The sequence below is a fragment of the Burkholderia sp. IT-111MI5 genome, from assembly GCF_949752865.1.
In the GTDB taxonomy this organism is placed as follows: domain Bacteria; phylum Pseudomonadota; class Gammaproteobacteria; order Burkholderiales; family Burkholderiaceae; genus Burkholderia; species Burkholderia pyrrocinia_C.
Genome location: NZ_CATKIF010000011.1, coordinates 453,902 through 568,211, shown reverse-complemented (window position 1 = coordinate 568,211; position 114,310 = coordinate 453,902). Strand labels below are relative to the sequence as shown.

Sequence of the window (114,310 nt, the reverse complement as noted above, 5' to 3'; positions counted from 1 at the left end):
GAGGCCGAAGCCCTGGCACGCAGCGGGCGACCACGTGATGTAGAACGGGATGTGCTTGTACAGCGGGTCGGTGTGCTTCGCGCTGTAGCCCATCGCGTCGATGTTGCGCATCTCGAAGCGCGCGCCCGTGCGGTCGAGGTCGCCCGCGCGTTCGCCGAGGCCGAACACCTTGTCGCCGCGCTCGCGGGCGACGTAGTGATACGCGCGGTCGTCCCACCAGCCGAAGTTGTACGCCTGCGTCGCGCGGTCGGCGAGCGCGACGCGCCATGCGCCGTCCGCGCCGCGCATCGACCACGTGCAATGGCCGCCTTGCCAGCGCACCGCGAGCCGGATCTGCGCGGTTTCGATGCGCAGGCCGTCGTCGTCTTCGGCAACGCTGTAGGAAGGTAGCGCGAAGCCGTCCAGGTCGAGGCGGTCGCGGCCGTCGAGCGGCACGTCGTCGAGGCCCGGTGCGATCGACCACGTGCGCGGATTGCGTGCCGTCGCGTCGGGCAGCACGCGCACGCGCACGATGTCGTCCTCGAGCACGAAGATCTCGAGGGTTGCGCCCGCGTCGGACGCGAGCAGCAGGCGGTTCGCGTGCCGGGCGGCGATACGGAACGCGGGCGGATGAAGAAGCGAAGTCATGAATGCGATTCCTGGTGAGAGCGAATGTCAGGCGTGCCGTGCGAGCAGGCGTTCCTGCTTCGACTGCCCGCGGATCAGCACCGCGAGCAGCGTGACGCCGATGAGGTCGAACAGGCCGAGGCACGCGAACAGCGGCGCATAGCCGATCTTGTCGGCGAGCGCGCCGACCAGCAGCGAGAAGCCGAGTCCGCCGATCCACGCGGCCATCCCGGCGAAGCCGCTCGCGGTGCCGACTTCCTCGGAATCGAACACGTCGGCCGACAGCGTGTTGACGAGCGCGGAGATCATCTGGTGCGCGAAGCCGCCGACACAGAACAGCGCGATGGCCGTGTACGGCGACGATACGAGGCCGATCATCGCGGGCCCGAGCATCAGCACCGCGCCGAGCGCGACGCCGGCGACGCGCGACCACACGAGCGGCAGCTTGAAGCGGTTGGCGAGATACGGCGACAGATAGCCGCCCGCGATGCCGCCGGCGTCGGCCGCGAGAAACGGCATCCACGCGAAGATCGCGATCTGCGTGAGCGGCATGTGGCGCTCGGTCGCGAGGTACAGCGGAATCCAGAAGCTGAAGGTCTGCCACGCGGGTTCGGCGAAGAAGCGCGGCAGCGCGATGGCCCAGAAGCGCCGCGCGGTGACGACGTCGCGGATGCGGCGCTTCGACACCGGCGGCATCGTGGCCTGGCCGTCGCGGATCAGCGCGCGCTCCTGCGACGTGATGCGCGGATGATCGGCCGGCGACCGGTACTGCGTGTACCAGAGCGCGGCCCACACGAAGCCGAGCGCGCCGGTGACCATGAACGCCGACTGCCAGCCGAACCGCATCGAGATGAACACGACGAGCGGTGGCGCGATTGCTGCGCCGAGCGACGTGCCCGCGTTGAAGTAGCCGACCGCGACGGATTTCTCGCGATCGGGAAACCATTCGGCGACGGCCTTCATCCCCGACGGAATCGCGGCGGCTTCGAACAGCCCGAGCAAGCCGCGCAGGATGCCGAGCGACAGCCACCCCGACGCGAAGCCGTGCGCGACGCCGACCACCGACCACAGCATCGCGAACAGCGCGAACCCGAGCCGCAGCCCGATCAGGTCGACGATGAACCCGCACACGGGCTGCATGATCGTGTAACCGATCTGGAATGCGCCGACGATGTACGAATACTGCTGCGTCGAGATCGCGAATACCTGCTTCAGCTCGGGGGCGAGCACCGCGAGGGAGTTCCGTGCGAGGTAGTTGAGGATCGTGCCGAGACACACGAGCACGATGATCCACCAGCGCAACGCCTTGACTGTTTTCACTGCTGTCTCCTGTTGGGCAGGGCGGGCATGCGGCACCTGCCTGATCCATGCAAGCCGTCCGGTCAGGGAGGCTTTTTCAGCTTATTTGTACGATGTCCGATCTTGATGGGCGCCGATTTTGCCGGTTTTCATCGAAATGACGCTGTTCGAGCGAACATTTAGTCGTCGCTGGATACGGATGTTATCTGACGACTGATCATTTTCGAACATCCTATGTTCGAATGCGAATCCGGTCAACGTGAATTTGCATTCGAATGAACGTGCTCGGGGTTTTCCCGAGGAGAGGGGGAGCGGCGTGGGCGGAAGCGCATGGCGGTTGCGTGCCAAAGCCCGTGCGGCGGGGCTGTGCGATGGCCTGGCGATCCGTGGGCGCAGGACGGGACGTGACAACCCTGATGAAAATTTATTTTTTTCTCGGTTGCGGATTGTGTAAATTGATTTTCATCTTCCTTGCAACAACCATTCGCATGACGCCTCTCGTTTCGCACGACGCCAGTCACGACGAACCCGCGATCGCCGAGCGGATCGCGTCGGCGATGCCGTTGATGACGCCGATCCACCGGCGCATGGGCGAATTCGTGCTCGCGAATCCGTTTCGCGCGGCGACGATGCGGATCGACGAACTCGCACAGGCCGTGAATGCGTCGATCGCGACCGCGAACCGCTTCGCGAAGGCGCTCGGCTTCGACGGCTATCCGGCGATGCGCGCGGCACTCGTGCGCGGCTTCGAAGCGACGCTCGGGCCGGTCGAGCGGTTGCGCTCGGCGCAGGAGCAGGAGTCCGGCGTGCGCGGCGCGGCATGGATCGACGCGGTGTTCGACCAGGCCGTCGCGAACATCGAGAACACGCGCGCGCAACTGGACGCGGCCGATGTCGAGGCTGCGGTCGAGGCGATCGTCGGCGCGCGGCGCGTGCTGATCCTCGGCGCGGGGTCGAGCGCGTTTCTCGCCGGGCTGATGGAGCACGGGCTGTCCGTGTGTCACGACAGCGTGCAGTCGCTCGCGCTGCTCGGCGGCCCGTCGCACGCGGCGCGGCGCCTGTATACGGCCGACTCGCGCGATCTCGTGATCGCGCTCGCGTTTCCGCGCTACGTGAAGGACACGATCGAGCTGGCCCGCCGCGCGGCGGCGCGCGGCGCGCGCGTGCTCGGCATCTCCGACGGCCCGCAATCGCCGCTTGCGCCGATCGCGTCGCTGAACCTGTACGTCAAGGCCGAACGGCGCTTCGCGGCCACGTCGGAAGCGGCGGTGCTCACGATGATCGAGGCGCTGATCGACGCGGTCGCGCTGCGCACGCACCGGTCCGCGAAGTCCGCCGCCGAGATGACCGAATTCCTGCTGCCGTGGCTCGTGCAGCCGCAAGCGGCGCTGTCGGCCGCCAACCCTTCTTCCCCCCGTCCGAAAAAATCATGACTTCTCCCGCGATCGTCGCGATTCACGGTGGCGCAGGCACGATCCTGCGCGATGCGATGGATACCGAAACCGAACGCCGGTACCGTGCCGAACTGACCGCGATCCTGCAGGCCGCGCAGCAGGTGCTGGCCGACGGCGGCAGCGCGCTCGACGCCGTCACCGTCGCGGTGCGGATGCTCGAGGACTGCCCGCTGTTCAACGCCGGACGCGGCGCCGTGTATACGGCCGAAGGCAAGCACGAGCTCGACGCGGCGGTCATGGACGGCGCGACGCTCGGCGCCGGCGCGATCTGCTGCGCGACGCGCGTGCGCAATCCCGTGCTGGCCGCGCGGCGCGTGATGGAGGCGAGCGAACACGTGCTGTTCGCCGGCGCGGGCGCCGATGCGTTCGCGGCCGCGCAGGGGCTCGAACTCGCGGAACCCGGCTATTTCGACACCGAAGCGCGTCACGCGCAGTGGCTCAAGGCGCGCGCGGCGGCCGGCATGATGCTCGATCACGACGCGGCGACGTTCGCGTTCGGCAAATCGCAATCGCAGCCGCAGCCGGCCGAACCGCTCGATCCGGACCGCAAGCACGGCACGGTCGGCGCGGTCGCGTGCGACCTGCACGGCCACATCGCGGCGGCGACGTCGACGGGCGGCATCACGAACAAGCGGCCGGGGCGTGTCGGCGATTCGCCGATCATCGGCGCGGGCTGCTATGCGGACGATGCAACCTGCGCAGTGTCGTCGACGGGCACCGGCGAGACGTTCATCCAGCTCGCGACCGCGCACGACGTTGCCGCGCAGATCGCGTATCGCGGCGCGTCGCTGGCCGACGCCGCGCACGACGTCGTGATGAACAAGCTGCCGCGCCTGGCGGGCCGCGGCGGGATCATCGCGGTCGACGCGCACGGCAACGTCGCGATGCCGTTCAACACCGAAGGGATGTACCGCGGCTACGCGCGTGTGGGCGAAGCGCCTGTCGTCGGCATCTATCGCGACGACGCAGCCTGATTCCGGATCGCACGAGGAGATACGCATGACTTCGAGCCGTAACCCGTCCGGCCTGGCGCTGCCCGAGCAGCGCGTCGTCGCCGTGGACGGCCTGTCGGTCACGTTCCGCCGCGAAGGCGCGACGTTCGACGCGGTGCGCAACGTGTCGTTTCACGTCGATCGCGGCGAGACGCTCGCGATCGTCGGCGAATCGGGTTCCGGCAAGTCGGTCACGTCGCTTGCGCTGATGCGGCTCGTCGAGCATGGCGGCGGCGCGATCACGAGCGGCCGGATCGCGTTCCGGCGCCGCGGCGGTGCGCTGCTGGATCTGGCGCAGGCGAGCGCCGCGACGATGCGCGGCATCCGCGGCTCGGACATCGCGATGATCTTCCAGGAGCCGATGACGTCGCTGAACCCGGTGTTTACGGTCGGCGACCAGATCAGCGAGGCGATCGCGCTGCACCAGTCGAAAAGCGCGGCCGAAGCGCGCGCGGAAGCGCTGCGGCTGCTCGATCTCGTGCGCATCCCGGAAGCGCGCCGGGTGTTCGTGCGTTATCCGCACCAGTTGTCGGGCGGGATGCGGCAGCGCGTGATGATCGCGATGGCGCTGTCGTGCCGGCCGGCGCTGCTGATCGCCGACGAGCCGACGACCGCGCTCGACGTGACGATCCAGGCGCAGATCCTGCAACTGATTCGCGGGCTGCAGGACGAGATGAACATGGGCGTGATCTTCATCACGCACGACATGGGCGTGGTGGCCGAAGTGGCCGACCGCGTGCTCGTGATGTATCGCGGCGAGAAGGTCGAGGAGGGCGAATCGGAGCGCATCTTCGCGACGCCCGCGCATCGCTACACGCGTGCGCTGCTCGCGGCCGTGCCGCGGCTCGGCTCGATGCAGGGCACCGACATACCCGAGAAATTCCCGTTGCTGAAGGTGGACGGCACCAGCGCCGCGCCTGCGGCGAACGACGATGTGCAGCCGCCCGTCGACCCGGCTTCGACGCCGATCCTGCGCGTACGCGATCTCGTCACGCGCTTTCCGGTGAAGAGCGGCGTGTTCGGCCGCGTGTCGCAGTACGTGCATGCGGTCGAGCGCGTGAGCTTCGAGCTGCGCGCGGGCGAGACGCTCGCGCTGGTCGGAGAGTCGGGCTGCGGCAAGTCGACCACCGGCCGTTCGCTGCTGCGCCTCGTCGAATCGCAAAGCGGGTCGATCGAATTCGACGGCCGCGACATCAGCGCGCTGAAGGGCCCGGACCTGCAGGCGCTGCGCCGGAACATCCAGTTCATCTTCCAGGATCCGTTCGCGTCGCTGAATCCGCGCCTCACGGTCGGTTTCTCGATCATGGAGCCGCTGCTCGTGCACGGCGTCGCGAGCGGCCGCGAAGCGCAGGCGCGCGTCGACTGGCTGCTCGACAAGGTCGGCCTGCCGCCCGAGGCCGCGCGTCGTTATCCGCACGAATTCTCGGGCGGCCAGCGCCAGCGGATCGCGATCGCGCGTGCGCTCGCGCTGAACCCGAAGGTCGTGATCGCCGACGAATCGGTGTCGGCGCTCGACGTGTCGGTGCAGGCGCAGATCGTCAACCTGATGCTCGATCTGCAGCGCGAGCTCGGCGTTGCATACCTGTTCATCTCGCACGACATGGCCGTCGTCGAGCGCGTCAGCCATCGCGTCGCGGTGATGTATCTCGGCCAGATCGTCGAGATCGGGCCGCGCCGCGCGGTGTTCGAAGCGCCGCAGCATCCGTACACGAAGAAGCTGATGAGCGCGGTGCCCGTGGCCGACCCCGCGCGCCGGCATGCGCCGCGCCAGCTCGCGGCGGACGAAATTCCGAGCCCGATCCGCGCGGTCGGCGACGAGCCGGTGGTTGCGCCGCTCGTCGCGGTCGGTCCCGATCATTACGTCGCGACGCATCGCGTCGGCGGCGCGTACTGAACGCGCGGGAGGTTGCATATGGACCGCAGCTGCGCACGAGCAAGGCAACGGCGTCTTTTTCCCGAGCGGGGGCAGTCACGCCGCGATTTCAACCATGCGTTACCGAATCATCCACAGGAGCCAAACAAGATGAACAAGCCGCATTCGTTCCCGATGTTCCGTCCGCGCGCGCTGATCGTCGCGGGCGCCAGCGCGTTCGCGCTGTCGGCCGCGGTGCCCGCATTCGCGCAGCAGACCGCGGTGATCGCGGTCGGCGAGACGTTCACGACGATGGACCCGTACGATTCGAACGACACCGTGTCGCAGGCTGCCGCGAAGTCGTTCTACGAGGGATTGTTCGGCTTCGACAAGGACATGAAGCTCGTCAACGTGCTCGCGACGAGCTATACGGCGTCGCCGGATGCGAAGGTCTATACCGTCAAGCTGCGCCAGGGCGTGAAGTTCCAGGACGGCACCGATTTCAACGCGGACGCGGTGAAGGTGGTGTTCGACCGCGTGACCGATCCGGCGAACAAGCTCAAGCGCTACAACCTGTTCCGCGTGATCGAGAAGACCGAGGTCGTCGATCCCTATACGGTGCGGTTCACGCTGCGCGAGCCGTTCTCGGCGTTCGTCAACACGCTCGCGCATCCGTCCGCGGTGATGATCTCGCCGACGGCGCTGAAGAAATGGGGCCGCGAGATCGGCCTGCATCCGGTCGGCACCGGGCCGTTCGAGTTCGTCGAGTGGAAGCAGACCGACGACATGAAGGTGAAGAAATACGCCGGCTACTGGAAGAAGGGCTATCCGAAGATCGACATGATCGACTGGAAGCCCGTGATCGACAACAACACGCGTGCGGCGCTGATGAAGGCAGGCCAGGCGGATCTGGCGTTCCGGATTCCGTACGAGCAGGTCGCGGACCTGAAGACCAATCCCAAGCTCGACGTGATCGAGCGGCCGTCGATCGTCGTGCGCTACATCTCGCTGAACACGCTGCAGAAGCCGTTCGACAATCCGAAGGTGCGCCAGGCGCTCAACTACGCGATCAACAAGGATGCGCTCGCGAAGGTCGCGTTCTCGGGCTTCGCGACGCCGGCGCCGGGCGTCGTGCCGCCGGGCGTCGAGTATGCGACGAAGACCGGACCCTGGCCGTACGACCCGGCGAAGGCGCGCACGCTGCTGAAGGAGGCAGGCTATCCGAACGGCTTCGAATCGACGCTCTGGTCCGGCTACAACAACACGACGTCGCAGAAGGTGATCCAGTTCGTCCAGCAGCAGCTCGCGCAGGTCGGCGTGAAGGTGCAGGTGCAGGCGCTCGAATCGGGCGAACGCGTCGCGAAGGTCGAGAGCGCGCAGGACCCGGCGAGCGCACCGGTGCGGATGTTCTACATCGGCTGGTCGTCGTCGACCGGCGAGGCGAACTGGGCGCTGACGCCGCTGCTCGCGTCCGCGTCGAAGCCGCCGAAGCTGTTCAATACCGCGTACTACCAGAACGGCATCTTCGACGACGCGCTGGAGAAGGCGCTGGCGACCACCGACCGCGCGAAGAAGGCCGAGTACTACGCCACCGCACAGAAGCAGATCTGGGCCGACGCGCCGTGGATCTTCCTCGTGCAGGAGAAGATCGTCTACGCGCGCAGCAAGCGCCTGCAAGGCATGTACGTGATGCCGGACGGTTCGTTCAACTTCGACGAAATCTCGCTGAAATAAGCGCGTTCGCGCGCGTCACGGCGCGCCGGCTGCGGGATGCCGGCGCGCCGCACTGGTTCGGTGCCCTATGCTGAATTTCATCATCAAACGCCTGTTCGGCCTGCTGCCCACGCTCGCGATCGTCGCGGTGCTGGTGTTCCTGTTCGTGCACCTGCTGCCGGGCGACCCCGCGCGGCTCGCGGCCGGCGCCGAAGCCGACGACGCGACGGTCGCGCTCGTGCGCGCCGATCTCGGGCTCGACAAGCCGATGCCAACCCAGTTCGCGAACTTCTTCGTGAAGATCGCGCACGGCGACTTCGGCGTGTCGACGCGCAGCAAGCGGCCGGTATCGACCGAGATCGGCGAGCGCTTCATGCCGACGCTGCTGCTGACGCTCGTCAGCATGGCGTGGGCGACGCTGTTCGGGATGGCGATCGGGATCGCGTCGGCGGTGTGGCGCAATCGCTGGCCCGACCGCATCGGCATGACGATCGCGGTGTCGGGCATCTCGTTTCCCGCATTCGCGCTCGGCATGCTGCTGATGGAGATCTTCTCGGTGAAGCTCGGCTGGCTGCCGGTCGTGCCGGACGGCACGTGGAAGAGCTACGTGCTGCCGTCGGTGACGCTCGGCGCCGCGGTCGCGGCCGTGATGGCACGCTTCACGCGCGCGTCGTTCGTCGAGGTGCTGAACGAGGATTTCGTGCGCACCGCGCGCGCGAAGGGCGTGCACGAGCCGATGGTCGTGCTCAAGCACTGCCTGCGCAACGCGATGATCCCGGTCGTCACGATGATGGGGCTGCAGTTCGGCTTCCTGCTCGGCGGCTCGATCGTCGTCGAGGCCGTGTTCAACTGGCCAGGGCTCGGGCGGCTGCTCGTCGATTCGGTGACGATGCGCGACTACCCGGTGATCCAGGCGATCGTGCTGCTGTTCTCGCTCGAATTCATTCTGATCAACCTGACCGTCGACGTGCTGTACGCGGTCATCAACCCGACCATCCGGTTCAAGTGAGGCGCGTATGAACGCGACTGTCCAGACCGCGGCGCCTGCCGCATCGACCGCGATCCGCACGCCGTGGCGCGAATTCTGGCGCAAGTTCCGCAAGCAGACGGTGGCGCTCGTCGCGGGTGGCTTCGTGCTGGCGCTCGTCGTGCTGGCATTCGTCGGCCCGCACATCGTGCCGTTCGATCCGGAGAACTATTTCGACTACGACGCGCTGAACGCGGGGCCGTCGGCCGTGCACTGGTTCGGCGTCGATTCGCTCGGCCGCGACATCTTCAGCCGGATCGTCACCGGCACGCGCATCTCGCTCGCGGCCGGTTTCTTCTCGGTCGCGCTAGGCGCGTTTATCGGCACGGTCTTCGGGCTGCTCGCCGGCTACTACGAAGGCTGGTGGGATCGCATCACGATGCGCATCGCCGACGTGCTGTTCGCGTTCCCGGGCATCCTGCTCGCGATCGGCGTGGTCGCGATTCTCGGCAACGGGATGATCAACGTGATCTGCGCGGTCGCAATCTTCAGCATTCCGGCGTTCGCGCGGCTCGTGCGCGGCAACACGCTGATGCTCAAGCACATGACCTACGTCGAAGCTGCACGCAGCATCGGCGCGTCGGACTGGACGATCATCATGCGGCACATCTTGCCGGGCACCGTGTCGTCGGTCGTCGTCTACTTCACGATGCGGATCGGCACGTCGATCATCACGGCCGCGAGCCTGTCGTTCCTCGGGCTCGGCGCGCAGCCGCCGACGCCGGAGTGGGGCGCGATGCTCAACGAGGCGCGCGCGGACATGGTGACGGCGCCGCACGTCGCGATTTTCCCCAGCCTCGCGATCTTCCTGACCGTGCTCGCGTTCAACCTGCTCGGCGACGGGCTGCGCGACGCGCTCGATCCGAAGCTGGAGCGCCGCTGATGCCAGCTGCACCGATGTGGGCCGCGACGCAGCCGGCCGGGCCGCGCGGCACGATCGCCGACGTGCCGGGCGTGACGGTCGGCCATTGCACGCTCGATGCCGGCAACGTGCAGACCGGCGTGACCGTCGTGAAGCCGCATCAGGGTGACGTGTACCGCAGCAAGGTGCCGGCCGGCGCGGCCGTGATCAACGGTTTCGGCAAGAGTGTCGGGCTCGTGCAGGTCGACGAGCTCGGCACGCTCGATACGCCGATCGCGCTGACCAGCACGTTCGGCGTCGGCGCGGTCGCGCAGGCGCAGATCCGCGCGGCGATCGCCGCGAATCCGCAGGTCGGCCGCGACTGGCCGACCGTCAATCCGCTCGTGTTCGAGTGCAACGACGGTTATCTGAACGATATCCAGGCGTTCGCGGTCACCGCCGCGCATTACGACGACGCATGCCGCGCCGCGTCGCGCGACGTCGCACGCGGCGCGGTGGGCGCCGGGCGCGGGATGTCGTGTTTCGACCTGAAGGGCGGGATCGGTTCGGCGTCGCGCGTCGTCGTCGCGGCCGGCAGGCCTTATACGGTCGGCGCGCTCGTGCTCGCAAATTTCGGCCGGCTGCCGATGCTGACGCTCGGCGGCGTGCCGCTCGGGCGCATCGTCGCGCAACGGCGTGCGGCCGGGGCCGCGCACGCGGCGCCCCCCGAGCAGGGCTCGATCATCCTGTTGCTCGCGACCGATGCGCCCCTCGACGCGCGGCAGCTGTCGCGGCTCGCACGCCGCGCGGCCGCGGGGTTGGCCCGCACGGGTTCCGTCTACGGGCATGGCAGCGGCGACATCGCGCTCGCATTCTCGACCGCGTACACGATCGCGCACGACGCGTCGACCATCGCGCTGCCGGCCCTCGTGGCCGATGCAGCGCTCGACCCGCTGTTCATGGCCGCGGCCGAAAGCGTCGAGCATGCGATCGCCGATGCATTGCTGCAGGCCGTGACGGTCGCCGGGCGCGACGGCCACGTGCGGCAATCGCTGCGCGATGCTGTGCCCGATCTCGATCATCTGTTCAACGAACACAACGAAGGGCGTCTTACCCAGTCATGAAGATCCTGATCTCGACCGACATCGAGGGCGTCGCCGGCGTATTCGCCACCGAGCAGACGCGCGCCGGCAATCCGGAATACGAGCGCGCGCGCCGCTGGATGACCGCCGAGGCGAACGCGGCGATCGAAGGCGCGTTCGCGGGCGGCGCGCAGGCCGTCTGGGTCAACGATTCGCATGGCGGCTATCGCAACCTGCTGCCCGACGGGCTCGATGCACGCTCACGCGTCGTGCTCGGCAAGCCGCGCACGCTCGGGATGATGGCGGGCCTCGAACAGCAGCCGGACCTCGTGTTCATGATCGGCTATCACGCGAAATCGCAGACGCGCGGCGTGCTTGCGCACACGATCAACAGTTTCGCGTTCACGCAGGTATGGCTGAACGGCGTCGAGCTCGGCGAAGCCGGGCTGTACGGCGCGCTGGCGCGCGAATATGGCGCGCACGTCGTACTGGCAACCGGCGACGACGTGTTCGCCGAGGAAACGCAGCCGCTGTTTCCGGACGCACGTTTCGAGACGCTCAAGACGGCCGGCGGCGCATCGAGCGGCGACACGCTCACGCCTGCCGCGTCGTGTGCGCGCATCGCGACCGCCGCGCGCGAAACGGTCGAGCACGCGCTGTCGGCGGGCTTGCGCGCCGGCACTCATCGGCCCGCGCCGGCCGCTTGCACGCTGCGCGTGCAGACGGCCGCGCTGGCCGACCTGTTCTGCGTGCTGCCGTCGCTCGAGCGCGTCGATGCGGTGACGCTGCGCTTCGACGGGCCGTCGGTCGAGCACGTGGTGCGCACGCTGAACAGCCTGTCGGCGATGTCGTTCATGCTGCGGTGATGCGCGCCGCAACGATGCCGCTTGCGTGCGGCGGGTCAGTCGCCGGCGACGGGGTGTGCCGTCGCGGCGAGCAGGAACGCTTCCATCGCCGCGACCAGCGCGAGCGGCGTCTCGTTCATCGGATAGTGGCCCGCATTACGCAGCACGTCGACGCTGGCGCGCGGATAGCGCCGCAGGTAGGTTCGCGCCATCAGCGCCGCGCCGAACGCCGGATCGTGCTCGCCGATCAGCACTTTCACCGGATGGACGCCCACGATCCCGTCGCTGAAATCCGTATCGGCCCACGCGCGAAAGTACGCGCCGAACGCGTGCGGCGACGAACAGGCTGCCGAATACGCGGCTTTCCACTCGACCCAGGCGGCGGGTAGCCGGCCGCCCGTGCTGCGATCGATGATGGTCCTGCGATCGGCAAGATTGTCGGCGGCGCGCTCGAATAGCGCGCGCCGCTCGGCGTCGAACGGCAGGCCGCCGCACGGCACGGGCGCGATCGGCACCAGCGCGCGCACGCGGTCGGGTGCGACGGCGGCGATCTTCTCGATCGCCATGCCGCCCATCGAATGGCCGACGAGGCTGAAGGTCGGGAAGCCGAGCGCGTCGGCGAGCGCGAGGGCATCGGCGGCGATCTCGTCGATCGTGTAGTCGCCGCGTGCGTCGCGCCTGCGGCCGTAGCCGCGGTAGTCCATGAACACATAGCTGAAGTGCTCGCGCGACAGCCACGCTTCGACGGGTTCGAACGCGCGGGCGTCGCCGAACCAGCCGTGCAGCACGAGAACAGGGTGGGGGCCGTCCCCCACGCGATGAAACGTATTCGGCATGTCCGCTCCGGTGAGGTTGCAATCCGGCCGATCAGGCCGGCGGGTCTTGCGGCCGTCAGGTCGCGCAAGCGTGGAGCGGATCGTAGATCGATCGAAGGAGACCCGCCTTCGATATCGGGTCATTGATGATGGAATTCGGGCCGTGAGAAATACGCTGCTAGATCCCTACGAACACATTCCCCGGAGCGTGGTCGTAACCGCCAACGACTATGCGGCGGGCACGACGTTTCCGGAACACGCGCACGGGCGCGGGCAATTCGCGTTCGCGTCGCGCGGCACGATCAGCGTGTCGACGCCGCACGGCCGCTGGCTGGTGCCGCCGCAACGCGCATGCTGGGTGCCGGCCGGCGTGCGGCACGAAATGACGATGACCGGACCGGTCACGATGCTCAACGCGTTCGTGTCCGGCGACGCCGCGCAGGAGGCCGGCCTGCCCGGGCAGTGCGGCGTGTATGGCGTGTCCGCGCTGCTGCGGCAGCTGATCGACGATGCGATCGACCTGCCGGCCATGTACGACGTAGACGGCCGTGCGGGCAAGCTGATGGCGCTGCTGATCGCGGAAATCGCGACGATGCCGCGCCTGTCGCTGCATGCGCCGCTGCCGGCCGACGCACGGCTCGCGAAGGTGTGCCGGCACCTGTTCGCGTCGCCGTCGATCGCGGCCGATCTCGACCGGGTGGCCGCCGACGCGGGCGTGAGTCGGCGCACGTTCACGCGGCAGTTCCGCGCGCAGACGGGTGTGAGTTTCGCCGCATGGCGCCAGCAGGTGTGCATGCTCGCGGCGATTTCCCGCCTGAGCGACGGGCAGCCGGTGACGCGCGTCGCGCTCGATCTCGGGTATGCGAGCGCGAGCGCGTTCACGTCGGCGTTTCGCCGCATTCTGGGCGACACGCCAAGCCGGTATCTGGAGATTCGGCGCTAGGCGGAAGGAAGCGACGACCGACGCGCGCCGCGCCCGTACGCCGCTCGCAGCCGCAAAAAAATACGCGCCTGCCCGATTCGGTCAGACGCGTTTAAAGGCACTCGGTCAGAAAAAAACGCGCACGGCCAGCAGGGCTGGTGTCGCGCATTGCCTGCGAGATTATTTCTCTTTTAGATTTAATCCTGCTGGCTCGTTGTGGATACCAAAGAATACGCCGCATAACGCGCAAACGATATCCTGTCGGCCCGACGATTCATGTGCTGTCGCAGCATGCGTTTCAATCGCGCGTTTGATGTGGGGGCAGAAGGCCGGAGCAACGGACATCGGCAACTGTGTCCCGGCGTGCTGCGGCGCAGCATCGAAAGATTGCGACTGGATAGAAAAAACGCCGCGTGGCGCGATGCCTGTCGGTATCGCGTCACGCGGCGGTGCGTCTGCATCCGGAACCGGCCTGTGCCGGCACGTGCGTCAAACGTCGAAGAACACCGTCTCGTCGGGCCCCTGCATGCGGATGTCGAAGCGGTAGACGATCGGGCGGCCCGGCTGCGCGTCGCGTTTCGCGACGAGCGTCGCACGGCGCTCGGCCGGCACTGCGTTCAGCACGGGGTCGGCTGCGTTCGCCGCGGCTTCGTCGTCGAAGTACACGCGCGTGAATGCATGGGAGAGGATCCCGCGCATCATCACGGTCACGTTGACGTGCGGCGCTTCGTCGGCGGCGATGCGGCCCGGCTTCACCGTCTCGACGACGAAGCGGTGCTGCGCATCGGTGCCCGTGCCGACTCGCGCGAAACCGGTGAAGCCGGATTTCGCGATGTCGTCGCGCGACGTCGGGTAGCGGCCCGCGCCGTCCACCTGCGTGAATTCGAGCACCGCGTCGCCGACGACGTTGCCGTCGCCGTCGAACACCTGGCCGACCAGCAGCACGTGCTCGCCTTCGGCGTGCGACGCGGCGATCGTCGGCGTGAACAGGCTTTTCAGGTCGTAGTCGTATTGCTGCGGGCACAGGCCGTACGCGAAGTACGGGCCGACCGTCTGCGAAGGGGTTTGCTTCAGCGTCGTCATGGTTCAGCGCTCCATCGGGGTAGCGTCGCGGCCGCGCAGCACGATGTCGAATTCGTAGCCGAGCGCATAGCCTTCTTCGGTGATGTCCATCGAGAAGCGCGAGATCAGGCGATCGCGCGCGGCCTCGGGCGTGCCCTGGAAGATCGGGTCGTACGCGAGCAGCGGGTCGCCGGGGAAGTACATCTGCGTGACGAGACGCGAGCCGAAGTAATCGCCGAACAGCGAGAAGTGGATGTGATTCGGGCGCCACGCGTTCGGATGGTTGCCCCACGGATACGCGCCGGGCTTGATCGTCAGGAAGCGGTAGCGGCCTTCGTCGTCGGTCAGGCAGCGGCCCGCGCCGAGGAAGTTCGGGTCGAGCGGCGCGTCGTGCTGGTCGACCTTGTGCACGTAGCGGCCGGCCGCGTTTGCCTGCCACACCTCGACGAGCGTGTTGCGCACGGGCTTGCCGCCTTCGTCGAGCACGCGGCCCGTGACGACCATGCGCTCGCCGAGCGGCTCGCCGTTCTTCACGGCATTCTTCGTCAGGTCGTGGTCGAGTGCGCCGAGATCTTCAGCGCCGTAGACGGGCGCGTACTGGTCGCGCAGCTTGTCCTTCAGCGGGATCAGCGGGCGGGTCGGGCCGCGCTTCACCGACGAGCGGTATTCGGGGTGGACATAGGCCGGATGCGACGGCCAGTCGCGCGGCGTGAGGATCGTGGGGGAATCCATCGGGCGTCTCCTGATAGGTATTTCGCGAAGTGCGATGGCAGGACTTTAGCCAATCCAGGAAGTTATGAAAAATGACCTTTTTTCGCGAGAAGCATAACCATTCGTTATGTGCGATGCGCCAATGAAAAATCCGCCGGACAGGATGCCTGTCCGGCGGATGAAAGCGATCGGGCTTTGCGTCGTCGGTGATGACCCCGCGCACGGCCCTCCAGCCAGCCCGTCGCTATTTTTTGTCTTTTGTTCTTGTTGTTATCCGGCCTCCCCGAGCCTGCCCGTCGTTATTGGCGGCCGGGATCGAACACGATCCCGTCGAATTCGAGCGACAGCGTGCCGCTGCGCAGCAGTGCGGCCGGTGTCGCGGCCCGGTCGGCGCCGAGCACATCGTTCACGTACTGCGCGCAGAACCCGCGCCGCACCCGCAGGTTGAAGCGGTTGCCGAGCAAAGCGTCGATCCGCTGTTCGGCCGTTGCATGCAACCGGCGCTGCTCGTCGGCGGTCGGTGCCGCGACGCGGCGCGCCAGCGCGATGCGTCCGCCGTCGGCATGGGCGACGAAGCGCGACAGCGGCGTGAGCTTCGTCCACGCAAACGCGGGCTCGGCGATCACGGGTTCGTCGCCCGACGTATCGACGACGATGCCGAAACGATTCGCCCATGCGCCCGTCGTGCCTGCCGCGTTGCGCGGCGAGCCGGCCGGCACACGGATGAACACGAGATCGCCGACATGCGCGCCGGCGGCCAGCGTGCGGACGGTGGCGAGCGGCATCGTGCGATCCGTATCGCGTGCATCGCGCGGTGCGGTGTGCTGCGGTTCGTAAGCGGCGGTTTCGGTTCGGGTGGCCATTTCGGCTCCGTCGTTGAGTGACAGGACGGAGCGGATTATGCAGACAAGTATCCAAAAGTGTTCATCTTCATGCGGAGGTAGCCTAATATCCGACCTTGAGCATCGTTTTTCGATACCAAAATGACCGAAACCGCCCAACTCATCGAAACGCTGAAGCGCCAGTTGAAGGCGCAGGGAATGACCTACCGCGACGTGGCGCGTGCGCTCGACGTTTCCGAGACGAGCGTGAAGCGGCTGTTCGCGAGCGGCCGCTTTACGCTGGAGCGCGTCGCGGAGATCGCGCAGTTGCTCGGCTATACGCTGGCCGAGCTCGTGCAGGAGGCATCGGCGTCGGCGCCGAGGCTGCACGTGCTGACCGAGCAGCAGGAGGCGCTGCTCGTGTCGGACGAGAAGCTGCTGCTCGTCGCCGTCTGCGCGATCAACTACTGGACCGTGCAGGACATCGTGTCGGCCTATCGATTGACGAAGGCCGAGTGCGTGAAATACCTGTTGATGCTCGACCGGATGAACGTCGTCGCGCTGCTGCCGGGCGACCGGATTCGCGTGCGTGTCGCGCGCGATTTCGACTGGCTGCCCGGCGGGCCGATCCGTCGTTATTTCCATGCGCACGCGCTCGGCGATTTCCTCGACAGCCGTTTCGACGGCGCGGGCGAGACGATGACGTTCTCGCAAGGGATGCTGACGGAGGCGGCCGCCGCGGAACTCGAACTGGAATTGCGCCGGCTGCGCAGCAAGGCGGCCGCGCTGCATGCGGAATCGTCGTCCGCACCGCTCGGGCAGAAGCACGGGACGGGTTTGCTGATCGCAAAGCGGGTCTGGGAGCCGACCGGTTTCCACGCGCTGCGGCGTGGCGCGTGACGTTTCACCGAATGCTTGGGCTTATCCGGAAAGTTATGCAAAATGGCATTTCATCGTCATTCGCATAACCACCCGTTATGAATAACCGTATCGCCGACGGCCGCGTCAAGTTTCGGCACCTGCAGTGCTTTCTCGCGGTCGCGCAGCTGGGCGGCGTGCAGAAGGCGGCCGAAAGCCTGTCGATCACGCAGCCGGCCGTGTCGAAGACGATCGCCGAACTGGAGGCGATCCTCGGCGTGAAGCTGTTCGAGCGCGGCCGGCAGGGCGCGCAGCCGACCCGCGAAGCGCAGTTGTTCATGCCGCACGCGAATGCGTGCGTGCTGGCGCTGCGGCAGGGTGTCGGGCTGCTCGCGCGCGAGGGCGGGGCCGCTGCCGCGACGCTGGAAATCGGCATGCTGCCGACTGTCGCGGCATCGCTTGCGCCCGCGTTGATGAAGGCGCTGGCGGAGCGCTGGCCGCGCATCGTCGTGCGGATCGCGACGGCCGCGAACGCCGATCTGCTCGAGCGCCTGAAGTCCGGTGCGATCGAATGCGCGATCGGGCGACTGTCGGAGCCGGAGCGGATGATCGGGCTCGCGTTCGAGCAGTTGTACAACGAGCCGCTCGTCGCGGTCGTGCGCGCAGGGCACCCGCTGCTGTCGAACACGGCGCCGGCCACCGAGCTCGCGCGCTATCCGGTCGTGCTGCCGCCGTACGGCACGCTGATCCGCCAGTCGGCCGAGCAGCTGCTCGGCACATGCGGCGTGCCGCCGCTGGATTCGTTCATCGAGGTGCTGTCGGTCTCGGTCGCGCGCGCGCTGGCGCTCGAGAACGACGCGGTCTGGTTCGTGCCGCTCTACGCGGCCGAATACGATCTGTCGGCCGGTGCGCTGGCGCGCCTGCCGCTGCCGTCCGCGGGTACCGACGAGCCGGTCGGGCTCATTCTGCGCACCGATGCGCAGCCGTCGCCGGTCGCACGGACGCTGATCGATGCCGTGCGCGACATCGCGCGGTCGCGGTTCGGCGACAAGCGCCCGCACCGGACGCCACGCGCCGCGCGCAAGCCGGGGCGCGGCGATCGCTGATCCTTCGTGCCGGGCGACAGCCCGGCTCAGTCTTTTTCTCCGTTTCCGGATTGGCCATCCGGCCAGTAGCCGTCCTCGCGGTGCTTGGCATATCGTATCGTTTTTGGTACGATCAGTGACAAGACGATGGCGAGACAGCAGATTCAGGTCACGCTCGGCGTGCGGTTCTTCAGCACGGCATGCGGCAACGAGCCGGTACGCGAATGGCTCAAGGCGCTTGAGCGCGCGGAGCGAAGGGCGATCGGCGAAGAGATCAAAACCGTTCAATTCGGCTGGCCGCTCGGCATGCCGCTGGTTCGGAAGATGGCGAAGGATCTGTGGGAGATCAGGATCGTGCTGCCCACGCGCAACGCTCGTGTCCTCTTCACGGTTGTCGGCGACACGATGGTCCTGCTGCACGGGTTCATCAAGAAGTCGCCGGCCACGCCGTCGGACGATCTCGACGTCACCGTCGCGCGCCTGACAGCGCTGACGCACGCCATTTGAATTCCCGGTTGCGCCGGAACGCACCGTCTCCGACGGTCGGGCAGCCGCAACGCCATGCACTGGAGTACGACATGACGACCACGAACAACCCGCATATCGGCAGCGATTTCGATACCTTCCTCGAAGAGGACGGCAATCTCGAAGCGGCCACCGCCACCGCGATCAAGCGCGTGATCGCGTGGCAGATCGGGCAGGAAATGAAGGCGCAGCACATCACGAAAACCGCGATGGCCGCGCGGATGAAAACCAGCCGTGCCGCGCTCAACCGGCTGCTCGACGAAACCGACACGAGCCTCACGCTGGCGACGCTCGCGAGCGCGGCCGCAGCACTCGGCAAACGGCTCAGCTTCGAGCTGGTGCCGGCCTGACCGGCGTGACGAAACGGCGCGCGGTCGGTTTGCGGCGATCGTCCGCGTGATGCGTGCAGCGAATTGGCCGGTGATCCGGCCTGCGATTCACCTGCGCGTCGCCGTGAGCGGGCAGGCGTCGGCCCAGGCGCATACGGCGGGTCATTTGCGCGGCCCGGTCACCTGCAGATAAAGCAGCGCGCCACCCGCGAGCAGCAGCGGGCACAGCAGATACCAGCCCGTCGTCAGGAACAGCCCGGCAACCGCAACCAGCGAAATCCACGCGCAGCGGTAAGCGATGCCGCCGCGCGGCAGCAACTTCAGCGCGGCGGCCGCACCGAGCCCATACACCATCACGAAACACCCGGACGTCACGAGCACGAGCGGTTTCGGCCCGACGTCCGAGATCGTCGTCGCGGCCAGCGCGACGGCCGCGAGCACGGCGATCACGCCGAGGCTGCGGCGCGGGACGCCGCCGACCTGGCTGCCTTGCGCGAGCCACGCGGGCAATGCGCCGTCGCGCCCGAGCGCCGCGCCGAGCTTGGCCGCGCCCGCGAAATACGCATTCATCGTGCCGAGCGTGAGCAGCAGCGCGGCCGCGGCCGCGAGCACCTGCGCGTGGCCGCCGATGCCGCCCGCGATCAGTTCGGCGAGCGGTGCGCCCGATGCGCCTGCAGACGGCCCGAGCACCGTCACGCTCGCGGCGGCGACCGACAGATACAGGAACCCGACGACCACGACCGCGATGCCGGCCGAGCGCGGCATGTCGTGCGCGGGCCGGCGGAATTCGGCCGCGAGATGCGTGATCGCTTCCCAGCCGGCGAAGCTCCACACGAGCAGCGCGGCAGCCTGGCCGACCGCGAGCCAGCCGTGCGGCGCGAACGGCTGCAGGTTCGAGGTGCGCGCATGCGGCGCGGACGCCAGCACCGCGGCGAGCAGCAGCGCGACGAGCAGTGCCGACAGTACGAGCTGCATGCGGCCTGATACGGTGACGCCGAATGCATTCGCGGCCGACACGGTGGCGATCAGTGCGGCAGCCGTGACGATGACCGTCGTGTGCCCGCCGCCCGTGACGGCCGCGACGTACGCGCCGCCGAACATCGCGGCGGCCGGCGCGCCGGCCGGCACCGCAAAGTAGAAGCACCAGCCGACGATCGCCGCCGCCTTCGGCCCGAATGCGCGCCGTGCGTAGGTCGACACGCCGCCCGCGTCGGGATAGCGTGCGCCGAGTGCGGCGAAGGTGGCCGCGAGCGGCCCGGACAGCACGACGAGCGCAGCCCACGCGAGCAGCGACGCCGGGCCGGCGACCTCGGCGGCCAGCGCAGGCAACGCGATCACGCCGGTGCCGAGCACCGCGCCGATATACAGTGCGGCACCCTGGAAAATGGTCAGCGAGCCCGCGTGATGAGCGGCGGGCGAGTCGGCATGCGCAGGCATGAGCGGCAGTCTCCGGAAGTCTTGTTGTGTGTGGGCGCGGGAGACCGCGCGGTCAATCGCACGATGCTACCCGAACGATGGCGGCAGCGCGGCCCGGCGATCAGTAGTCTGCGCTGCGCCGTCTGTCAGCCGATGTCAGCAGTGGCGCGCGAGCCGCAGGCGCGCATCCTCGCGCGCGGCGGGCGACAGTTCGGGCGCGTAGTGGAATGAACCCGACACGAGCGATGCGACGGGCACACCGTCGCGGAACAGCACGCGATTGCCGGCCAGCGCCGGCACCTTGTCGCCGGGCAGCAGCGTGCCGGCGAGATTCAACGGGTCGGCGCCCGTCACGCATATGTACTGCCCGTCGCCGGGTTGCCGCCGCAGTTCGCGCAGGATCGGAATCGCCTCGGGCAGCGCGAACTGCTCGCCCGCGAGCCCGGCGACGAAACGTCCACCGCGAATCTCGCCGCGCGCTTCGAGGCGCTGCAGCACGCGCGCGAGTTCGCGCCAGCTCGGCAGCCAGTCGGCCTCGCGTTCGAGCAGCCGCCAGAACACGACGCCGTAGCGGCGCAGCAGCGTCCACGCGATGTGTTCGAGCGCGTCGGGATCGGTCGCGGCCGGGCCGCGTTTCGGCGCCGGCGCATCGTCCTGCGGCGCGTGACGCTGCACGAGCGCCCAGCGGCCCGCATCGTCCATCCCGCCGATCAGCGCACCGCCGCGCCGTGTACGCGGCGCATAGGTCGCGCTGCGCTTGACGGCCGGCTTCAGCAGCGCACGCAGGCCCGCGTAGCTGTCCGCATTCACGAGGCCGGCCGACACGAGTTCGCCGAGTGCCTGTTCGAGTTCGACGGGCAGCATGTGCAGGTCGTCGAGCAGCGCATCGAAAAACATCGCGCCGTGTGCGGCGAGCGCGTCGCGTACCTGCGTGGCCCGCGCGGACAGCGCCGGTTGCGCGTCGGGGTCGCGCAGTGCCTGCCATGCGGCGAGGTGGCGGCGCGGCAGCAGCACGATCGGCGTCGTCTTCACAGGCGTGCCGGCCGTGCGCGCCGGTGCGCCGATGCGGGTCCACACGAGCTTGCCCGAGCGGCACAGCTCGTCGAGGCCGCCCGCCATGTAGTCGGTGAGCCGTGCGGGCAGCAGCGCGTCTTCCCACGCGCTTGCCGCGGCTTCGTAGCCTTCGAGTTGTTCGACCACGGCCGCGAGTGCGTCGCGGCCCGTGCCGCGCGTGTCCGGCGTCAGGTGTTGCCAATGGAACAGGAAGCGCATGAAGTCGGCGCGCTCGACCGGTTCGATCTCGCGGCGCAGCCGCTTCACCGTATAGCGATGAATGCGCGCGAGCAGATGGCGTTCGCACCATTCGTCCGCCGTCGCGCCCGGCGTGAACCGGCCGCGCATCACATAGCCTTCGCGCTCCAGCGCCGCGAGTGCCGTCGCGATCGACGCCGGCGGCAGGCCGAGCGGTGTCGCGATCGCGTCGAGCGCAAGCGGCCCGAAGCCGGTAAGCCGCGCGCGGACCACGTCGACGAGTGCGGTATCGGCTTCCCACGGTTGCGCGCAGGCGGCCGGCACCTTGAGCGCCGGTGTCACGCGTGCGTCGGGATGCAGCGTGCGCATGCATACGAGCCGTTCGACCGGCACCCACAGCGCGGCGCCGCCCGGCGCGACGAGTTGGGTTGCGCGGCGGCGCTCCGCGAGTTCCGCGAGCCGGTCGGGCCAGCCTTCGTGGGCCTGTGCTTCGCTGTCGGCGACGCATGCGAGCGTGAGCAGCGCATCGTGCATTTCGTCGGCGTCGCGCACGAGCGGCCATGCTTCGTCGCGCACCGCATCGATCGCATCGGCGTCGAGCGCGCCGAGATCGTCGGCCGATTCGGGATCGCTCCAGCGGCGCGACTGCACGGCCTGCGTGCGGCGCTCCTCGAGCGGCGCATCGTCGAGGAACGCGTAGGGTTTCGCGTTCAGGATCTCGGCCGCGAGCGGCGACGGCGCGGGCAGGTCTCGTGCGACGAGCTCGATCGCGCCGCTTTCGATCCGGCGCAGCAGCGCGAGCCAGCCGTCGGTGTCCATCGCGTCGTGCAGGCAATCGTCGAGCGTCTGGTCGACGAGCGGGTGATGCGGTATCTCGCGTTCGCCGACGATGTTCTCGAGGCACGCGACCTGATCCGGGAACACGGTCGCAAGCAGATCCTCGCTCTTCATGCGCTGCAGTTGAGGCGCGGTGCGCCGGCCGCCCGTGAAGCGCGGCAGCGCGAGCGCGGTCGTCGCGTTCCAGCGCCAGCGCACGCCGAACATCGGTGCGTCGAGCAGCGCCTGGACCAGCACGTGCTCGGCGCTGGCCGAACGCAGGTAGCGCCACACCTCGTCGAGCGCGAAGCTGTGCGCGAGCGACAGCGACAGGATGATCGCGTCGTCGGTCGCGGCGGCCTGCAGCTCGAAGTTGAAACTGCGACAGAAGCGCTTGCGCAGCGCGAGCCCCCATGCGCGGTTGATGCGGCTGCCGAACGGCGAATGGATCACGAGCTGCGTGCCGCCCGATTCGTCGAAGAAACGCTCCATCACGAGCGTGTCCTGTGTCGGCAGCACGCCGAGCGCGGCACGCGTGCGGGCGAGGTAGTCGGCGATCTGGTGCGCGGCGTCGGGCGACAGGTGGAGATCGTCGACGAGCCAGCGCAACGCCGGCGCGAGGCGGCTTTCGGCAGGGGCGATCGCGGTGCCTGTTTCGGCTTCCGCGTTGCTCGCGGTTTTACCACCCGCGCGTTTGCGCTCGCCGGCGTCCGCTTGCCGGTCGCCGTCGGCGAACAGCCCGTCGAGCCGTGCACGCAGCCGGCCGACCGCCGCCGACAGCTCGTCGCTGCGCCCCGGCGCCTCGCCGAGCCAGAACGGAATGTTCGGCGACTGGCCCTGCGCGTCCTCGACGCGCACGCGGCCCGTCTCCACGCGAATGATCCGGTACGACTGGTTGCCCAGCTGGAACACGTCGCCGGCCAGGCTCTCGATCGCGAAATCCTCGTTGACGGTGCCGACCTGGATGCCCTGCGGTTCGAGCAGCACTGCATAGTCGGCCATGTCGGGGATCGTGCCGCCCGACGTGGTCGCGGTCATCATCGCGTTGCGGCGCCCGCGCACCGTACCGCCGACCACGTCGCGATGCAGGTACGCGCCGCGCACGCCGCGGCGGCTCGTGAAGCCTTCGGCGAGCATCTTCATCACTTCGTCGAAGCGCTCGCGCGTCAGCCTCCCGTACGGCGCCGCGCGCGTGAAGCTCGCATACAGCGCGTCCTCCTGCCATTCCGTGCACGCGACTTCGGCGACGATCTGCTGCGCGAGCACGTCGAGCGGCGCTTCGGGAATCCTCAACGTGTCGAGTTCGCCGCGTTGCACGCAATCGAGCAGCGCCGCGCATTCGACGAGTTCGTCGCGCGACAGCGGGAACAGCCGGCCCTTCGGCACGCCGCCGACGTGGTGCCCCGAGCGGCCGACGCGCTGCAGGAACGGCGCGATGCCGCGCGGCGAGCCGACCTGGCAGACGAGATCGACATCGCCGATGTCGATGCCGAGTTCGAGCGATGCGGTGGCGACGAGCAGCTTCAGTTCGCCGCGCTTCAGGCGCTGCTCGGCATCGAAACGGTGCTCCTTCGCGAGACTGCCGTGATGCGCGGCGATCGCTTCCTTGCCGAGCCGGTCGGCGAGATGGCGCGCCATGCGCTCGGCAGTGCGCCGCGTGTTGACGAACACCAGCGTCGTGCGATGCGCGGCCGCGAGCCCCGCGATCCGGTCGTATATCTGTTCCCACACGTCGGTCGCCATCACGGGTTCGAGCGGCACGTTCGGCAGTTCGAGCGCGAGGTCGCGCTCGCGCGTGTGGCCCGTGTCGACGATCGTGCAGTCGCGCGGCGCATCGGCCGGGCCGCCGACCAGGAAGCGCGCGACCGCGTCGATCGGCTTTTGCGTCGCCGACAGCCCGATGCGCGGCAGCGCATGGCCGGCCAGCGCGTCGAGACGTTCGAGCGACAGCGCGAGATGGCTGCCGCGCTTGGACGATGCGAGCGCGTGGATTTCGTCGACGATGACCGAGCGCACGTTCGACAGCATCTGCCGCCCCGATGTGGACGACAGCAGTACGTACAGCGACTCGGGCGTCGTGACGAGGATGTGCGGCGCGCGCTTGCGCAGCGCGACGCGCTCGGCCTGCGTCGTGTCGCCGGTGCGCACGGCGGTGCGGATCGCCGGCACCGGCAGGCCGAGTTGCGCGAGCGATTCGCCGATGCCGGCGAGCGGTGCGTCGAGGTTCACGTGGATGTCGTTCGACAGCGCCTTCAGCGGCGACACGTAGACGACGAGCGTCGCATCGGGAAGCGCGCCGTCGTGCGACAGCGCATCGCGCACCAGATCGTCGAGCGCGCACAGGAACGCGGTGAGCGTCTTGCCGGAGCCGGTCGGTGCGGCGACGAGCGTCGAGCGGCCGGCCTTGATGTGCGGCCACGCGAGCGCCTGCGCGCCGGTCGGCGCGGCGAACGTGCGCCGGAACCACGCGGCGACGGCCGGGTGGAACACGTCGAGCGCACTGGCGGCAGGGCGGGTGGCGGTGACGTCCATCGGAGCGTTGAAATGGGGTGCGAGCGCGCGGACGGATCGCGCGCGAATCGAATCGTCAGTGTGCCAGACGTCGCGCGTGCGTGCCGGGCATCGCGTGCCGTTCGGGCACGCGTGTCGACGATTCAGATCGAGATGGGGGCCTGCGCCGCACTTTCAATGGACGTAAAGTTGCGTGTGCTTCGGCACGCCGATATCGCGCCGAAGCGACACTACGACACTTCAAGCGACTACACGCGATGCAGCCAGCCAAGCCAGTGTTCGAGCAGCGGCGCGCGCGTCCATAGCGATTGCGCGAGCCACAGCGTGCCGCCCCATGCGGCGGCCACCACGATCAGGTCGCAATGTCCGCTGTTCCACAGGTTGAGCGAATGGCGCCGCCAGATCCACGGCACGCCGAGCGGGTTCGGCCAGTCGGCGAGCAGGTGCATCACGCCGCCGCACGCGAAGCCGAACAGCGGCGCGGCCCACAGCGGATGCGGATGATGGGTGAGCCCATGCCACCCGAGCGCGAGCAGCGCGATCCAGCCGATGCCCCAGTGCGTGATGGTGCGGTGCGTGATCCACAGCCGCCGCTTGCGGGTCCACCATGCGACTTCGAGCCAGTCGGGCGCGGTGCCGCCCGCGACGCCCGCTGCGAACGCGGCGAGCATGCCTGCGTGCCACGGGCCTGTTGCGCCGGTCTGTGCGACGAGGACGGCGGCGGCGACGCCGGCCGCGAAGCCGGACGCATGATGCGCATTGTGTGATGCCATAGGGAATGAGACGAAGAAACGTGAAGCGGAGCGTGAGCGAAAGAAAACGATGCGGCGCGAAAGCGGGGCGCCATCTTCTCAGATCGGGCTGGGCAACGGGCGGCTCGTCCGCAGATTTTTTTGTATGCATGTGTTGCATGCGGCGCAGTTCGCAACTTTCCGTTTTGTGCGTTGCGTGATGACGCGCACCGCATGCAATTTCGACCGGTTCGTATGCATGCTGCTGCGCTGCTGCGTGACCGGACGCACCCGATCGATGGGCTTTCGCGCCGCGTCGCGTGTTCGACCCTTTTTGTCCCCCTATACTACGAAACCGGCATATGGCCGTCGGCGCGCCAGCGGCTATAAACGGACAGGTGCTTTTCCTGCCTGAAGGAGATCCACATGGGGGACATGCAATGACTACGCTGAATCGCTTCAAATCATCCGCGGTCGTGCTCGCGACGGTGGCCGGCATCGGTTTCCTGCCGAACGCGCCCGTCTATGCGAAAGGTCCGCAACCGGCGGTCCTGACGAGCTCGGCGGTCGCGGTGGCCGACAAGTACAGCGCGGATGCCGCGGAGCGGATCTTCAAGGAAGGCGGCAACGCGATCGACGCGGCCGTCGCGATCGCATTCACGCTCGCCGTCACGTATCCCGAAGCCGGCAACATCGGCGGCGGCGGCTTCATGACGATCTACAAGGACGGCAAGCCGTACTTCATCGACTACCGCGAGCGCGCGCCGCTCGCCGCGACCAAGGACATGTACCTCGACAAGGACGGCAACGTCGTCAAGGGCATGAGCCTGTACGGCCCGCGCGCGGTCGGCGTGCCGGGCACGGTCGCGGGCATGTGGGAAGCGCAGAAGCGCTTCGGCAAGCTGAAGTGGAAGCAGGTGCTCGCGCCGGCGATCCACTATGCGCGCGACGGCTTCGTCGTCGACGAGCAGCTCGCGCAGCGCGGCGTCGACGCGTCGAAGGAGTTCGGCGGCAAGACCAACTTCGACAAGTACTTCTCCGGGTTGAAGGCCGGCGTGAACTTCAAGCAGCCCGATCTCGCCGACGTGCTGACGCGAATCTCGAACGACGGCGCGGAAGGTTTCTACAAGGGCAAGACGGCCGAGCTGATCGCGGCTTCGATGAAGACCGGCGACGGCAACGGGCTGATCACCACCGAGGATCTCGCGCAATACCGCGCGGTGTGGCGCCAGCCGGTGCAGGCGAAGTGGAACGGCTATGACGTGATCACCGCGCCGCCCCCGAGCTCGGGCGGCATCGGCCTCGTGCAGCTGCTGAAGATGAAGGCCGACCGCAAGCAGGATTTCGAGGGCGTGAAGCTCAACTCGCCGCAGTACATCCACCTCGTCGCGGAAATCGAGAAGCGCGTGTTCGCCGATCGCGCGCAGTATCTCGGCGACCCGGACTTCTACAAGGTGCCGATCGCGCAACTGACCGACGACGCGTACATCGCGAAGCGCGCGGGCGAGGTCAATCCGAAGGAGCCGTCGGACACGAAGAGCGTGCAGCCGGGCCTTGGCACCACGATGCCGGAGAAGGCCGAAACGACGCACTTCTCGGTCGTCGACAAGTGGGGCAACGCGGTGTCGAACACGTATACGATCAACGGTTATTTCGGCTCGGGCGTGATCGCCGACGGCACGGGCATCGTGCTGAACGACGAGATGGACGACTTCTCCGCGAAGCCGGGCGTCGCGAACATGTTCGGCGTGGTCGGCAGCGACGCGAACGCGATCGAACCGAAGAAGCGCCCGCTGTCGTCGATGTCGCCGACGATCATGACCAGGAACGGCAAGGTGTCGCTCGTGATCGGCACGCCGGGCGGCTCGCGTATCTTCACGTCGATCTTCCAGGTGATCAACAACATCTACGACTTCAGGATGCCGTTGAAGGAAGCCGTCGGCGCGATGCGCTTCCATCACCAGCTGCTGCCGCCGAACACGATCTTCTGGGAGCCGTACCACCCGATCGAAGGCGAACTCGCGAAGCAGATCGAGGCGCGCGGCTACACGCTGAAGGGGCAGGACTTCAGCGGCGACATCCAGGTGATCAAGATCGACGGCAAGACGCCGGAGGCGATGGCCGACCCGCGCGGGCGCGGGGTGACGCGGGTGATTCACTGACTGGGCGCGTGCGGTCGCGAATGGCGGCCGCTTGTGCATCGACGAACGCCGGGCCGATGCCCGGCGTTTTTTTGTGCGCGGCTTGTTCGGCGTCGCGTGCTGCGCATGACGGCGCTGCGCGCGAGCAAGCCGCCGGGCCGGCTCGCCGACTGGTGTTCCCGCGCCGTTGGGCCACGATCAGCGCCGTGCACATGACGGCCAGTAGCGCCGCAACTACCCGATCGAAATGTCGATCGATCGCGAGCCTGGCCAGAGCGCTGCCCGCCAGCGTCGCCGCGCCGAACGCAAACGGTAGGACCACTGCGGCGCGGTCAGCGTGCTCATTCATCTCGGCGCGCAGAATGCCGCGCGCCAGTTTCAGTGTCGGCCGCTCATGTTGACAAGCGCATCGTCTAGCCATGACGGTGGACTTCATGGGGGCATCAGTTTCCGTGAACATCGATACAAAGCCGCGGGCGGTGATGTCTCGTGCCAACCATGCCTAATCGAAATGCGATTGTCTGAATTTAACAATTTTTGCAATTGATTTGCTGGATGGTTTGCGGCGCAAGTGTTATTCGAACTTATCCGATATTTATCAATACGGCTTTCATGTAGGATTCATGTCGCAAAAATCACGGAATGAGTTTTGAAAGGCGGGCTGCGCTAAAAAGATAAGTAAATTTCAATGGTTCGTAGTTATCGATAGTGCGCGTTTCCGCTCCATCTCAATTTTCATTAGGAATGAAAATGATAAGTCGTATTGGATTTTTCATGGCTGTTCTGACCTTGTCAGTCACGGTTGGTGCCCACGCCGCTGAATCCCGCGTGCAGGTACTAAGCGCCACCGTCAAAGACCAGAAGATAGCCGGCGCGTCGGTCATTCTGCAAAAGAACGGCGAGCAGTCGATTACCGCCACGACGGACGCGCAGGGGCAGGTGTCGATTGATGCCGGTGCGCTGACCGACGGAGCGTCGCTGATCATCATCAAGAAGGGAGGTTATTCGAATCTCGTCGCCAAATGCCCCTGCACCGGTCTTACCTATGCGTTGAGTCCGGTGATGCACAACCTGGACGGTCTGCGTGTGGTGCTGACTTGGGGCGCGACGCCGCAGGATCTTGATTCGCACATGGCCTATCCGGGCAACCACATATACTTCAGAAGCAAGCGTGGCGCCAATGCGAACCTCGATGTCGACGACACCGATGGCTATGGCCCGGAGACTGTCACGCTCGAGCGCAAGCGTGACGGCGAAACCTATGTGTATGCGGTGCACGACTATACCGACCGCGACAACCCGAGCACGATGGCGCTGTCGCAGAGTCAGGCGAAAGTGTTCGTCTATGTAGGCGAATCGCTGGTACGCACCTACTATGTGCCGCGAAATCAGTCGGGCAATCTGTGGACCGTGTTTCGCATCACTGGCGCTGGCGAGTTCCAGGACGTCAATACGATGCGCGGTGTGAGAGTAGACGCCGAAGATGTCCTGAACACGCTCGCTGATATCGGCGATGAACGTAACCGTGTCGTGGCTGACAATCAGGCTCCGATCGATTCCGTACGCGCACGCGCGTTCAATCAGTCCGGTGAAAATGCCTATCGCAACGGTCAGTTGGACGAGGCGATCGTTCTGTACGGTCAGGCTATCGAGCAGGATCCGAATTACGGGCAGGCTTATAGCAACCTCGGCCTGGCCTATCAAAAGGCGGGGCGCAGTGCCGAGGCGATCTGGGCCAACCGCAAGGCAATTGCACTCGCTAGTGGCGCCACTGCCGCTACGGTACGCGCGAGTTCCCACTACAACATCGGCCGGATGTACGAGTCCGCCGGGCAGTTTGCCAGCGCATTGGAAAACTACCAGGCGGCCAAGCGCGAAAAAAACAATGCGGTTTATGACAAGGCCATCGAGCGCGTCAGCGCGCGTATGTAATCAACCAGCCCCCCGCGGGCGGGGGCTGGTTCCCCTGAGAGTTCCGCATATGCATAAACGCCTTGCCGTGTTTAGTCTGCTGGCGATGGCCGGTCTGGCTCAGGCTGCCGGCCCAGGCGCAGTCGCGTCTGTCGACCGCAGTCTCTGGCCGGATTCCGTTGCTTCCGCCGCGGGATTCGACCGTGCCTCGCGCGCAGAAGTACTTAGCTTTGCGCACGCGTTGAGCGAGAGCGAGCGTGACGGCGACGGCATGCTGCGCGATCGGCTCAAACTCAAGCACACGCAATTCGACCAAGACGCGCTCGATCGTGTGCGCACGATATATTGGCGCCGTCTGGCAGCGAATTACACACTGGCATCGGTCCATTGTTTGCGGGACGAACCGTTCTGCCTTGGTCCGCTCGACGAGACGGCGTTCAGGAAGGCGGCGGCGGCTTTCACGCACGCCTCCGACGATCGCTACGCCGCGTGGTTCGCGGCGTCTCAGCGGTTCCACCGCACCTATCTGGACGAGTTGCTGCGTCTCGCGTCACTGTTCCAGCGCACCAGCAGCGAAGTGGCGACCTATTCGCCCAGCGAACTGACCGGCGACGAATTGGCCGACCGGCATTTCCTGCTCACCTTCGACGATGGACCCACCCGAAGTGGCGGCAACACCGACAAGTTGCTGGATACGCTGCGCAAACAACATCTCAGTGCCACCTTTTTCGTGCTAGGCGAACCGTTGCAGGCGCGATTGCAGCAAAATGCACCCGGGGAACTTTCTCGCACCTACCAGGGTATGTGCGTGGGCTCGCACGGCTGGCAACACAAGTCGCACAGTGCATGGCCGCAATGGCAGGACTCGGTTACGCGCAGCATTGGCCTTGTCAGTAGCAGCTTGCCTTCCAGTTATGTGCCACTGTTTCGCCCTCCGTATGGTCAGCGTCGTGCTGACAGCGGCGCGTTCTTTGATGCCCAAGGCTTGCGTGTGGCGCTGTGGAACATCGATTCGCAAGACTGGAACAGTAGGATGGACGCCGATCAGGTCAAGCAGCGAGTGTTGACGCTGATGCTGCTCTGGCGTCGTGGCGTCATTCTGTTTCACGACATCCACGCGAAGGCGTGGACCGTTGTGCCGTGGCTGGTCGAACAGACAAGCGGAACAGGCCTCCAATGGATTGACTGTCGTACGTATGGACGCGTCCGCGGCTCGTTCGATGACTGACGCGATGCCGTTCGTCCAGGGCTAGCGTGCTGGCTCCGACACGCTGACCGGGGCCAACGGTCCAGAACCAGGGCTCCAGCCAGTCGCTCGGCAATACGAACACGTTGCCGTTCACGTTCACGCATTTTTCTCGAAGAGCAGGGCAGCCGAACTCGGCGTGGGCATTCCGCTGGTGCTGACGCTGCGCGGGCACGGCAGCATCGCGCTGCCGCTCGACCGGATTTTTCCTGCGTCCGGGGACGCTTTCCGCTGATCGATCTGGCGAACACGCAGAGCAACCCGCTCGCAACCACGCGCGCATGGCTCGGGGCCATCGTGTTCAGGTACTACCTCGGTGAGCGCGACGATCGCTTTCGTCCGTTCGCGGGCATCGGCGTCAGCTATACGCGCTTCACGAACACGAACCTGAATCCAGTGTTCCAGCACAAGCTCGCGTCGCTCGGCGGGCTGCTCGCGGCGGGCGCGGACATCGACGGCCTGCAGTCGCTGCTGCTCGATCCGGCGCTGTTCGAGCGAATCCGGGATGCCGGGGCGACCTGCCGCCGTCGGGGCGGACCAACGTATTGGCGAAGGTGAAGAGCATGCGTGCGCCGGTGTTCGCCATTGGCGCGAGCTACCAGATCACGCGCCGGTTCTGTATCACCGGGATGGTTAGCGACATCCCGATGCGTACGAAGATTACGCTCGGCATCAGCCAGCCGAACCGGACGTTCGCATCGAATACGCTCGACATTTCGGCGAACCCGGTGCCGGCCAGGCGTTTTTCATCAAATTGACGCGCGACACTGAGATAATGGCCGAGTTAGGCTGCGTCAATGATGGAAGGAGGCCCCATGGGCGATAACGATACCCGCACCGAGACCGACAACCTCACCGATATGGAATCGATGGAGACGCGTCAGCGCCGCTTCGAGGAAGACCTCGTCGATGCTTACGACGAAGAGCTCGAGATGGAGCTCGACGACCGCCGCTTCGACAACGGCGAGGACCTGCTGTTCTCGCTGGAGCGTCGCGAGGCGCGCAAGGAGTATTTCCGCGAGCTGTTCCGGCTGCAGGGCGAACTCGTGAAGCTGCAGGACTGGGTCATGACCACCGGGCACCGGCTCATCGTCATTTTCGAAGGGCGCGATGCGGCGGGCAAGGGCGGCGTGATCAAGCGCATCACGCAGCGGCTGAACCCGCGCGTCTGCCGGGTCGCCGCGTTGCCCGCGCCGAACAACCGCGAGCGCACGCAATGGTACTTCCAGCGCTACGTCGCGCATCTGCCGGCCGGCGGCGAGATCGTGCTGTTCGACCGCAGCTGGTACAACCGGGCGGGCGTCGAGCGCGTGATGAATTTCTGTACCGACGACGAGTACGAGGAGTTTTTCCGTTCGGTGCCCGAGTTCGAGAAGATGCTCGTGCGCAGCGGGATCCAGATCGTCAAGTACTGGTTCTCGATCACGGATCACGAGCAGGAGGTGCGCTTCCAGGCCCGGATCCAGGATCCGCTGAAGCAGTGGAAGCTGAGCCCGATGGACCTCGAAAGCCGCCGCCGCTGGGAGGCCTATACGGCCGCGAAGGAAGAGATGCTGCAGCGCACGCATATTCCCGAGGCGCCGTGGTGGGTCGTGCAGGCGGTCGACAAGAAGCGCGCGCGGCTGAACTGCATCCACCACCTGCTGGGCCAGGTGCCGTATCACGACGTGCCGCGCCCGACGATCGATCTGCCGCAGCGCGAGCATCACGAGGATTACATCCGCCGGCCGGTGCCGGACAACATGATCGTGCCGGATATTTACTGAGCGGCCGGGCGGGTTGGGGCGGCGCCGAGGGGCGAGCCGCGCAAGGCGGCGCGCGTTACTCCCGGATCAGGAAGGCGGCCCGGTCGCGCCCGGCAATCCATGCGGGTGCGCGGCCGCGCCCGCTCCACGTTGCGCCCGTCACCGGGTCGCGATACTTCACGCCGACGGTGAACAGCTTCGCACGGTCGCTGTAACCGTGACCGAAGATTTCACGTGCGGTCAGTGCGTAGCTCGTGACGAGTTTGCGCACCTGCTCCAGCACCACATTGCGTTCGCGGCACCGTGCCGCCTTGATGCGCTGATCGAGTTCTGCAAGCTGGGCTTGCAGTTTTTGGATTTGCTGCATGCGTCCGTTATCCCGTGGCTGATTTGATTATTGGCGACGCGTGGTGAGCTGCATGGCAGCACGCCCGGCCATGGCGTACTGCGTTGGCCGGAGGCGCATCTCATGCTGCGTGCTCCGACCTGCCGACAAGGCATTTGCGGAGCGTGTCGCCGGGAACCCGGTGAGATTAAGATTCGGCGCGCCGTTTTTCTATCGGACGTATCTGAATTTTCGGCTGAATTTGCATGAGGCCGTGATGGCGAGGCGGGAGGAGGCGCGTCGGTTCGTTACAGCTCCGGAAACCCCGACCGCCCCTGCGTCAGGTCGAACAGCTCGGTTCTCGCATCGGCCTCGGCGGTCTCCGGCAGCTTGATCACGAGCTTCACCGTCATCCCGTACGCGCTGTCCACCAGTTCATACCCGGCCTGTTCGATCCAGCGGCGCACACGCGCTTCCTCGGGATAGCCGATCTCGATCGCGAGCCGCGTCTGGCGGATGCGTTCGACGCGCTCGGCATCGAGCAGCGCCGATGCGATCGCATCGGTGTACGCACGCACCAGCCCGCCCGCGCCGAGCTTCACGCCGCCGTAGTAGCGCACGACCGCGCCGAGCACGCCGTCGAGATCGTGATGGCGAAGCACTTCGAGGATCGGCCGGCCCGCGGTGCCCGACGGCTCGCCGTCATCCGACATGCCCGACTGGCCACCCGCCAGCAACGCCCAGCAAACGTGGGTGGCGGTCGGATGCTCGTTGCGCAGGCGCTGCAGCACCTGCATCGCGGCGTCGCGGTCGTCGACGGGAATCGCGTGCGCGATGAAGCGGCTCTTGCGGATCTCGAGTTCGGTCGTGCGGGAAGCGGATAGGGTGTAAGTCACGTTGATCGTCTTGGGCAAGCATGATCGATGCAATCGCTTGCCCGTATTCCGGGTGTTGTCTGGATCGGCCGCGGCGGATGCGCGGCGCGTGTCGAAGCATACCGCGTGCGAGGCGGGACGGCGGCGAAACGTCCGGTGAACGCCTTTTTATTTGGCAGCCGGCGTACATGCCGATCCGTCGATGCCGCGTTCGACGTCACCGCATCTCGACCGACGACCGCAGCGTCGCGCCCAGCGTGCGCAGCGCCTGCCGGGCCCGCGCTTCGGTCAGGTTCGAGTAAAGCACGACATCGCGCGTCGGCAACGGCGGCAGGCCGTATCGCGCGCCCACGTCGACCGTACCGGCGGGCGCCACGCGATGCCCGAGCGCCGCGACGGCCAGCCCCGCGGACACCGCCGCGCCGATCGTCGCGATGCCGCCGCCGACAAAGACTTCCGTCCACGCGATACCGGCTTCGTCCAGCGCACCGACCGCCATGCGGCGCACGCTGCAGGGCTCGGCCTGCGTCGCGAGCCGCAGCGGTTGCGGCGGATGGTACTCGAAATCGGCCGCGGCCATCCAGCCGAACGATTCCGACAGGATGGTTTCGCCGTCCAGCCGCCGGCTGTCGTGTTGCAGCGCGACGGCCGCGTCGAGCTGGCCGGGGTCGAACGCATCGAGCACGTCGCGCGATGCGGCGACGCGGATCTCCAGCACGAGCCCCGGCTCGGCCTCGCTCATGCGCTGAAGCAGCATCGGAAGATCGGCTCCGACGACATGGTGGCTGACGCCGATCACGAGCCGCCGTTAGCCAGTGCCGAACGCGTTGATCGCACCTTGGTGCGCGGCCACCAGTTTGCGCGCCGGTTCCAGGAACGCGGTGCCGTCGGCCGACAGGCGGACCTGCCGCGGCGTGCGTTCCAGCAGGCGGTGGCCGAGACCCTTCTCGAGGCGCTTGATCTTCAGGCTCACCGTGGACTGCGTCGTGTCCATCGCCTTGGCGGCGCGCGTGAAGCTCTTGAGGTCGGTGGTCAGCACGAATGCCTGCACGGCTTCGATGTCGAGCGTTTTCATCGCGCTTATTCATTTCGAAATTGAATCATTGAAATATTCTGCCATCGTATTTTCAAATGATTCAAGGCCTTCTACGCTGCTCTCCAAGCCGTCCGGAATTCCCGCGTTTCTTTCGCCAGGAGTCGACCATGCTGACCGCGTACTACGTGCACCGCCTGCCGGCGGACTACGACCTCGACATCATCCGCAACCGCGTCCGCGAACGCGGCAGGCTTTGGGACGACACACCGGAACTGGTGTTCAAGGGATTCCTGCTGCGCGAGGCCGGCTGCTACGGCGCGACAGAAAACGGCTACGCGTCGCTTTACCTGTGGCGCAACGATCGTGCGTTCGCCGGGTTCGTGACGGATGGCCGCTATCGGGGCGTGACGGACAGCTTCGGGCGCGCATCGATCGACGTGCAGGTCGCGCTCGACGCGCGCAAGGGCAGCGCGTCGACGGGGCGTTTCGCTCGTCTGGAAGCGCTCGATATTCCGGCGGATGCCGATCTCGACGCGACGCTTGCACGGGAGATCGCGCGCAACCGCGAAGCGGCGGCGCGGCCGGGTGTCGTCGTGGCCGCGGTCGGCCTCGATCCGCTACGCTGGCGGCTGACGCGGATCCTCGTATCGGAACGCGAACCGGACGACGGCGGTGCGGGCACGGTGTACCAGGTCTTGCATCTGGCCAAACCGTTGCTCGACACGCTGGAAGGGAGCGGCGCGTGATGGCCGGCGTTGTGTGGCGATCGCGGGCCCGGCCGGCGGCCCGCAGCCGATCGCCCGGCGGGGCGGGCGATGCGCCATCGATGCGATTGCCCTCCGGCCTCGCGGTCGCGGCTCATCTGGCGGGCGTGGCGGCGGGGATAGCTGCCATCACCGTGCTGACGACATTGCTGGCGCTGATGGCCCGATAAAGATCAGCGGGCGGGAAAGCCCGGGGGCGTCCAAGAACAAGTGAACAAGACGAGACGCGATGCAGTCCTCGCGCCGTCGCATGACCGGAAGCGCCGCACGCGATACGCGCGGCGCTTCCGGCTGCTTCACATCGCCGCTCAGTTGCCCTGCAGCCGGATATCGCGCGACGACGCGCCGACATACACCGTCCCGCCCGGCACGACGCGCCAGCCGTTGCGCGACGTATCCCACACGCTCTGCATCCGCGGCGACACCGTGACGCGAACATGCCGCGCCTCGCCCGGATTCAGCCGGATCTTCTCCCAGCCGACCAGCCGCTTCGGCGGCTCGTCCTTGTACGGCACGCCGAGATAGACCTGCGGCGTTTCCGCACCGGCGACGCGCCCGTCGTTGCGCACGGTGAACGCGACGCTCAGCGAGCCGTCCCATTGCCGCGACACCGACAGCCCCGAATACGCGAAGTGCGTATACGACAGCCCGTAGCCGAATTCGAACATCGGCTTGATGTTGCGCGCGTCATACCAGCGATAGCCCATGTTCAGCTTCTCCGCGTAGACGGGATCGTTGTCGAACGCGCCGTTTTGCCCCCACGTCGGCGAATCCTGGTCGCGCGCCGGGAACGTGACGGGCAGCTTGCCGGACGGATTGACGGCGCCGAACAGCACGTTCGCGATCGCCTTGCCGCCGGCTTCGCCCGGATACCACGCCTCGACGATCGCGGACACCCGGTCCTTCCACGGCATCAGCACCGGATTGCCGCTCTGGACGACGACGATCGTATGCGGATTCGCGCGCGCGACGGCTTCGACGAGCGCGTCCTGGTTCGACGGGTTCGCGAGGCTCAGGCTTTGCAGTTCGCCGAAATCCTCGCCCGACGGCTGCGCGACCACGACGATCGCGACGTCCGAACGGCCCGCGAGCGCGGCGGCCTGGTCGATCTCCTGCTGCGTGTACGCGCGGAACGGCGACTGCTGGTCGCTGTTGCCCGCGTACGTGACCTGCGCGGCCGGCGCGAGCGCGCGGATCGCCGCGACGATCGGCACGTCGACCTTCAGCCACGGATTGCGCCACCAGCTGCACCCCGTCGACGACCCGAACGTCAGGCCGCCGCAGCCCGCGAACGAACCCGTCACCGGATCGCGCGTGTTGCCCGAGCCGCCGCCCGACAGCACGGCCGCATCGGCATGGCCGCCGATCACGGCGATATGCGACAGAGCGGACGCGGCAAGCGGCAACTGGTTTCCGTCGTTCTTCAGCAGTACGATCGACTGCTCGGAGGCGGCTTGCGCGAACCGGTTCGCGGCCGCGAAATCGATCGTGCCGCCGCCCTTGGCCGGATCGTCCATCACGCCGACGCGGATCATCACGGTGAGCTTGCGGCGCACCATGTCGTCAAGGCGCGCGGTCGATACCGAGCCGTTCGCGATCGCCTGCTTGACGGCCGCCGGCGTCAGGTACACGCTCGGCCCGACGTCTTCTTCCTCGTCGAGCCCGGCGTTGATCGCGGCGGCGGTGCTGTGCGTCGCGCCCCAGTCGGACTGCACCTGGCCCTGGAAGCCCCATTCGTTCTTCAGCACGTCGTTCAGCAGGTGATTGTTCTCGCACGCATACGTGCCGTTCAGGCGGTTGTAGCTGCACATCACGCTGCCGGGCCGCCCGCGCTTCGCGGCGATCTCGAACGGCAGTAGGTAGAGCTCGCGCAGCGTGCGCTCGTCGATCTGCGTGTTGCCGCCCATCCGGCCGTGCTCCTGTTCGTTGCCGGCGTAGTGCTTGATGGTCGCGATGACTTTCTGCCGCTGCGTCGCGAGCGTGCGTTCGGCGAGCAGGTCGCCGGCGAGCAGCGGATCCTCGCCGAGATACTCGAACAGGCGGCCGCCGCGTGGTTCGCGCGCGAGATTGGTGCCGCCGGCGAGGCCCATGCCGAACCCTTGCGCGCGCAACTGGATCGCGACCTGCTTGCCGAAGTCGTACGACAGGCGGCGATCCCAGCTCGCGGCGACGGCGATCGTCGCGGGAAACGTCGTGCTGGCCTGCGACGTGCTGCCGGAACCGGTCGCCGAGTCGACCATGTTGAGATCGGGAATGCCGAGCCGCGGCACGCCCTGGATGTAGCCGGCGCCGCCGCCCGGCACCTTCGACATTTCGTATTGCGAATGAATGAATTGAATTTTTTCGTCGAGCGTCATCTTGCGCACGAGCAGGTCGGCGCGCCGTTGCGCGGCGGCCGACGCAAATGCGTCGGCGGCGTCGCCCTGCGAGTTGAAATCGGCGTTGCCCGCGTAGGCGGTGGTGCAGAGGGTCGCTGCCAGCACGACGGCCGGCCAGAGTTTGTCCCGCATGTTGCTCTCCATGATCGTATTGCTCGTTGTTCGGATGATGTCTGGAGCTGCGCACGCCCGGTGGATTCGCACCGGACGCATTCGGCTGGCGATGCAGGGTGGTTGCGCGTCGGCATGCCAGGCCAGGCGGGGAATCGTTACGGCCGGTTGGGCTCGACCGGTCAACGCGGACGGCGACGCGCAGGCCGTCCGACGCTGCCGAATCGGATGTAGCGACTCTCAGCAGCGACTAATGGTATGAATGTAGTTCGACTACAGCATCGGTGTTTCTACCGATACGTACGATCTTTATTCGGTACGGTCGCGCGATGCGACGAAAAGACGGTCATCGTTCCCGATTGCGGCTGTGCAGCAGGGTAAGAAGTGCCTGCGTATGGGCGTTTGCGCAGGGAGTGTGGCGAAGCAGCAGGTGCGGTTCGTTGCGTGCGCATCGAATCGACGGAGCCTGCCGTCATCCGGCGGTACGGGATCCTGGATCGCGTGCGGTGCGCGGATCGGACGACTTGCGGGCGCGGGTGAGCGGATTGGCGATGTAGCGGATCGCGCGGTCGCTGAGCGTCGACGATGGCAGCAGGCATGCGAGCGACAGCCCGGCGACGGCCAGTTTCTTGAACGGGCGCCAGAACGGATTGCGCAGCACCGTATGCCAGTAACGGCCCGAATCGGACAGGAACCAGCGCCAGCGGCGCGCGAGCGGCGCACGGTACAGCGTGCTCGCGAAGCGGGCCTTTTCGATCGAGAAATCGAACGGTTCGCTCGGCAGCGCTTCGTGAAGCCGCGAGCGGGCAATCGTGCGCAGCGTCGACCATCGGCGTTCAGCCTTCGACGCCCCCGTGGCTGCGTCTTCCGCATTGGCGAACGCGAGATCGGCGGTATCGCGGTTCGCGTCGCCGGCGGCGTGTGCGGCCGGTTGGTGAACGCGATAACCGCCGAGCGGCGCGTCGATCATGTGGACGGCGCCGAGCAGCGCGATTCCGTAGATCGCATAAAAATCGGCACCGTGCAGGTTGTCGGCCGTGACGGGCACCGGGAAGATGCGCCGGAGCGCGTCGCTCAGGTACGCGTTGCCCGACGCGGGCGGCGACGGATACAGCCAGCCCGCGCGCAGCAGGCGCCCGCAATCCGTGTCGACGCCCGACTGCGGGACGGTGACGCCGGTTGCGGCGCCTTCGCGCGTGATCACGTCGAGCCGGAAATGCACCTTCACGAAGTCGCCGGCCGCGAACGCGGCCAGCACGCGGGCGGCGGCGTCGGGATAGAGCAGGTCGTCCGCATCGAGCAGGATCACGTATCGGGTCGCGACATGCTCGAGCGCGCGGTTGTACGCGGCGACCTGGCCGCGATTCTCCTGGAAGACCGCCGCGATGCGCTCGCCGTACGAGCGGATGATGTCGCGGGAATCGTCGGTCGATCCGTCGTCGATCACCAGCACGCGGATGCCGTCCGCGGTCTGTGCGAGCGCGGAGTCGATCGCGGCACGCAGATAGGCGCCGTGGTTGTAGTTGCAGATTGCAATGGTCAGGTCTGCCATGAGCAGCTCCCCGGTGAAGCGGGTTCGAGTCTTCCGGCGCGGGCGGCCCGCGCCGCGCCGTCATGCGGCCGCATGCTAGCGGCGCGCAACGGAGCTGCCGAGCAGCGGAATGCCGGCGCGATAGACCACGGCCGCGAGCGCGGCGGCAACCGCTGCCTCCGCGAGCAGCACGGCGGCGGCGGCGCCCAGTTCGGCGAAATACTTCGCGAGCACCGGCAGCAGCACGATGTTCAGGATACCGGACGACATCAGGATGCGCGTGAAGGCCGTCTTCATGCCGAGCGGCAGCATGGTCTGCACGCCGAACAGGTCGGTCATGCCGGCCATGAACGGGATGAACGCCATCCAGCGCAGCACGTGAACCGTCGGTTCGTACGACGGGCCGTACAGGATGCGCACCGCCAGCGGCGCACCGAAGAAAATCACCAGCGAGATGCCGAGCACCATCACGACCTGCACGACGAACAGCTTGCGCAGGAACGAGAACGCGTCGTTGCGCGCATGCCGCATCAGGTAGCTGATGCGCGGATAGGTGGCGGCCTTCAGCGGCTGGAGCATGCTGAGCGCCGCGCGGATCAGCTTGTCGCCGGCGGCGAAGTAGCCGGCCGCGACGTTGCCCGACACGAAGCCGAGCAGCACGGTGTTGGTCGATGCGTAGAACGCGATCGACGTGGATGCGAGAAACACCTGCCAGCCGCCTTTCAGCGATTCGGCAATGTCGGCAACGCCGACGCGCACGAAGTCGATTTCTCGATGGAGATACAGGTAGACGGCCAGCGCGATCGCCGACAGCAGCGGCACGGCGGCGTTGACGATCATCGCGCGATCGATGTCCGCGGGGCTGTGCACGACGGCGAACATCGCGGGAAGGCTCAGCACGCGGCCGACGAACAGGATCAGGCTGAGCGCGCGCAGCTTTTCCATGCCCTGGAAATACCAGCCGGGCGTGAATGCCACGCCGGCGACCATGCCGAACCCGATCAGCAGCAGGTCGCGATCCTCGCCGAAGCGCCCGATCACGAGCGTCAGCACCACCAGCACGACGAAGCAGACGGCCGCTATCCCGATCTGCGCGTACAGCGTCGCCCAGAAGATGCGCGAGCGTTCGGCGCGGTCGTCGCGGGCGAGCGCGATGCGCGGTGTCGCGGTCAGGTCGAAGCTGTAGCTCGTGCAGTTGGTGAGATACGCGATGACCGCGAGCGAGAACGCGAGCTGGCCATAGCCTTCCGGGCCCAGCGCGTGCGTCAGCAGCGGCGCGATCAGCAGCGGCACCGCATACATCGAAATCTGCAGCGTCAGCAGCAGCAGGAAATTCTTCTTGAGGTTTGACATTCGCTCGGTCGGCGCCGTTGGGTATCGCATGGCGGCGGGTTGCGTGCTGCCGTGCGGATGCGCGGCCGGTCGGCGCTGACCCGGCTGCGAGGATTCGCGACCCGTTCCGGCGAGGCCGGCACGGCTACGTCACATCGTATGGCGGCCATGATACGGGCCGCGCGGCGACGCATTGTTCGCGAGCCTACCGTTCGCGGATTCCATTCGCACGGGCGGAACGAATCGCGAAAGTGCGCGCCGTGTTGTATCGCCGCGGTGATGAATGCATTTGTAAGCTGGCGCACCGAAGGCCGATCGGGCCGAATGATCTAATCAGACGCACTGTTTCGTCCGCGGCGGATGTGATGCAGGCGAAGCCTGCAACCGGCAGCACGACCGGCCCGCGAGCGGATGAAGCCGGTGCAACGCGGCGAATGTCACGCATGCCGGCCGGCGCGCGCTTGCGCGAGGCCGGCTCGCGCGTGGGGCAGTGCGGCGCATGGAACATGGCGAGCGGGCCGCGCAGGGGCGCGGCGGAAGACCGCAGCCGGACTTCCTGCCGTCGCCGGCCCGTCGCGGGAATCGCGCAGCCGCGCAATCCGGTGGAGCCGCCGGCGCGCGTGCGCATGGAATAACAAATACCGATCCGAGGAGTACCGAGTGAAACCGATAACGTTCGGCAGCTGTGTGGGGTGGCTGCACGAAGGACAGACGGGACAGGGCGTGATCCTGTGCGAATCGCTGGGTCACGAGGCCGCGTGGACGCACAAGCTCATGCGGGCGATCGCGGAGCGTCTCGCCCGCGCGGGCGTCACGGTGTTGCGGTTCAACTATCCGTGCGCCGGCGATTCCGCGGGCGACGATCTCGACGCCGGACGGCATGCCGCCAGCATCGACAGCATTCATCGCGCGATCGACCTGTTGCGCGACGAAGCGGGCGTGACCGCGCTGACACTCGTCGGCCTCCGCGCGGGTGCGCTGTTCGCGATGCTGGCCGCCGCGGGCGCGGGCCGGCACGCGTCGCCGCGCTTCGATGCGATGGTGGCGCTGTCGCCGGTGGTGCGCGGCCGTGCATACCTGCGCGAGCTGTCGTTCGTGCATCGCCAGTGGCTCGATACGATGCCGCCCGCGATCCGCGTCGCGCACCGCGACGAATCGTGCATGAACGTGCTCGGGCATCGCTACCCGGCCGATTTCGTCGATGCGCTGAAGGCAATCGATCTGTGCGACGCGGTGCGCGACGCGCCGGCGCTGCCCGGTGCGATGCTGCTGATCCAGCCGGAGCAGGGCGACGGGCCTGCGTTGCGCGACGCGTTGCTGGCGCGCGGCGTGGACGTGACGTGCGATCCGTTCCGTGAATGGCCGACGACGATGCTGGACGGCACGCGCTCGCGCCTGCCGCACGCGGCGATCGACGCGCTGGTGAACTGGATCGTCGGGCGCGCACCGGATACGGCCGTCGTCGCCCGCGTTTCACCGCACACGGTCGGCACGTGGAGCGGCGAGTCGGCCGTCGCGCTCGACATGAGCGACATGACGGAGCAGGTCGTCGCGGTCGGCCCGGGCCGGCTGGTCGGCGTGCTGTGCCGTCCGGCGGGGACGCGGCCGGCAACGCCGGTCGGCCCGGCGCTCGTGATCGCGAACACGTCGACGAATCCGCGCAGCGGCGAGGGGCGCTTCGGCGTGCGCATCGCCCGCGCACTGGCGCGGGCCGGCGTGACGACGTTGCGGATCGACGTGACCGGCGTCGGCGACAGCGGGCCCGGTGCGCCGGACGACCAGTCGGGGGTCGTGTATTCGCCGCAGGCGATCGACGACGTCGCGGCGGCGGCGGACTGGCTGCGTGCGATCGGCCATCCGGACGTGATCGCGGCCGGCATCTGTTCCGGCGCGTACGCGGCGTTGCATGCGGCGGTGAAAACGGCGTCGCTCGGCGGCGTGATCGCGATCAATCTCGCGCGCTTCGTGTGGCCGGCCGGGCTCACGCTCGAAGCGGCGCAGAAGCAGCGGATCAACTCGGTGCGCGGCTACTGGCTGTCGGTGCGCGACTGGCGGCGCTGGAAGCGGCTCGTCGCCGAGCGGCGCGACCTGCGTCCGATCCTGCGCGCGGTGGCGGCGAACGGTATCGCGCGCATCAGCGTGCCGGTGAAGGCGGCGGCCGCGCGCGTCGGCTGGAAGCCGCGTGCCGGCACGCCGCGCGGCGTGATGCGCGAACTTGCGCAGCGCAACGTGTGGACGATGCTCGTGTACGGCGCGCTCGATCCCGGCATCGACGACGTCCGGCGCCACTTCGGCGCGGTCGAGTGCGCGTTTCGGCGCTCGCGCAACGTGCGGCTGCACCTGATGCCGCAGGTCGACCACGCGCTGTACGGCGCGGCGGGAACGGCCGCCGTGATCGATCTCTGCATGCGGGCGCTGGGCGGCGACCCGGGCTGGCCGGCCGCACGCGTCGCCGATCCGTCGGCACCCGACGCAGCCGGGCGGCCGTACGCGAACGTATCGGTCGAAAGTTCGTGACGCGCATCGCGTCGCGATGCGCGGATTACGGGGTGCGATCGCCGCTTCGTATGAAGATCGGCGTTCGGTGGGCTCGCTCACAGACGCGCCGGTCGCGGCGGTGTCCAATCGTGTATCGGTGCAGGCGCCGTCGCGCCCGTGCATGAGCGGCCGGATCGCATCAGTCCGGATCGCCCGGCTGCGCATAGGGCGACGTCGTGTACGGCGACGCGTACAGCGTGTCGCTGCGCCACAGGTCGTCGGCGGGCGCGCTGGCCGCTTTCGGGCGGCTCGGACGGCCCGGCACGAGCGGCCGCCGCAGCGTGCTGCGGGCGCGCGATGCCGGTTCCGCGGCGGTGCGAATGCCGGGAAGCGCCAGGTCCGGCACCGCGGCATCGGATGCCGCGGTTGCGATGCCGGCAGTCGCGGTTTGCGCCGAACGCTGCAGCGGGGCCGGCGCGATCAGCGCCGACGATGCGAAGGCCGGCGCGTCGGCCGGGTCGGACCGCACGGATTGCGCATCGGCGGCGCACGCGAAACCGGCCGACAGGATGCAGACGAGCGATATAAGTGACGAAAGTGACGAAGAGCAGTTCATGACGAATCGTACGGAATGACGTGCGGTGACGAGGGAGGCGCGGCGCCGCATGGCGAGCCGCGCTGGCAAGCGTAATGCCGGAGCCCGCCGCGTTTGGCGGGTTACCGCACAGTTTCGGAAGGACACCATGTCAACGACGACGCAAAAGGAATCGACGGCCGGCAGGCTGCTGTCACGCACGCGCTGGCTGTCGCGCGTGGCGCTGGCGGCCGCCGTGTGCGCGCTGAGCGCGTGCGCGCTGGCGCCGGGCATGACGTATCGCGCGCCTGCCGAACGCGACGCGAATGCGCGTGTGGGTGCCGATGCATCGGGTTCGGGCGGCCTCGACGGCGTTCAGAACGTAGCGGGCGAGGATCTGATCGAGATCACGCCGGCGTTCGTCGAGCAGCAGCATGCGGCACGGTCGGCCAGCGTCGACGCGGAAATCCGCCAGTTGTTCGGCACGCCGAAGCCATACGTGATCGGCCCCGGCGACGTGCTGAGCATCGTCGTGTGGGATCACCCGGAACTGAACCTGCCGACGACCCAGACCACGGGCGGCGGCGACAGCGTCGGCGCCAGCTCGGTCGCGACCGGTTATACGGTGGACGCGAGCGGCAGCGTGCAGTTCGCCTATGCGGGCCTCGTGCACGTGGCAGGGCTGACCGAGGCGCAGGCGCGCGCGGTGCTGACGAAGCGGCTCGGCGAATACGTGCGCAAGCCGCAGATCGCGGTGCGCGTCCAGGCATACCGCAGCAAGCGCGTCTATCTCGACGGCGAAGTGCGCACGCCGGGGCTGCAGATCGTCAACGACATGCCGATGACGCTGCCCGAGGCGATCGACCGCGCGGGAGGCTTCACCGCGACGGCCGACCGCTCCCAGGTGTCGGTGACGCGCGGCGACAAGACCGTGATGGTGAGCCTGCCGGCCATGCTGGCCGCGGGCATCAACCCGACCAGCATCCTGTTGCACGACGGCGATCTCGTGCGCGTGCGCGCGGCGAGCGACAGCAAGGTGTTCGTGCTCGGCGAAGTGTCGCGTCCGGCGACGCTGACACTGACCGACGGCCGGATGAGCCTCGGCGAAGCGCTCGGCGACACGGGCGGCGTCAGCCAGTACACGGCGGACGCGCGGCAGGTGTACGTGGTGCGGCGCGGGCCCGGCAACCGGCCGCAGGTCTTTCACCTCGACGGGAGTTCGCCGGCCTCGTTCGCGCTGGCCGACCGGTTCCCGCTCGAGCGTCGCGATGTCGTGTTCGTCGATGCGTCGTCGCTGGTGCGCTGGAGCCGTGTCGTCAACCTGCTGATTCCGTCGTCCGCGCAGGGTGCGCTGACGGCCAAGGCCATTTCACCGTGAACCTCGTGACCGATTTCGCGATCGCGATTCGTCGCGCCTACGGGACTGATCCTGCATGAACTCCCTGACCCTGCCTGACCCGCACGACGGGCCCGCGTTGCGGCCGTCCTATCCGTACCGCCGCTATTGGACCATGCTGGTCGGCGGCCGGCGGCTGATCCTGTGCACGGCGCTCGCGGGCGCGCTTGCCGGGGCCGTCTATGCGCTTTGCGCGCGTCCCGTCTACCGGACCGACATTCTGTTCCAGGTCGAGCAGAGTCCGACCGAGTCGAAGCCGAACTCGCCGCCGGGCGATCCGTCGTCGGTGTTCGACCTGAAGACCGATGCATCGACCGAGATCGAGGTGCTGAAATCGCGCGCGGTGATGGCGCGGGCGGTCGACGATACCAATCTGGCCGTCGACGCGCGGCCGCATTACCTGCCGATCGTCGGCTGGCGGTTCGTGAACGCGGCCGACGGGCTGTCGTCGCCGCTGCCGGGCGGTTACGTGTACGGCACGGAGCGCATCGACGTACCGACCTTCGACGTGCCGAAGCGTTTCCTCGGCAAGCGTTTCGCGCTGACCGTCGGCAACGACGGCGCCTATATGCTGCAGCGCACGGGCTTGCTCGGCAGGACGGGCCAGGTATGGCAGGGCAGGGTCGGCCAGCCGCTGCACGTCGAGACGCCGCAGGGGCCGCTCGACGTGTTCGTGCGCGGCGTCGCGGGCGAGCCCGGCGCGCGCTTCGACCTGACGCGCTACGCTGACGAAGAGGCGACGGCGTGGCTGCAGAAGAACGCGCTGATCTCGGAGCGCGGCAAGCAGTCGAACATGATCGGCGTGACGCTCGACGGTACCGATCCCGTGCACGACAGCCGCGTGCTGAACGCGGTCGGCGACGCGTATCTGGCGCAGAACACGCAGCGCAAGTCCGCGGCGGCCGACAAGCTGATCCGTTTCATGGACGCGCAGTTGCCGCAACTGAAGGCGCAGCTCGAACAGGCGGAAAGCCGCTTCAACGCATTCCGCGCGTCGCACGGCACCGTCAACACGAGCGACGAAGGGCTGGCGCTGCGGCAGCAGTCGGTCGACATCGAGACGCGCGTGCAGACGCTGCAGCAGCGCCGCGAAGAGCTGCTGACCCGGTTCATGCCGAAGCATCCGGCTGTCGTCGCGGTCGACGCGCAGCTCGCCGACGCACAGCATTCGCTCGACACGGTGCGCAAGCAGATCCAGCAGCTGCCGACCGTCGAGCAGGGCGTGCTGCAGCTGCAGCGCGACGTGGCGGTCGATACCGCGCTCTACACGAACCTGCTCAACACGCGCCAGCAGATGATCCTCGCGCGGGCCAGCAAGACCGGCACCGTGCGGATCGTCGATGCCGCGAAGGTCGCCGAGACGCCCACCGGGCCGCATCGCGGGATGGCCGTGATCGCGTCGCTGATCCTCGGCCTGCTGGCCGGCGCCGCGGTCGTGATCGTGCGGCAGCGTGTCGCCGGCACGGTCGGCGACGTCGAGGAAATCGAATGGTCGACAGGCCTGCCGGTGTTCGCGGCGGTGCCGCACAGCCCGGTGTCCGAGCCAGCCGTGCCGCCGTCGAAGGCAGCGCGGCGGCGCGGCGCGCGCACGCCGGAGCCGCCGGGCGCCCCGGAGGGCGCGGCGCTCGAAAGCCTGCGCAATTTCCGCACGGCGCTGCAATTGTCGATGCCCGACGCGCCGAACCGCGTCGTGCTGATCTCGGGGCCGACGACGGGCGTCGGCAAGTCGTTCGTCGCCGCGAATCTCGCGGCGCTGATGGGCGCCGCGAAGCGGCGCGTGCTGCTGATCGACGCGGACCTTCGCAAGGGCTCGCTGCACGAGCGGTTTCGCTACAGCCGCGCGCCGGGCCTGGCGGATGTGGTCGCCGGCACGCACGCGCTCGACCAGGCGATCAAGCGCGATGCGACGCCCGGCCTCGATTTCATGCCGATGGGCAACGTCGTGCCCGATCCGGGCGAACTGCTGCTGCAACCCGCGCTCGCCGAGCTGATCGAGCGCGTCGCGTCGCGCTACGACATGGTCGTGATCGACGCGCCGCCGCTGCTGCCGGTGGCCGACGCGCTGGTGCTCGGGCGCCTGGCCGGGACCGTGTTCCTCGTCGCGCGCAGCGGCGTGACGACGCTGACCGAGCTCGACGAAAGTGCGCGACGGCTCGAGCACGCGCATATCGACGTACGCGGCGTGATCCTGAACGACTTCAAGGGCAGCCCGGGACGGTACGACTACGGTTACACGGATGCGAACACCCATCAGGCCGCGTCCGGCTACGCTGGCGTGATGGCGGCGCGGCCGCCAGCGCGCTGAGCGGCGAACGCGTGACGCCGGCGGGTTCGCGCGGTGCGCGCACGGGTAGCGATGGAACGGACATCATGAACAAACGAGTGGGGGCCGGCGTGCGCGTGCGGCAGCGACAGCCGGCGACGGTGCGCCGGGCGGCGCGCGCCGCCCGGGCTGCCGGTTACGCCGGTTACTGGTGGGAGGATCCGGCGCGGCTCGTGCTGATCTTCATCCTGCCGCTGTACGCGATGCTGTCGATCGGCCTGCTCGGCGATCAGAAGTCGATCGCACGCATCTATTTCGACGGCTACGCCGCGTTCGCGGGCGGCCTGTTCCTGCTGGTGTTGACCGCGTCCGCGTGGTTCGCGGCGACCGACGCGCAGTTCCGGCGCGTGCCGGACGACGGGCCGGTCGAGCTGTCGCCGCGCGTGCTCGATTTCGTGTTCGCGCTCGCGCTGTTCGGCTATCTCGTGATGATGAGCGGCATCCTCGCGCATCCGGCCGTGCTGTTGTCGTTCCTGTCCGGCACGGCGAACACGTTCGAGCTGATCGAGCTGAAAGGGCGCGTCACCGGCCTGAGCACCTTCACGCAGGCGACGGCGCCGTTCGTCGCGCTGTATTTCTACGTGTTCCGGACGCCGGTCAAGGGGTTCAACCGCTACAAGGCGTACCTGGCCGTGCTCACCGTGCTGACACTGCTGCGCAGCTTCATCTTTGCGGAGCGGCTCGCGATCATCGAGGTGGTGTTGCCGTTCGCGCTGATGGTCGTGCGGTTCCGGTTCGGCCGCAAGCGTTCGCGGCTCCTGGCGCTCGGGCCGTATGCGGCGATTCCGCTGCTGCTCGGCCTGTTCATCGTGAACGAATACAACCGTTCGTGGGAAACCTACTACATCAACATCTACGACAACATCTTCGATTTCGCGCTCGAACGCCTGGGCCTGTATTACTCGACGTCGCTGAACAACGGCGCCGGGATCCTCAACGTGCTCGGCTGGGGCAGCGGGCATCCGATGTTCACGTTCGACTGGCTGCTGCGCTTCCCGGTGATCGGCGCAACGCTGCAGCCGTGGCTCGATTCGGGCGACAGTCTCGACCTGTTCCTGAACAGCTACGCCGACCCCGAGTTCAACAATCCGTCGGGCATCTTCGTCCACTTCTACGAATGGGGCTGGTTCGGGTTGCTGAACGCGGCGTTTGCCGGCTGGGTGTTCGGTCGCGGCTACGCGGGCTGGCGGAGCGGGAACGGCTTCTGGTGCTGCGCGCACGCGGTGCTTTATGTGTCGCTGATGGAAATCCTGCGGATTCCGAACCTGTTCAGCGGTCGCAACTTCGTACCGGTCGTGCTGTTGATCGTCGTGTTCCGGTGGTTCGCGAAGCGCCCGCAACGGGCGTCGCCAGCAGCCGCGCGCGTCGCCGCGATCCGGTATGCGCGCGATATCGGCTAACTGTCGCCCAGCCCACAGTCTTTCGCCGCCGGCATGCATAGAGTGGAACGTCTCATGACCACTCGCAACGCGTGCGGGCCCTGACGGGGCCGCCGCATCGACCGCTCACATGACTACGACCGCACGCGAAACCAGCCTCGACGTCGCCCGTGGCGCGGGGATCATGCTTGTCGTCTACGGACACGTGTTGCGCGGAGCCGCCTCGTCGGGCCTCGTGCCGGCGGGCCTGCCCGATACCGCGTTCGAATGGATCGACTACGTGATCTACACGTTCCACATGCCGCTGTTCTTCTTCCTGTCCGGGCTGCACGTCTGCGGCTCGTTGCGCAGCGCGCCGCACCGGTTCATCGGGGCGAAGGTGCGGACGATCGTCTATCCATACCTGATGTGGTCGGTCCTGCAAGGCGGCGTGCAGATCGCGATGGCGTCGCACGGCACCAATCATCCGTTTACGCTCGCCGACCTGCTGGCGATCGGCTGGCGGCCGTTTGCGCAGTTCTGGTTCCTGTATGCGCTGATGCTTTGCATGATCGGCGTCTGGCTGCTTGCGCGGCGGGTGCCTGCGCTTGCGCAGGTGCCGATTCCGCCGCGCATCCGCGGCGCGCTCATTGCAAGCGCGGTGCTCGGGCTGGCCATCGGCGCGGCGACGCAATGGGGCATCCTGTCGACGACGCTGATGAACTGGCCGTTCTTCGTGGCCGGCGTCGTTGCATCGCGCGCGTTGCCGGGCTGGCTCGAACGCCACAGCGATCCCGCCGCATGCGCGGTGACGGCGGCGGTCTTCGTCGCGGCGGTCGTTTTGGCGCACGGCCTGGGCGGTGCAACGAGCATCTGGGCCGTGCCCGCCGCGTTCGCCGGCATCGCGCTGATGCTGCAATTTGCGTACCGGTATGCGTCGTCCCCCGCGCGGGCCGGGTGGCTGGTGGCGGTCGGGTGGGCGTCGATGCCGATCTACCTGATGCATATCGTGGTGATGGGCGGCGTGCGCATCGTGCTGATGCGCGCGGGCGTCAGCAGTCTCGCGACGCACCTCGTGCTCGGCACGCTCGCCGGCCTGGCGGTTCCGATGACGGTCTACCTGATCGCGCTGCGCACGGGGACTGCTCGGCTGGCCGGATTTCCGTCGTGGCCGGGGCGCGTGTCGTGCGCCCGCAGGCCGCATGACACGCGTGGAAGCGGCCGGCATGCGTAGACGCCGATGCCTTTCCCGTCTGTGCTGCGCGATGCTCGGCGTATGGGCGATGGGTAGTCCCGCGCTGGCGGTGCACGCCGCGGCGCAGGGCGCGATCCACGCGACGGTGCCGGATGCGCATGTCGACCCCGCACCCGACGGCGCGGACCAGGCCGACGCGCTGCAACGCGCGCTGGACGCGCTGCATCCCGGCCAGCGGCTCGTGTTCGCGCCGGGGCGCTACATCGTCGGCCGTTCGCTCGTCGTTCGGCAAGCGCAGGTCGTGCTGTCGGGTTACGGCGCGACGCTGATCGCGACCGTGCCGGACGACCAGACGATCGAGATGCGCGGCGACGGCACGACGATCGTCGGATTCAGGCTCGCAGGAACCGGCTCGACGCGGATGGAAACGCCGAAATCGACCAAGATCGAAGTGACCGGGCGCGGCGTGCAGGTGCTCGACAACGCGATCGACGGCGGTGGCGGCGGCATTTTCGTGTTCGGCGGAGCGGATGTCGCGATCGTCGGCAACGAGGTGCTGGCGACGCTGGCGGACGGCATCCACATCACGCACGGCGCGCGCAACGTGCTCGTGCAGGGCAACGTCGTGCGCGGCACCGGCGACGACATGATTGCCGTGGTGAGTTATCAGGGCGACGGCGTGCTCAGCCGCAACGTGCTGATTACCGGCAACTCGCTCGAGGGCAATGCGTGGGGGCGCGGCATCACGGTGGTCGGCGGCGCGGACGTGACGATCGCGAACAACATCGTGCGCAACGTGCAGGTGAGCGCGGGCATTCTGGTCGCGCAGGAGGACAGCTTCCGGACCTACGGCGCGTCCGGCGTGCTGGTCGAGAACAACGAGATCTCGGATATCCAGACCGCGACCGCGCGCACCGATCCGCGCCCGCTGACGCAGCAGGCCGCGATCGACGTCAGTACGTGGTCGGGCTCGGTGACGCGCGTGGTCGTGGTCGGCAACCGCGTGTCGCGCGCGCGGTTCGCCGGCATTCGCGTATGGGGAAACGTGTCGCAATACCGGATCGCGGATAACCGGTTGTCCGCGATCGGCGGGATGCCGGTGCAGGTGGGCGGTGGCGGAGGCGGCTGCGCCGCGGGCCACCCGAATGCAGGAGCGGGGCAGTGCGGGGCGGCGGTCGTACAGCCGCTCGCGACCGGCGTGACGGTGGGCGCGGACACGTCGCAGTTGCCGCGCGTGCGCGAATCGCTGAGGCAGGCACGCTGGTCGCAGCGCGGCATCGATTGACGACACGATGCGCGCGCCGGCGGGCGCGGCCCGCGCTTAACGCGCTTACCGCACGATATCTCCTTCCACAACCTGCTCATGCGGTTCCCGCGAAGCGAGCGGCACCGCACGCGTTTCCGGCAGCGCGTCGACGACGGCGCGTCCGTACTGGTCGTCGAAGCGCACGATATCGTCTTCGCCGAGATAGTTGCCGGATTGCACCTCGATGATCTCGAGCGGAATCCGGCCGGGATTCTCGAGGCGATGCACCTCGCCGACGGCGATGTACGTCGATTCGTTCTCGCTGAGCAGGAACGTCTCGGTGCCGCGCGTCACCTTCGCGGTGCCGCGCACGACGATCCAGTGCTCCGCACGGTGGTAGTGCATCTGCAGCGACAGCCGCTTGCCGGGCTCGACGACGATCCGCTTCACCTGGAACCGTTCGCCGAGATCGATCGAATCGTAGTGCCCCCACGGACGCTGCACCTTGCGGTGCTCGCTCGCCTGCGGACGCCGGTCGCTCTTCAGGCGCGCGACGATGTTCTTCACGCGCTGCACGTCGTGCTTGTTCGCGACGAGCACCGCATCGGGCGTTTCGATCACGACGACGTCCTTCATCCCGACGCATGCGATGAGCCGCCCCTCCGAACGCACGAAGCTGTCCTGCGTGTCCTCGAACACGATCGGGCCGCGCGCGACGTTGCCGTGATCGTCCTTCGGCATGATTTCCCAGATCGCATCCCAGGTGCCGACGTCCGACCAGCCGGCCGCGAGCGGCACCACGATCCCTTCGATGTCGAGCTCGCTGCTTTCGGCAAGGCGCTCCATGACCGCGTAGTCGATCGAGTCGGACGGGCAGGCGTCGAACGCCGCCGCGTCGATCCGGAAGAACGGATCCTCGGCGACGCCCGCGCGCCACGCCGCTTCGCAGGCTGCATGGATCGCGGGCGCCAGTGCGCGGATCGCCTTCAGCCAGACCGACGCGCGCGTGACGAAAATCCCGCTGTTCCACCAGTAGTCGCCCGACTGCAGGTAGCGTTCGGCGAGCGTCGCGTCGGGTTTCTCGACGAAGCGCCCGATCGAATAGCCGCCTTGTCCGCCGTGGCGGCCGGTGCGCGGCTCGCCGACCTGGATATAGCCGTAGCCCGTTTCCGCACGGCGCGGCAGCACGCCGAGCGTGACGATCGCGCCTTCCTGCGCGTAACGCGCCGCGCGCGCGATGGTGTCCTGGAATGCGCCGACATCGGCGATCACGTGATCGGCCGGCATCACCGCGAGCACGGGATCGTCCGCGAGCGCGCTCGCGTCGAGCGCGGCGAGCGTGAGCGCCGGTGCCGTGTTGCGTGCGGCCGGCTCGAGCAGGATGCGCGCCGGCGCCGCACGGTCGGCCACTTGCGCGGCACTCATGATGCGATGCTGTTCGCCGCACACCAGCAGCAGCGTGTCGCCGAGCGACGCGTTCGCGATGCCGTTCAGGCGGCGCGCCGTCGCCGACAGCGGCGATTCGTTCGAGGTCAGCTCGATCAGCTGTTTCGGAAACTGCTCGCGCGACAGCGGCCAGAGGCGCGTGCCCGAGCCGCCGGCAAGGATGACCGGCAGGATGCGCGGCAGGTCGGGTTCGGGAACCGGGCGAAGGGTGCGGGTCATCGATTGGCTCCGGTATCGGCGGGCAGCCGGTTGTGCGCGCGGCCGTCGGCGAGCACGTCTTCGTTTCGGGGCCGGGGCGTCGAAACGGCCCGGGACAGCAGTTGACGCAGCGCACCGGCGGCGCGATCGGCCGGCCGGATCATGCCGACGAACGGTGCGCCCTGTTCGAGATACGGGCCGTACGCCTTGCGGAATCCGAAGCGTTTGTAGAACGCCTGGCGCGGCGCGGGAACGTGCGTGCGGAGCGCCGCGTCCGGCCATGCGGCCAGCGCGGCGGTCAGCGCGCGTTCGATCAGGCGTTCGAGCGTATCGCCGTCGCGACACGCCTCGCTGGTCAGTACCTTGTCGATCACGACATCCGGATCGATGTCGTCGCCGGGCAGGATGCGCGCGTAGGCCGCGACTTCCGCCGTGTCGCCGTTGCGCACGCTTGCATACACGTGCAGTGCGCCGGCGTCCTTGCCGTCGATGTCGAGATGCGTGTGTGCGTCCTCGACCACCAGCACGGCGTTGCGCGCGCGCAGGATTGCATAGAGATCGACGGCGCTCAGATGTTCGAATTCACAACAATGCCATTCCATGATGCGGTCCTCGCGTGAAGCCTTCTGCACGCTGTACCGCACGGACGCGTTCGTTCCGTGCGGTGCGGCAATGGTCATGATGCGGATGCCGCGCGCGCCGGTCTGTTCGAAAGCGCACTCACGCTGCGGTTTCGCGCGGCCGGCATGCTGCACGGCAATGCGCGCGCCGACAGCGGCGCAATGTGCGGTAGCACACATCGGCCGTGCCGAGGCTTTCCGATAATTGGCACGTCACGGCGGCCGCACTGCGCGGTCTGCCGACATCGAACGTGAATGAAGAACCAGGGGCAGTACTTGAAGATTGCGATCGTTCACGACTGGCTGGTCGTGCCTGGCGGCGCCGAACGCGTGCTGGCCCACATGATCGACTGCTTTCCGCAGGCCGATATCTACAGCCTCGTCGATTTCCTCGAGGATCGGGACTGCCTGCGCGGCCGCGCGGTGCGCACGTCCTTCATCCAGAAGCTGCCGTTCGCGCGCAAGCGCTACCGCGGCTATCTGCCGTTGTTTCCGCTTGCGATCGAACAGTTCGACCTGTCGGAATACGACATCGTGCTGTCGAGCTCGTATGCGGTCGCGAAGGGCGTGCTGAGCGGCCCGGACCAGTTCCACGCCAGCTACGTGCATTCGCCGGTGCGCTATGCGTGGGATCTGCAGCACCAGTACCTGAACGAGGCGGGGCTCGCGCGCGGGCCGAAATCGGCAATCGCGCGGGCGCTGCTGCATTACATCCGCAACTGGGATGCGCGCTCGGCGAACGGCGTCGACCGCGTGGCCGCGAATTCGCACTTCATCGCGCGCCGCATCCGCAAGACCTACCGGCGCGAGGCGACGGTGATCTATCCGCCGGTCGACGTCGACCATCTGTCGCTGCGCACGGACAAGGACGCGTTCTACCTGACCGCGTCGCGGCTCGTGCCGTACAAGCGGATCGACCTGATCGTCGACGCGTTTTCGCGTACGCCGGAGCGCCGTCTCGTCGTGATCGGCGACGGGCCTGAAATGGCGAAGATCCGCGCGCTTGCCGGGCCGAACGTCACGCTGCTCGGCTACCAGCCGTTCGACGTGCTGCACGACCACCTGCAGCGCGCACGCGCGTTCGTGTTCGCGGCGGAAGAGGATTTCGGCATTTCGCCGGTCGAGGCGCAGGCGTGCGGCACGCCCGTGATCGCTTACGGGAAGGGCGGTGTGCGCGAGTCGGTGCGCGCGTGGCCGTGCGCCGGTGCAACGGGCCTGTTCTACCGCGCGCAGACGGTCGACGCGCTGGTCGACGCGCTGGCCCGCTTCGAAGCATTGCCGCGCGGTTCGTTCGATCCGCACGCGTGCCGCGCAAATGCAGAATGCTTCGGTTCGGCGCGTTTCCGCGGCGAGCTCACGCGCTTCGTGATGGATGGTTATGCTGCATTGCAGGAGGAGATGGCCGGCACCGCCGGTTTCACGCCGGGCGACGACGTTTCGGCCCGTGGCAGCCTGCACGATCGGCAGGCCCGGCAACGCGAGGCGGCACTGCGGACCTGACCGGCGGCGCCGGCGTTTGGTTACGACGCTGTAACGGACGACTCGGGCGCGTGCGTTCGCCGTGCGGTGCCGGCGGGGCATGCGCGCCGCGATTATCGACTCGCCGAGCGGGACGTCCGGATTTATTCCGGGATTTCGGAGAAAATCGCGGGCAATGGACGTAGCGATCTTGCCGAAAAGTGGGATTTGCCACTGATTGACGGGAATAGTCATAGATAATCAAATTTCAGTGGTCAAAGGTGTGTTGTGCGGGCCGACCGGTGGCGTAATGGGCTGAATCATGTTTATCTTTTGGTAACACGGCCATCTCGAAACGGGGTGTAGATTCACGAACGGATGAAATGCGGCGGTCATTCCGGGAGCGGGTTGGCGGTCATCCGGTTCGGCATCGGGCGCGACTGTCGTGTATGACGCGACGCACCTGCGGACGGATTTGCCGTTTGCCGACGTGCCCCGCCAGACGGCGCGTCGCATCAAAGCCGGAACGTCGTGGCTCCCGCGGCCGCGCGTTCTCTTCGAGTTCGATGACAACGAGGCCGGATGACATCCGGCTCGACCTCCGGGGCTCTCGCCGTGTGCAGTTTCGATCTTCGCCAAAGCTGCGGAAACGCAGCGCGGACAGGCGGCCATGCGCCGCCGGCCGCAGCGCACGCGAACGGTTCGCGGAGTGGAGAAAGTGATGGTTCGTTATGAATATGCCAATAACGCGCGATAAGAGCGCCGGCGGGGGAAGCGGTAACGGGCAGCGTCCGCTGATTTACTGGACGCAGTCGCCGTCCGTCATGCTGCGAAAGGAACTGGCCCGACGCGACTGGAAGGTGTCGATCGTCGAGCATGCGAACGAGCTGCGCAACACGCCCGGCGAAATCACCTGCGGCATTCTCGACCTGAGCGGCGGTCATGCCGATGCGATCGGCAGCATCGCGTCGACCTGTGCATCGATGCGCGACGTCGTGTGGGTCGCGCTCGTCGACGTCGGCCAGACCGCTTCCCCGAACGTGCGCGCGCTGTTGCGCGACTATTGCTTCGACTACGTCACGTTGCCCGCGTCGCACCAGCGGATCGCCGATACGGTCGGCCATGCTTACGGCATGGAGTGCCTGTTCGCGCGCGACCGCGAACAGCTCGAATCGGACGAGAAAGGCATCGTCGGCACCTGCAGCGCGATGCTGCGGCTGTTCGACACGGTGCGGCGCTTCGCGCGCACCGACGCACCGGTGTTCGTGTTCGGCGAAACGGGGACCGGCAAGGAGCTGACGGCCGTCGCGATCCATCGTCATTCGGAGCGGCGCAACGGCCCGTTCGTCGCGGTCAACTGCGGCGCGATTCCGCCGCATCTGCTGCAATCGGAACTGTTCGGTTATGAACGCGGCGCGTTTACCGGCGCGAACGCGCGCAAGATCGGCTATGTCGAGGCCGCGAACGGCGGCACGCTGCTGCTCGACGAGATCGGCGACCTGCCGCACGAGAGCCAGGCGAGCCTGCTGCGTTTTCTGCAGGAGCGCTCGATCCATCGCCTCGGCGGCAGCGATCCGGTGCCGGTCGATGTCAGGATCGTATCGGCGACGCACGTCGACCTGCGCGGCGCGATGGAGGAAGGGCGTTTTCGCGCGGACCTGTTCCACCGCCTGTGCGTGATGCGCATCGACCAGCCGCCGCTGCGCGCGCGCGGCAAGGACATCGAATTGCTCGCGCACCACATGCTCGAACGCTTCCGCGGCGATGCGCGTCATCGCGTGCGCGGCTTCTCGACGGACGCGATCACCGCACTCTACAAGCACGACTGGCCCGGCAATGTCCGCGAACTGATCAACCGCGTGCGCCGCGCGGTCGTGATGACCGAAGGGCGCCTGATCACAGCGCGGGATCTCGAGCTCGAATACTGTCTCGATGCGGCGTCGCCGTCCGTGGCCGACATCCGCAAGTCGATCGAGCGCGAGGCGATCGAAACCGCGTTGCTGCGCACGCGCGGGCGCGTCGCGGCTTCGGCGCGCGAGCTTGGCGTGTCGCGCGCGACGCTGTATCGCTGGATGGAAGCGTACGGGATCGAGCGGCCGCGCGGCACGGGTTCGTCCGACTGACGTTCGAAACGGGACGCTCGCGGTGCATCGAGCCCGCGAGCGTTCGTCAACCGGCCGGCGTGGCGCGCACCGTTCGCGCAGCGTTTACCGCGCGGATTTCCACGGCAGGCGGCCCGCCGTCTGCATCCTGAATCTTCCCGGCAGTTTCCAGCGGAACGAGCGCGACGCGCGCCGGCGTGCCCGGCGCGAGATGAAACCAGTCGTCGCGCGGCATGAAACCCGGCGCGTCGATCTGCACGTGGCGCGCGACGTGCCGCGTGTCGATGTCGACGTGCCACGTATCGCCGGTGCGCGACACGCACGCTTCGATCCCGAGTTCGCGGCGCGCCAGCACGGCCGGATGCGTGCGGAACGGGAAATGGAACGCCTGCGACAGCAGCGTGCCGTCGTCGGCGCGCAGCGTCGCGACGACGGTGTCGTGTTCGCAGGGCCCGAAACGGTACGCATAGGTCCAGTCGAAGAACCGTCCGAGCAGCTCGGCCGAGCCGATCCGTATCGTGTCGTGCGCGGCGATCCGTACCGGGCAGCCGGCCCGCGCGACCGGCGTGCGGCCGTCGCGCAGCGCGACCAGTTCGACGGCCGCCGACAGCGGCGCCGGACGCTCGTTGACCACATGCACGTCGAGCCCGTTCAAGCCTTCGTCGACGAGCAGCACCTGCACGGGCTGCAGCACCTGGCGCAGCGCATACCACGCCGATTTCGGCCGGTGCGCGGCGTCGATCACACCCCATCCGGCACCCGGCATGACATCCTGGAACTGCCACACGAGCGCGCCGGCGCAGCGCGAGCCGGTGCGCCGCCATTCGGAGAACGTGTCGCGCATCACGTCCGCGATCGCGGCCCTCGACAGCTCGAAGTAACGTGCCGGATCCTCGCGCCGCAGCCGGTCCGGCACGACGTCGTACAGCGTTTGCAGATAGTGGTCGCGAATGTCCTCGAAATCCCACGACGTGCCGGGGTCGCGCGGCACGGCCGCCTTCCAGCGCGGCTCGTGCACGCCGGGCCAGCCGAGGCTGGCGAGCGTCGCATCGCACGGCACGTTCGCGAACGCGAGGCATTCGCTCGCGAAGCGCACGTCCGCGCGGCGCGCATCGTCGAGCGGGCGCAGGTACGCACCGACGCCGTAGTAGTGCGATACGCGCTCGCGCGGCGCGAACGGCAGCACGCCGCCGTCGGGCGAATCGGGTACGTACGGGACGTCGGGCCGGCGCGCCGCCGCATGGCCGGCCAGCCGCTCGGCGGTCAGCTCGAGGAAGCGCTGCTTCGGCCCGAGCCCCGACATCGCCGCCTGTTGCGCGATCTCGCTGCCGCCGCACAGCACCGCGAGCGACGGCGACGCGCCGTGGCGCGCAAGGAATTGATCGGCTTCACGGTCGACGTTGTCCGCGAACGCGGGATCGTCGAGCGCATGGTCGAAGTTCGCGAACATGAAGTCCTGCCAGACCAGCAGCCCGAGCCGGTCGCACCACGCATGGAATGCGTCGGCCTCGTAGGTCATCGTGCCGCCGACGCGGATCATGTTGAAGCCGGCATCGCGTGCGAGCTCGAGCAGGCGGCCGTAGGTCGCGTCGTCCGCGTGCAGAGCGAGCGGCGCGGCGCTGCTCCAGCATGCGCCGCGCGCGAACACGGGCACGCCGTTGATGCGCAGCCCGAATCCCTTGCCGTCGGCGCCGGCATCGATCTCGATCGTGCGGAAGCCGGTCGAGCCGAGCGGCCGCCGTTCGTCGCCGATATGCAGCGCGATCTCGTAGAGTGCCGGCTCGCCATGCGTATGCGGCCACCAGCGGCGCACGTTGGGCACCGCGACGCTTGCGCGCAGCCGGTCGGCGCCGGCGCGTTCGAGCGTCGCTTGGTGTTCGCCGCACGACAGTCGCGCCGCGAGCGCGTCGGGCAGCGGCGCGGCAAATGTCAGTTCGGCATCGAGCCAGCCCGTGTCGCCTTCGACGCGCGCACGCAGGTCGCAGTCGACCGGAACGAAGCCGTCGGCCGGATCGAGTACGTCGACGGCGCGCCACGGGCCGGCCGGCACGTACGGCGGAAACCAGCCGGGCATGTGTCCGAACAGCGACGTGCGGACCGTGCGCAGCGCCGCCGGCTCCGCGAGCCGCGTGCGCCAGCGCGCACGGCGCGGCGCGCGTGCGTCGCGCAGGTGCGGCGCGAGCGCGCGGAAGCAGAGCGTCAGCCGGTGCGTGCCGTCGAGCGATACGGGAACGTCGTGCGCGACGAACATGCTGTCGGAGCGGAGGATCGGCGTGTCGTCGAGCCACGCCTGCGCGAGCGTCGCGAGGCCGTGAAAGCGCAGCACGCGCGGCCCGCGACCGCGCAGCTCGATCCGGTACCAGTGATCGCGTTCGTCGAGCGATGCCGCTTCGGCGAGCCGGCCGGCCAGCGCGAGCGCCTGCGCGACCGTGCCGGGCACCGGCGCCGCGATCCAGCCGTCGCCGTCGGCCGGAAGATCGCGCGGTTCCCGCGCGGCGCCCGCTGCCGTCGCCAGCATCGACCACGCGGGCAGGGCACGCGCGCGCGTCACCGCATGGCCGGCACGGGCGCCGCGTCGCTGCGCGCAGGCGTCGCAGGCGTCGCGGGCGCCACGTGCCGCGGCGGCGAGCCGATCTGCCGCGCGCAGGCGACGAGGTCGACGTAGGCGGCCCCGATCGCTTCGAGCGTCGAATCGCCGCGTTCTTCCTTGCCGCGTGCGCAGGCGCGCGCGAGCCGGAACTCCAGCACCATCGCTTCGGACGCGATGCGGTCGCACGCGGCGCGGATCTCGGCGAACGGCCCGACGCAGCCGCTGGCCTGCAGCCAGCGCGCGTAATGGCCGAACAGTTCGAAATTCGCGCCGAGCTGCCGCACCGAATTGAACGAGTACGCGTGGAAGTGTTCGAGCGGCGCATCGGCGAGCGTCTTCGCATCGGTCTGCAACTGCCGCCGGAATGCCGCGATCGGATCGACGACCGGCAGGCGCCGCAGGTGGCGCTGCAGCGCGGCGAGCGACGCGTCGCACAGCGCGCGCTCGTCGAGCGGCGCAAAGCGCCGCTTCGCGATTTCGACATACGGCGGCAGCGTCATCGGCGAACTGCCGCCGACGAGCCCGTTGTAGTCGAAATCCTCGGCCACGTAATAGCCGCTGTTGTGGAAATAGCCGATCTGGTGCTTCGCGCGGTCGATCGCGTCGATGCCGATCGTCGTCTTCGTGTGCTGCGTACGGTAGCTGCTGCCGCGCGTGTCGGGCAGGAACCACGCGTCGACCTCGACGATCATCAGGTGACCGCGCGCGACCTGCGTTTCGATGTGCTGGTCGAGCGGCTCGTAGATCGAGTGCTCCTGCACGACGATTCCGTAGAGCCGCTCCAGTTCGTCGTGCGGAAACTTGAAGAACGTGAACTGGTCGCCCTCGAAATCGAGCGCGATCGTAAACGGCAGCGCCGCGTACGGGTTGAAGCCCCACCACCGGAGCACCTCGAGCCACATGTCGACGTAGCAGTTGGTCTGCTTCCAGACCATCTCCTGACTGTGCAGCGCGTGCGGCCGGTAGTGGCGCGCACGGTGGCGCACGTCGTCGAACGACGCGTCTTCGCCGTCGCGGGAAACGAACCTCATGGCGTGCCCCACAGCACGTCGCGGACGTCGCGCGGCCACGCGTCGATGTCGAAGCCGTGGTGGCGGAACAGCGCGAGCGTGAGCCGTTCGAGGCCGAAGCCGACGCAGCCCGTATGTGCGACGTCGCCCGTCGCGGTGCGGATGTCCCACAGCAGCCCGAAATGGTCCATGTGGTAGTTGAAGCTCAGGCACGCGGTCTGGCGGTCGTCGTGCTCGATCGGGATCAGCAGCTCGAACTTCAGGTTCTGCTCGCGCTGGCTGTTCGCGACGATCTTGCCGCCGCGCCCGAAGAACGGGTCGTTCGCGAGATCGATCGCGTTCGGCAGGCGCAGCGCGTCGATCATCCGCGTGCCGCGCTCGATCCACGTCTCGCGGAACGCGACGATCTGTTCGGGCGTGCCGATTCGCACGTATTCGCGCATCCGGAACAACTGCATGCGGGTCGGATCGAGCGACGGCTCGTGGCGGAAGCAGTACGAGAACACGTCGACGATCCGGCCGTCGCCGGGCAGCGCACCCGCGCGTGCGACGACCGGATAGACCGGGTAGCACGCGGCCGGCGTCATCACGACGTAGGTCGGCTTCTGGTTTTCCGTCCAGTCGTCGCCGCGATCGAGGCATTGCAACAGGCGCTGGTGCTGCTGCTCGTCGCCGCAGAACGCATGCACGCTGCCCGCGAGCTGCGGGAAGCTCTTCATGTATTCGCTGCGCTCGAATTCGGTGCGGCTCATCGCCGGCGGGAAGCGCAGCACTTCGGCCTGTTGATCCGCACCGAGGCGGGTGACGAACGCGTCGAGCGCTTCGACGACGCGCTCGAACCGTTCGCTGCGGCCGAACAGGCCCTGGATGCCGGTCGAGACCAGCAGGCCCGCGTCGATCAGCGCATCGCGCAGCGGGTTGACGCCCGCGCGGTCGAGCGGCGCGTCGGCGGGAGAGGAGGCGGCGGAGGGCACGGCGAGGCGATCGTTCACGAATGTTTCTCCAGCGTCGCAGGACGCAGCGCGAGCAGCAGGCTCGCAGTGTTGGCGGCAATGCGGTCGTTGCTGATCATCAGCGGCGCCGCGTGCAGGTCGCGAATGTGGCGGCCGATGCTGAACGGCGTGCCTTGCTTGTAGCCGGCCATCCCGCAGATCATCATCGCCTGTTGCGCGACTTCCAGCGCGGTCGACGACACGTAGGTCTTCAGCGTGTTGATCTCGGCGGCCCAGGCCATGCCGGCCGACCACGAGCGGGACGACGTATTCGCATGAAGCCGCAGCACGTTGTCGACACGGGCCTGCATCGCCTGCATCAGCTCGAGCGATTCGGCGATGCGCCGCGACGCGGGCGACGGCGCGCCATCGGTCTGGCGTGCCTGCGCGCGGAAGAACTGGTGCGCGCGATGGAACGCGTCGCCGGCCACGCCGATCCAGACCGCGGCCCACAGAATGTGCGAGACAGGCACCATCGTTTCCTCTGCGATCTTCGCGAACGGCACCGGCAGGCATTGAACGGCAGCACCCTGTGCGTCGAGCACGAAGCCGTTGCTGCAGGTGCCGCGCATTCCGAGCGTGTCCCATTCGCCGCGGCGCGCGAGCGTATAGCCGTCGCGCAGCAGCGTGACGAGCACCTGTTCGGAAGCCGGCGCGTCCGCGTCGCGTCGCGCGGTCGCGAGGATGCCGTCCGCATAGTCGCCGTACGAGATCGTCGGCGCGGATTTGCGCAGCCGGAATTCGCTGCCGTCGGTTTCGAGCGCGCACTGGCTCGCGCGCAGGTTGCCGCCGACGCCGTCTTCCGACGTGGCCGACGCGAGCAGCCACTGGTGGCGCACGAGCTGCTGCAGGAACAGCTTGTGCCAGCCCTGGTCGACGGCGTGGTCGACGATGCAGGCGACCTGGATCTGGTGCATCGCGAACACCATCGCCGACGATGCGCAGGCCTGGCCGAGGATCGAGCAGGCCGACGCGATGTCTTCCAGCGACGCGCCAGCGCCGCCGAGATGGGTCGGCACCATCGCGCCCAGCAGCCGGCGCGCGCGCATCGCCTCGATCGCCTCGACGGGGCAGCGCGCGTCCCGGTCGACCGCATCCGCGTGCTGCGCGGCGATCTGCGCGACGGCGTGCGCGGCCTCGTCGAGCCGATGCGATTCGCTGTCGGCCGCGAGTTCGGGAAGCAGCGCGCTCATGCGGAATGCTCGGTGCGTTGCAGCGTGGCGATCGTGTCCGCGAGCGCGTCGATGCTGCGGAACAGGTTGCGGTTCAGCATCTCGTCGGGAATCTCGACGTTGAACTGCTTCTCGATCGCGAGCATCAACTGGATCGTGTCGAGCGAGGAGAGGCCCGCTTCGTAGAGGTCGTCCCCGTCGCCGATCGAATCGATCGCGGCTTCGAGGTGGGCGACGTGCTTGAGGATGGTTCTGATTTCGTTTTTCACGTGCGGCTCCGGCGTGCGTGGTGTCGTCCGCTGGGGCGGACGCGCACATTGCGCTGACATCCCCCCGGCAGTCCGGCATCAGTAGACCATTCGCACGCCCGGCGTTCTGTTCGCCACCCTACAAACCGCTAACCCCGCATGCAGGCGTCGCACGAATCGGCGCGGCAATCAGGCACGCGATGCGGCCGGCACGCCCGAATCGGCCGACAGGATGCGTTTCATCTCGTCGCGCACGATCGCGCGGCAGCCGCACGACATCTTCTCGAGGCCGTCGAGGTCGGCCAGCTCGATCGAACTCCGGTATTGCCGGATCAGGCCGAGCTTCTGGATTTCGCCGGCGGCATCGGTGACCGTTTCCCGCCGCACGCCGAGCATCTGTGCCAGCATGCTGTGCGTCACCTGGATCTCGATGCTGCGCGTACGGTCGTACGCCAGCAGGAACCATCTGCATAACTGATGTTTGAGCACGTGATGACGGCTGCAGAACGTGATCTGCGATACCTGCGCCATCAAGAGCCGCACGCAGACGAACACGAGATGGCGGATCACCGGAGATGCGTCGAACGCGGCCGCGAACACGCGACGGTCGAGCCGGTAGACGAAGCCGTCGCGGCAGGCGACGGCACGGCACGGCATCCGGCCGCTGCCGCCGATCACGTCGTCGCAGACCACGCTTTCGCTGCCGATTTCCGCGACTTCCAGCGTCATGCCGCCGGACGACACGTACTGCAGCGAGATCGCCGTCGTGACGGGCAGGTAGACGGCTGCGAGCATTTCGCCGGGTTCGCACAGCACCTGCCCCGATTCCAGGTGAACGAGTTGAAGGTGGGGGACCAGCGTGGCGAGCTCGTCGCGGTCGATGGCCGCGAGAAACCGGTTCGCATCGAAGCTGTGGGAAAGCTCGATCATGCCGTTCGCGTGCGCGACGACGTCGGGGGCCTGGTGAGTCACGGCGCATCCTCGTAGGGTGGCGGTCGCGCACTGTCGCGGCGATACTCCCGAAAAGGGAATTTCGCACGCTCGTGCGGACTTGTGTTCATCGAAATTCGAATGACGATGCTGCGCAAAGGCTAGCACGCAATTGAATTCAACCAATTTCACATTGCGTCATTTCACCAAATTTGACGATTTTGATTGGGCGCAAACGTTATCCGGATTTAATGATTCATTCGTCATGAAATTAATCATCCGAGATTGGAATGACAGATTGGTCGATCATTCAATGTCGATCGGGAATCAATCGGCCGACGCCACGCATCGTACAGGGAAATTGCCGCGCGAGCATTGAACATTATTTGACAAATAAACGGGGATTGCGCGACTTTCTCTAAGAATCAATGGCTTGCATGCGATATGTGCGGTATCGGACAGAGCCTGGAATTAGTGTGCCGATTCAAATTTGAGACAGTTTCAAACGACCGTGTGAAGCGGGGCAGCGCTGGCGCGTGCTGTCCGGCACATCACGGAAACAATTGAAAATCTGCTGTAAGTATATGACCGGCAAGCCTCATGGCACCGCTGCGGCGGCTCCGATCCGGTGCGCAAATTGATCAGTCGAATGCGGAACGGTGTCCGTCGCGCGGAAGAGTGTCCGGAAATGAGACGCTTTTTTCCGTTTTAGGCGGGTTATTCGGTCGATCTAAATCGAATGTGATTCATATATTAAGGACGGACGGGTATTGGCACGTAAATCGCTTATTCGGGCTGGCGTGTCGAAACGGGACGGTCGACTCAATCCGGAAGTGACAAGCCGATGGGCAGCCGGATTCAGGGTTGTGGGCCGCAACCGCTGTGAGCGTCCGGGCACGCATGGCGATAACGAGTTCCGTGCATGCGGCTGCACGCGGCGCGGACATAAAAGGGATACAGACATGCTTCATCTTCACTTGAGCTACTCGGCGAATGCCATCCTCGATGCCCTCCCGGAGGACAGCATCCGCACCATCGCACCGCACCTCGAACTGGTCAGGATCAAGGCCGGCATGCTCGACCGGGTCGGCGAGCCGATGCGCCATCTGCATTTCCCGACGACGGCAATGATGTCGGTGCAGCACCTGATGGAGGACGGTGCGATGGTCGAGGTGGCGGTGGTCGGCCGCGAGGGCGTGGTCGGGCTTGGCACGCTGGTCGGCGGTGTCGCCGCGTCGAACCGGGTCGAGGTGCGCATCGGCGGCATGGCCTATCGCGTACCGACCTGCGTGATGCGCGCCGAATTCGAGCGGTCGCCCGAGACTTACCGTCTGCTGCTCAACTACTGCCAGGCGGCGATGGCGCAGATCTCACGCAGCGCGCTGTGCAACCGGCATCACTCGGTCAGCGAGCAGCTCAGCCGCTGGCTGCTGCTGGCGCACGACCGGATCGACGGCGACGAGCTGGCCGTCACGCAGCAAACGATCGCGAACATGCTCGGCGTGCGGCGCGAAGGCGTGACGGAAGCGGCCGGCAACCTGCAGGAAGCCGGGCTGATCCGGCAGCGCCGCGGCCGCATCACGGTGCTCGACCGCGACGGCCTCGAACATCACGCGTGCGAATGCTACGACCTGATTCGTGCCGACTATCGCCGCTTGCTCGGCACGCGCGGGAATGCGCGGTCGACTCCGGTGCGCCCCCGCATCCAGGAGGTACGTTGCGGTTTCCCGGCACACGGTGCGTGACGATGCAGTCGAGGTCCGGTGGAACGACTACGATGCGGCGTGCCGCGATCGCGGCGGCCGACGTCTTGCTCGTGCTGGCGGGGGCGCTCGCTGCGCAGGCGGCGTCGGGCCTTGCGTGGCGCGAGCTGTCCGATGCACAGCGCGGTGCGATCGCGCTGCTGTGCGTGTTGACCGTGGCGCTGCTGCCGCGTTACCTGCGCACCGTGCGCGGCGGCGTGGCGCCGCATGGCGGCACGCACGTACTGACGCAAACGATGGTGGCCGTCGTCTGCGCGAGCGTGCTGACGGTGGCGGCCGCGATGTGGATCATGAACCGCGGCGGCACGGTCACGACACGCTGGATCGTGCGCACGGTGCTGTCCGGCGACGCGGCGCTGCTGCTCGGCCGCGCCGCGCTGCTGGCGCTCGCGCTGACGCGTGACGACCCGCGCGCGCGGCAGCGCCGTGTCGCCGTTGTCGGCGCAACCGCGTACGGGCGCGTCGCGATCGAGCGGATGCAGCTTGCATCGAATGGCCCGTTCGTCGCGGCCTGCGTATTCGACGACGATGCGCCGGCCGCCGCCGGCGGCATCGGCGGCGTGCCAGTGATCGACGACTGGAATGCGTTGCGCGACATGATTCGCGGCGGCGCGATCGACGAGGTGTGGCTCACGCTGCCGATGTCGCACGAATGGCGGATCCAGCGCATCGTGCGCGAGCTGCGCGACGAATTCGTCGAGTTGCGGCTGTTGCCCGACGTGCGGCAGATGGCCGTCGTCGATCGCTCGGCAACCGACGTGCTCGGCATGCCGGCGATCAATCTCGCGACCACGCCGCGCTCCGCGCCGGAGCTGTGGGCGAAGTTCGCGTTCGACCGGCTGTTCGCGTTCGGCGTGCTGATTCCGTTGCTGCCGCTGCTGTCGATGCTGGCGATCGCGGTCAAGCTGTCATCGCCGGGGCCCGTGCTGTTCAGGCAGCGCCGCAAGGGTGTCGACGGTCGCGAGTTCGACATCCTGAAGTTCAGGACGATGCGCGTGCATCGCGTGCAGCCGGGCGTCCTGCGGCAGGCGTCGCGCAACGATTCGCGCATCACGCGCGTCGGCGCGTTCCTGCGGCGCACGTCGCTTGACGAGCTGCCGCAGTTCTTCAACGTGCTGTTCGGGCAGATGTCGGTCGTCGGGCCGCGTCCGCATGCGATCGAGCACGACGACTTCTACCGGCAGCTGATCGACTGCTACATGTACCGCTACCGCGTGCGGCCCGGCATCACCGGATGGGCACAGGTGAACGGCTATCGCGGCGAGACGCGCAAGGTCGAGGCGATGGCCGCGCGCGTGAAGTTCGATCTGTTCTACATGCAGAACTGGAGCTTCTGGTTCGACATGAAGATCATCCTGTTGACGGTCGTGCGCGGCTTCATCGGGCGCAACGCTTTCTGAGGATCGCGAATCGTCCGGAAAGCGGTGCGTTGTGCGGTCGAACGTACCGACCGGATCGCAGGCGGCGGACACACTGACGGCACAGCAGCATCCCGCGCAACGGGGTGTCCGGCGGCGCAATCGCGCCGCAGCCATCGGAACAGTCACGATCATGTCAACGTCGATTCGGGAGCGAGGCGCACCGGTATTGCAGGAAGCGCGCGCGAAACGGGGCGTCGTCGCAGCCGCGCACACCGCGCGGTTGCGCGGCCTCGCAATCAACGGAAAATTCACTGCGCAGCGCATGACGGGCGTTCAGCGGGTGGCATACGAACTGACGGCCGAGCTCGCGCGCATCGCGAACGCCGACGATGCGCCGGCGCTGGTCGTGCCGTCCGATCACGATCCGGCGGCATTGCCGGTCGGCGCGCGGTCGCAGACTTCCGGTCGCCGCCACGGCGCGCTCTGGGAACAATGGACGCTGCCGCGCACGACGCGCGGCCGGACCTTGCTGAGCCTGTGCAACATCGGGCCGCTGGCGAAGCGCGATCAACTGCTGATGATTCACGATGCGGCGATTTTCGATCTGCCGGCCGGTTATTCGCTCGCGTTCCGGCTGTGGTATCGCTTTGCGTTCTCGATCCTGAAGCGGCGCGCGCGCCATATCGTGACGGTCTCGCATTTTTCGCGGGCGCGGCTGGCCGCGCGGCTTGGCGTGCCGCCCGCACGCCTGTCGGTCGTGCCGGGCGCAGTCGATCATATCGACCGGATCGACGCCGACCCCGGCGTGCTGTCGCGGCTGAATCTGGAGACGGACCGCTACGTGCTGTTCGTCGGGTCGCTCGCGCCCGGCAAGAATCTCGTGCGCGCGCTTGCCGCGATCGCGCTGATGCGCGAGTCGCATCCGACGTTGCGCTTCGTGATCGCGGGCGGCGCCAATGCGAAGATCTTCGGCGCACGGGCGGCCGGCTTGCGCGAAGACGACCCGTGCATCACGTGGGCCGGCTACGTGACCGACGGCGAACTGAAGGCGCTGTACGAGCATGCCGGCTGCTTCGTCTTTCCATCGTTGTACGAAGGGTTCGGGCTGCCGCCGCTCGAGGCGATGCGGTGCGGCTGCCCCGTCGTCGTGTCGCACGAGGGCGCACTCCCGGAAGTCTGCAGCGGAGCGGCATTGTTCTGCGATGCGTATTCGCCGCCGGATATCGCGGCGTCGATCGCGCGCGTGATGGACGATCCGGAACTGCGTGCGCGGCTGCGCACGATGGGCCGCGAGCATGCGCAGCGTTACAGCTGGCAGCGCTCGGCGCGTGCGTTGCTCGATATCGTTCGTGCCGATGCCTGACGTGCGATGACGTCATGTTGCGCTGCGGATCGAGCGATCCTTCGCGGCGTTTGCATCAGACGAATCCGGCGATGGCGCGTTTTCGCGTCCGTCCCCAGTTTCCGCAAGCATGCGGCGAGCGCCGCGCTGATTCCGGTCAACACACGCGTGTTCAATGGGTTTATCCTGCGTCGAATGCATCCGGCGCTGCATGCGTCCGGGCGCATATCCGGGCGCGGCGGCGCCGGTCGTGTCTATCCGCCGCGCACCGGCGCGACACCGCGCGCCACACTTTCCGCGCGGAACCCGGAACAGGAGAGACGGCCATGGCGCTCGACCAACAACAACGGCAGATGCTGCAACAGCGGCTGAAAGAGAGCGAGCAGACGCTGCGTGCGGAGATCCGCACGAGCGAAGACCAGCGCGCGTCGGAATCCTATGCAGATCTTGCCGGCGCGTCGCCGGACGAGGGCGACGAGGCGAACGCGGATCTGTTCGTCGACGTCGATCATGCGTTGATCGGCATGAAGCTGACCGAACTGCGTGCGATCGGACGCGCACAACTGCGGATGCGCGACGGCAGCTACGGCGAATGCATCGATTGCGATGCACCGGTCGACTATGAGCGCCTGCTCGCGCGCCCGACCGCCGAGCGCTGCACGCACTGCCAGTCGGTCTACGAGCGACGCTACGCGACGACACCGCGCGCATCGCTCTGACGTCGCGGTCGTGGTCGCAATCCCGATCCCGTTTTCGTGCTGCACGCGCTGCACGCGCTGCACGCGCTGCGCGGCCGGCGTAGGATGACGAACGGGCGCCCGGTGGCGTCGACATGCGGCGCCGGGCGGGCAGACGCCGTCGCGCACGCGTGCGGCGCCATCCACGTGGAAGGGAGCCACGCCGATCATGCCGATCCACAATGCCGAGTGCGCGGCCGTGTTCGCCGAGATCGCGGACATGCTCGAAATCCAGGGCGCCAATCCGTTCCGCGTGCGTGCCTACCGCAACGCCGCACGGACGGTTGCCGACTACGGGCGCGATATTCCGACGATGATCGCGAACGGCGACGATCTCGGGAAGATTCCGTCGATCGGGGCCGATCTCGCGTCGAAGCTGCGCGAGATCGCCGCGACCGGCACCTGCGAACTGCAGCAAACACTGCGCCACGCGCTGCCGGGCGCGATCGTCGAGCTGCTCGACGTACCGGGGCTCGGCGCGAAACGCGTGAAGGCGCTGCATGACGCACTGCACGTCGATTCGCTCGAACAGCTACGCGTCGAAGCGAAGAGCGGGCACGTGCGCGAGTTGCCGGGCTTCGGCGCGAAAACCGAAGCGCATCTGCTCGAAGCGATCGACGATCGCCTGCAGCGCGAACCGCAGCGTTTCCTGCTGCCGGCTGCCGAGCAAGCGCTGACGCCGTTGCTCGAACGCCTGCGCGCGGTGGCAGGCGTCGGCAAGGTCGTGCCGGCCGGCAGTTTTCGCCGCCGCCGCGAGACGGTCGGCGATCTCGACATTCTCGCCACTGCACGCGATCCGGTTGCGGTCGCCGACGCGTTCGTCGGCTATGACAAGGTGGCGCGCGTGCTCGCGCACGGCAAGACGAAGTCGAGCGTCGTGCTCGACAGCGGGTTGCAGGTCGACCTGCGCGTCGTCGACGCCGATGCGTTCGGCGCGGCGCTCGTCTACTTCACCGGATCGAAGGCGCACAACATCGCGCTGCGCAGGATCGCGCAGGCCGGCGGGTTGAAGATCAACGAATACGGCGTGTTTCGCGGCGACGAGCGGATTGCCGGCACGACGGAGGCGTCGGTCTACGATGCAATCGGGCTGCACGTCGTGCCGCCCGAACTGCGCGAGAATCGCGGCGAGATCGACGCATCGCGCGCGGGCACGCTGCCGGCGCTGGTCGAGCGCAAGCAGATCCACGGCGACCTGCATGCGCATACGAACGCGTCGGCCGGCCGCGACGGCCTGCGTGCGATGGCCGACGCGGCGCGCGCACGCGGGCTCGCGTACCTGGCCGTCACCGACCGCGCACCGCCTGCCGGCGGCGGCCGCAACACCTTCGAGTGGCTCGCGCGGCAGCTCGACGAGATCGATCGCATCAATGCGTCGTTCGACGATTTCGTGCTGCTCAAGGGCGTGGAAGCCGGCATTCTCGAGGACGGCAGTCTCGACATGCCCGACGCGATGCTCGGCCGGCTCGATCTGGTCGTCGGCGCGGTACGCGACGGCTTCGACCTGTCGCGCGCCGCGCAGACCGACCGCATGCTGCGCGCGATGGACCATCCGCATTTCACGATACTCGCGCACCCGACCGGCCGCCTGCTCGGCGAGCGCGACGCATGCGAGCTCGACGTGGCGCGCGTGATCGCGCAGGCCGCGGCGCGCGGCTGCTTCGTCGAACTCGATGCGCAGCCGCGGCGGTTCGACCTGCCGGACATCTGGTGCCGCGAGGCCGCGAAGGCCGGCGTGCCGGTCGCGATCGGCTCGGATGCGTGCAGCGCGGACGAACTCGACAACCTCGCGTACGGCGTCGATCAGGCGCGACGCGGCTGGCTCACGCGGCCGGACGTGCTCAACACGCGCACGCTCGCGCAACTGCGGCCGCTGCTCGCGCGCACGATGGGTGGGGGCGGCGGGTCGAAGCGGAGCCGGTCGAAGGGCGCGTGAAGACGGCTGGCAACGCGTGCTGCCAGCCGTGCGTTCATGTCATGCCAGCACGCCGGCGGCCGGCACATAAGGCAGGCCGAGCGCCAGCGCGACCGCTTCGTACGTGATGTGTCCGTTGCAGACGTTCAGGCCCGCGCGCAGGTGCGGATCGTCGGTCATCGCCTGCTTCCAGCCCTTGTCGGCGAGCGCAAGCGCATGCCCGAGCGTCGCGTTGTTCAGCGCGAAGGTCGACGTGCGCGCGACCGCGCCGGGCATGTTCGCGACGCAGTAGTGCACGACGCCGTCGACGACGAAGGTCGGGTCCGCATGCGTTGTCGCATGCGATGTCTCGAAGCAGCCGCCCTGGTCGATCGCGACATCGACGACGACGGCGCCCGTGCGCATCGTCGCGATCATGTCGCGCGTGACGAGCCGCGGCGCCGATGCACCGGGCACGAGCACCGCGCCGATCACGACGTCGGCTTCGCGCACGGCTTCGTCGATCGTATGCGCATTCGAGCAGACGGTCGTGATCCGGTTGGCGAAGACGAGGTCGAGCTGACGCAAGCGGTTCACGTTGTTGTCGAGCACGGTGACGCGCGCGCCGAGGCCGACCGCCATCTGCAGCGCACCGGTTCCCACCACGCCCGCGCCGAGCACGACGACATGCGCGGCCGGCACGCCGGGCACGCCGGCCATCAGCACGCCGCGGCCGCCGCGCGGGCTCTCGAGGTGGGTCGCCGCGACCTGGATCGACATGCGTCCCGCCACCTCGCTCATCGGCGCGAGCAGCGGCAGGCCGCCGCCGGGCGCCGTGACGGTTTCATACGCGATGCAGACGGCGCCGGACTTCACGAGCGCGGCCGCCTGTTCGGGATCGGGCGCGAGATGCAGGTAGGTATAGAGAATCTGGCCGCGCCGCAGCATCGCGCATTCGGCCGGCTGCGGCTCCTTGACCTTGATGATCATGTCGGCGCGCGCGAAGATTTCGTCGGCACCGTCGCACAGCGATGCGCCCGCGGCTGTGTAGTCGTTGTCGAGCAGGCCGATCGCCGTGCCCGCGCCGTGCTGGACGAGCACGGCATGGCCGTGCCGCGTGAGTTCGCGCGCGCCGGCCGGCGTGAGGCCGACGCGGTATTCGTGGTTCTTGATCTCCTTCGGCACACCGATCAGCATGAGTCGCCTCCATGGCCTTCGTTATCGTTGTCGTGCATGTGCGCCGCGCGGCGAACGATGCGCGTGCGGCCGGTTGCGCAGGGGCATGCCGACTGCAGTACTGGAATACCAGCGTAGTAGTGCGTTGAGGGAAGTCAAGCGGGCGGCCGGCACGATGATGCGTGCGCATTGCACCGCAGCACGCACTGTGGCGGGTTGCGACCGGACGTCGCAATGCGCGCACTGCCGGGTTTCGGTATCGTCTTGCGTGTCGCGGGCCGGGGCCGCGTGCCGGAATCTTCCGGCAAAACGACGAGACAACGAGACGAGGACATTTACCGACATGACCGGCGCGTATTTCAGCGTGCCGACGCTTTGCGCGATCGCGCTCGTTCACGCCTACTGGGCGTTTGGCGGGCGGCTCGGCAAGCGTGCGGCCATTCCGGAACAGGACGGCATGCCGCTGCTGCGGCCGACCGCCGTCGGCACGTTTGCCATCGCGGCGGCGCTGCTGGCCGGCGCATGCGTGGTCGCCGCGCGTGCCGGCTGGTTGGGGCGGAACACGTATCCCGGCACGATCGCGTTCGCGGTCGTTGCGCTCGCATTGATCTTCGCGGTGCGGGCCGTCGGCGATTTCCGCTATGTCGGCTTCTTCAAGCGGGTTCGCGGGTCGCGTTTCGCGCGGATGGACACGCTGTATTACTCGCCGCTTTGCGCGGCGCTTGCGCTATCCCTCGCGTCGATGTTCTGGCCGTGGTGAACGGCGTACGGCTCAGCGCGCCGGCGTGTCGATCTGCGTGAGATATTCGGCCGGCACGGCATCGGTCAGCCATACGCCGTTTTCGGCGACGAAGAACGTATGGCCTTGCCGGTGCATGCGCTGCGCATCGACTTCGAGAATCGCAGGCACGCCGTAGCGTGTGCCGACGGCCAATGCAGTCCGGATGTCCGGCGACAGATGCACGTGATGACGGGCGCCGGGTTTCAGCCCTTGCGCCCGAATCGAATCCAGGAAGCGCGTCGCGGTGCCGTGATAGAGGCGCTCGGGCGGCTGCGCGGCCGGATACCGGCGTTGCACGACGGATGTCGAATGGCCTTGTACCGCGCGGATGCGTTGGCCATCGTCGGAGAGGGCGAAGCGCTGCTTGTCGCTGGTCGCGCAGACGGTTTCGATCGTCGCGCGATCGAGTTGGCGCCCGTGGCGGGCGGCGCAGGCAATTAGTTCGTCGATGCCGGCCCAGCCTTCCGGGTCGAGTTGCAGTCCGATCGCCTGCGGTTCGTGGCGCAGCAGGTAGCTCAGGTATTTGCTGATGCTGATCGCGTCGGGCGCCAGCGGTTTGTTCTTCTGTGTATTCATGAGACGCGGAGGCTACCAGACCGCGGTGCAAACCGGCACCGGCGCGTTGCGCCGCGTGGCTGGAAAGAGACAGCCGTCGGCTCCGCCCGACGCAGGCCGATCGCCTGCCCGGCGTGCGGCTCGGCCGGCGAGCGCGCCATCCTTGCGCATTCCGGGTTCCGGATTTTTCAATTGTTGCAATTTTCGATGCATTGAATTGCATCGAACCATCTAGCAATGGAACCGGTTCCATATATAATTCGCGGCACTCGTCGCCGGACCCGAAAGAGGGCCAGTGCGCGTCGCGCTTGCTGCGGCAAACGCGGCGTCCAGGTTGAATCACGGTCATGGCGATGGCGGGCAGAGCCAGGCCGACAGGCCGGTATTTGTCCGACGATCAGGCCCGCGAAGAGGTCGATCCGCGCCGCCGGAGGAACCGGCAACGCACGCGGCTGCATGAAGGCGCCGTCGCGCATTGCGCGGCCGGCGCCCGCATCGAGGTTGTTCGCAACACACGAATGAACAGGACGGCCAGCCGCATGCGGCATGGCTGCCGTGCCGGACCCGCCGCATGCGGAATGCGCGCGTCCGGCCCCCGATCCCCAACGATCAACATCCGACCATGTCCACGCCACCTGACAAACCCAACTCGCGCCGCCGTTTCCTGCGCACGTCGGTCGCGCTCGTGCCGATCGCGTCGGTCGCCGGCTGCGACCTGCGCGCGTCGTCGCCATCCGCGACGACGGCCGGCAACGCGCCCGCCGCTTCCGCCAGCGCCGAACGCGCCCCGTACAAGCCGACCTTCTTCGATGCGAAGGAGTGGGCGTTCGTCCAGGCTGCCGTCGACCGGCTGATTCCGGCCGATGCCGAAGGCCCCGGCGCGCTCGAATCGGGCGTGCCCGAATTCATCGACCGCCAGATGGAGACGCCGTATGCGCACGGCGCGACGTGGTACATGCAGGGGCCGTTCCAGCAGGGTGTGCCCGAGCTCGGCTACCAGTTGAAGCTCGTGCCGCGCGACATCTACCGGCTCGGCATCGCGGCCGTCAACCGCTATTGCGAAAAGGCCCACGGCAACGCGTTCGCGGATCTCGACGCGCCGACGCGCGACACCGTGCTCGGCGCGCTGGAGAAGGGCGGCGCGCAGATCGACGACGTGCCGCCCGGCGTGTTCTTCGGCCAACTGCTGCAGAACACGCGCGAAGGCTACTTCTGCGATCCGGTTCACGGCGGCAATCACGACATGGCCGCGTGGAAGATGATCGGCTTTCCGGGCGCGCGCGCGGACTTCATGGATTTCGTCAACCAGAACGGCAAGCCCTATCCGTACGGCCCCGTCTCGATCAACGGGGAGCGCAGCTGATGGCCGCAGAGAAAAAACCGCATGTCGATGCGGTGATCGTCGGCTTCGGCTGGACCGGCGCGATTCTCGCGAAGGAACTGACCGAAGCGGGCCTGAAGGTCGTCGCGCTCGAGCGCGGCGAGTATCGCGACACCTATCCGGACGGCGCGTATCCGAATACGATCGACGAGCTGACCTACAACGTCCGCAAGAAGCTGTTCGTGGACCTGTCGAAGACGACCGTATCGATCCGCCACGGCGTGCAGGACACCGCGCTGCCGTACCGGCAGCTCGCCGCGTTCCTGCCGGGCGAGGGCGTCGGCGGCGCGGGGCTGCACTGGTCGGGCGTGCACTTCCGGATCACGCCGGAAGAACTGCGCCTGCGCAGCCACTATGAAGAGCGCTACGGCAAGAAGTTCATCCCCGCAGGGATGACGATCCAGGATACGGGTGTCAGCTACGACGAGCTCGAGCCGCATTTCGATTTCGCCGAGAAGGTGTTCGGCACGTCGGGGCAGGCGTACAAGGTCGGCGGCAAGGTGGTCGGCGACGGCAACGTGTTCGAGGCGAACCGCAGCAACAACTTCCCGTTGCCCGCGCAGCTCAATACCTATTCGGCGCAGCGCTTCTTCGATGCGGCGCAGTCGCTCGGCCTGCATCCGTACCGGCTGCCGTCGGCGAACACGTCGGGCCCGTACACGAACCCGTACGGCGTGCAGATGGGCCCGTGCAACTTCTGCGGCTACTGCAGCGGCTACGCGTGCTACATGTACTCGAAGGCGTCGCCGAACCTGAACATCCTGCCCGCGCTGAAGCAGGCGCCGAACTTCGAGCTGCGTTCGAAGTGCCACGTGCTGCGCGTCGACCTCGACGACACGAAGAAACGCGCGACGGGCGTCACCTACATCGACCCGGCCGGACGCGAAGTGCACCAGCCGGCCGATCTCGTGATCGTCGCTGCGTTCCAGTACCACAACGTGCACCTGCTGCTGCTGTCGGGCATCGGCAAGCCGTACGACCCGATCTCCGGCGAGGGCGTCGTGGGCCGCAATTTCGCGTACCAGAACCTGTCGACGATCAAGGCATTCTTCGACAAGGACACCTACACGAACCCGTTCATCGGCGCGGGCGGCAACGGCGTCGCGGTGGACGACTTCAACGCGGACAACTTCGACCACGGCCCGCTCGGCTTCGTCGGCGGCTCGCCGCTGTGGGTGAACCAGGCCGGCGCGAAGCCGATCAGCGGCATCGCAACGCCGCCCGGCACGCCGCAGTGGGGTTCGGCGTGGAAGAAATCCGTCAAGGATTACTACGCACACACGATCTCGATGGACGCGCACGGCACGAACATGTCGTACCGCGACGTGTATCTCGACCTCGATCCGACCTATCGCGATTCGTACGGCCAGCCGCTCTTGCGGATGACCTTCGACTGGAAGGACAACGACATCAGGATGGCGCAGTACGTGACCGGGCAGATGAAGAAGATCGCGGAGGCGATGGGGCCGAAGGCGATCGGCGTGTCGACGCGCGAGTTCGGCAAGCACTTCGATTCGCGCGCGTACCAGACGACCCACCTCGTCGGCGGCGCGATCATGGGCACCGACCCGAAGACGAGCGTGCTGAACCGCTACCTGCAGTGCTGGGACGTGCACAACGTGTTCGTGATGGGCGCGTCGGCGCTGCCGCAGGGCATCGGCTACAACCCGACCGGCATCATCGCGGCGCTGGCCTACTGGTCGGCACGCGCGATCCGCGAGCAATACCTGAAAAATCCCGCCCCGCTGGTGACCGCATGAAGAGGACGATGAACCACAACGCCGCGCGCGGCCTTTCCCCGGTGCGGCGCGCGCTGGCGGCCGGCGCGGCCTGGGCCGCGTTCGGCTTCGCGGGCACCGCGGCTTTCGCGCAACCGGCGGTCGCGCCCGCGGCGGCTTCGGGCCCGGCGGCCGCGCCCGCGGCCCGATCCGCCGACGCGGACCTCGTCAAGCGCGGCGAATACCTGGCCCGCGCGGGAGACTGCATCGCGTGCCACACCGCGAGCGGCGGCAAGCCGTTCGCGGGCGGACTGAAGTTCGACACGCCGATCGGCGCAATCTATTCGACGAACATCACGCCGGACCCGAAAACCGGACTTGGCGGCTGGACGTTCGAGAACTTCACCCGCGCGGTGCGCGAGGGCGTGCGCAAGAACGGCGACACGATGTATCCGGCCATGCCGTTCCCGTCGTATGCGCGCCTCACCGACGACGACATGAAGGCGCTGTACGCGTACTTCATGCACGGCGTCGCGCCCGTCGAGCACGAGAACCGCGCGGTCGACATCGTGTGGCCGCTGTCGATGCGCTGGCCGCTCGGGATCTGGCGCAAGATGTTCGCGCCGTCGCCGAAGCCGTTCGACGCGGCGCCGTATACCGACCCGGTGGCCGCACGCGGCGCGTATCTCGTGCAGGGTCTCGGCCACTGCGGCGCATGCCACACGCCGCGCGCGCCGACGATGCAGGAGCGCGGGCTGACCGACGCGGACGGCCCGGACTTCCTGGCCGGCGGCGCGGCGATCGACGGCTGGGTGCCGACCAGCCTGCGCGGCGAGCCGCGCACCGGGCTCGGCACGTGGACCGAAGCCGAGATCGTGCAGTTCCTGAAGACCGGCCGCACGCTGCGCACGGCCGCGTTCGGCGGGATGACGGACGTGGTCGGCCACAGCATGCAGCACATGACCGACGACGACCTGAATGCGATCGCGCGCTACCTGAAGACGCTGCCGCCGCGCGTGCAGGGCGAGCAGCCGCACGTGTACGACGCGGCTGCCGCAAAGGCCTTGCAGACCGGCGACGCGAGCAAACCGGGCGCGGCCGTCTATCGCGACAACTGCATGGCGTGCCACCGCAGCGACGGCCACGGCTACACGCGCGTGTTCCCGGCGCTCGCCGGCAACCCGGTCGTGCAGGGCGGCGATCCGACGTCGCTGATCCACGTCGTGCTGGAGGGCAGTGCGCTGCAGGGCACGCACACCGCGCCGTCGACCTTCACGATGCCGCCGTTCGGCTGGCGCCTGTCGGACCAGGAAGTCGCGGACGTGTCGAACTTCGTGCGCACGAGCTGGGGCAACACGGGCGCGCCGGTGACGGCCGCGCAGGTCGCGAAGGTGCGCAAGAGCGTGCCGTCGACCCGCCCCGAACCGCCGCCGGGCGCGCGGTTCCCGCAAGCGTCGCGCTGACGGGGCGGCGGGGCGACGCCCCGCCTGTCCGAACCGCTTCAAGGCGCCGCCGAGCCCGCGCGGCGCCTGTCGTTTCGCCGGGGTTGCACCCCGCAAAGGCGCGCCACCACGTGAAATTTTCACGGCGGCGCGCCATTGTTCCGCCTCATCCCTTATCCTTCCAATCTTGAACCTTACTAAATAGTTACAAGAACTTGGGAGGGGGGATGCCCCATGACGTCAGCCTGATTGCGTTGCTCGCGGCCGGTTTCGGTCTCGCGATGATCTTCGGTTACCTCGCGTCGCTGCTGAAAATGCCGCCGCTCGTCGGCTATCTGCTCGCCGGGATCGTGATCGGCCCCGGCACGCCCGGTTTCGTCGGCGACCTGTCGCTCGCGCAGCAGCTCGCCGAAGTCGGCGTGATGCTGCTGATGTTCGGCGTCGGCCTGCATTTCTCGCTCGGCGACCTGCTCGCGGTGCGCAAGATCGCGCTGCCGGGCGCCGTCGTGCAGATTACCGTCGCGACGCTGCTAGGCGGCGGGCTCGCGCTCACATGGGGCTGGAGCCTCGGTGCGGCGCTCGTGTTCGGGCTTGCGCTGTCGGTCGCGAGTACCGTCGTGCTGCTGCGCGCGCTCGAAGGGCGCGGGCTCGTCGAGACGGTCAACGGGCGCATCGCGGTCGGCTGGCTCGTCGTCGAGGATCTCGTGATGGTGCTGGTGCTCGTGCTGCTGCCGCCCGTCGCGGGGCTGCTCGGCGGCACGCCGCCCGGCGACGTGCAGGCGGCCGGCGGCAGCGTGTGGGGCACGCTCGGCGTGACGATGCTGAAGGTCGCGGCGTTCATCGCGCTGATGCTCGTGGTCGGCAAGCGCGTATTCCCGCGCATTTTGTGGCTCGTCGCGCGCACGGGCTCGCGCGAGCTGTTCACGCTGTGCATGATCGCGGCCGCGGTCGGCATCGCGTTCGGCGCGGCGAAGCTGTTCGACGTGTCGTTCGCGCTCGGCGCGTTCTTCGCCGGGATGATGATGCGCGAGTCGGAATTCAGCCGTCGCGCGGCCGACGAGACGCTGCCGCTGCGCGACGCGTTCTCGGTGCTGTTCTTCATCTCGGTCGGGATGCTGTTCGACCCGAAGGTGCTGATCGAGGAGCCGCTGCACGTGATCGAGGTCGCGGCGATCGTGCTGGTCGGCAAGACGCTCGCGGCGGTCGCGCTCGTGATCGCGTTCCGCTATCCGCTGAATACTGCGCTGACGGTCGGCGCGGGCCTCGCGCAGATCGGCGAATTCTCGTTCATCCTCGCGGGGCTCGGCCGCGCGCTCGGGTTGCTGTCGGCCGAGGGGCAGAGCCTGATTCTGGCGGTCGCGCTGATCTCGATCGCGATGAACACGCTGCTGTTCGCGATGATCGATCCGGCGCTCGCGTGGATCCGCAAGCATTCGGCGTTCGCGCGCAAGCTCGAGGCGCGCGACGATCCGCTCGCCGCGTTGCCGATGTCGACGCCGCAGACGCACCTGACCGGGCAGGTCGTGATCGTCGGTTACGGCAAGGTCGGCACGCGGATCGCGCATGCGCTGGACGAGCGCGGGATCGCGTATGTCGTCGTCGAGCAGAACCGCGAGCTCGTCGAGAAGCTGCGTGCCGACGGCATCGCGGCCGTGTCCGGCGACGCGATCGAGCCGATCGTGCTCGTGCAGGCGCATATCGCGCGCGCCGGGATGCTGGTCGTCACGCTGCCGGACGTGTTCGACGTGCGGCAGATCGTCGAGATTTCGCGCACGCTCAACCCGACGCTCGAGGTCGTGCTGTGCACGAACAGCGGCGACGAGGCCGCGCTGCTGTCGAGCGAGGGCATCGGCACCGTGTTCATGGGCGAGACCGAACTCGCGCGCGGGATGACCGAGCATGTGCTCGGCAGGATGGTGAAGCCGGTAGCGGCGGCGGCGCATTGACGGTGCGCGGGCAAGACCGCCCGCAGCGCGAAAGAATTGCAGGAGTGTGCAGCCGGAACGCTTAAGTGATGCGGGGCGCTCCTGGAAAGTGGGATGAAAGCGGGGGACGGAGTTGGAGCGCGGGCGGTGCGGCATGCCGCATCGCCCGCCTAGCGGCTTCAGCTTGCCGCCGCCTTCGTCGGCACGGTCGTGCCGGGCTGTGCGGCTGTCTTCAACGGTGCGGCGGCTTTCTGCGCGGCAGCCGTTTTCGGTTGAGCCGCCGCCTTCGGCGCCTCGACCGTCTTCTGCGGTGCAACCGCCTTGGCCGGCTGCGGCTTCTCCGGTTCGACCGGCGCATCGGGCGGCACGCCGAGCAGCTGCAGCGAGCCGCTCGTGACCGACGCGAACACCGGGCCGGCCACCGTGCCGCCGTAGTAGCCCTTGCCGCGCGGCTCGTCGATCATCACCGCGACGATCAGGCGCGGATTGCTCATCGGTGCCATCCCCGCGAACAGCGCGCGGTACTTGCCCTTCGCATAGGTCGCGCCGACCTGCTTGCGCGCGGTACCCGTCTTGCCGCCGATCCGGTAGCCGTCGACGCGCGCGCGGCGCCCCGTGCCGCCTTCGCCGACCGCCATCTCGAGCATCGAGCGGATCGACGCGGCCGTTTGCGGCGACGTCACGCGGTGGCCGCGATGCGCGTCGATCGTCTGCTGGTCGGTGCCGTTCTTCAGCAGCGACACCGGGTGCAGCGTGCCGTCGCCCGCATAGGCCGTATACGTCTGCGCGATCTGCAGCAGCGACATCGACAGCCCGTAGCCGTACGCCATCGTCGCCTGCTCGATCGGCCGCCAGCGCTTGTAGCCGCGCAGCCGGCCCGATGCGACGCCCGGGAACGTCAGCTCGGGCGCGCGACCGATCCCGTATTCCTGGTACTTGTTCCAGATCGTTTCGGCGGGCAGGTTCAGCGCGAGCTTCGCGAGCGCGACGTTGCTCGACTTCTGCAGTGCCTGCGATACCGTCAGCGACCCGTGGTTCGACGTGTCGTGGATCACGGCCGGGCCGATCTTGTAGGTGCCAGGCGACGTGTTGATGATCGTGTTCGGCGTGACCTTGCGCTCGTCGATCGACAGCGCGACGACGAGCGGCTTGATCGTCGAGCCGGGTTCGAACGTGTCGATCACCGCGCGGTTGCGCAACTGCTGGCCCGTGAGGCGCGCGCGGTCGTTCGGGTCGAAGGTCGGGTAGTTCGCGAGCGCGAGGATCTCGCCGTTCTGCGCATCGAGCACGACGACGCTGCCGGCGATCGCGTTGTTTTCGATCACGGCCGCCTTGAGCTGGCTGAACGCGAGCTGCTGGATCCGGCGGTCGATCGTCAGCTCGATCGTCGCGCCGTGCTGCGCGGGAACGAGCGGGCGCGTGTCCGACACGATGCGGCCGAGCCGGTCGCGGATCACCTCGCGCTGCCCGGACGTGCCGGACAGGCGCGCGTTCGCCGCGAGTTCGACGCCTTCCTGGCCCTTGTCTTCGACGTTCGTGAAGCCGACCACGTGCGCGGCCGATTCGCCTTCCGGGTAGAAGCGCTTCGAATCGGCGATCTGCGTGATGCCGTCGATCGCGAGCTTGTCGAGCCGGCCCGCGGTGTCCGCGTCGACCTGCCGCTTGAGCAGCACGAACGTCTTGTCGTTGCCGAGGCGCCGCTTGACCTCGACGAGCGGCAGGTCGAGCAGCTTCGCGATCTGCGGATAGTCGGTATCGGCGACCTGTTTCGGGTTCGCCCAGATTTCATAGGTCGACAGGCTGACCGCGAGCATCGCGCCGTTGCGGTCGACGATGCGCCCGCGCATCGCGTCGAGCTCGATCGTGCGCTGGTAGCGCTTCTGGCCCTGGCCGACGTAGAAATCCTGGTTCGCGACCTGCACCCAGAAGGCGCGCGCGAGCAGCGCGGCGAACGCGAGGAACACGACGATCACGACCAGTTTCGAGCGCCACATCGGCAGGCGCGACGCGAGCATCGGATTCTTCGTCGCGGCCGAGTACGGATCGGCGGGGTGGGTCTTCTTTTTCACGCTCATGCAATGGCCGGGTCGGGCCGCCGGACGGCGGCTGGTCAGTCTGAATAATGCGATTGTAATAAATGAGTAAACGCCGTGTGGGGAAAGTATGTTCCGGCCCCGTGAAAAGGCGGCTGCGGCCGACCGGCAAAGCGCTGAAAAGGGGGCTGGAAAGGAGGGGCGCGAGCGGATTTTTCGGCGCCGCCGCAGACGCTGAGTGACGGGGCGTTGGGCGCCGTATCGATCCGGGCGTGCGGCATCCGCTACCGGTTGATCGCAGCCGTCGCCGGGATGCGATCAATTGCCCGTCCCTCGGTTATTTCTTTAATGGCGGAAAATAAAAAGCGCCCCAGAATGAGGCGCCGTTAATTCTGAATATCGAAATGACTATCTCTGAAACTGGAATAAACCCGAAAACCGTAGACGATATATGTAAAAAATTTTCTATCGGTCGACGGAAATGAATTCCCGGTATTCCGGCTGGGTCGTGCAGCGATCGACGGCCTGCAGCCGCCACGCGCCCGCGTGATTGCCTGCAAGCACGGCGGGGCCCTGTTCGCGCTGCGTCGCACCGAACGACAGCCCCTTCAACTGGCATACGGCTTTCCCGCCGTCGGCCGCGCAGAGCGCCATTGCGCCCTCGACGTCGCGGACCTTGCCCCAAGTCGGAAGATCGATGCCCTGATGTGCCTCACGCGACCACAGTCCCTCGTCGGTATCCACCCACAGTACCGCGAAGGATTGCCGGGTTGCCGATTCGCTGCCATTAATTCGAATGGTGAGGCGCATTGGATCGTCTCCTGAAAAAAGGACGAATTTGACCGTTTGGACTTGAACAGTCTAGATAGACTGGTGTGAAACGCAAGCGATAATCCGCAATAAATCGATACTGAGTCCATTGCGGTTTCAGATGAAACGACGTCTGACGATCCGCGGACATTTCGGCGGCGCGCGCAAACGCACGTGGCATCAGCGCTTGCGGTGTCGACGCACGCATCGGCGACGTTCGAGACATGGGATGACATGGCCGGGGGCGCGTCGATCTGTCGCGCTCGGGCCGTCGCCGGAACCGGGCCGATCGACGCAATCCGGCACTGCCGGGATGCGGTCCGACCCGATGTTTCAGCGTTTTGACGGCGCGGCCGGAACGACACACTCCGACAATCGCGCACAAATCGGCACACTTTCACGAAACTTTCGGGACAGACTTGCACGCGATCGGGCCCCACACTGGGAACTTCCCGATCCTGTGCCGCGGACGCCCGTCCTCGGCGGCTGCCGCCGCCTCGTGCCAGAGGTGCGATCGACGCGATCGCGGGCCGTATGCCAGATCGGGACTGCCGGGGCGCGCGTCAGCCCCGGCCCGGCCGGTGAGCCGTGCACAGCCCGCAACCGCGGGCGCCGCGCCGCCCGGTCGACTCTTCGAAGGAGACTATCGTGCTGATCTGGAAAACCGCGTTGTCGCTGAACTGGCGGACGAGCCTCGTGTCGCCGGCCAGCGCACCGGTCGCGGCGGCGAACGTCGGGCGGCTGGTGCTGACCGGCGCGACCGGCTTCATCGGCAGTACCGTGCTGACGGCGCTCGTCAATGCAGGGCTGCTCGAACGCATCGTGTGCGTCGTGCGCGCGCAGGACCGCGGCCACGCCGTCGCGCGGCTGCGCGAAGCGGCGCTGCGCGCGGGACTGACGCCGTACTGGGCGTCGCGCCTGACCGACGCGAACGTGATCGTCGGCGCGCTCGGCGACGTATGGCAGGGCGCCGATGCGCCGCGCCTCGCCGGCGCGACGCACGTGATCCACTGCGCCGGCCATGCGTCGCCGGCCGACGGCGCGCACCTGCAGGCGGACATCGCCGATTCGGTGCGCTTCGCCGAACGCTTCGCACGGGCGCCGCGTCTGCAGCGCTTCGTATACGTCGGCACGGCCTATGCGCATGCGGGGCGCGGCGGCATCGTGCACGAAGAAGTCGCGGCGGACGACGCGGCGAACGATGTCGCGCAACACGGCGAAGGCCTGCCGGGCGCGGTGCTCGCGGCGGACTACCTGCATGCGAAGGCGGAAACGGAGCAGCGCCTGCGCGCGCTCGGGCTGCCGCTCGTCGTCGTGCGGCCGTCGCACGTCGTCGGCCACACGGTGCTCGGCACGCGGCCCGCGCCGAACTCGTTCTGGATGTTCCGGCTTGCGCATGCCGCGCGCCGCTTCACCGCGCGGCCGATGACGCGCATCGACATCGTGTCGGTGGACGACGTGGCGCGCGCGACGATGCTGCTGGCCGTCAAGCCGACGCTCGCGCACGATCTCTATCACGTGTCGGCCGGCGACGAGGCGCCGCAGGTCGCGCAGATCGTGCGCGCGATGGACGAGGCGGCGGGGATGACGGGTGCGCCGCGCTACGCGGCGTGCGCGCCGGCCGAGCTGCCGCTGGTGGTGCGCGACGTGCTCGGGCGGCCCGATCCGGCACTCGAGCGCGTGATCGGCCGGGCGCTGCAGCGCTGCGCGGAATTCGCGACGGTCGATCGCGTGTTCGACAACAGCCGCGTGCGCGACGAAATCGATTTCGAGCCGTTGCCGTTCATCGATTACGTCGAGGAATGCATGCGCACGTCGCGCGGCGTCGCCGTGACCGAGCTGATGCGCGGCGCGATGCACTGACCGCCGGCGCTGCACCGGCGCCCGTTCCCGCGGCTGGCGGGAGCGGGCGCCATCATCACGCGTTGCCGCCGAGTTCGATGAGCCGGTCGAGCGCGCGGTAGATGTCTTCTAGGCCGTCCTGGCCGAAGCGCGACTCGAGCTGCCGGTATTGCTCGTCGATGCGCGGACCGATTTCCGTGACGAGTTTCCTGCTTTGCGGCGTCAGGCTGACCAGCAGCCGGCGCTGATCCTCCTGCGCGCGCGTGCGCGTGATCAGCCCGTCGCGCTCCATCCGTTCCAGCACGCCCGTGAGGCTCGGGCTCAGGATGCAGCAGCGCCGCGCGATCTGTCCCGCTTCGAGCGCATGCGCCGGTTCGCCGTCGAGCACGCGGATGATCCGCCATTGCTGTTCGGTCAGCGCGAATTCCTTGAGAATGGGGCGGAACAGGCCCATCAGCGTTTCGCGGGCCTCGAGCAGCAGCATGGCCAGGTTGCGATGGTCGAGCGTACGGTTCATCGGGGTGGACAGTGGACGGGGACGTATCAATCTTAACAGCCGAAGGTGCTGAATTTCGCGTATCAGGGTAATCGAGGTTGCCAGCGCCCGATTGTTTACTTAAGATATTAACTATTGACGATGCGCCGCGACGCGCGGCAGGGGAATGACGCATGGAGCTGTCTTGCACGACCGCCGCGGCGCCGCCGTTGCCGGTTGCCATCGGTACCGTCTACGGTGCGCTGCTGAATGAGCGCGCAGCGCTCGACGCGCTAGGCGATGCGGTGAACGCACCGCCTTACGGCCGCCCGCCGCAGGCACCGATCCTTTACATCAAGCCGGCCAACACGCATGCGGCCGACGGCGCGGCCGTCGTCGTGCCGGCCGGCGTCGACGCGCTGGAGATCGGCGCGTCGGTGGCCGTCGTGTTCGCCCGGCGCGCCACGCGCGTGCCGGCCGCGCAGGCACTCGACTACGTGCACGGTTTCACGCTCGCGAGCGACGTGTCGGTGCCGCATCCCGATTACTACCGTCCGGCCGTGCGCTTCAAGTGTCGCGACGGTTTCTGCCCGCTGGGCCCGGCGATCGTGCCGACTGCGGCACTGGCCGATGTCGACGCGCTCGCACTGACCGTGCGGATCGACGGCGAGGTGGCCGCATCGGCGTCGACTTCGACGCTGATTCGCCCGGTGCGCGAACTGATCGCCGACGTGACGGCGTTCATGTCGTTCGACGCGGGCGATGTGTTGCTGCTCGGCGTCGCCGGCGGCGCACCGCGCGCCCGCGCGGGCAGCGCGATCGAGATCGCCGCGGCCGGCATCGGCACGCTGCGGCATACGCTGATTGCTGAGGAGACACGATGAAGACGGCGCGCGTGATCTACAACGGCGCACTGCATGCGGCCGAGCCGGCCGGCGACGGCGCGATCCGCCTCGACACGGGGCGCGTGGTTGCCGACGAGACGGTCGCATGGTTGCCGCCCGTCGCGCCGCGCACGACGTTCGCGCTCGGCCTCAACTACGCCGACCACGCGAAGGAACTCGCGTTCAACGCGCCGAGCGAGCCGCTGATCTTCCTGAAGGGGCCGAACACGTTCATCGGCCACCGGTCGCGCACCGTGCGCCCGGCGGATGCCACCCACATGCACTACGAGTGCGAACTGGCCGTCGTGATCGGCCGGCCCGCGCGCAACGTGAGCCGCGCGCAGGCGATCGACTATGTGGCCGGCTATACGGTCGCGAACGACTACGCGATCCGCGACTATCTCGAGAACTACTACCGCCCGAACCTGCGCGTGAAGAACCGCGACACCTGCACGCCGCTCGGGCCGTGGTTCGTCAGCCGCGACGAGATCGGCGACGCGGGCGGCCTCATGCTGCGTACGACGGTGAACGGCCGGGAGACGCAGCGCGGCAGCACGCGCGACATGATCTTCGACGTGCCGGCGCTGATCGAGCACATCAGCAGCTTCATGACGCTCTCACCGGGCGACCTGATCCTGACCGGCACGCCCGAGGGGCTGGCGGACACGCAGCCGGGCGACGAGGTCGTGACAGAAATCGAAGGGATCGGCCGGCTCGTGAACACGATCGTCGCCGAAGCGGACTACTATCGCGCCGGCTGAGCCCGTCGCCCAAGGAGAACCCATGACCATCAAGCACTGGATCGACGGCCGCGAAGTCGAGAGCCGCGAGACCTTCACGACGCTGAATCCCGCGACGGGCGACGTGATCACCGACGTCGCGTCGGCCGGCGAGGCCGAAGTCGACGCGGCCGTGCGCGCGGCGAAGGAAGCATTCCCGAAATGGGCGAATACGCCCGCGAAGGAGCGCGCGAAGCTGATGCGCAAGCTCGGCGAGCTGATCGAGAAGAACGTGCCGATGCTCGCGGCGCTGGAGACGCAGGACACCGGCCTGCCGATCGCGCAGACGAGCAAGCAGCTGATTCCGCGCGCATCCGAGAACTTCAACTTCTTCGCGGAAGTGTGCGTGCAGATGAACGGGCGCACCTATCCGGTCGACGACCAGATGCTGAACTACACGCTGTACCAGCCGGTCGGCGTGTGCGCGCTGGTGTCGCCGTGGAACGTGCCGTTCATGACGGCCACGTGGAAGACGGCGCCGTGCCTCGCACTCGGCAACACGGCCGTGCTGAAGATGTCGGAGCTGTCGCCGCTGACGGCCGACCAGCTCGGCCGGCTCGCGCTCGAAGCCGGCATTCCGCCCGGCGTGCTGAACGTCGTGCAGGGCTACGGCGCGACCGCCGGCGACGCGCTCGTGCGGCATCCGGACGTACGTGCGGTGTCGTTCACCGGCGGCACGGTCACGGGCAAGCGGATCATGGAGCGCGCGGGCCTCAAGAAGTATTCGATGGAACTCGGCGGCAAGTCGCCGGTGCTGATTTTCGACGACGCGGATTTCGATCGTGCACTCGATGCGTCGCTGTTCACGATCTTCTCGATCAACGGCGAACGCTGCACCGCGGGCTCGCGGATCTTCGTGCAGCGCACGATCTACGACCGCTTCGTGCAGGAATTTTCGCGCCGCGCGAACAACCTGGTGGTCGGCGATCCGTCCGATCCGGCCACGCAGCTCGGCGCGATGATCACGCGCCAGCACTGGGAGAAGGTGACGGGCTATATCCGCATCGGCGAGCAGGAGGGCGCGCGCGTGGTCGCGGGCGGTTCGGACAAGCCGGCGGGCCTGCCCGACCATCTGCGCAACGGCAACTTCGTGCGGCCGACCGTGTTCGCCGACGTCGACAACCGGATGCGCATCGCGCAGGAAGAGATCTTCGGGCCGGTCGCGTGCCTGATCCCGTTCGAGGACGAGGAAGAAGGGCTGCGGCTCGCGAACGACACGTCGTACGGCCTCGCGTCGTACATCTGGACGCAGGACGTCGGCAAGGTGCATCGCCTCGCGCGCGGCATCGAGGCCGGGATGGTGTTCGTGAACAGCCAGAACGTGCGCGACCTGCGCCAGCCGTTCGGCGGCGTGAAAGAGTCGGGCACCGGGCGCGAGGGCGGCGAGTACAGTTTCGAAGTGTTCGCGGAGATCAAGAACGTGTGCATCTCGATGGGTTCGCATCACATTCCGCGCTGGGGCGTGTAACGGGCGCGGGTCGTTTCGCCGGAAGCACGAACGATATGGAGACTTGAACGATGGGCAAACTGTCCCTCGCCGCGAAAATCACGCACGTGCCGTCGATGTACCTGTCGGAAATGCCCGGCAGGCATCACGGCTGCCGCGAAGCGGCGATCCGCGGCCATCAACTGATCGGCGAGCGCTGCCGTGCGCTCGGCGTCGACACGATCGTCGTGTCGGACGTGCACTGGCTCGTCAACGCGGGTTATCACGTGAACTGCAATGCGCGGTTCGCCGGCACGTACACGAGCAACGAGCTGCCGCATTTCATCCGCGACATGCAGTACGCATATCCAGGCAACCCGGCGCTCGGCCGGCTGATCGCCGAGACGGCAACCGCACGCGGGGTCGCGACGCGCGCACACGAGATCGACAGCCTCGAACTCGAATACGGCACGCTCGTGCCGATGCGCTACATGAACGGCGACCAGCACTTCAAGGTCGTGTCGATCGCCGGCTGGTGCATGTGGCACACGCTCGACGAAAGCCGGCGCTTCGGCGAGGCGTTGCTCGAAGCGATCGAGAAAAGCGATTCGAACGTCGCGTTCCTCGCGAGCGGTTCGCTGTCGCATCGCTTCAACGACAACGGCAGCCCCGAGGAATCGATTCACCAGATCAGCCGCGAATTCTTCCGGCAAGTCGACCTGCGCGTGGTCGAGCTGTGGAAGCAGGGCGATTTCAAGACCTTCTGCGCGATGCTGCCCGAGTACAACACGCATTGCCACGGCGAAGGCGGCATGCACGACACGGCGATGCTGCTCGGCCTGCTCGGCTGGGACCGCTACGACAAACCCGTCGAGATCGTCACCGACTATTTCGCGAGTTCGGGCACCGGGCAGATCAACGCGATCTTCCCGCTGCCCTGAACGCCGCGGTCCCGCATCAAACATCCGACCGGAGACTTGCCATGCCCCACATCGTCGTCGAATACACCGCGAACATCCGCGACGACGCGCGCATTCCCGCGCTGCTGCGCACGATCAACGCGACGCTGATCGCGCAGGGCGGCGTGTTCCCGACCGGCGGCATCCGCTCGCGCGCGATCGAACTGCAGGACTACTGCGTCGCCGACGGCACGGAGGACGACGCGTTCGTCCACGTGACGCTGAAGATCGGCTCGGGCCGCAGCGACGACACGAAGAAAGCCGCGTGCGACGCGCTGTTCGACGCGATCAAGGCCCATTTCGCCGAGCTGTACGCGAAACGCTATCTCGCGCTGTCGATGGAGCTGACCGAGTTCAGCGAAAGCGGCTCGTACAAGCACAACAACATCCACGCCCGCTACAAGCGTGCCGGCTGACCCCATTCCCGATCCGACCATGCTCGAAACCGCCATCATCGACCAGCTCGCGCAGCGTCTGCACGACGCCGAGCGCGAGTGCAAGCAGATCCGCCAGATCTCGCTCGACCATCCCGACATCACGATCGACGACGCATACGCGATCCAGCGCGCGTGGGTGACCCTCAAGCTCGCGGAAGGCCGCACGCTGAAGGGGCACAAGATCGGCCTCACATCGAAGGCGATGCAGAACACGTCGCAGATCGACGAACCCGACTACGGCGCGCTGCTCGACGACATGTTCTTCGCGGACGGCGGCACGATCCCGACCGGCCGTTTCATCGTGCCGCGCGTCGAGGTCGAACTTGCGTTCGTGCTCGGCAAGCGGCTTTCGGGCCCGAACTGCACGATCTTCGACGTGTACGACGCGGTCGATTACGTCGTGCCCGCGCTCGAGATCATCGACGCGCGCAGCCAGTCGATCGACCCCGATACGAAACGGCCGCGCAAGGTGTTCGACACGATCGCCGACAACGCGGCGAACGCAGGCGTCGTGATCGGCGGCAGGCCGGTGAAGCCGCACGACGTCGACCTGCGCTGGGTCGCGGCGATCATGTCGCGCAACGGCGTGGTTGAGGAAACGGGCGTCGCGGCCGGCGTGCTGAACCATCCGGCGAACGGCGTCGCGTGGCTCGCGAATCGTCTGTCGCGTTTCGACGTCGCGCTGGAACCCGGGCAGATCGTGCTCGGCGGCTCGTTCACGCGGCCGTGCGCGGCGCGGCCGGGCGACACGTTCAGCGTCGACTACGGCCCGCTCGGGACGATCCAGTGCTACTTCGAGTGAGTGAGTGAGTGAGCGATGCAGATTCCTTCGAATGTCTTCAAGGCCGCGCTCGCGCGCGGCGACGCGCAGATCGGGTTGTGGCTCGGGCTCGCGAATCCGTACAGCGCCGAAGTCGTCGCGGGCGCCGGTTTCGACTGGCTGCTGATCGACGGCGAGCATGCGCCGAACACGGTGCCGACGATCCTCGCGCAACTGCAGGCGATCGCGCCGTATCCGTCGCACCCGGTCGTGCGCGTGCCGTGGAACGATCCGGTGATCGTCAAGCAGGTGCTCGATCTCGGCGCGCAGACGCTGCTGGTGCCGATGGTGCAGAGCGCCGACGAAGCGCGCGCAGCCGTTGCCGCGACGCGTTACCCGCCGCACGGGATTCGCGGCGTCGGCAGCGCGCTGGCGCGCGCGTCGCGATGGAATCGCGTCGGCGACTACCTGCATCGCGCTAACGACGAGATGGCCGTGCTCGTGCAGGTCGAGACGCGTGCGGGGCTCGATGCGATCGACGCGATTGCGTGCGTCGACGGCGTCGACGGCGTGTTCATCGGGCCGGCCGATCTGGCGGCCGATCTCGGGCATCTCGGCAATCCGGGGCACCCGGACGTGCAGGCGGCGATCGACGGCGCGATCCGGACGATCAAGGCGGCCGGCAAGGCGCCGGGGATTCTGAGTGCGGATGAAGCGGCGGCGCGGCGGTATCTCGAAGCGGGTGCGCTGTTCGTCGCGGTCGGGGTCGATACGACGCTGCTGGCGAGGAGTGCGGAGCGGTTGGCGGCGCAGTTCAAGGGGGGATCCCGACCGACGGAAAAGAATGGTGACACGACGTATTGAGCGAGGGGCGGCGACAGATATGCCACGCAACGCAGACGCACTACCTGACGAATCGGGGAATTGGCAAAAGGTTTCGCAAAGGGACCGGCTGACATCGCTTGAATTGAATGCGATCCCATATCGCGGTGCGGCGGCTCGTCGACGTGTCCGCGCCGTTGCCCTGACGTGTTGCGGGGCAGAATGCGATCAAGCGATCGCGGATGTGATGGCGGAATTGAGTGCGCAGGCGCAAGCCTTGGGGATGGGTTACGACTGACTTCTAGTTATCCTGACTTCTGATGTTCCCGCTTCCAAATACTTCCCCGGCGTCGTCCCCAGCGCCCGCCGGAACATGTCGATGAACGCGCTCACGTTGTCGTACCCGAGATCGAGCGCGATCGTCGTCACCGGCACGCCGTCGGCGATTTTCTCCAGCGCTCGCAGCAGCCTTGCCTGCTGACGCCACTGGGCAAACGTCAGCCCCGTCTCGGCGACGAAGCGGCGGCTCATCGTTCGTGCGCTGATGCCGGCCCATTCGGCCCATTCCTCCAGCCGCCGGTTGTCCGCGAGGTTCGTGGCGAGCGCGTCGGTGATACGCACGAGCCGTGCGTCGCGAGGCCGCGCGAGACTCAGCGATTCGACTTCCGAAGCAGCGATTTCATCGAGGATCACATCGGCGATCCGCGTCTGGGCGTCATTCAGTTCCGACCCGTCCCAGCTCGCGGCGCGCTGTACCGCTTCGCGCAGCAGCGGCGACGCACGGATCGCGCGCGGCGTATCCGGCAACTCCGCGCAGCGCGCTTCGGCGACGAATGCCGACCAGCCGGAAATCGGCCCGAACGAGCGCAGCGAATGCCGGCAATGCGGCGGAATCCAGATCGCGTGGATCGCCGGCACGACCCACTCCTGGTCGTCGAGACCGATCGTCAGCAGCCCGCTCAGCGCACCGACGAGCTGGCCGCGCGCATGCGAGTGCGGCGCGGTCACGCGCGGGTCGCGTTGCGACAGGACGGCGGCGACGACGAACGGGCCGTCGTCGGACGTGATGAATCGGGCGGGCAGGAGCGGATCGGACATGGCCGGATAGCGGTATCGAATGGCTGTTATACCGGAGATCGGACGGCTTCGCACGCCTACACTGCGTCCATCGATGACAACCGGAGTACGACACGATGCGAGCCGAACAGATGCTTCCCGACCATGCCGACCGGATCGATGCCGGCGGAACGACGATCCGCAAGGGCACCGTCGGCGCGTTTCTGGTCAACGCGCGCGTGCTGACCGATCCCGGCGCCACGCCCGCCGACCGGGCCCGCGCGGAAGCCGACGCGATCGATGCGTTGCCCGCGCTGCGCGCGCTCGGCCTGTTCGACGTGATGGAAGTGCGTGATCCGGCGCTGCGCGCGTGGCTCGACGCACGCTGACGTCAGCCGAAACCGTCTATCGAGATCCCCGATTCAAGGAGCCACCATGAAAGCCGCAGTCGTGAAGGGCGCCGGCGAGCGCCCCGTTCATATGGAATTCGAACCGCCGCGCGCGATGCCGGGCCACAGTCTGATCGACGTTGCGGCGTCCGCGCTGAGCCGGATCGCGCAGGGGCGCGCGTCCGGCACGCATTACTCGTCGGATCGACGTTATCCGTTCGTCGTCGGCGTCGACGGCGTGGGCCGTCGCGACGACGGGCAGCGCGTCTATTTCTTCGGCGCCCCCGCGCCGTTCGGCGCGATGGCCGAGCGCACGATCGCGCCCGACACGCAGTGCGTGCCGCTGCCGGACGGGCTCGACGACGTCACGGCCGCGGCGATCGCGATTCCCGGGATGTCGTCGTGGGCCGCGCTGACCGAACGCGCGCGGCTCGTCGCGGGCGAGACGGTGCTCGTCAACGGCGCAACGGGTACGTCGGGCCGGCTCGCGGTGCGGATCGCGAAGCATCTCGGCGCCGCGAAGGTGATCGCGACAGGCCGCAACGCGGCCGCGCTGGACGCTTTGCTGAACGCCGGCGCGGACGCCGTCGTGTCGCTGCAGCAGGACGACGCGCATCTGGCGCGTGCGCTCGAACCGCATTTGCGCGCGGGCGTGGATGTCGTGCTCGACTATCTGTGGGGTGCCAGCGCGCAGACGCTGCTGGTTGCCGCGGCGAAGGCGGCGCCCGATGGCCGCCGGCTGCGTTTCGTGCAGATCGGCTCGATCGGCGGCGCGGACGTGCTGCTGCCGGGCGCGGTGCTGCGCGCAACTGCAATCGAATTGATGGGCAGCGGCCTCGGCAGCGTGCCGCTGCCGCGTTTGCTGGACTCCGTGCGCGGCGTGTTCGACGCGGCCGGGCCTGCGCGGCTGGCGATCGAGACGCGCACCGTGCGGTTGTCGGCTGTCGGCGAACACTGGGGCGATACAGACAGTCTCGTGCGCACGGTGTTCACGATGCGCGGCGAGTGAACGGCGACCGAACCGCAGCGGGGCTGGCTCGGCGCGATGAACGAGCTGCGCAGCGACAACCGGCTATCCGTCGTGATGCCGCCGCGCATGCGGGGAAAGCAGGGCGGCCGCGGGTGAAACTCACCCGTCGCCACCCGCCGCATCAGGCTCAGAACCGCTGCTGAATCCCCGCCGTTACACCAACCTGCGTCGTGCCGTATCCCGCGAAATCGCGCGACACGCCGACCTTCTGGTCGTGCTTCGCGATCGCGAACGCGCCGGCCGCGTACAGCACCGTGCGCTTCGACAGCGCGTAGTTCGCACGCAGCGACACGAGCGTCGGATCGGCGTCGGTGCCGCCCTTGATGTTCTGGTGATAGACGGCCGCGATCAGCGAGAACGCCGGCGTGAACTGATACGACCCGCCGACCCAAACCATATCGCTCAGCTGGTTCGCCGCCGTCGTGCGGAACGTGCGCTTGTAATTGCGGTAACCCGCCATCGTCTTCAGGTTGCCGAAGTCGTAGCTCAGGCCAGCGTGGATGCCCTGGATGTAGTTGACCGTATCAGCCGGCGTGACGCTGTCGGCCGCGCCGTTCTGCCGGTCGAACGTGACCACCGCCGCGAACGGGCCGGTCTCGTAGCCGAGCGCGAAATCGTATTTCGAGCTGGTCTTCACGCTGCCCGGCACGTTGCCGAAGCCGTACAGCGCGCCGAACTTGAAGCCGCTGAATTCGCCGTCGTAGCGCACCGCATTCGACGAGCGCGTGAACAGGCCGTCCTTGCGGCCGCCCGTCGCCATCGACGAGGTCGCCCACGAGTAGTTCTGCGCGTAACCCATCGGGTCGAACGGCAGCATGTAGTCGTAGGTGACGGTGAAGTTGCGGCCGAGCGACAGCTCGCCCCATTTGCCTTTCAGGCCGACCGTCGCGCGGCGCGCGAAGATCGAGTCGGGGCCGTCGTCGAAGGCGCCGTTCGCGAGATCGATCCCGCTTTCGAGGCGGAAGATCGCCTTCAGCCCGCCGCTGAGATCCTCGACGCCGCGCAAGCCCCAGCGCGACGTGTTCTTGTTGCCCGACTTCAGCTTGAACGAGTTGCCGCCCTGCGGCGCCGCGTGGTTCGTGTATTCGATGCCGGCATCCATGATCCCGTACATCGTGACGGACGACTGCGCGTGCGCGGCGGGCGCTGCGATGCAGGCCGCGGCGGCCGAACTCGTGAGGACTACTGTGCGAATCGAACGTTCTGCGCGTGACTTCATTGACGGTGTCTCCTTGGTTCTTGTGGGTTGGGTGAAACAGGTGCTGCGCGCAACGAGCCGTGGCGGGCGCCGCAAGACGTCGGCCGGACCTGCATGTCGTCGCATGGCGCGACATGCGCGGTGCGCGGCGCGCAGGCGCGGCGGCGCGCGGGCCGCCGCGCTCGGGTCAGCCCGCTTTCGCGAACGCCCAGCAGTCGTTGGTCGGGAATTCGAGCCAGTGCTTGCCGGCCGCGCGCGGCACGTGGCCGAACGCACGCAGTCGCATGTCGCCGCAATGGAACAGGTATTCCCAGCGGTCGCCGAGATACATCGACGTGACGAGGTCGGCCTGCAGCCGGTTCGCGCCCGGGCCGTCGGCGACCTGCACGCGCTCGAGGCGGATCACGGCCTGCGCGTCCTGGCCCGGCGCGAACGTGTCGCGCGCCATCGCGCGGATTTCCCAGCCGTCGCCGGCGAGCGTCACGCATTCGCCGTCGATCGCGGCGACGCGTGCGTCGATCCGGTTGTTGCTGCCCATGAACTCGGCCGTGTACAGCGAGCGCGGCGCGCCGTACAGCTCGGCCGGCGTGCCTTCCTGCTCGATGCGGCCGTTGCGCAGCAGCAGGATGCGGTCGGACATTGCCATCGCCTCGGTCTGGTCGTGCGTCACGCACAGTGCCGACAGCCCGAGCGACACGATCAGCTCGCGCAGCCACGCGCGCGCTTCCTCGCGCAGCTTCGCGTCGAGGTTCGACAGCGGCTCGTCGAGCAGGATCACCGGCGGGTTGTAGACGAGCGCGCGCGCGATCGCGACGCGCTGCTGCTGGCCGCCCGACAACTGATGCGGAAAGCGTTCCGCGAGATGGCCGAGGCCGAGCTGGTCGAGCGCGGTCTGCACGCGGCGCTTCTGTTCGGCGGGCGCGACGCGGCGCAGCTTCAGCCCGTAGCCGACGTTCTCGGCGACGGTGCGGTGCGGCCACAGCGCGTACGACTGGAACACGAGGCCGAGCGAGCGCTGCTCGACGGGCAGGTCGACGCGCTTCGCACCGTCGAAGAACACGCGGTCGTCGAGCTGGATGCGGCCGTCGGACGGCTGTTCGAGGCCGGCCACCGCGCGCAGCAGCGTGGTCTTGCCGCTGCCCGATGCGCCGAGCAGGCACACGACTTCGCCGGCCTTCAGTTCGAACGACACGCCCTTGAGGATCGGATTGGCGCCGTAGCTGAGATGCAGATCGTCGACGATGAGCTTATCCATGAAGTTTCACTCCGAAGCGCAGGGCCACGCCGAGACCGGCGCCGACCATCGCGATGTTGATGACAGAAAGCGCGGCGACCTGGTCGACGGCGCCGGTCGCCCACAGCGACACGAGCAGCGCGCCGATCACTTCGGTGCCGGGCGACAGCAGGTAGACGGCCGTCGAGTATTCGCGCTCGAAGATCATGAAGATCAGCAGCCACGCGGCGAGCAGGCCGAAGCGCACGAGCGGCAGCGTCACGTCGAGCGACACGCGGCTGCGCGTCGCGCCGACGCTGCGGCCGGCTTCCTCGAGTTCGGGGCCGACCTGCAGCAGCGCGCTCTGGATGAGCCGCATCCCGTACGCGAGCCATACGACCGTGTACGCGATCCAGATGCTCCACATCGAGTTCTTCAGCTCGCGCAGGCCGGGGACGAACAGGAAGATCCACAGGAACGCGAGACCGGCGAGCAGGCCCGGCACCGCGCGCGGCAGCAGCACCAGATAGTCGAGCAGCTTGGTCGCCCAGTCGGGGCGGCGGTGGCCGGCGAACGCGACGAGCGAGTAGAAGCCGACCGCGAGCGCACCGCCGATCACGCCGATGCCGAGCGTGTTGACGATTGCGCGCACCAGGTTGTCCTGCTCGAACAGCTCGATGAAGTTCGCCAGCGTCAGCACCTCGGCGAGCGCGACGCCTTCGCCCCAGTTGGTCACGAACGCGCGCAGCACGATGCCCGAGATCGGCACGATCACGGTCAGCATCAGCCACAGCGCGACGATCGCGAGCGCGACCCAGCGCCATACGCCGAGCGGCAGCACCGTCGCGCGGCCGGCCTTGCCCTTCACCGTGACGAAGCGGTTCGCGGTCTTCAACAGGCGGCGCTGCAGCAGCACGAGCGGGAACGTGATCGCGACGATGCACACCGCGACCGCGGCCATCAGGTGATACGACGGCACGCCGAGCTTGTTGGTCAGCTTGTACAGGTAGGTCGCGAGCACGAGGTGGCCTTCCGGATCGCCGAGCACGAGCGGCAGCCCGAACACCTCGAAGCCGAGGAAGAACACCAGCACGCCGGCGAACAGCAGCGCGGGCATCGTCATCGGCAGGCTCACGTCGAGCGCGACGCGGAACGGGCGGGCGCCCGTCACGCGTGCGGCTTCCTCGACGTCCGAGCCGAGGTTGCGCAGCGCGGCCGACGAATACAGATACACGTGCGGCACGTGCGTGAGGCCGACGATCACCGTGATCGCGAAGATCGAATACACGTTCCAGGGCACGTTTTGCACCCCGAACAGTTCCTTGAACCACACCGAGTAGAAGCCGACCGGGCCGGCCGCGACCACATAGCCGAACGCGAGCACCATCGGCGACACGAACACGGGCGTGAGCAGCAGCGGTTCGAGCCAGCGGCGGCCGGGCAGGTCGGTGCGCACCATCAGGAACGCGAGGATGCCGCCGAGCGGGATCGAGATGAACAGCATCCCGCCGGCGATGATGAACGAGTTCTTCACGGCCGACCAGAAGTCGGGATCGCTGAAGATGAAGCGGAAACCTTCGATGCCGAGCGTCTTGTTCGCGTCGAAGAACGGCGCGGACAGCAGGCTCTGGAACAGGATGAAGCCGAGCGGCAGCGCGACCGCGACGGTCAGTACCGCGACGACGATCCAGCGCAGCATGCCGGCGAGCGGCTGCAGGCGGTTGACCGGCAGCGCGGGAATCGCGCCGCCCTGGCCGGTGGTGGGCGCAACGGCCGGCGCCGTTCCGCGTGTGCTGGTTGAAAGCATGAGTTCGCCCCTGCGGCCATCCGGATGGCCGCCTCTAGGAAGTCGGTAAGGGGAAGCGGCCGCCCGCGCGATGTGCGGCGGGCGGCCCGCTGTCAGCGGATCAGCGCTTGATCGCCTGCTGCCATTGCTTCAGGAAGGCAAGGCGCTTCGACTGGTCGAGATAGACGAGCAGGCCGGTGCCGATCTGGATCGGCTTCAGCGAATCGCCGAGCTCCTTCGACAGGCTCGCCGCCGACGTTTCGCCCGTGACGTCCGCGCGGATCGCGTACAGGTTCGCCTGGTTCGCGATCAGCGTCTGGCCGCGCTTCGACAGCAGGTAGTCGACCCACAGCTTCGCGGCGTTCGGGTTCTTCGCCTTCTTCGAGATCGTCGCGAGGCGGCTCACGACCTGCGTGTAGTCCTTCGGAAACACATAGCCGATCGACTTGTCCTTCTTCGCCTTCGCGTACGCATACGAACCGATGATGTTGTAGCCGATCAGGTTCTCGCCCGACGAGATCCGCTCCATCATCGCGCCCGTGCTCGACTGCAGCTTCGGGCCGGTCGCGCCGATCGCCTTCACGAGTTCCCACGTGACCTTCTCGTTCACGTGCGCGTCCTGCGTCAGGTAGTTGAAGCCGACGCCCGATTTCTCGATGTCGTAGGTCGTGACCTTGCCCTTGAACTTGTCGGCCTGCGTGGTGAGCAGCTTGATCAGGTCCGCGCGCGTCGTCGGCACTTCGTTCTCGGGGATCAGGCGCTTGTTGTAGACGATCGCGAGCGGCTCGAAGGTCGTGCCGTACGCCTGCTTCTGGTATTGCGCCCATTGCGGCACGTTCGGGCTTTCCGGCGAATCGTAGGACGCCATCAGGCCGTCGTTGACGAGCTTGACCTGCAGGTCCATCGCCGAGCTCCACAGCACGTCGGCGCTGGTGCTGCTCGCCGCGTTCTCGCTGATGTAGCGGTTGTACAGCTCGGTGCTGTTCATGTCGTTGTACTCGACCTTGACGCCGTACACGCTTTCGAAGTCCTTGATCAGCGGACGCACGAGGCCCGTGTCGGTCGTCGAGTAGACGATCAGCTTGCCTTCCTTCTTCGCGGCGTCGATCACGCCCTGGTAGTTACCCGGATACCCGGCCGGAACCTGCGCGACGGCGCTGCCGGCGGCAGTGCCCAGGGCGATCGCCAGTGCGGCGGCGAGGTGTTTCGGTGCAAACGGCATGTCTTCCTCCAGTTACCCATAGATGTTGTTCGAGTGACGCGGATGTTAATTGCGAGGCACTTTCAGCCTGCTTTCATTCCTGTTCACAATCGCGTCCTTTGTGTCATGGATTTCCCGAGGTCGAAACGGCGGCGGCCGCGGTTTTTGCGGCGCGCGGGGTGGTTCGATGGAGAGGGAAGCGAGTCGCCGCGGGACGCGGCGATGACGGTCATGCGGGTTGCGCCAGCAGCTTGCCGAGGATCCGGCCGCCATGCCGCGCGTGCGCGGTCGTCAGTGCCGAATACCCGACGACGACGCCCGCTTCGCACTCGGCGCTCCGGCAGAATCCGCGGATCGTCTGCAATTCGACGCCGGCCGCGTGGGCCTGCGCGACGTACGATGCGTCGTCCACCCCGGGCGGCAGCCACAGCACGAAATGAAATCCGGCGTGCTCGCCGGACACCGTGTACCGCCCGCCGGCGTGCTTCGCCAACTGGTCGAGCACGATGTCGCGCCGCTGGCGATACGCGTGGCGGCTGGCGCGCAGGTGCTTCGCGAAATCGCCGTGCGCGATGAAGCGGGCCAGCGCGAGCTGGGGCGCCACGCCGACGGAGCGCGCGGTCGCGTGCCACACGGCCGACAGCATTGGCCGCAGTTCCGCCGGCATGACCATGAAGCCGATGCGCAGCCCCGAGAACAGCGTCTTGTTGAATGAACCGCAGTAGATCACGCGATCGCATGCGTCGAGCGATTTCAGCGCCGGTAGCGGAGCGGCCTGGTAGCTGAACTCACCGTCGTAGTCGTCCTCGATGATCCATGCCCGGTTGCGCTGCGCCCAGTCGAGCAGTTCGAGCCGGCGCGACACCGACATCGTGACGCCGAGCGGCGCCTGATGGGCGGGCGTCACGTACACCGCGCGCGCATCGGGATGGCGATCCAGCGACGCCGTGTCGATCCCTTCCCGATCGACCGGCACGTCGATCACGGTCGCACCAGCCATCGTGAAAATCTGCCAGGCCGACGCATAGCCGGGATCTTCCATCAGCACAGTCGAGCCGGGCGTAAGCAGCGTTCGCGCGACGAGGTCGATCGAATGCCGGATGCCGGTCGTGATGAAGATGTCGCCGGCGTCGCACGGGATGCCGCGGTATTCCCGCAGGTACGCGGCGATTTCGGCGCGCAGGCTTTCGACGCCTTGCGCAGGCGTCGCACCGAGGTCGTTCGCCGTCGCGGCAAGCAGGCTTGCCCCGAGCGCCTTCTTCCATTGCTGCATCGGCATCAGGCCGGGATCGGCGAGCCGCGCGACGAACGGGACGCCGGGGCGCACGCCATGTTCCGGCGCGGCCGCATCCGTCGCGCCGGCCGGCGCGGGGCACGCGTCGGGGCGGCGGGGGCTGCCGTCGCGCGACTGCGCGGCCGCGCGCAGATAGCTGTCGGGCACCATCGCGCAGACCCGCGACCCGGAGCCGCGCGTGCGTGCGATGTAGCCCTCGGAGCACAGCAGGTCGTACGCCGCTTCAACAGTTCCCCTTGCGATGCCCCAGCGTGCGGCAAGGGTGCGGCTGGACGGCAGCGGGCTGTCGCCGGGAAGCAGGCGCTTCAGGATTGCATCGCGAATCGCGTCGGCAATGCACGCCTGCTTCGACTGCGGGTTGCCGGCCGACAGCCCGGAAGGGCACGGCAGATCAAGCGGAATCGCGGCTTTGCCTCGCGGCATAGTGGTCTAGTAGATGGTCGATTTAATGGTCCTTCAGCTTATATCACTTTCCCCTTAGATTGCTGTCGACCACACCCATTCGACCGGAGACGGACTCACCGCATGAAGACGCGTTCCTTGCCCCAGTGGGGCTGGCTGTTCCTGTTGATGCTCGTCGTGTGCCTGCCGCGAGTCACGATCGATGCGTACCTGCCGTCGCTGCCTGCGATGGCTGACGCGCTGCACGGCACCGACGCCCAATTGCAGCTCACGCTGACCCTGTACATGGTCGGGTATGCGCTGTCGATGCTGGTGTCGGGGCCGTTGTCCGATCGATACGGCCGCCGTCCCGTTCTCGTCGGCGGCCTGTGCCTTTACGCGATCGCGAGCGTTGCCTGCGCGCTGTCGACCAGCATCCCGGCGATCATTGCCGCACGGATCTTCCAGGCGCTGGGCGGCTGCAGCGGAACGGTGATTGGGCGCGTCATCGTGCGCGAGCGCTTTCCGACCGCGATGCAGGCCACGATGCTCGGTCGCATCTCGGCCGGCATGGCGCTGTCGCCGGTGATTGCGCCGCTGGCCGGCAGCGCGGTCGCAGAGTGGCTCGGCTGGCGCGGCGTGTTCGGATGGCTGGCGGCGGGCGGGCTGGTCGCGACGGCGATGGTGCTGCGCTACCTGCCGGAGACCCGTGAAAACGACGCGCGTCCGGCGCGGGGGCGCGGGCTCCTGTGGACATATGCCGGCCTGCTGCGCGAGCGCCGCTTCCTGCGCTACTCGCTGGCGATCAGCTTCGCCTACTGCACGTACTATCCGTTCATCGCGGAATCGTCGACGCTGTTCCAGCGGCAAATGGGCGTGTCCGGCCCGGTCTATGCCGCGATCTTCGGCCTGACCGTGCTCGGCTACCTGATCGGTTCGAGCGTGTTCGCGCGGACCAGTAGCCGCTGGAAAGCCGATTCGGTCATCGCGGCGGCGGCCGGCATCAATCTGGTCGGCGCCATCGCGCTGGGGGGCTGCGGTGCGATCGCCCCCACGGCACTGGCGGCCCTCGTCGTGCCGATGTTCGTCGTGATGATCGCCGTCGGGATCGCGATTCCGGCCTGCCAGTTCGCGGTGATGCAGCCGTACACGAAGATCGCCGGCACGGCGTCCGGACTCTTCTTCTTTATCCAGATGGCGATCACGGCCGCGTGCGGCGGCGTACTGGCGTGGCTGTCGGATGGTACGGCCCGCCCGATGATTGCCGTCACGGTCGGCGCGAGCGTCGCGTTCCTGGCGGTGGTCGTCGGTCTTCGCGAGCGGAACGTAATCGGCGGTTCGCGTTTCGCGACGGGGAGCCGTCCCGCTGCCGAGCGATGAGCGGCGGTCGTCCATCCCGGGCGCTGCGGGTTCGCCGGGGCGGCGCAACCGGTGTTTCCGCGAGGCGTCGACATGGAAAGGATCATGTAATGTAGCGGCCTGTCGCTGACCTTACCGGAATCCCCATGCGTGTGCTGCTCGTCGAAGACAATCCGAACCTGGCCCAGTCGCTGAACGACGCGCTGAGCGCCGCGCGCTTCGCGGTCGATCACATGGCGGACGGGGAGGCGGCGGACCACGTGCTGCGCACGCAGGATTACGCACTGGTGATCCTCGATCTCGGGCTGCCGAAGCTCGACGGGCTGGAGGTGCTGCGGCGGCTGCGCGCGCGCCGCAATCCGGTGCCGGTGCTGATCCTCACCGCGCACGGGTCGGTCGAGGATCGCGTGAAGGGGCTCGATCTCGGCGCCGACGACTATCTCGCGAAGCCGTTCGAGCTGACCGAACTGGAAGCGCGCGCCCGCGCGCTGATCCGGCGCAGCCTCGGCCACGAGCATTCGCGCGTCGAATGCGGGCCGCTTTCGTACGACAGTATCGACCGCAGCTTCCACCTCGCGGGCGAGCCGCTGTCGCTCACGCCGCGCGAGCGCTCGGTGCTCGAGGTGCTGATCCTGCGCAACGGCCGTGCGATCAACAAGGAAACGCTGTCGGAGAAGATCTTCGGGCTCGACGAGTCGGTCAACGCCGACGCGATCGAGATCTACGTGTACCGGCTGCGGAAGAAGCTCGAGAACACGGGCGTCGCGATCGTCACGCTGCGCGGGCTCGGGTATCTGCTCGAAGCGAAGGAAGTATGAGTTACGACCCCCACGCTCACTGGTGTCCGCTGCCCTCCAAGGGGGCGCATGGCTTCCTTGGGGCGGCCCGGCGGGAACCATGGTGACCCGCCCGAACCTGCGCACGCAGGTCGCGCTGTGGTTGCTGCTGCCGCTGCTCGGCCTGCTCGCGCTCGACTCGTGGCTCACGTACCAGCGCGCGATGAGCGCCGCGCACGTCGCGTTCGACCGCACGCTGTCGTCGTCGCTGAAGTCGATCCGCGAAGGCGTGCGGCTCAACGACGGCGAGATCGAGGTCGACCTGCCGTATCTCGCGCTCGAAATGCTCGAATCGAGCGACGGCGGCAAGATCTACTACCTGATCCGCGAGGACAACGGCCGCACGATCACCGGCTACCCGGACCTGCCGCCGCCGCAGGGGCGCGACGCGGGCGACGGCGCGCTGTTCGTCACGCGCTACTACGACGTCGTCTATCGCGGCGAGCAGTTGCGGATGGCCGCGCTGCGCATACCGGTGCACGACGTGCCGACCGCGCAGTCGCGCATCGTGTGGGTGATGGTCGGCGAGACGATCGAGGCGCGCCAGGCGCTCGCCCGCGAGATCCTGGTGGGTTCGCTGCTGCAGGAAGGGCTGCTCGTCGTGCTCGCGCTCGGGATCGTGTGGCTCGGCGTCGGGCGCGGGCTGCGGCCGCTGAACCGGCTGTCGGCGACGGTCGCCGCGCGCAGCGAGGACGACCCGACACCGCTCGACACCGGCGCGATGCCGAGCGAGCTTGCGCCGCTCGTCGATTCGATCAACCAATACATCGGCCGCACGCAGCGGATGCAGGTCGCACGGCGCCGCTTCTTCGCCGATGCGGCCCATCAACTGAAGACACCGCTCGCGGCCGTGCAGGCCGGCGTCGAGCTCGCGCTGCGGCCTGACGAGCAGCCGCGCGCGGACGTACACCTGCGGCGCGCGAACGGCGCGGTGCGGCAGGCCGCGAAGATCGTCCAGCAACTGCTGGCGCTGTCGCGGCTCGATTCGGACAGCGGCCACGCGGTCGCGCACAAGCCGGTCGCGCTGCACCGGCTCGCGCGCAGCGTGACGCTCGACTGGTCGCCCGTCGCACGCGCGCGCGACATCGATCTCGGCTTCGAGCACGAGGCCGACGTCAGCGTGCACGGGCAGTCCGACCTGCTCGGCGAGATGATCGGCAACCTGATCGACAACGCGATCCGCTATGCGGGCGACCGCGCGGTGATCACGGTGCGCGTGTCGCGCGATGGCGAACAGGCGCGGCTCGACGTGATCGACAACGGGCCGGGCATTCCGGCGGACGAGCGTGACGCGGTGTTCGAGCGCTTCCATCGCGGCAGCAAGACGCAGACGGTCGAAGGGACGGGGCTCGGGTTGTCGATCGTGCGGGAGATCGCACGCGTGCACCAGGGCAGCGTGATGCTTGCCGATGCGGCGGGCGGCGGGCTGGTCGTGACGATCCGGCTGCCGGCGGCGAACGAGGAGGGGCCGGGCGCGGCGTGACGACGTGCCTGAGACAGGCCTGAGACAGGCCGGAGACCCCGCGGCAAGGTAGGCTGCGAAGCCGAAGCCGACATGCAGGCAAGCGTGCCGGCGCTATGCGCGCCGAGGCCCGATGACCGTCACGATATTTCCGTGAATTCCACTACCGCATCCTTTTCCGCTGCGACGGCGCGGCACGCGCAGTGCATTCATTGTGGCAGCGCCGCGATGCTCGGCGTCGCAGTGGTCTTCGCGTTCGGGGCGACGATGCGACGGCTATACAGTGCCGTGAGCGCGCTTCAATCGCCGAACCCGATCTCGGCTTCGAGCGTCTGGCCCACTTCGAGGAAACCGCCCGCGCCTTCGACGACGATCGCGTTGATGCCGAACGTCAGCGCGCCGTCGAAGGTCGGGTTCGCGCGATAGGTCTGCATCGTGTCGGTCGGTTCGTGCGGCCATGCGGGATCGGGCGCGCCGGTGACCTGATCGATCGTCGGCATCGGGCAGCGCGTGCACAGCTTCACGAGGCGCAGCCGCACCGGCGTCGCGCCGTCGGTGTCGAGGTGTTCGACGAAATCCTCTTCGTATGCATCGAGATCCGACACGACGATGTTCGGGCGGAAGCGGTTCATCGGGATCGCCGGCGCACCCTTCGCGGCGAGCCGTGCGTTCAGGTCGTCGAGCGACGACTGGCCGATCACGAGCAGCGGATAGCCGTCCGCGAACTGCGTGTGCGTATCGATCTCGCCGGTCCATTTTCGGTTGCAGCCGCGGCGCGCGTCAGGCCCGAAGCGCGCGAGCTTCGTCGGCATGCCGAGGAATTCGGTGAGCCACGCGGCCGTTTCGGCGCCCGTGTCGATCGCGTCGACCGTGTCGCGCCAGACGGTCGCGGCCATTTTCGGCGTGGCGGGCGACACGTCGCCGTCGAGCGGCGTGTGGATCTCGTGCATGCCCGGCGCGTTCAGCACGAGTGCATCGCTGTCGAGTGCGGTGCGGATCAGCGCGAGGCGCGGGTGCGTGCGCTGCGTGATCATCTGCCCGTCGGGATCGGTGATCAGCCAATGACGGTCGTATGCGAGGCCCGTTTCGAGCAGTTGCGCACGCGGCAGCGCGATGCCGGCGCAGGATTTGATCGGGTAGACGAAAAGTTCGCTGATGGCTGGCATGGCGCTGGCTTCGCATGACGTGGATGGTCGAAGCGCGATTGTGCCAGATCGTGCCGAAGCCGTTCGGGCGGTTGCGCACCGCCGCGCGGCTGGTCATGCGAGCGGGAAACCCGCGTCGAAGGTGGTGCGCACGTCGAGCGGCTGGCGCAGCAGCCCGGCCTTCAGATAGAAGTCGGCCGTACGCTGCTGTTCGGCGATCACCGTCGCATCGATCGGCAGCCAGCGCGTGTTGCGGCGCTCGAACTGCAGCTTCGCGGCTGCCGGTGGAATGCCGATGATGCGTGCGAGCGCCGCGGAATATGCGTCGACATGCCGGTACGACCAGGTCTGGGCGCGCACGACGCGCCGCAGGAAATCGTGCAGCACATCGCGCTTCGACGCGATCGCCGCGTCGGTCGCCGCGAGATAGCTGAGGCCCGACCACAGCCCGCGGCCGTTGACGAGCACGCGTGCTCGGCCGCTCGTTTCGGCGAGCGCCGTGTAAGGCTCCCACGTCGCCCAAGCGTCGATCGATCCGGTTGCGAGCGCAAGCATCGTGTCGGCCGGCGGCAGGAAGCGGAACGACACGGCATCGGGCGGCAGTCCGGCCGCGTCGAGCGCCTTCAACGTGACGAAATGGCCGATCGAGCCGCGTGTGGTGCCGATGCGCTTGCCCTTCAGGTCGGCCGCGCCTTTCAGTGCCGCGTCGGGCCGCACGAGCACGGCCGTGCCGTACGGATCGGAACGGTTCGCGCCGATTACCTTGATGCGTGCACCGGATGCGAGCGCGAAGATCACCGGCGCATCGCCGATCGGCCCGCAATCGACGGCGGCCGCGTTCAGTGCTTCGGCGAGCGGCGCGGCGGCCGGAAACTCGGTCCACGCGATGTCGTATGGGAGGCCGTTCAGTTCGCCGGCCGCTTCGAGCAGCGCGCGCAGCCCGCCTTTCTGGTCGCCGGCGCGCAGCAGCGGCCGTACGCCCGATTGCGCGCGCAGCGCGGCCGGTGCCGCGGCGATCGTGGCGAGGGCGCTCGCCTGGGCGAGGAAATGGCGTCGGGTCGGATTCATCGTGAAGTTCGGTTGATCGAAGGAGAGGTTCGGGAATTCAGTGCGGGAGCCCGGCCTGCACGTCGCGGACGGGTTCCGCGTCGACGCGCAGCAGCAGCGCGGTCAGCGGGTCGCCGTTCGCGGCGGCCGCGGCCGGCCGAGCAGCGGCATCGGAACGACACAGCAGGTCGGCATCCGACCAGCCGGCGCTGCCCGGCAGCGCGCGCGCCCGCAGCCAGCCGCGCCGGTCGGCGAGCAGTTGCGTGCCGCCGAGCGCATCGGGCGCGACGCCGGCAATCGTCGCGAACGCGAGCCAGGCATCGGGCGTCGACGCGACGCAGTTCGCACGCGTACCGGTTGCCGACGGCACGGCCGCGCCGTGTGCGGTGACGAGCAAGGTTTGCCAGCGCGCGTCTTCCGGCGGTGGTGCGACGCCCGGTGCGAGCGCGACGATGCGCACGCGCTGGCCTTCGCGCCAGCGATCGAGCGGTTGCGGCGCCGCGCTGCCGCAGCGCACGTCGAGCGCCGGCAGCGGGACGGGCACGGGCCATGCGCGTTCGGCCTGCGCGCCGCTGCCTGCAGAGAGCGCTTTCAGGTAGTCGAGCACGGCCCACGTGTCCTGAGGGCCGAGCGTCGCGGCGAAGCCGGGCATCGTCGGTGCGCCGTGTTCGTCGCGCGTGCCGTGGCGCACGCGCCAGAACAGTTCGCCGTCGAGGCGACGCGCGAGCAGCGAGCCGGCAAAGGTCGGCGGCCAGTGCGCGAGCGTGGTCGCGAGCGGGCCTTCGCCACGGCCGTCCGCGCCGTGGCAGGCCGCGCAGTGTTGCGCATACAGATGCGCGCCGCGCATCACGTTCGTCACCGAAAACGGCGCGGGATCGCGCTGGAAACTCGTCGGCACGGCGGGCGCGAGCCACAGCGACGACGGCGGCCACGGTGCGAACCATGCAATGGCGAGCGCGGCGATCGCGGATGCGAAACGCCACTTTCGCGAAGCGAGCGCGACGCAGGCGAGCACGACGGCCAGCGTCGTCGCCGCACCGGCGAACGCGAGTTGCCGCGTGAGTCCCGCGTCGATGCGCAGCGTCTCGAGTGCGATCCGGTGCGCCCACGGCCATGCGGCCTGACCGTCGGCATCGCCCGTCAGGCCGACCGCATGCAGCACGTGCGCCCACGCGATTTGCGCGCGATACAGCAGTTGCAGGAATGCGAGCGCCCAGTCGGAGAACGGCGGCGCGTTCATCGGCCGCGTTGCCGCCGAGCGGCGCCCAAGCGTCGAACGGCACCCTTCATCTACCAGCTCGCATCCAGCCCGAGATGCCGCAGCGCGTCGTGACGCAGTTCCGCGAGGCGCGGGTCGCCGCGATGGCGCGGGTAGGGCAGGTCGACGTGCAATTCGGCGACGATCCGTGCCGGACGCGGCCCGAACACGATCACGCGCTGCGCGAGGAACAGAGCTTCCTCGACATCGTGCGTGACGAGCAGCGCGGAGAACCCGTCGCGTTGCCACAGCGCGGTCAGCTCGGCCTGCATCGTGAGCCGCGTCAGCGAATCGAGCTTGCCGAGCGGCTCGTCGAGAATCAGCAGGCGCGGATCGTTGACGAGCGCACGGGCGAGCGCGACGCGCTGCGCCATCCCGCCGGACAACTGATGCGGAAACACGTTCGAGAATTCCTGCAGCCCGACGCGTTCGAGCGCATCGTCGACGCGATGCTGCGCGGTACGCGCCACGCCACGCGCTTCGAGGCCGAGCGCGACGTTTGCACGCACGCGTCGCCACGGGTACAGCGTCGGGTCCTGGAACACGACGATGCGCGACGGATCGGGGCGCTCGATCGGCACGCCGTCCTGCGCGATCGTGCCTTGCCGCGCGGCGTCGAGGCCCGCGACGAGGCGCAGCAGCGTCGATTTCCCGCAGCCGCTCGGGCCGAGCAGCGCGACGAATTCGCCGGCCGCGACCGACAGCGTGACGTCGTCGAGCACCGGCAGCGGGCCGCCGGGGCCGTCGAACGCATGGCTTACGCGGCGGATGTCGATGCGCGCGCCGCGCGGCGCCGTGATGGTGGACGAAGCGGCGGGCGAAGCGGCAACGGACGGTTCGAGTACGGCGGCGCTTACCATTTGACGGTTCCTTTCTGCCACGCGAGCACGCGGTCGCGCACCGCGAACAGCAGCGCGATCAGCCCGGAAAACAGCAGCGCCATCACGATCAGCGCCGCATACATGTTCACGTACGATGCCCAGCCCTGCGCCCAGCTCAGGTACCAGCCGAGCCCCGACTTGACGCCCATCATCTCGGCGACGACCAGCACCGTGAACGACGCGCTCAACCCCATGAAGATGCCGACGAACACGTGCGGCAGCGCGGCCGGAATCGCGACGCGCAGCACCAGGAAGCGCGCGTTCGCGCCGAGCGTGCGGGCCACGTCGTAATACTGCTTGTTGACGCTCGCGACGCCCGACCACGTCAGCACGGCGACCGGGAAGCCGGTCGACAGCGCGATCAGGAACGCGGCGGCCGAATAGCTCGACGGGAAGAAGTAGAACGTGAGCGGCAGCAGCGCGGTGGCCGGCACGGGGCCGAGCACGCGCAGCACCGGATGCACCCAGTAGCCGATCCGGCGCGACCAGCCGATCGATACGCCGACGGCAAAACCGACCGCGACGCCGTACGCAAACCCGAGCGCGAGCAGCTTCAGCGTGTTGCCGGCGCTGCCGAGCAGGCGCGGCCAGTCGTCGACATACACCTCGATCAGCGCCTGCGGCGGCGCGAAGAACGGCGTCGGCAGCCAGCCGGTTTTCGCGGTGACGATTTCCCAGGCGGCGAGCACGAGCGGCAGCGCGACGAGCCATGGGCCGGCCGGACGCACGCGCGCGAGCCGCGTGCGCGTCGCGGGAACGAAATGGCCGAGCGTCGCGACGGCGAGCAGCAACGCGGCGATCGACCATGCTGCGGTGGCGAACGTGTCCGTGTACGCCCAGTCGGTGAAGCCGACGACGCGGTTCGGCCACAGTTGCGTGAGCGCGCCGAGCGCGGCCCATGCGAACGCGGCGACGATGCCGGTCGGCCAGGTGCGGGCGCGGCGGGCTTCGGCCGCGAGCGTGGCTTCGCAGGCCGTGCAGGCGACGCGAGGGGAGACAGCGGCGCCGCCGGCCGGTGCCGATGCAGCGCGCGCAGGGGAAGCATGTTCGATCGTCGACATCGCGTCACCCCAGCACGTTCGCATAGACCTGCTGCGCGAAGCGCTGCGGGTCCGTGCTTTTCTTCAGCACGCTGATGCGGCGGAAATCGTCCGCATAGAACGCGATTTCCTGTTGCAGGTCGACGTTGGTCGGGTGATGCGTGTAGGTGAGCGTCGCGTACAGCTTGCGCAGGTCGTCGGGGCTGATCTTCGGCGAATACTTCGCGAACACCTTCGCGGCCTCGTTCGGGTTGTCGTGCGTGAACTCGGTCGCCTGCACGATCGAGCGCGCGAGCGCGGCGGCGGCCGGCCGGTCGTTGCGCACGAGATCGCCGCGCGCGCCGATCACGCAGCACACCTTGCGCGCGTATTCGCCGGACAGGTTGGTCGCGAGTTCCGTGTACGCGCCGTTGCTGCGCTTTTCGAGCAGAAAGAGATTCGGGTCGCCGTCGGCGATCGCATGGATCTCGCCCTTGTCGACCGCGACGCCGAGCAGGTCGGCCGGATACTGCCGCCACGTGAGGTCGCGTTCGGGATCGATCCCGTTCTTCGCGAGCAGGATCGAGAAGAAATGCTTGCCGGGCGCGGCCAGGTCGCTGACGCCGACCGTCTTGCCCTTCAGCGCCTGCAGCGTCGTGACGCCGGCGGCCTTCGAGCCGAGCAGCCGCACGCAGCCGCCGTGCGAGCTGCCGATGATCTTCACGTCGAAACCGGCTTCGAGCGGCTTCAGCCAGCGGTGGATCATCCCGACCGCCGCATCGGCCTTGCCGGTCGCGATCGATTCGAGCAACTGGTCGGTCGACCCGCTGTAGTTGATCAGGTCGACCTTCAGGCCGTTCTTCTCGAAGAAGCCGCGCTCCTGCGCGACGACGATCGGCGTCAGGCAGAACGCGTTCTGGTTCCACGCGAACGTGAGCTTCTTCAGCGGCGGCGCGGACCAGGCCTTGCGGCCAAGCGTGATCGCGGGCGCGGCGAGCGCGGCGGCGCCGGCCGCGCGCAGCAGCTTGCGGCGTTTGTCGTCGTGCGCGATGGCCGGCGCGGGTGCGGTGGGTTGGGTCATGGTCTGGTCTCCGGTCTTGCGGAAAGGCGCTCAGTCGAGCAGGTCGGGTTCGTCGGCGACGACGCGCGCGAACAGGCTGTCGAACGCATGCAGCGCGCCGTCGGGGCCGCCGATCTGGCCGTGCGTGTGGTGCGCGGTCGCGTGATCGATCGGCTGCGGTGTGCCGGCCGCTTCGGCCAGCAACTGCGTGTGCGCGGCGTTGTCGAGCGCGATGTACCACCACGCGGCGGCCTCGACCGTCGGGCCGGCCGTCAGGATGCCGTGGTTCTTCAGGATCACGCCCTTGTGCGTGCTGCCGTCCGGCTTCGAAAGCGCGTGCGCGATCCGCGCGCCTTCGCTCGTGTCGACGACCATCCCCGTGAAGTCGTCGAACAGCGCGTGATCCTCGTAGAACACGCACGCGTCCTGCGTGAGCGGATCGAGCGGGCGGCCGAGCGTCGACCACGCCTTGCCGTAGGTCGAATGCGTGTGCGCGGCGGCGACGACGTGCGGATGGGCTTCGTGGATCGCCGCATGGATCGCGAACGCGGCCTTGTTCAGCGGCCGCGTGCCGATCGCGGTTTCGCCGCGCGCGTTGACGAGCAGCAGGTCGGACACCTTGATCTGCGAGAAATGCACGCCGAGCGGATTCACCCAGAAATGGTCGGGCAGTTCCGGATCGCGCGCGGTGATGTGGCCGGCGAGCCCCGACGCGAAACCGTAGCGCGCGAACAGGCGGAATGCGGCCGCGAGCCGTTCCTGCCGGTGGCGGCGTTCGGCGGCGACGTCGATGCGCGGCGCGGGCGGATCGAACCAGAAATGCTGGCGCGGCGCTTCGGCGAGCACGAGGCCCGAGGCGGTACGGACGGGCGTGGCGAGGACGGCGGACATGGCGTGCGGCTCCGTTGGCGTTAGGCGGCGCGGCGCGCCGCGTCGCGTGTGGCGACAGCGCTGCGCACGCGCGGAATCAGTTCGCGGCCGTAGTCGATCGCATCCTCGAGCGGATCGAAGCCGCGGATCAGGAACGTCGTCACGCCGAGGTCGTAGTAGTCGAGCAGCGCATCGGCGACCTGTTCGGGCGTGCCGACGAGCGCCGTCGAATTCGAGCGCGCGCCGGTGAGCTTCGCGATCTCGGTCCACAGCCGCTTGTCGACGCGCGAGCCGCGTTCGGCCGCGGCCAGCAGGCGGCGCGCGCCTTCGCTCTGCTGCGGGCCGCCTGCGCCGAGGCCGGCTGCTTCGCGCAGCCGCCGCGTTTCGTCGAGGATGCGATGCGCGCGCGCCCACGCTTCGTCCTCGGTCGCGGCGAGGATCGGGCGGAACGACACGGAGAAACGCACCTGCCGGCCGTGCTGCGCGGCTTCGGCGCGCACGCGCGTGGTCAGGTCGCGCACCTGGTCGAGCGATTCGCCCCACAGCGCGTAGACGTCCGCGTGCTTGCCGGCCACCGCGAGCGCGGCTTCCGATGCGCCGCCGAAGTAGATCGGCACATGCGGCTGCTGAAACGGCTTCACTTCCGAAAAACCCTGCTTGAACCGATAGTGCGCGCCGTCGTGATCGAACGGCTGCGCTTCGGTCCAGATCCGCCGCAGGATGCCGAGGTATTCGTCGGTACGCGCATAACGCGCGTCATGGTCGAGGAAATCGCCGTCGCGCTGCTGCTCGCTGTCCGAGCCGCCGGAGATGAAATGCACGGCGAGCCGGCCGCGGCTGAACTGGTCGAGCGTCGCGATCTGCCGCGCGGCGAGCGTCGGTGCGGTGAAGCCCGGGCGATGCGCGAGCATGAAGTGGATACGCTCGGTCGCGGCCGCCGCGAACGCGATCGTCAGCGTCGCCGACGGGCCGGTCGAGTGATGCGGCACGAGGATCCGGTCGAAGCCGGCCGTTTCGTGGGCGCGCGCAAAGTCGCGCACATAGTCGGGATCGACCACCGGGCCGGACGCCGGGTGGATTTCCGACTGCTTCTGGCTCTGGATCATGCCGATGAATTCGACGCTCATCTGGGTCTCCGGTGCAGGGATGGCCCGGCGCACGGCCGGGCAGGAATGGAGCGCAGGTTAACGCCGCGATCATGCGGAATGGAAATAATCAATCCCGATTTGAATATCAGATTTGCATGGTTTGGGTGGCGGTGCGTTGCGCATACGCTGTGGGCTCACGAACGATCGGGCGGGTGCGCGTTACGCATCGCCGGCTTCACGCGAAACCGCGCGCGTGGCGATCGATCACCGCTATCGCGGCTGGTGCCGCGGTGGCCGCTTTTGTGCCTTTGTGCATTACCCAGGGAATCCGTCTCGATGTCCGCCAGCCTTGCCGCTTCCTCACCGTCGTCGCAGCCGCCTTCGCTGCGCCTTCTGCTTGCCGACGACGCTGACACTGCAGAAGACGCGCGCGTTGCCGCGCTGCTCGACCGCCTTGCCCCCGAGCTCGCCGCCGACGCCGCGCGCAACGACGTCGACGGCCGTTTTCCGCACGAGAACTTCGCACGGCTGCATCGCGCGGGGCTGATCGCGCAGGTCGTGCCGCGCGAACACGGCGGCGCGGGCGCGACGCTCGCGCGGGCGAGCCGGATCGTGGCCGCCGTCGCGCGCGCCGATCCGGCGACCGCGCTGGTGCTGACGATGACGTATCTGCAGCATCGCGCGCTCGGCCGTGCCGACAGCCGCTGGCCTGCCCAGGTGCGGCGCGCGGTGTTCGACAGCGCGGTCGCGCAAGGCGCGCTGATCAACGCGCTGCGCGTCGAGCCGGCGCTCGGTTCGCCGTCGCGCGGCGGCCTGCCGGAGACGGTCGCGCGCCGCGACGGCGACGGCTGGCGGCTGTCCGGCCACAAGCTGTACAGCACCGGGATTCCCGCGCTGCGCTGGCTGGCCGTGTGGGCGCGTACCGACGAACCGGAGCCGCGCGTCGGCGTGTTTCTCGTGCCGCGCGACCGCGATGCCGACGGCGACCGCATCCGCGTGATCGAAAGCTGGAATCACCTCGGCCTGCGCGCATCGGGCAGTCACGAAGTCGTATTCGACGATGTGCGGCTGCCGGCCGACCACGCGGTCGACGTGCGCGCGCCGCACGCGTGGGCCGTATCGGCCGCGACGCATGCGGAT

General features: G+C 67.8%; 94 protein-coding genes and 1 pseudogene (2 of these 95 cut by a window edge). 52 read left to right on the top strand and 43 right to left on the bottom strand.

Annotation, left to right across the window (positions count from 1 at the left end):
* Together ACM6JT_RS10745 and ACM6JT_RS10740 are read right to left on the bottom strand one after the other, a co-directional pair.
* Positions 1-627, bottom strand: the start of a protein-coding gene (locus ACM6JT_RS10745; protein ID WP_414856452.1) for a TIM-barrel domain-containing protein. Its footprint begins 1,794 nt before the window's first position; the window shows 627 of its 2,421 coding nt (coding positions 1-627); its start codon is at positions 625-627; the stop codon falls past the left edge of the window.
* Between the two features lie 27 nt (positions 628-654).
* Positions 655-1,926: an MFS transporter gene (locus tag ACM6JT_RS10740; RefSeq protein WP_175748536.1), complete on the bottom strand. Its 1,272-nt coding sequence runs from the start codon at positions 1,924-1,926 to the stop codon at positions 655-657.
* A 467-nt stretch (positions 1,927-2,393) separates the two neighbouring features.
* Between ACM6JT_RS10740 and ACM6JT_RS10735 the strand changes: the two genes are divergently transcribed.
* The 8 genes from ACM6JT_RS10735 to ACM6JT_RS10700 all read left to right on the top strand — a co-directional run bounded on the left by ACM6JT_RS10735 (position 2,394) and on the right by ACM6JT_RS10700 (position 11,732).
* Positions 2,394-3,338, top strand: a complete 945-nt coding sequence (locus ACM6JT_RS10735; RefSeq protein WP_034179762.1) for a MurR/RpiR family transcriptional regulator — start codon at positions 2,394-2,396, stop codon at positions 3,336-3,338.
* Positions 3,335-4,333 carry an isoaspartyl peptidase/L-asparaginase family protein gene (locus ACM6JT_RS10730; RefSeq protein WP_414856451.1) on the top strand — a complete coding sequence of 333 codons (999 nt, stop codon included), beginning with the start codon at positions 3,335-3,337 and terminating at the stop codon, positions 4,331-4,333. Before ACM6JT_RS10735 ends, ACM6JT_RS10730 begins: the two co-directional genes overlap by 4 nt.
* A 25-nt stretch (positions 4,334-4,358) precedes the next feature.
* Entirely contained in the window at positions 4,359-6,245 is a 1,887-nt protein-coding gene (locus ACM6JT_RS10725; protein ID WP_414856450.1) for a dipeptide ABC transporter ATP-binding protein, read from the top strand.
* 129 nt (positions 6,246-6,374) lie between these two features.
* On the top strand, positions 6,375-7,937 hold the full coding sequence (gsiB, locus tag ACM6JT_RS10720; protein WP_414856449.1) for a glutathione ABC transporter substrate-binding protein GsiB: 1,563 nt from the start codon (positions 6,375-6,377) through the stop codon (positions 7,935-7,937).
* Between the two features lie 67 nt (positions 7,938-8,004).
* On the top strand, positions 8,005-8,925 hold the full coding sequence (gsiC, locus tag ACM6JT_RS10715) for a glutathione ABC transporter permease GsiC (protein ID WP_034179758.1): 921 nt from the start codon (positions 8,005-8,007) through the stop codon (positions 8,923-8,925).
* Between the two features lie 7 nt (positions 8,926-8,932).
* Positions 8,933-9,826 carry a glutathione ABC transporter permease GsiD gene (gene gsiD, locus ACM6JT_RS10710; RefSeq protein ID WP_105391251.1) on the top strand — a complete coding sequence of 298 codons (894 nt, stop codon included), beginning with the start codon at positions 8,933-8,935 and terminating at the stop codon, positions 9,824-9,826.
* Positions 9,826-10,908: a P1 family peptidase gene (locus ACM6JT_RS10705; protein WP_414856448.1), complete on the top strand. Its 1,083-nt coding sequence runs from the start codon at positions 9,826-9,828 to the stop codon at positions 10,906-10,908. The genes gsiD and ACM6JT_RS10705 overlap by 1 nt, the downstream gene beginning before the upstream one ends.
* Complete coding sequence (locus tag ACM6JT_RS10700) at positions 10,905-11,732, top strand: M55 family metallopeptidase (RefSeq protein ID WP_414856447.1); 828 nt, start codon at positions 10,905-10,907, stop codon at positions 11,730-11,732. Before ACM6JT_RS10705 ends, ACM6JT_RS10700 begins: the two co-directional genes overlap by 4 nt.
* 35 nt (positions 11,733-11,767) lie before the next feature.
* Here ACM6JT_RS10700 and ACM6JT_RS10695 read toward each other — a convergent pair whose 3' ends face one another.
* The gene (locus tag ACM6JT_RS10695; protein ID WP_414856732.1) at positions 11,768-12,547 is read right to left on the bottom strand and encodes an alpha/beta fold hydrolase; all 780 of its coding nucleotides are present in this window, start codon (positions 12,545-12,547) and stop codon (positions 11,768-11,770) included.
* Between the two features lie 142 nt (positions 12,548-12,689).
* Here ACM6JT_RS10695 and ACM6JT_RS10690 point away from each other — a divergent pair, with 142 nt between their 5' ends.
* Entirely contained in the window at positions 12,690-13,469 is a 780-nt protein-coding gene (locus ACM6JT_RS10690) for an AraC family transcriptional regulator (RefSeq protein WP_034179753.1), read from the top strand.
* 468 nt (positions 13,470-13,937) lie between these two features.
* On the opposite strand, the gene pcaG is transcribed toward ACM6JT_RS10690, so the two are convergent.
* From pcaG to ACM6JT_RS10675, 3 genes are all read right to left on the bottom strand, one after another.
* Positions 13,938-14,531, bottom strand: coding sequence for a protocatechuate 3,4-dioxygenase subunit alpha (pcaG, locus tag ACM6JT_RS10685; RefSeq protein WP_034179752.1), 594 nt, complete (start codon positions 14,529-14,531; stop codon positions 13,938-13,940).
* Between the two features lie 3 nt (positions 14,532-14,534).
* The gene (gene pcaH, locus ACM6JT_RS10680) at positions 14,535-15,242 is read right to left on the bottom strand and encodes a protocatechuate 3,4-dioxygenase subunit beta (RefSeq protein ID WP_034179751.1); all 708 of its coding nucleotides are present in this window, start codon (positions 15,240-15,242) and stop codon (positions 14,535-14,537) included.
* A 278-nt stretch (positions 15,243-15,520) separates the two neighbouring features.
* Complete coding sequence (locus ACM6JT_RS10675; protein ID WP_034179750.1) at positions 15,521-16,084, bottom strand: YiiX/YebB-like N1pC/P60 family cysteine hydrolase; 564 nt, start codon at positions 16,082-16,084, stop codon at positions 15,521-15,523.
* 120 nt (positions 16,085-16,204) lie between these two features.
* Here ACM6JT_RS10675 and ACM6JT_RS10670 point away from each other — a divergent pair, with 120 nt between their 5' ends.
* From ACM6JT_RS10670 to ACM6JT_RS10655, 4 genes are all read left to right on the top strand, one after another.
* A complete protein-coding gene (locus ACM6JT_RS10670) occupies positions 16,205-16,942 on the top strand; it encodes a helix-turn-helix domain-containing protein (RefSeq protein WP_034179749.1) in 738 nt (245 codons plus the stop codon).
* A gap of 77 nt (positions 16,943-17,019) precedes the next feature.
* Positions 17,020-18,006, top strand: a complete 987-nt coding sequence (gene pcaQ, locus ACM6JT_RS10665; RefSeq protein WP_414856446.1) for a pca operon transcription factor PcaQ — start codon at positions 17,020-17,022, stop codon at positions 18,004-18,006.
* 126 nt (positions 18,007-18,132) lie between these two features.
* Entirely contained in the window at positions 18,133-18,492 is a 360-nt protein-coding gene (locus tag ACM6JT_RS10660) for a type II toxin-antitoxin system RelE/ParE family toxin (RefSeq protein WP_105391246.1), read from the top strand.
* A gap of 71 nt (positions 18,493-18,563) precedes the next feature.
* The gene (locus tag ACM6JT_RS10655) at positions 18,564-18,860 is read left to right on the top strand and encodes an XRE family transcriptional regulator (RefSeq protein WP_011355454.1); all 297 of its coding nucleotides are present in this window, start codon (positions 18,564-18,566) and stop codon (positions 18,858-18,860) included.
* A gap of 141 nt (positions 18,861-19,001) precedes the next feature.
* On the opposite strand, the gene ACM6JT_RS10650 is transcribed toward ACM6JT_RS10655, so the two are convergent.
* The 3 genes from ACM6JT_RS10650 to ACM6JT_RS10640 all read right to left on the bottom strand — a co-directional run bounded on the left by ACM6JT_RS10650 (position 19,002) and on the right by ACM6JT_RS10640 (position 25,606).
* Positions 19,002-20,276, bottom strand: coding sequence for an APC family permease (locus tag ACM6JT_RS10650; RefSeq protein WP_034179746.1), 1,275 nt, complete (start codon positions 20,274-20,276; stop codon positions 19,002-19,004).
* 135 nt (positions 20,277-20,411) lie between these two features.
* On the bottom strand, positions 20,412-24,854 hold the full coding sequence (locus ACM6JT_RS10645) for a DEAD/DEAH box helicase (RefSeq protein WP_414856445.1): 4,443 nt from the start codon (positions 24,852-24,854) through the stop codon (positions 20,412-20,414).
* Positions 24,855-25,081: 227 nt separating this feature from the next.
* Positions 25,082-25,606, bottom strand: a complete 525-nt coding sequence (locus tag ACM6JT_RS10640; RefSeq protein ID WP_034179744.1) for a metal-dependent hydrolase — start codon at positions 25,604-25,606, stop codon at positions 25,082-25,084.
* Between the two features lie 398 nt (positions 25,607-26,004).
* Here ACM6JT_RS10640 and ggt point away from each other — a divergent pair, with 398 nt between their 5' ends.
* The 6 genes from ggt (at position 26,005) to ppk2 (ending at position 32,628) form a co-directional block, all read left to right on the top strand.
* The gene (ggt, locus tag ACM6JT_RS10635; RefSeq protein WP_034179743.1) at positions 26,005-27,726 is read left to right on the top strand and encodes a gamma-glutamyltransferase; all 1,722 of its coding nucleotides are present in this window, start codon (positions 26,005-26,007) and stop codon (positions 27,724-27,726) included.
* 753 nt (positions 27,727-28,479) lie between these two features.
* Positions 28,480-29,637: a YfaP family protein gene (locus tag ACM6JT_RS10630; protein WP_051983645.1), complete on the top strand. Its 1,158-nt coding sequence runs from the start codon at positions 28,480-28,482 to the stop codon at positions 29,635-29,637.
* Positions 29,638-29,686: 49 nt separating this feature from the next.
* Positions 29,687-30,844 carry a polysaccharide deacetylase family protein gene (locus tag ACM6JT_RS10625; protein ID WP_414856444.1) on the top strand — a complete coding sequence of 386 codons (1,158 nt, stop codon included), beginning with the start codon at positions 29,687-29,689 and terminating at the stop codon, positions 30,842-30,844.
* Positions 30,845-31,159: 315 nt separating this feature from the next.
* Positions 31,160-31,420, top strand: a complete 261-nt coding sequence (locus ACM6JT_RS10620; protein ID WP_414856443.1) for a hypothetical protein — start codon at positions 31,160-31,162, stop codon at positions 31,418-31,420.
* Complete coding sequence (locus ACM6JT_RS10615) at positions 31,408-31,620, top strand: hypothetical protein (protein WP_414856442.1); 213 nt, start codon at positions 31,408-31,410, stop codon at positions 31,618-31,620. The genes ACM6JT_RS10620 and ACM6JT_RS10615 overlap by 13 nt, the downstream gene beginning before the upstream one ends.
* Positions 31,621-31,677: 57 nt before the next feature.
* Entirely contained in the window at positions 31,678-32,628 is a 951-nt protein-coding gene (gene ppk2, locus ACM6JT_RS10610; RefSeq protein ID WP_034179734.1) for a polyphosphate kinase 2, read from the top strand.
* Between the two features lie 55 nt (positions 32,629-32,683).
* Here ppk2 and ACM6JT_RS10605 read toward each other — a convergent pair whose 3' ends face one another.
* The 3 genes and pseudogenes from ACM6JT_RS10605 to ACM6JT_RS10595 form a co-directional block, all read right to left on the bottom strand.
* Positions 32,684-32,974 carry an H-NS family nucleoid-associated regulatory protein gene (locus tag ACM6JT_RS10605; protein ID WP_131948709.1) on the bottom strand — a complete coding sequence of 97 codons (291 nt, stop codon included), beginning with the start codon at positions 32,972-32,974 and terminating at the stop codon, positions 32,684-32,686.
* A gap of 266 nt (positions 32,975-33,240) precedes the next feature.
* Positions 33,241-33,828 (bottom strand): IMPACT family protein, encoded by a 588-nt coding sequence (locus ACM6JT_RS10600; protein ID WP_407972383.1) that lies wholly within the window; start codon positions 33,826-33,828, stop codon positions 33,241-33,243.
* A 196-nt stretch (positions 33,829-34,024) separates the two neighbouring features.
* Positions 34,025-34,882, bottom strand: a pseudogene (locus ACM6JT_RS10595) (LysR family transcriptional regulator).
* Between the two features lie 128 nt (positions 34,883-35,010).
* On the opposite strand from ACM6JT_RS10595, the gene ACM6JT_RS10590 reads away from it, so the two are divergent.
* A complete protein-coding gene (locus tag ACM6JT_RS10590) occupies positions 35,011-35,589 on the top strand; it encodes a DUF4865 family protein (RefSeq protein ID WP_407972382.1) in 579 nt (192 codons plus the stop codon).
* A 326-nt stretch (positions 35,590-35,915) separates the two neighbouring features.
* Here ACM6JT_RS10590 and ACM6JT_RS10585 read toward each other — a convergent pair whose 3' ends face one another.
* The 3 genes from ACM6JT_RS10585 to ACM6JT_RS10575 form a co-directional block, all read right to left on the bottom strand.
* Entirely contained in the window at positions 35,916-38,117 is a 2,202-nt protein-coding gene (locus ACM6JT_RS10585) for a glycoside hydrolase family 3 C-terminal domain-containing protein (RefSeq protein WP_414856441.1), read from the bottom strand.
* 451 nt (positions 38,118-38,568) lie between these two features.
* Positions 38,569-39,648 carry a glycosyltransferase family 2 protein gene (locus ACM6JT_RS10580; RefSeq protein WP_414856440.1) on the bottom strand — a complete coding sequence of 360 codons (1,080 nt, stop codon included), beginning with the start codon at positions 39,646-39,648 and terminating at the stop codon, positions 38,569-38,571.
* A gap of 75 nt (positions 39,649-39,723) precedes the next feature.
* Positions 39,724-40,980 carry an oligosaccharide flippase family protein gene (locus tag ACM6JT_RS10575; protein WP_034179711.1) on the bottom strand — a complete coding sequence of 419 codons (1,257 nt, stop codon included), beginning with the start codon at positions 40,978-40,980 and terminating at the stop codon, positions 39,724-39,726.
* Positions 40,981-41,619: 639 nt separating this feature from the next.
* On the opposite strand from ACM6JT_RS10575, the gene ACM6JT_RS10570 reads away from it, so the two are divergent.
* Positions 41,620-43,476 (top strand): serine aminopeptidase domain-containing protein, encoded by a 1,857-nt coding sequence (locus ACM6JT_RS10570; RefSeq protein ID WP_414856439.1) that lies wholly within the window; start codon positions 41,620-41,622, stop codon positions 43,474-43,476.
* Positions 43,477-43,636: 160 nt separating this feature from the next.
* On the opposite strand, the gene ACM6JT_RS10565 is transcribed toward ACM6JT_RS10570, so the two are convergent.
* Positions 43,637-44,053 carry a hypothetical protein gene (locus tag ACM6JT_RS10565; protein ID WP_243566399.1) on the bottom strand — a complete coding sequence of 139 codons (417 nt, stop codon included), beginning with the start codon at positions 44,051-44,053 and terminating at the stop codon, positions 43,637-43,639.
* Between the two features lie 127 nt (positions 44,054-44,180).
* Here ACM6JT_RS10565 and ACM6JT_RS10560 point away from each other — a divergent pair, with 127 nt between their 5' ends.
* From ACM6JT_RS10560 to ACM6JT_RS10540, 5 genes are all read left to right on the top strand, one after another.
* Positions 44,181-45,389 carry a polysaccharide biosynthesis/export family protein gene (locus ACM6JT_RS10560; RefSeq protein ID WP_131948323.1) on the top strand — a complete coding sequence of 403 codons (1,209 nt, stop codon included), beginning with the start codon at positions 44,181-44,183 and terminating at the stop codon, positions 45,387-45,389.
* Between the two features lie 55 nt (positions 45,390-45,444).
* Positions 45,445-47,712 carry a polysaccharide biosynthesis tyrosine autokinase gene (locus ACM6JT_RS10555; protein ID WP_414856438.1) on the top strand — a complete coding sequence of 756 codons (2,268 nt, stop codon included), beginning with the start codon at positions 45,445-45,447 and terminating at the stop codon, positions 47,710-47,712.
* Positions 47,713-47,777: 65 nt separating this feature from the next.
* Positions 47,778-49,130, top strand: a complete 1,353-nt coding sequence (locus ACM6JT_RS10550) for an oligosaccharide repeat unit polymerase (RefSeq protein ID WP_414856437.1) — start codon at positions 47,778-47,780, stop codon at positions 49,128-49,130.
* A 109-nt stretch (positions 49,131-49,239) separates the two neighbouring features.
* On the top strand, positions 49,240-50,322 hold the full coding sequence (locus tag ACM6JT_RS10545) for an acyltransferase family protein (RefSeq protein WP_217586825.1): 1,083 nt from the start codon (positions 49,240-49,242) through the stop codon (positions 50,320-50,322).
* Entirely contained in the window at positions 50,315-51,568 is a 1,254-nt protein-coding gene (locus ACM6JT_RS10540; RefSeq protein WP_414856436.1) for a right-handed parallel beta-helix repeat-containing protein, read from the top strand. The genes ACM6JT_RS10545 and ACM6JT_RS10540 overlap by 8 nt, the downstream gene beginning before the upstream one ends.
* A gap of 45 nt (positions 51,569-51,613) precedes the next feature.
* Here ACM6JT_RS10540 and ACM6JT_RS10535 read toward each other — a convergent pair whose 3' ends face one another.
* Together ACM6JT_RS10535 and ACM6JT_RS10530 are read right to left on the bottom strand one after the other, a co-directional pair.
* A complete protein-coding gene (locus tag ACM6JT_RS10535) occupies positions 51,614-53,194 on the bottom strand; it encodes a mannose-1-phosphate guanylyltransferase/mannose-6-phosphate isomerase (protein ID WP_414856435.1) in 1,581 nt (526 codons plus the stop codon).
* Positions 53,191-53,853: a GNAT family N-acetyltransferase gene (locus ACM6JT_RS10530; protein ID WP_414856434.1), complete on the bottom strand. Its 663-nt coding sequence runs from the start codon at positions 53,851-53,853 to the stop codon at positions 53,191-53,193. Before ACM6JT_RS10530 ends, ACM6JT_RS10535 begins: the two co-directional genes overlap by 4 nt.
* Before the next feature lie 216 nt (positions 53,854-54,069).
* Between ACM6JT_RS10530 and ACM6JT_RS10525 the strand changes: the two genes are divergently transcribed.
* On the top strand, positions 54,070-55,293 hold the full coding sequence (locus ACM6JT_RS10525; RefSeq protein WP_081938393.1) for a glycosyltransferase family 4 protein: 1,224 nt from the start codon (positions 54,070-54,072) through the stop codon (positions 55,291-55,293).
* Positions 55,294-55,982: 689 nt separating this feature from the next.
* A complete protein-coding gene (locus ACM6JT_RS10520; RefSeq protein WP_034179702.1) occupies positions 55,983-57,374 on the top strand; it encodes a sigma-54 dependent transcriptional regulator in 1,392 nt (463 codons plus the stop codon).
* 46 nt (positions 57,375-57,420) lie between these two features.
* Here ACM6JT_RS10520 and ACM6JT_RS10515 read toward each other — a convergent pair whose 3' ends face one another.
* The 6 genes from ACM6JT_RS10515 to ACM6JT_RS10490 all read right to left on the bottom strand — a co-directional run bounded on the left by ACM6JT_RS10515 (position 57,421) and on the right by ACM6JT_RS10490 (position 64,337).
* A complete protein-coding gene (locus tag ACM6JT_RS10515; RefSeq protein WP_414856433.1) occupies positions 57,421-59,871 on the bottom strand; it encodes a glycoside hydrolase family 2 protein in 2,451 nt (816 codons plus the stop codon).
* 29 nt (positions 59,872-59,900) lie between these two features.
* Complete coding sequence (locus tag ACM6JT_RS10510; RefSeq protein WP_131948330.1) at positions 59,901-60,974, bottom strand: DUF1839 family protein; 1,074 nt, start codon at positions 60,972-60,974, stop codon at positions 59,901-59,903.
* Positions 60,971-61,945: an amino acid--[acyl-carrier-protein] ligase gene (locus ACM6JT_RS10505; protein ID WP_105389900.1), complete on the bottom strand. Its 975-nt coding sequence runs from the start codon at positions 61,943-61,945 to the stop codon at positions 60,971-60,973. Before ACM6JT_RS10505 ends, ACM6JT_RS10510 begins: the two co-directional genes overlap by 4 nt.
* The gene (locus tag ACM6JT_RS10500) at positions 61,942-63,138 is read right to left on the bottom strand and encodes an acyl-CoA dehydrogenase family protein (protein ID WP_034179699.1); all 1,197 of its coding nucleotides are present in this window, start codon (positions 63,136-63,138) and stop codon (positions 61,942-61,944) included. Before ACM6JT_RS10500 ends, ACM6JT_RS10505 begins: the two co-directional genes overlap by 4 nt.
* Entirely contained in the window at positions 63,135-63,386 is a 252-nt protein-coding gene (locus ACM6JT_RS10495; RefSeq protein ID WP_034179698.1) for an acyl carrier protein, read from the bottom strand. The genes ACM6JT_RS10500 and ACM6JT_RS10495 overlap by 4 nt, the downstream gene beginning before the upstream one ends.
* 168 nt (positions 63,387-63,554) lie before the next feature.
* Positions 63,555-64,337 (bottom strand): Crp/Fnr family transcriptional regulator, encoded by a 783-nt coding sequence (locus ACM6JT_RS10490; protein ID WP_034179697.1) that lies wholly within the window; start codon positions 64,335-64,337, stop codon positions 63,555-63,557.
* A 920-nt stretch (positions 64,338-65,257) separates the two neighbouring features.
* Between ACM6JT_RS10490 and ACM6JT_RS10485 the strand changes: the two genes are divergently transcribed.
* The 5 genes from ACM6JT_RS10485 (at position 65,258) to polX (ending at position 71,434) form a co-directional block, all read left to right on the top strand.
* On the top strand, positions 65,258-66,040 hold the full coding sequence (locus tag ACM6JT_RS10485) for a Crp/Fnr family transcriptional regulator (protein WP_175748506.1): 783 nt from the start codon (positions 65,258-65,260) through the stop codon (positions 66,038-66,040).
* A gap of 32 nt (positions 66,041-66,072) precedes the next feature.
* Complete coding sequence (locus tag ACM6JT_RS10480) at positions 66,073-67,458, top strand: undecaprenyl-phosphate glucose phosphotransferase (RefSeq protein ID WP_034179695.1); 1,386 nt, start codon at positions 66,073-66,075, stop codon at positions 67,456-67,458.
* Positions 67,459-67,609: 151 nt separating this feature from the next.
* Positions 67,610-68,782 (top strand): glycosyltransferase family 4 protein, encoded by a 1,173-nt coding sequence (locus ACM6JT_RS10475; RefSeq protein ID WP_414856432.1) that lies wholly within the window; start codon positions 67,610-67,612, stop codon positions 68,780-68,782.
* A 305-nt stretch (positions 68,783-69,087) separates the two neighbouring features.
* Positions 69,088-69,480 carry a TraR/DksA family transcriptional regulator gene (locus ACM6JT_RS10470; protein ID WP_034179693.1) on the top strand — a complete coding sequence of 131 codons (393 nt, stop codon included), beginning with the start codon at positions 69,088-69,090 and terminating at the stop codon, positions 69,478-69,480.
* A gap of 187 nt (positions 69,481-69,667) precedes the next feature.
* Entirely contained in the window at positions 69,668-71,434 is a 1,767-nt protein-coding gene (gene polX, locus ACM6JT_RS10465) for a DNA polymerase/3'-5' exonuclease PolX (protein WP_414856431.1), read from the top strand.
* Positions 71,435-71,473: 39 nt separating this feature from the next.
* On the opposite strand, the gene ald is transcribed toward polX, so the two are convergent.
* Positions 71,474-72,589: an alanine dehydrogenase gene (gene ald, locus ACM6JT_RS10460; protein ID WP_414856430.1), complete on the bottom strand. Its 1,116-nt coding sequence runs from the start codon at positions 72,587-72,589 to the stop codon at positions 71,474-71,476.
* Between the two features lie 322 nt (positions 72,590-72,911).
* Between ald and ACM6JT_RS10455 the strand changes: the two genes are divergently transcribed.
* Complete coding sequence (locus ACM6JT_RS10455; protein WP_034179690.1) at positions 72,912-73,328, top strand: DUF3995 domain-containing protein; 417 nt, start codon at positions 72,912-72,914, stop codon at positions 73,326-73,328.
* 12 nt (positions 73,329-73,340) lie between these two features.
* On the opposite strand, the gene ACM6JT_RS10450 is transcribed toward ACM6JT_RS10455, so the two are convergent.
* Positions 73,341-73,925, bottom strand: a complete 585-nt coding sequence (locus ACM6JT_RS10450; protein ID WP_131948336.1) for an RNA 2'-phosphotransferase — start codon at positions 73,923-73,925, stop codon at positions 73,341-73,343.
* Between the two features lie 601 nt (positions 73,926-74,526).
* Here ACM6JT_RS10450 and ACM6JT_RS10445 point away from each other — a divergent pair.
* From ACM6JT_RS10445 to ACM6JT_RS10430, 4 genes are all read left to right on the top strand, one after another.
* On the top strand, positions 74,527-75,267 hold the full coding sequence (locus ACM6JT_RS10445; RefSeq protein WP_414856429.1) for a gluconate 2-dehydrogenase subunit 3 family protein: 741 nt from the start codon (positions 74,527-74,529) through the stop codon (positions 75,265-75,267).
* Complete coding sequence (locus ACM6JT_RS10440; protein ID WP_105389908.1) at positions 75,267-77,045, top strand: GMC family oxidoreductase; 1,779 nt, start codon at positions 75,267-75,269, stop codon at positions 77,043-77,045. The genes ACM6JT_RS10445 and ACM6JT_RS10440 overlap by 1 nt, the downstream gene beginning before the upstream one ends.
* Positions 77,042-78,466 (top strand): cytochrome c, encoded by a 1,425-nt coding sequence (locus ACM6JT_RS10435; protein WP_414856428.1) that lies wholly within the window; start codon positions 77,042-77,044, stop codon positions 78,464-78,466. The genes ACM6JT_RS10440 and ACM6JT_RS10435 overlap by 4 nt, the downstream gene beginning before the upstream one ends.
* Positions 78,467-78,672: 206 nt before the next feature.
* Positions 78,673-80,391 (top strand): cation:proton antiporter, encoded by a 1,719-nt coding sequence (locus tag ACM6JT_RS10430; protein WP_034179686.1) that lies wholly within the window; start codon positions 78,673-78,675, stop codon positions 80,389-80,391.
* A 158-nt stretch (positions 80,392-80,549) separates the two neighbouring features.
* On the opposite strand, the gene ACM6JT_RS10425 is transcribed toward ACM6JT_RS10430, so the two are convergent.
* Positions 80,550-82,445: a peptidoglycan D,D-transpeptidase FtsI family protein gene (locus tag ACM6JT_RS10425; protein WP_217586865.1), complete on the bottom strand. Its 1,896-nt coding sequence runs from the start codon at positions 82,443-82,445 to the stop codon at positions 80,550-80,552.
* A gap of 423 nt (positions 82,446-82,868) precedes the next feature.
* Entirely contained in the window at positions 82,869-83,213 is a 345-nt protein-coding gene (locus ACM6JT_RS10420) for a DUF3564 family protein (RefSeq protein ID WP_034179684.1), read from the bottom strand.
* Positions 83,214-83,861: 648 nt separating this feature from the next.
* On the opposite strand from ACM6JT_RS10420, the gene ACM6JT_RS10415 reads away from it, so the two are divergent.
* On the top strand, positions 83,862-85,076 hold the full coding sequence (locus ACM6JT_RS10415; protein WP_034179683.1) for an SDR family oxidoreductase: 1,215 nt from the start codon (positions 83,862-83,864) through the stop codon (positions 85,074-85,076).
* A 55-nt stretch (positions 85,077-85,131) separates the two neighbouring features.
* On the opposite strand, the gene hpaR is transcribed toward ACM6JT_RS10415, so the two are convergent.
* On the bottom strand, positions 85,132-85,572 hold the full coding sequence (gene hpaR / locus ACM6JT_RS10410; protein WP_034179682.1) for a homoprotocatechuate degradation operon regulator HpaR: 441 nt from the start codon (positions 85,570-85,572) through the stop codon (positions 85,132-85,134).
* Positions 85,573-85,724: 152 nt separating this feature from the next.
* On the opposite strand from hpaR, the gene ACM6JT_RS10405 reads away from it, so the two are divergent.
* The 7 genes from ACM6JT_RS10405 to hpaI are packed head-to-tail and all read left to right on the top strand — an operon-like array spanning position 85,725 to position 91,639.
* Positions 85,725-86,414 carry a fumarylacetoacetate hydrolase family protein gene (locus ACM6JT_RS10405; protein ID WP_414856427.1) on the top strand — a complete coding sequence of 230 codons (690 nt, stop codon included), beginning with the start codon at positions 85,725-85,727 and terminating at the stop codon, positions 86,412-86,414.
* Complete coding sequence (locus ACM6JT_RS10400; RefSeq protein ID WP_131948339.1) at positions 86,411-87,175, top strand: fumarylacetoacetate hydrolase family protein; 765 nt, start codon at positions 86,411-86,413, stop codon at positions 87,173-87,175. The genes ACM6JT_RS10405 and ACM6JT_RS10400 overlap by 4 nt, the downstream gene beginning before the upstream one ends.
* 22 nt (positions 87,176-87,197) lie before the next feature.
* The gene (hpaE, locus tag ACM6JT_RS10395; RefSeq protein WP_105389914.1) at positions 87,198-88,661 is read left to right on the top strand and encodes a 5-carboxymethyl-2-hydroxymuconate semialdehyde dehydrogenase; all 1,464 of its coding nucleotides are present in this window, start codon (positions 87,198-87,200) and stop codon (positions 88,659-88,661) included.
* 50 nt (positions 88,662-88,711) lie between these two features.
* A complete protein-coding gene (gene hpaD, locus ACM6JT_RS10390; RefSeq protein WP_034179678.1) occupies positions 88,712-89,560 on the top strand; it encodes a 3,4-dihydroxyphenylacetate 2,3-dioxygenase in 849 nt (282 codons plus the stop codon).
* Positions 89,561-89,601: 41 nt separating this feature from the next.
* Entirely contained in the window at positions 89,602-89,994 is a 393-nt protein-coding gene (locus ACM6JT_RS10385) for a 5-carboxymethyl-2-hydroxymuconate Delta-isomerase (protein ID WP_034179677.1), read from the top strand.
* Between the two features lie 19 nt (positions 89,995-90,013).
* Entirely contained in the window at positions 90,014-90,817 is an 804-nt protein-coding gene (gene hpaH / locus ACM6JT_RS10380) for a 2-oxo-hept-4-ene-1,7-dioate hydratase (RefSeq protein ID WP_414856426.1), read from the top strand.
* Positions 90,818-90,832: 15 nt separating this feature from the next.
* Positions 90,833-91,639, top strand: coding sequence for a 4-hydroxy-2-oxoheptanedioate aldolase (hpaI, locus tag ACM6JT_RS10375; RefSeq protein WP_217586881.1), 807 nt, complete (start codon positions 90,833-90,835; stop codon positions 91,637-91,639).
* 246 nt (positions 91,640-91,885) lie between these two features.
* Here the strand turns inward: hpaI and ACM6JT_RS10370 are convergent, their stop codons facing one another.
* Complete coding sequence (locus ACM6JT_RS10370) at positions 91,886-92,695, bottom strand: AraC family transcriptional regulator (RefSeq protein WP_034179674.1); 810 nt, start codon at positions 92,693-92,695, stop codon at positions 91,886-91,888.
* Positions 92,696-92,790: 95 nt separating this feature from the next.
* Between ACM6JT_RS10370 and ACM6JT_RS10365 the strand changes: the two genes are divergently transcribed.
* Positions 92,791-93,042, top strand: a complete 252-nt coding sequence (locus ACM6JT_RS10365; protein ID WP_034179673.1) for a hypothetical protein — start codon at positions 92,791-92,793, stop codon at positions 93,040-93,042.
* Between the two features lie 46 nt (positions 93,043-93,088).
* Positions 93,089-94,051, top strand: a complete 963-nt coding sequence (locus ACM6JT_RS10360) for a quinone oxidoreductase family protein (protein WP_414856425.1) — start codon at positions 93,089-93,091, stop codon at positions 94,049-94,051.
* Between the two features lie 148 nt (positions 94,052-94,199).
* On the opposite strand, the gene ACM6JT_RS10355 is transcribed toward ACM6JT_RS10360, so the two are convergent.
* The 5 genes from ACM6JT_RS10355 to ACM6JT_RS10335 form a co-directional block, all read right to left on the bottom strand.
* Positions 94,200-95,291 carry a porin gene (locus ACM6JT_RS10355; protein WP_414856424.1) on the bottom strand — a complete coding sequence of 364 codons (1,092 nt, stop codon included), beginning with the start codon at positions 95,289-95,291 and terminating at the stop codon, positions 94,200-94,202.
* 166 nt (positions 95,292-95,457) lie between these two features.
* Positions 95,458-96,525, bottom strand: a complete 1,068-nt coding sequence (locus ACM6JT_RS10350; RefSeq protein ID WP_105389920.1) for an ABC transporter ATP-binding protein — start codon at positions 96,523-96,525, stop codon at positions 95,458-95,460.
* Positions 96,518-98,290 (bottom strand): ABC transporter permease, encoded by a 1,773-nt coding sequence (locus tag ACM6JT_RS10345; protein WP_034179669.1) that lies wholly within the window; start codon positions 98,288-98,290, stop codon positions 96,518-96,520. Before ACM6JT_RS10345 ends, ACM6JT_RS10350 begins: the two co-directional genes overlap by 8 nt.
* A 100-nt stretch (positions 98,291-98,390) precedes the next feature.
* On the bottom strand, positions 98,391-99,491 hold the full coding sequence (locus ACM6JT_RS10340; RefSeq protein ID WP_034179668.1) for an ABC transporter substrate-binding protein: 1,101 nt from the start codon (positions 99,489-99,491) through the stop codon (positions 98,391-98,393).
* A gap of 208 nt (positions 99,492-99,699) precedes the next feature.
* Entirely contained in the window at positions 99,700-101,187 is a 1,488-nt protein-coding gene (locus tag ACM6JT_RS10335; RefSeq protein WP_414856423.1) for a PLP-dependent aminotransferase family protein, read from the bottom strand.
* Between the two features lie 102 nt (positions 101,188-101,289).
* Between ACM6JT_RS10335 and ACM6JT_RS10330 the strand changes: the two genes are divergently transcribed.
* The 3 genes from ACM6JT_RS10330 to ACM6JT_RS10320 all read left to right on the top strand — a co-directional run bounded on the left by ACM6JT_RS10330 (position 101,290) and on the right by ACM6JT_RS10320 (position 104,823).
* Positions 101,290-102,525 carry a multidrug effflux MFS transporter gene (locus tag ACM6JT_RS10330; RefSeq protein WP_414856422.1) on the top strand — a complete coding sequence of 412 codons (1,236 nt, stop codon included), beginning with the start codon at positions 101,290-101,292 and terminating at the stop codon, positions 102,523-102,525.
* Between the two features lie 125 nt (positions 102,526-102,650).
* Positions 102,651-103,322, top strand: coding sequence for a response regulator (locus tag ACM6JT_RS10325; RefSeq protein ID WP_034179665.1), 672 nt, complete (start codon positions 102,651-102,653; stop codon positions 103,320-103,322).
* Positions 103,323-103,401: 79 nt separating this feature from the next.
* On the top strand, positions 103,402-104,823 hold the full coding sequence (locus ACM6JT_RS10320; RefSeq protein ID WP_414856421.1) for a sensor histidine kinase N-terminal domain-containing protein: 1,422 nt from the start codon (positions 103,402-103,404) through the stop codon (positions 104,821-104,823).
* A gap of 278 nt (positions 104,824-105,101) precedes the next feature.
* Here the strand turns inward: ACM6JT_RS10320 and ACM6JT_RS10315 are convergent, their stop codons facing one another.
* The 8 genes from ACM6JT_RS10315 to ACM6JT_RS10280 all read right to left on the bottom strand — a co-directional run bounded on the left by ACM6JT_RS10315 (position 105,102) and on the right by ACM6JT_RS10280 (position 113,209).
* A complete protein-coding gene (locus tag ACM6JT_RS10315) occupies positions 105,102-105,968 on the bottom strand; it encodes an MOSC domain-containing protein (protein WP_414856420.1) in 867 nt (288 codons plus the stop codon).
* Between the two features lie 93 nt (positions 105,969-106,061).
* Positions 106,062-107,015, bottom strand: coding sequence for an ABC transporter substrate-binding protein (locus tag ACM6JT_RS10310; protein WP_034179663.1), 954 nt, complete (start codon positions 107,013-107,015; stop codon positions 106,062-106,064).
* Positions 107,016-107,052: 37 nt separating this feature from the next.
* Positions 107,053-108,234, bottom strand: a complete 1,182-nt coding sequence (locus ACM6JT_RS10305) for a c-type cytochrome (protein ID WP_034179662.1) — start codon at positions 108,232-108,234, stop codon at positions 107,053-107,055.
* Between the two features lie 50 nt (positions 108,235-108,284).
* A complete protein-coding gene (locus ACM6JT_RS10300) occupies positions 108,285-109,112 on the bottom strand; it encodes an ABC transporter ATP-binding protein (protein WP_034179661.1) in 828 nt (275 codons plus the stop codon).
* A complete protein-coding gene (locus ACM6JT_RS10295) occupies positions 109,106-110,194 on the bottom strand; it encodes an ABC transporter permease (protein ID WP_407972351.1) in 1,089 nt (362 codons plus the stop codon). The genes ACM6JT_RS10300 and ACM6JT_RS10295 overlap by 7 nt, the downstream gene beginning before the upstream one ends.
* Before the next feature lie 4 nt (positions 110,195-110,198).
* Complete coding sequence (locus ACM6JT_RS10290) at positions 110,199-111,233, bottom strand: ABC transporter substrate-binding protein (protein ID WP_414856419.1); 1,035 nt, start codon at positions 111,231-111,233, stop codon at positions 110,199-110,201.
* 30 nt (positions 111,234-111,263) lie between these two features.
* Entirely contained in the window at positions 111,264-112,103 is an 840-nt protein-coding gene (locus tag ACM6JT_RS10285; protein WP_414856418.1) for a class II aldolase/adducin family protein, read from the bottom strand.
* Positions 112,104-112,123: 20 nt separating this feature from the next.
* The gene (locus ACM6JT_RS10280; RefSeq protein WP_131948352.1) at positions 112,124-113,209 is read right to left on the bottom strand and encodes an LLM class flavin-dependent oxidoreductase; all 1,086 of its coding nucleotides are present in this window, start codon (positions 113,207-113,209) and stop codon (positions 112,124-112,126) included.
* A gap of 297 nt (positions 113,210-113,506) precedes the next feature.
* Between ACM6JT_RS10280 and ACM6JT_RS10275 the strand changes: the two genes are divergently transcribed.
* A protein-coding gene (locus ACM6JT_RS10275) for an acyl-CoA dehydrogenase family protein (protein ID WP_414856417.1) crosses the window boundary here: on the top strand, positions 113,507-114,310 show its 5' portion. It continues 537 nt past the right edge of the window; the window shows 804 of its 1,341 coding nt (coding positions 1-804); the start codon lies at positions 113,507-113,509; its stop codon lies beyond the right edge, outside the window.

What these genes read in the sequence shown, in the direction of transcription:
- ACM6JT_RS10735 (WP_034179762.1), top strand. Translation starts at nt 2,394, where the DNA reads ATGACGCCTCTCGTTTCGCACGACGCCAGTCACGACGAACCCGCGATC.
- ACM6JT_RS10730 (WP_414856451.1), top strand. Translation starts at nt 3,335, where the DNA reads ATGACTTCTCCCGCGATCGTCGCGATTCACGGTGGCGCAGGCACGATC.
- ACM6JT_RS10725 (WP_414856450.1), top strand. Translation starts at nt 4,359, where the DNA reads ATGACTTCGAGCCGTAACCCGTCCGGCCTGGCGCTGCCCGAGCAGCGC.
- gsiB (WP_414856449.1), top strand. Translation starts at nt 6,375, where the DNA reads ATGAACAAGCCGCATTCGTTCCCGATGTTCCGTCCGCGCGCGCTGATC.
- gsiC (WP_034179758.1), top strand. Translation starts at nt 8,005, where the DNA reads ATGCTGAATTTCATCATCAAACGCCTGTTCGGCCTGCTGCCCACGCTC.
- gsiD (WP_105391251.1), top strand. Translation starts at nt 8,933, where the DNA reads ATGAACGCGACTGTCCAGACCGCGGCGCCTGCCGCATCGACCGCGATC.
- ACM6JT_RS10705 (WP_414856448.1), top strand. Translation starts at nt 9,826, where the DNA reads ATGCCAGCTGCACCGATGTGGGCCGCGACGCAGCCGGCCGGGCCGCGC.
- ACM6JT_RS10700 (WP_414856447.1), top strand. Translation starts at nt 10,905, where the DNA reads ATGAAGATCCTGATCTCGACCGACATCGAGGGCGTCGCCGGCGTATTC.
- ACM6JT_RS10695 (WP_414856732.1), bottom strand. Translation starts at nt 12,547, where the DNA reads ATGCCGAATACGTTTCATCGCGTGGGGGACGGCCCCCACCCTGTTCTC.
- pcaG (WP_034179752.1), bottom strand. Translation starts at nt 14,531, where the DNA reads ATGACGACGCTGAAGCAAACCCCTTCGCAGACGGTCGGCCCGTACTTC.
- pcaH (WP_034179751.1), bottom strand. Translation starts at nt 15,242, where the DNA reads ATGGATTCCCCCACGATCCTCACGCCGCGCGACTGGCCGTCGCATCCG.
- ACM6JT_RS10675 (WP_034179750.1), bottom strand. Translation starts at nt 16,084, where the DNA reads ATGGCCACCCGAACCGAAACCGCCGCTTACGAACCGCAGCACACCGCA.
- ACM6JT_RS10670 (WP_034179749.1), top strand. Translation starts at nt 16,205, where the DNA reads ATGACCGAAACCGCCCAACTCATCGAAACGCTGAAGCGCCAGTTGAAG.
- pcaQ (WP_414856446.1), top strand. Translation starts at nt 17,020, where the DNA reads ATGAATAACCGTATCGCCGACGGCCGCGTCAAGTTTCGGCACCTGCAG.
- ACM6JT_RS10660 (WP_105391246.1), top strand. Translation starts at nt 18,133, where the DNA reads ATGGCGAGACAGCAGATTCAGGTCACGCTCGGCGTGCGGTTCTTCAGC.
- ACM6JT_RS10655 (WP_011355454.1), top strand. Translation starts at nt 18,564, where the DNA reads ATGACGACCACGAACAACCCGCATATCGGCAGCGATTTCGATACCTTC.
- ACM6JT_RS10650 (WP_034179746.1), bottom strand. Translation starts at nt 20,276, where the DNA reads ATGCCTGCGCATGCCGACTCGCCCGCCGCTCATCACGCGGGCTCGCTG.
- ACM6JT_RS10645 (WP_414856445.1), bottom strand. Translation starts at nt 24,854, where the DNA reads ATGGACGTCACCGCCACCCGCCCTGCCGCCAGTGCGCTCGACGTGTTC.
- ACM6JT_RS10640 (WP_034179744.1), bottom strand. Translation starts at nt 25,606, where the DNA reads ATGGCATCACACAATGCGCATCATGCGTCCGGCTTCGCGGCCGGCGTC.
- ggt (WP_034179743.1), top strand. Translation starts at nt 26,005, where the DNA reads ATGACTACGCTGAATCGCTTCAAATCATCCGCGGTCGTGCTCGCGACG.
- ACM6JT_RS10630 (WP_051983645.1), top strand. Translation starts at nt 28,480, where the DNA reads ATGGCTGTTCTGACCTTGTCAGTCACGGTTGGTGCCCACGCCGCTGAA.
- ACM6JT_RS10625 (WP_414856444.1), top strand. Translation starts at nt 29,687, where the DNA reads ATGCATAAACGCCTTGCCGTGTTTAGTCTGCTGGCGATGGCCGGTCTG.
- ppk2 (WP_034179734.1), top strand. Translation starts at nt 31,678, where the DNA reads ATGGGCGATAACGATACCCGCACCGAGACCGACAACCTCACCGATATG.
- ACM6JT_RS10605 (WP_131948709.1), bottom strand. Translation starts at nt 32,974, where the DNA reads ATGCAGCAAATCCAAAAACTGCAAGCCCAGCTTGCAGAACTCGATCAG.
- ACM6JT_RS10590 (WP_407972382.1), top strand. Translation starts at nt 35,011, where the DNA reads ATGCTGACCGCGTACTACGTGCACCGCCTGCCGGCGGACTACGACCTC.
- ACM6JT_RS10585 (WP_414856441.1), bottom strand. Translation starts at nt 38,117, where the DNA reads ATGCGGGACAAACTCTGGCCGGCCGTCGTGCTGGCAGCGACCCTCTGC.
- ACM6JT_RS10580 (WP_414856440.1), bottom strand. Translation starts at nt 39,648, where the DNA reads ATGGCAGACCTGACCATTGCAATCTGCAACTACAACCACGGCGCCTAT.
- ACM6JT_RS10575 (WP_034179711.1), bottom strand. Translation starts at nt 40,980, where the DNA reads ATGTCAAACCTCAAGAAGAATTTCCTGCTGCTGCTGACGCTGCAGATT.
- ACM6JT_RS10565 (WP_243566399.1), bottom strand. Translation starts at nt 44,053, where the DNA reads ATGAACTGCTCTTCGTCACTTTCGTCACTTATATCGCTCGTCTGCATC.
- ACM6JT_RS10560 (WP_131948323.1), top strand. Translation starts at nt 44,181, where the DNA reads ATGTCAACGACGACGCAAAAGGAATCGACGGCCGGCAGGCTGCTGTCA.
- ACM6JT_RS10555 (WP_414856438.1), top strand. Translation starts at nt 45,445, where the DNA reads ATGAACTCCCTGACCCTGCCTGACCCGCACGACGGGCCCGCGTTGCGG.
- ACM6JT_RS10550 (WP_414856437.1), top strand. Translation starts at nt 47,778, where the DNA reads ATGAACAAACGAGTGGGGGCCGGCGTGCGCGTGCGGCAGCGACAGCCG.
- ACM6JT_RS10545 (WP_217586825.1), top strand. Translation starts at nt 49,240, where the DNA reads ATGACTACGACCGCACGCGAAACCAGCCTCGACGTCGCCCGTGGCGCG.
- ACM6JT_RS10540 (WP_414856436.1), top strand. Translation starts at nt 50,315, where the DNA reads ATGCGTAGACGCCGATGCCTTTCCCGTCTGTGCTGCGCGATGCTCGGC.
- ACM6JT_RS10535 (WP_414856435.1), bottom strand. Translation starts at nt 53,194, where the DNA reads ATGACCCGCACCCTTCGCCCGGTTCCCGAACCCGACCTGCCGCGCATC.
- ACM6JT_RS10530 (WP_414856434.1), bottom strand. Translation starts at nt 53,853, where the DNA reads ATGACCATTGCCGCACCGCACGGAACGAACGCGTCCGTGCGGTACAGC.
- ACM6JT_RS10520 (WP_034179702.1), top strand. Translation starts at nt 55,983, where the DNA reads ATGAATATGCCAATAACGCGCGATAAGAGCGCCGGCGGGGGAAGCGGT.
- ACM6JT_RS10515 (WP_414856433.1), bottom strand. Translation starts at nt 59,871, where the DNA reads ATGCTGGCGACGGCAGCGGGCGCCGCGCGGGAACCGCGCGATCTTCCG.
- ACM6JT_RS10510 (WP_131948330.1), bottom strand. Translation starts at nt 60,974, where the DNA reads ATGAGGTTCGTTTCCCGCGACGGCGAAGACGCGTCGTTCGACGACGTG.
- ACM6JT_RS10500 (WP_034179699.1), bottom strand. Translation starts at nt 63,138, where the DNA reads ATGAGCGCGCTGCTTCCCGAACTCGCGGCCGACAGCGAATCGCATCGG.
- ACM6JT_RS10485 (WP_175748506.1), top strand. Translation starts at nt 65,258, where the DNA reads ATGCTTCATCTTCACTTGAGCTACTCGGCGAATGCCATCCTCGATGCC.
- ACM6JT_RS10480 (WP_034179695.1), top strand. Translation starts at nt 66,073, where the DNA reads ATGCGGCGTGCCGCGATCGCGGCGGCCGACGTCTTGCTCGTGCTGGCG.
- ACM6JT_RS10475 (WP_414856432.1), top strand. Translation starts at nt 67,610, where the DNA reads ATGTCAACGTCGATTCGGGAGCGAGGCGCACCGGTATTGCAGGAAGCG.
- ACM6JT_RS10470 (WP_034179693.1), top strand. Translation starts at nt 69,088, where the DNA reads ATGGCGCTCGACCAACAACAACGGCAGATGCTGCAACAGCGGCTGAAA.
- polX (WP_414856431.1), top strand. Translation starts at nt 69,668, where the DNA reads ATGCCGATCCACAATGCCGAGTGCGCGGCCGTGTTCGCCGAGATCGCG.
- ald (WP_414856430.1), bottom strand. Translation starts at nt 72,589, where the DNA reads ATGCTGATCGGTGTGCCGAAGGAGATCAAGAACCACGAATACCGCGTC.
- ACM6JT_RS10455 (WP_034179690.1), top strand. Translation starts at nt 72,912, where the DNA reads ATGACCGGCGCGTATTTCAGCGTGCCGACGCTTTGCGCGATCGCGCTC.
- ACM6JT_RS10450 (WP_131948336.1), bottom strand. Translation starts at nt 73,925, where the DNA reads ATGAATACACAGAAGAACAAACCGCTGGCGCCCGACGCGATCAGCATC.
- ACM6JT_RS10445 (WP_414856429.1), top strand. Translation starts at nt 74,527, where the DNA reads ATGTCCACGCCACCTGACAAACCCAACTCGCGCCGCCGTTTCCTGCGC.
- ACM6JT_RS10440 (WP_105389908.1), top strand. Translation starts at nt 75,267, where the DNA reads ATGGCCGCAGAGAAAAAACCGCATGTCGATGCGGTGATCGTCGGCTTC.
- ACM6JT_RS10435 (WP_414856428.1), top strand. Translation starts at nt 77,042, where the DNA reads ATGAAGAGGACGATGAACCACAACGCCGCGCGCGGCCTTTCCCCGGTG.
- ACM6JT_RS10430 (WP_034179686.1), top strand. Translation starts at nt 78,673, where the DNA reads ATGCCCCATGACGTCAGCCTGATTGCGTTGCTCGCGGCCGGTTTCGGT.
- ACM6JT_RS10425 (WP_217586865.1), bottom strand. Translation starts at nt 82,445, where the DNA reads ATGAGCGTGAAAAAGAAGACCCACCCCGCCGATCCGTACTCGGCCGCG.
- ACM6JT_RS10420 (WP_034179684.1), bottom strand. Translation starts at nt 83,213, where the DNA reads ATGCGCCTCACCATTCGAATTAATGGCAGCGAATCGGCAACCCGGCAA.
- hpaR (WP_034179682.1), bottom strand. Translation starts at nt 85,572, where the DNA reads ATGAACCGTACGCTCGACCATCGCAACCTGGCCATGCTGCTGCTCGAG.
- ACM6JT_RS10405 (WP_414856427.1), top strand. Translation starts at nt 85,725, where the DNA reads ATGGAGCTGTCTTGCACGACCGCCGCGGCGCCGCCGTTGCCGGTTGCC.
- ACM6JT_RS10400 (WP_131948339.1), top strand. Translation starts at nt 86,411, where the DNA reads ATGAAGACGGCGCGCGTGATCTACAACGGCGCACTGCATGCGGCCGAG.
- hpaE (WP_105389914.1), top strand. Translation starts at nt 87,198, where the DNA reads ATGACCATCAAGCACTGGATCGACGGCCGCGAAGTCGAGAGCCGCGAG.
- hpaD (WP_034179678.1), top strand. Translation starts at nt 88,712, where the DNA reads ATGGGCAAACTGTCCCTCGCCGCGAAAATCACGCACGTGCCGTCGATG.
- ACM6JT_RS10385 (WP_034179677.1), top strand. Translation starts at nt 89,602, where the DNA reads ATGCCCCACATCGTCGTCGAATACACCGCGAACATCCGCGACGACGCG.
- hpaH (WP_414856426.1), top strand. Translation starts at nt 90,014, where the DNA reads ATGCTCGAAACCGCCATCATCGACCAGCTCGCGCAGCGTCTGCACGAC.
- hpaI (WP_217586881.1), top strand. Translation starts at nt 90,833, where the DNA reads ATGCAGATTCCTTCGAATGTCTTCAAGGCCGCGCTCGCGCGCGGCGAC.
- ACM6JT_RS10370 (WP_034179674.1), bottom strand. Translation starts at nt 92,695, where the DNA reads ATGTCCGATCCGCTCCTGCCCGCCCGATTCATCACGTCCGACGACGGC.
- ACM6JT_RS10365 (WP_034179673.1), top strand. Translation starts at nt 92,791, where the DNA reads ATGCGAGCCGAACAGATGCTTCCCGACCATGCCGACCGGATCGATGCC.
- ACM6JT_RS10360 (WP_414856425.1), top strand. Translation starts at nt 93,089, where the DNA reads ATGAAAGCCGCAGTCGTGAAGGGCGCCGGCGAGCGCCCCGTTCATATG.
- ACM6JT_RS10355 (WP_414856424.1), bottom strand. Translation starts at nt 95,291, where the DNA reads ATGAAGTCACGCGCAGAACGTTCGATTCGCACAGTAGTCCTCACGAGT.
- ACM6JT_RS10350 (WP_105389920.1), bottom strand. Translation starts at nt 96,525, where the DNA reads ATGGATAAGCTCATCGTCGACGATCTGCATCTCAGCTACGGCGCCAAT.
- ACM6JT_RS10345 (WP_034179669.1), bottom strand. Translation starts at nt 98,290, where the DNA reads ATGCTTTCAACCAGCACACGCGGAACGGCGCCGGCCGTTGCGCCCACC.
- ACM6JT_RS10340 (WP_034179668.1), bottom strand. Translation starts at nt 99,491, where the DNA reads ATGCCGTTTGCACCGAAACACCTCGCCGCCGCACTGGCGATCGCCCTG.
- ACM6JT_RS10335 (WP_414856423.1), bottom strand. Translation starts at nt 101,187, where the DNA reads ATGCCGCGAGGCAAAGCCGCGATTCCGCTTGATCTGCCGTGCCCTTCC.
- ACM6JT_RS10330 (WP_414856422.1), top strand. Translation starts at nt 101,290, where the DNA reads ATGAAGACGCGTTCCTTGCCCCAGTGGGGCTGGCTGTTCCTGTTGATG.
- ACM6JT_RS10325 (WP_034179665.1), top strand. Translation starts at nt 102,651, where the DNA reads ATGCGTGTGCTGCTCGTCGAAGACAATCCGAACCTGGCCCAGTCGCTG.
- ACM6JT_RS10320 (WP_414856421.1), top strand. Translation starts at nt 103,402, where the DNA reads ATGGTGACCCGCCCGAACCTGCGCACGCAGGTCGCGCTGTGGTTGCTG.
- ACM6JT_RS10315 (WP_414856420.1), bottom strand. Translation starts at nt 105,968, where the DNA reads ATGCCAGCCATCAGCGAACTTTTCGTCTACCCGATCAAATCCTGCGCC.
- ACM6JT_RS10310 (WP_034179663.1), bottom strand. Translation starts at nt 107,015, where the DNA reads ATGAATCCGACCCGACGCCATTTCCTCGCCCAGGCGAGCGCCCTCGCC.
- ACM6JT_RS10305 (WP_034179662.1), bottom strand. Translation starts at nt 108,234, where the DNA reads ATGAACGCGCCGCCGTTCTCCGACTGGGCGCTCGCATTCCTGCAACTG.
- ACM6JT_RS10300 (WP_034179661.1), bottom strand. Translation starts at nt 109,112, where the DNA reads ATGGTAAGCGCCGCCGTACTCGAACCGTCCGTTGCCGCTTCGCCCGCC.
- ACM6JT_RS10295 (WP_407972351.1), bottom strand. Translation starts at nt 110,194, where the DNA reads ATGTCGACGATCGAACATGCTTCCCCTGCGCGCGCTGCATCGGCACCG.
- ACM6JT_RS10290 (WP_414856419.1), bottom strand. Translation starts at nt 111,233, where the DNA reads ATGACCCAACCCACCGCACCCGCGCCGGCCATCGCGCACGACGACAAA.
- ACM6JT_RS10285 (WP_414856418.1), bottom strand. Translation starts at nt 112,103, where the DNA reads ATGTCCGCCGTCCTCGCCACGCCCGTCCGTACCGCCTCGGGCCTCGTG.
- ACM6JT_RS10280 (WP_131948352.1), bottom strand. Translation starts at nt 113,209, where the DNA reads ATGAGCGTCGAATTCATCGGCATGATCCAGAGCCAGAAGCAGTCGGAA.